The organism is Crossiella sp. NPDC003009 (genome assembly GCF_053591555.1).
Genome location: NZ_JBSFUA010000033.1, coordinates 1 through 99,312 on the forward strand (window position 1 = coordinate 1; position 99,312 = coordinate 99,312).

92 protein-coding genes, 1 pseudogene and 1 riboswitch are annotated in these 99,312 nt (G+C 72.5%); of the genes and pseudogenes, 41 read left to right on the forward strand and 52 right to left on the reverse strand.

The features are described 5' to 3' along the window. Positions 1-255: pseudogene (locus tag ACWDY5_RS28240) on the forward strand (MerR family transcriptional regulator); the annotation flags it as partial. Here the strand turns inward: ACWDY5_RS28240 and ACWDY5_RS28245 are convergent. The 4 genes from ACWDY5_RS28245 to ACWDY5_RS28260 all read right to left on the reverse strand — a co-directional run bounded on the left by ACWDY5_RS28245 (position 252) and on the right by ACWDY5_RS28260 (position 3,923). Next, positions 252-1,232 (reverse strand): hypothetical protein, encoded by a 981-nt coding sequence (locus ACWDY5_RS28245; RefSeq protein ID WP_449725187.1) that lies wholly within the window; start codon positions 1,230-1,232, stop codon positions 252-254. The pseudogene ACWDY5_RS28240 and the gene ACWDY5_RS28245 sit on opposite strands and share 4 nt — an antisense overlap. A gap of 104 nt (positions 1,233-1,336) precedes the next feature. After that, positions 1,337-2,206 carry a trypsin-like serine peptidase gene (locus ACWDY5_RS28250; RefSeq protein WP_449725188.1) on the reverse strand — a complete coding sequence of 290 codons (870 nt, stop codon included), beginning with the start codon at positions 2,204-2,206 and terminating at the stop codon, positions 1,337-1,339. A 191-nt stretch (positions 2,207-2,397) separates the two neighbouring features. Next, the gene (locus ACWDY5_RS28255) at positions 2,398-2,673 is read right to left on the reverse strand and encodes a DUF2277 domain-containing protein (protein WP_449725189.1); all 276 of its coding nucleotides are present in this window, start codon (positions 2,671-2,673) and stop codon (positions 2,398-2,400) included. Between the two features lie 38 nt (positions 2,674-2,711). Continuing rightward, positions 2,712-3,923 carry an aminotransferase class I/II-fold pyridoxal phosphate-dependent enzyme gene (locus tag ACWDY5_RS28260; protein ID WP_449725190.1) on the reverse strand — a complete coding sequence of 404 codons (1,212 nt, stop codon included), beginning with the start codon at positions 3,921-3,923 and terminating at the stop codon, positions 2,712-2,714. Between the two features lie 75 nt (positions 3,924-3,998). On the opposite strand from ACWDY5_RS28260, the gene ACWDY5_RS28265 reads away from it, so the two are divergent. Next, positions 3,999-4,913 (forward strand): LysR substrate-binding domain-containing protein, encoded by a 915-nt coding sequence (locus ACWDY5_RS28265; protein ID WP_449725191.1) that lies wholly within the window; start codon positions 3,999-4,001, stop codon positions 4,911-4,913. A 1-nt stretch (position 4,914) separates the two neighbouring features. Here ACWDY5_RS28265 and ACWDY5_RS28270 read toward each other — a convergent pair whose 3' ends face one another. Then, on the reverse strand, positions 4,915-5,418 hold the full coding sequence (locus ACWDY5_RS28270; RefSeq protein WP_449725192.1) for a hypothetical protein: 504 nt from the start codon (positions 5,416-5,418) through the stop codon (positions 4,915-4,917). A 144-nt stretch (positions 5,419-5,562) separates the two neighbouring features. Between ACWDY5_RS28270 and ACWDY5_RS28275 the strand changes: the two genes are divergently transcribed. Beyond that, positions 5,563-7,431: a discoidin domain-containing protein gene (locus ACWDY5_RS28275; RefSeq protein WP_449725193.1), complete on the forward strand. Its 1,869-nt coding sequence runs from the start codon at positions 5,563-5,565 to the stop codon at positions 7,429-7,431. Between the two features lie 56 nt (positions 7,432-7,487). Here the strand turns inward: ACWDY5_RS28275 and ACWDY5_RS28280 are convergent, their stop codons facing one another. From ACWDY5_RS28280 to ACWDY5_RS28290, 3 genes are all read right to left on the reverse strand, one after another. Continuing rightward, on the reverse strand, positions 7,488-7,748 hold the full coding sequence (locus ACWDY5_RS28280) for a hypothetical protein (RefSeq protein WP_449725194.1): 261 nt from the start codon (positions 7,746-7,748) through the stop codon (positions 7,488-7,490). Beyond that, positions 7,748-8,545: a hypothetical protein gene (locus tag ACWDY5_RS28285; RefSeq protein WP_449725195.1), complete on the reverse strand. Its 798-nt coding sequence runs from the start codon at positions 8,543-8,545 to the stop codon at positions 7,748-7,750. Before ACWDY5_RS28285 ends, ACWDY5_RS28280 begins: the two co-directional genes overlap by 1 nt. A 139-nt stretch (positions 8,546-8,684) precedes the next feature. Further along, the gene (locus tag ACWDY5_RS28290) at positions 8,685-9,287 is read right to left on the reverse strand and encodes an SACE_7040 family transcriptional regulator (RefSeq protein WP_252479869.1); all 603 of its coding nucleotides are present in this window, start codon (positions 9,285-9,287) and stop codon (positions 8,685-8,687) included. A 123-nt stretch (positions 9,288-9,410) separates the two neighbouring features. On the opposite strand from ACWDY5_RS28290, the gene ACWDY5_RS28295 reads away from it, so the two are divergent. The 4 genes from ACWDY5_RS28295 (at position 9,411) to ACWDY5_RS28310 (ending at position 16,373) form a co-directional block, all read left to right on the forward strand. After that, positions 9,411-11,018 carry a carboxyl transferase domain-containing protein gene (locus ACWDY5_RS28295; RefSeq protein ID WP_449725196.1) on the forward strand — a complete coding sequence of 536 codons (1,608 nt, stop codon included), beginning with the start codon at positions 9,411-9,413 and terminating at the stop codon, positions 11,016-11,018. Between the two features lie 11 nt (positions 11,019-11,029). Then, positions 11,030-13,024 (forward strand): ATP-binding protein, encoded by a 1,995-nt coding sequence (locus tag ACWDY5_RS28300; protein WP_449725197.1) that lies wholly within the window; start codon positions 11,030-11,032, stop codon positions 13,022-13,024. A 1-nt stretch (position 13,025) separates the two neighbouring features. After that, positions 13,026-14,174: an acyl-CoA dehydrogenase family protein gene (locus tag ACWDY5_RS28305; RefSeq protein WP_449725198.1), complete on the forward strand. Its 1,149-nt coding sequence runs from the start codon at positions 13,026-13,028 to the stop codon at positions 14,172-14,174. 75 nt (positions 14,175-14,249) lie between these two features. Beyond that, a complete protein-coding gene (locus ACWDY5_RS28310) occupies positions 14,250-16,373 on the forward strand; it encodes a tetratricopeptide repeat protein (RefSeq protein ID WP_449725199.1) in 2,124 nt (707 codons plus the stop codon). Here ACWDY5_RS28310 and ACWDY5_RS28315 read toward each other — a convergent pair whose 3' ends face one another. Continuing rightward, on the reverse strand, positions 16,374-17,855 hold the full coding sequence (locus ACWDY5_RS28315; protein ID WP_449725200.1) for a hypothetical protein: 1,482 nt from the start codon (positions 17,853-17,855) through the stop codon (positions 16,374-16,376). A gap of 233 nt (positions 17,856-18,088) precedes the next feature. Beyond that, positions 18,089-19,099 (reverse strand): sigma-70 family RNA polymerase sigma factor, encoded by a 1,011-nt coding sequence (locus tag ACWDY5_RS28320; RefSeq protein ID WP_449725201.1) that lies wholly within the window; start codon positions 19,097-19,099, stop codon positions 18,089-18,091. 50 nt (positions 19,100-19,149) lie between these two features. Here ACWDY5_RS28320 and ACWDY5_RS28325 point away from each other — a divergent pair, with 50 nt between their 5' ends. Continuing rightward, complete coding sequence (locus ACWDY5_RS28325; RefSeq protein WP_449725202.1) at positions 19,150-19,809, forward strand: thiaminase II/PqqC family protein; 660 nt, start codon at positions 19,150-19,152, stop codon at positions 19,807-19,809. Here ACWDY5_RS28325 and ACWDY5_RS28330 read toward each other — a convergent pair. The 5 genes from ACWDY5_RS28330 to ACWDY5_RS28350 all read right to left on the reverse strand — a co-directional run bounded on the left by ACWDY5_RS28330 (position 19,797) and on the right by ACWDY5_RS28350 (position 27,596). Continuing rightward, the gene (locus tag ACWDY5_RS28330; RefSeq protein ID WP_449725203.1) at positions 19,797-21,914 is read right to left on the reverse strand and encodes a diguanylate cyclase; all 2,118 of its coding nucleotides are present in this window, start codon (positions 21,912-21,914) and stop codon (positions 19,797-19,799) included. The genes ACWDY5_RS28325 and ACWDY5_RS28330 overlap by 13 nt on opposite strands. Positions 21,915-22,034: 120 nt before the next feature. Beyond that, on the reverse strand, positions 22,035-22,568 hold the full coding sequence (locus ACWDY5_RS28335) for a pyridoxamine 5'-phosphate oxidase family protein (protein ID WP_449725204.1): 534 nt from the start codon (positions 22,566-22,568) through the stop codon (positions 22,035-22,037). A 36-nt stretch (positions 22,569-22,604) separates the two neighbouring features. Continuing rightward, the gene (locus tag ACWDY5_RS28340) at positions 22,605-23,588 is read right to left on the reverse strand and encodes a hypothetical protein (RefSeq protein ID WP_449725205.1); all 984 of its coding nucleotides are present in this window, start codon (positions 23,586-23,588) and stop codon (positions 22,605-22,607) included. Positions 23,589-23,703: 115 nt separating this feature from the next. Then, positions 23,704-24,780, reverse strand: coding sequence for a ribonucleotide-diphosphate reductase subunit beta (locus ACWDY5_RS28345; protein ID WP_449725206.1), 1,077 nt, complete (start codon positions 24,778-24,780; stop codon positions 23,704-23,706). Continuing rightward, on the reverse strand, positions 24,777-27,596 hold the full coding sequence (locus tag ACWDY5_RS28350) for a ribonucleoside-diphosphate reductase subunit alpha (RefSeq protein ID WP_449725275.1): 2,820 nt from the start codon (positions 27,594-27,596) through the stop codon (positions 24,777-24,779). The genes ACWDY5_RS28345 and ACWDY5_RS28350 overlap by 4 nt, the downstream gene beginning before the upstream one ends. 294 nt (positions 27,597-27,890) lie before the next feature. After that, positions 27,891-28,127: riboswitch (cobalamin riboswitch) on the reverse strand. A gap of 107 nt (positions 28,128-28,234) precedes the next feature. On the opposite strand from ACWDY5_RS28350, the gene ACWDY5_RS28355 reads away from it, so the two are divergent. Continuing rightward, positions 28,235-29,221: an NADPH:quinone oxidoreductase family protein gene (locus ACWDY5_RS28355; RefSeq protein ID WP_449725207.1), complete on the forward strand. Its 987-nt coding sequence runs from the start codon at positions 28,235-28,237 to the stop codon at positions 29,219-29,221. Between the two features lie 9 nt (positions 29,222-29,230). Here ACWDY5_RS28355 and ACWDY5_RS28360 read toward each other — a convergent pair whose 3' ends face one another. After that, positions 29,231-29,671, reverse strand: a complete 441-nt coding sequence (locus tag ACWDY5_RS28360; RefSeq protein ID WP_449725208.1) for a hypothetical protein — start codon at positions 29,669-29,671, stop codon at positions 29,231-29,233. Between the two features lie 165 nt (positions 29,672-29,836). Between ACWDY5_RS28360 and ACWDY5_RS28365 the strand changes: the two genes are divergently transcribed. Both ACWDY5_RS28365 and ACWDY5_RS28370 read left to right on the forward strand, forming a co-directional pair. Continuing rightward, a complete protein-coding gene (locus ACWDY5_RS28365) occupies positions 29,837-31,219 on the forward strand; it encodes a polysaccharide lyase 6 family protein (RefSeq protein WP_449725209.1) in 1,383 nt (460 codons plus the stop codon). A gap of 91 nt (positions 31,220-31,310) precedes the next feature. Beyond that, on the forward strand, positions 31,311-32,042 hold the full coding sequence (locus ACWDY5_RS28370; RefSeq protein WP_449725210.1) for a DUF4097 family beta strand repeat-containing protein: 732 nt from the start codon (positions 31,311-31,313) through the stop codon (positions 32,040-32,042). A gap of 44 nt (positions 32,043-32,086) precedes the next feature. Here ACWDY5_RS28370 and ACWDY5_RS28375 read toward each other — a convergent pair whose 3' ends face one another. Together ACWDY5_RS28375 and ACWDY5_RS28380 are read right to left on the reverse strand one after the other, a co-directional pair. Continuing rightward, positions 32,087-34,018: an N-acetylmuramoyl-L-alanine amidase gene (locus tag ACWDY5_RS28375; protein ID WP_449725211.1), complete on the reverse strand. Its 1,932-nt coding sequence runs from the start codon at positions 34,016-34,018 to the stop codon at positions 32,087-32,089. A gap of 50 nt (positions 34,019-34,068) precedes the next feature. Next, positions 34,069-34,857 carry an alpha/beta hydrolase gene (locus tag ACWDY5_RS28380; RefSeq protein WP_449725212.1) on the reverse strand — a complete coding sequence of 263 codons (789 nt, stop codon included), beginning with the start codon at positions 34,855-34,857 and terminating at the stop codon, positions 34,069-34,071. A 68-nt stretch (positions 34,858-34,925) separates the two neighbouring features. Here ACWDY5_RS28380 and ACWDY5_RS28385 point away from each other — a divergent pair, with 68 nt between their 5' ends. Next, positions 34,926-35,984 carry an AraC family transcriptional regulator gene (locus tag ACWDY5_RS28385; RefSeq protein WP_449725213.1) on the forward strand — a complete coding sequence of 353 codons (1,059 nt, stop codon included), beginning with the start codon at positions 34,926-34,928 and terminating at the stop codon, positions 35,982-35,984. On the opposite strand, the gene ACWDY5_RS28390 is transcribed toward ACWDY5_RS28385, so the two are convergent. Beyond that, a complete protein-coding gene (locus ACWDY5_RS28390; protein WP_449725214.1) occupies positions 35,929-37,221 on the reverse strand; it encodes a HAMP domain-containing sensor histidine kinase in 1,293 nt (430 codons plus the stop codon). The two genes, ACWDY5_RS28385 and ACWDY5_RS28390, sit on opposite strands and share 56 nt — an antisense overlap. Before the next feature lie 14 nt (positions 37,222-37,235). Continuing rightward, positions 37,236-37,904, reverse strand: a complete 669-nt coding sequence (locus tag ACWDY5_RS28395) for a response regulator transcription factor (protein WP_449725215.1) — start codon at positions 37,902-37,904, stop codon at positions 37,236-37,238. A gap of 63 nt (positions 37,905-37,967) precedes the next feature. Here ACWDY5_RS28395 and ACWDY5_RS28400 point away from each other — a divergent pair, with 63 nt between their 5' ends. After that, positions 37,968-39,791: a glycoside hydrolase gene (locus ACWDY5_RS28400; protein WP_449725216.1), complete on the forward strand. Its 1,824-nt coding sequence runs from the start codon at positions 37,968-37,970 to the stop codon at positions 39,789-39,791. On the opposite strand, the gene ACWDY5_RS28405 is transcribed toward ACWDY5_RS28400, so the two are convergent. After that, positions 39,783-40,772 (reverse strand): LacI family DNA-binding transcriptional regulator, encoded by a 990-nt coding sequence (locus ACWDY5_RS28405; RefSeq protein WP_449725217.1) that lies wholly within the window; start codon positions 40,770-40,772, stop codon positions 39,783-39,785. The genes ACWDY5_RS28400 and ACWDY5_RS28405 overlap by 9 nt on opposite strands. A gap of 210 nt (positions 40,773-40,982) precedes the next feature. Here ACWDY5_RS28405 and ACWDY5_RS28410 point away from each other — a divergent pair, with 210 nt between their 5' ends. Beyond that, complete coding sequence (locus ACWDY5_RS28410) at positions 40,983-42,068, forward strand: S-(hydroxymethyl)mycothiol dehydrogenase (RefSeq protein ID WP_449725218.1); 1,086 nt, start codon at positions 40,983-40,985, stop codon at positions 42,066-42,068. Further along, a complete protein-coding gene (locus ACWDY5_RS28415; protein ID WP_449725219.1) occupies positions 42,068-42,697 on the forward strand; it encodes an MBL fold metallo-hydrolase in 630 nt (209 codons plus the stop codon). Before ACWDY5_RS28410 ends, ACWDY5_RS28415 begins: the two co-directional genes overlap by 1 nt. A gap of 51 nt (positions 42,698-42,748) precedes the next feature. Here ACWDY5_RS28415 and ACWDY5_RS28420 read toward each other — a convergent pair whose 3' ends face one another. Next, positions 42,749-44,551, reverse strand: coding sequence for a S8 family serine peptidase (locus ACWDY5_RS28420; RefSeq protein ID WP_449725220.1), 1,803 nt, complete (start codon positions 44,549-44,551; stop codon positions 42,749-42,751). A gap of 189 nt (positions 44,552-44,740) precedes the next feature. Here ACWDY5_RS28420 and ACWDY5_RS28425 point away from each other — a divergent pair, with 189 nt between their 5' ends. Further along, positions 44,741-46,318, forward strand: a complete 1,578-nt coding sequence (locus tag ACWDY5_RS28425) for a cation:proton antiporter (RefSeq protein WP_449725221.1) — start codon at positions 44,741-44,743, stop codon at positions 46,316-46,318. Here ACWDY5_RS28425 and ACWDY5_RS28430 read toward each other — a convergent pair. The 4 genes from ACWDY5_RS28430 to ACWDY5_RS28445 form a co-directional block, all read right to left on the reverse strand. Further along, on the reverse strand, positions 46,315-47,619 hold the full coding sequence (locus ACWDY5_RS28430) for a LuxR C-terminal-related transcriptional regulator (RefSeq protein WP_449725222.1): 1,305 nt from the start codon (positions 47,617-47,619) through the stop codon (positions 46,315-46,317). The genes ACWDY5_RS28425 and ACWDY5_RS28430 overlap by 4 nt on opposite strands. 35 nt (positions 47,620-47,654) lie before the next feature. Further along, on the reverse strand, positions 47,655-48,173 hold the full coding sequence (locus ACWDY5_RS28435) for a hypothetical protein (RefSeq protein WP_449725223.1): 519 nt from the start codon (positions 48,171-48,173) through the stop codon (positions 47,655-47,657). Between the two features lie 12 nt (positions 48,174-48,185). Continuing rightward, a complete protein-coding gene (locus ACWDY5_RS28440; RefSeq protein ID WP_449725224.1) occupies positions 48,186-48,776 on the reverse strand; it encodes an NADPH-dependent FMN reductase in 591 nt (196 codons plus the stop codon). A gap of 81 nt (positions 48,777-48,857) precedes the next feature. Next, on the reverse strand, positions 48,858-50,084 hold the full coding sequence (locus ACWDY5_RS28445) for a helix-turn-helix transcriptional regulator (RefSeq protein ID WP_449725225.1): 1,227 nt from the start codon (positions 50,082-50,084) through the stop codon (positions 48,858-48,860). A gap of 75 nt (positions 50,085-50,159) precedes the next feature. On the opposite strand from ACWDY5_RS28445, the gene ACWDY5_RS28450 reads away from it, so the two are divergent. Both ACWDY5_RS28450 and ACWDY5_RS28455 read left to right on the forward strand, forming a co-directional pair. Further along, positions 50,160-50,630 (forward strand): DUF4334 domain-containing protein, encoded by a 471-nt coding sequence (locus ACWDY5_RS28450; RefSeq protein WP_449725226.1) that lies wholly within the window; start codon positions 50,160-50,162, stop codon positions 50,628-50,630. Further along, positions 50,630-51,868: a GDSL-type esterase/lipase family protein gene (locus tag ACWDY5_RS28455; protein WP_449725227.1), complete on the forward strand. Its 1,239-nt coding sequence runs from the start codon at positions 50,630-50,632 to the stop codon at positions 51,866-51,868. Before ACWDY5_RS28450 ends, ACWDY5_RS28455 begins: the two co-directional genes overlap by 1 nt. Here ACWDY5_RS28455 and ACWDY5_RS28460 read toward each other — a convergent pair. The 3 genes from ACWDY5_RS28460 to ACWDY5_RS28470 form a co-directional block, all read right to left on the reverse strand. Beyond that, positions 51,855-52,514 (reverse strand): response regulator, encoded by a 660-nt coding sequence (locus tag ACWDY5_RS28460; protein WP_449725228.1) that lies wholly within the window; start codon positions 52,512-52,514, stop codon positions 51,855-51,857. The genes ACWDY5_RS28455 and ACWDY5_RS28460 overlap by 14 nt on opposite strands. Positions 52,515-52,851: 337 nt before the next feature. After that, positions 52,852-52,995 carry a hypothetical protein gene (locus ACWDY5_RS28465; RefSeq protein ID WP_449725229.1) on the reverse strand — a complete coding sequence of 48 codons (144 nt, stop codon included), beginning with the start codon at positions 52,993-52,995 and terminating at the stop codon, positions 52,852-52,854. A 179-nt stretch (positions 52,996-53,174) separates the two neighbouring features. Beyond that, positions 53,175-54,293 carry a sensor histidine kinase gene (locus ACWDY5_RS28470; protein ID WP_449725230.1) on the reverse strand — a complete coding sequence of 373 codons (1,119 nt, stop codon included), beginning with the start codon at positions 54,291-54,293 and terminating at the stop codon, positions 53,175-53,177. A 166-nt stretch (positions 54,294-54,459) separates the two neighbouring features. Here ACWDY5_RS28470 and ACWDY5_RS28475 point away from each other — a divergent pair, with 166 nt between their 5' ends. From ACWDY5_RS28475 to ACWDY5_RS28495, 5 genes are all read left to right on the forward strand, one after another. Then, positions 54,460-55,194, forward strand: coding sequence for an ABC transporter ATP-binding protein (locus ACWDY5_RS28475; protein ID WP_449725231.1), 735 nt, complete (start codon positions 54,460-54,462; stop codon positions 55,192-55,194). Continuing rightward, the gene (locus ACWDY5_RS28480; RefSeq protein ID WP_449725232.1) at positions 55,194-57,626 is read left to right on the forward strand and encodes an ABC transporter permease; all 2,433 of its coding nucleotides are present in this window, start codon (positions 55,194-55,196) and stop codon (positions 57,624-57,626) included. Before ACWDY5_RS28475 ends, ACWDY5_RS28480 begins: the two co-directional genes overlap by 1 nt. 70 nt (positions 57,627-57,696) lie before the next feature. Next, positions 57,697-58,491 (forward strand): FHA domain-containing protein, encoded by a 795-nt coding sequence (locus ACWDY5_RS28485; protein WP_449725233.1) that lies wholly within the window; start codon positions 57,697-57,699, stop codon positions 58,489-58,491. Positions 58,492-58,567: 76 nt separating this feature from the next. Beyond that, positions 58,568-59,536 carry a D-2-hydroxyacid dehydrogenase gene (locus ACWDY5_RS28490; RefSeq protein ID WP_449725234.1) on the forward strand — a complete coding sequence of 323 codons (969 nt, stop codon included), beginning with the start codon at positions 58,568-58,570 and terminating at the stop codon, positions 59,534-59,536. Positions 59,537-59,561: 25 nt separating this feature from the next. Continuing rightward, positions 59,562-63,713, forward strand: coding sequence for a hypothetical protein (locus tag ACWDY5_RS28495; protein WP_449725235.1), 4,152 nt, complete (start codon positions 59,562-59,564; stop codon positions 63,711-63,713). Here ACWDY5_RS28495 and ACWDY5_RS28500 read toward each other — a convergent pair. After that, entirely contained in the window at positions 63,710-64,006 is a 297-nt protein-coding gene (locus ACWDY5_RS28500; protein WP_449725236.1) for a winged helix-turn-helix transcriptional regulator, read from the reverse strand. The two genes, ACWDY5_RS28495 and ACWDY5_RS28500, sit on opposite strands and share 4 nt — an antisense overlap. 123 nt (positions 64,007-64,129) lie before the next feature. Between ACWDY5_RS28500 and ACWDY5_RS28505 the strand changes: the two genes are divergently transcribed. Continuing rightward, complete coding sequence (locus ACWDY5_RS28505; RefSeq protein ID WP_449725237.1) at positions 64,130-65,008, forward strand: SDR family oxidoreductase; 879 nt, start codon at positions 64,130-64,132, stop codon at positions 65,006-65,008. On the opposite strand, the gene ACWDY5_RS28510 is transcribed toward ACWDY5_RS28505, so the two are convergent. Further along, positions 64,998-65,609, reverse strand: a complete 612-nt coding sequence (locus ACWDY5_RS28510) for a TetR/AcrR family transcriptional regulator (protein ID WP_449725238.1) — start codon at positions 65,607-65,609, stop codon at positions 64,998-65,000. The two genes, ACWDY5_RS28505 and ACWDY5_RS28510, sit on opposite strands and share 11 nt — an antisense overlap. Positions 65,610-65,708: 99 nt before the next feature. Here ACWDY5_RS28510 and ACWDY5_RS28515 point away from each other — a divergent pair, with 99 nt between their 5' ends. Beyond that, positions 65,709-66,449: a 3-oxoacyl-ACP reductase family protein gene (locus ACWDY5_RS28515; protein ID WP_449725239.1), complete on the forward strand. Its 741-nt coding sequence runs from the start codon at positions 65,709-65,711 to the stop codon at positions 66,447-66,449. Positions 66,450-66,461: 12 nt separating this feature from the next. Here ACWDY5_RS28515 and ACWDY5_RS28520 read toward each other — a convergent pair whose 3' ends face one another. Together ACWDY5_RS28520 and ACWDY5_RS28525 are read right to left on the reverse strand one after the other, a co-directional pair. Beyond that, positions 66,462-68,030 carry a multicopper oxidase family protein gene (locus ACWDY5_RS28520; protein WP_449725240.1) on the reverse strand — a complete coding sequence of 523 codons (1,569 nt, stop codon included), beginning with the start codon at positions 68,028-68,030 and terminating at the stop codon, positions 66,462-66,464. Further along, positions 68,027-68,434, reverse strand: coding sequence for a hypothetical protein (locus ACWDY5_RS28525; protein ID WP_449725241.1), 408 nt, complete (start codon positions 68,432-68,434; stop codon positions 68,027-68,029). The genes ACWDY5_RS28520 and ACWDY5_RS28525 overlap by 4 nt, the downstream gene beginning before the upstream one ends. Before the next feature lie 80 nt (positions 68,435-68,514). On the opposite strand from ACWDY5_RS28525, the gene ACWDY5_RS28530 reads away from it, so the two are divergent. From ACWDY5_RS28530 to ACWDY5_RS28545, 4 genes are all read left to right on the forward strand, one after another. Next, positions 68,515-69,390 (forward strand): LysR family transcriptional regulator, encoded by an 876-nt coding sequence (locus ACWDY5_RS28530; RefSeq protein ID WP_449725242.1) that lies wholly within the window; start codon positions 68,515-68,517, stop codon positions 69,388-69,390. A 53-nt stretch (positions 69,391-69,443) separates the two neighbouring features. Next, complete coding sequence (locus ACWDY5_RS28535; protein ID WP_449725243.1) at positions 69,444-69,998, forward strand: TetR/AcrR family transcriptional regulator; 555 nt, start codon at positions 69,444-69,446, stop codon at positions 69,996-69,998. A 17-nt stretch (positions 69,999-70,015) separates the two neighbouring features. Next, positions 70,016-71,191, forward strand: coding sequence for an FAD-dependent oxidoreductase (locus ACWDY5_RS28540; RefSeq protein ID WP_449725244.1), 1,176 nt, complete (start codon positions 70,016-70,018; stop codon positions 71,189-71,191). Between the two features lie 105 nt (positions 71,192-71,296). Further along, positions 71,297-71,629, forward strand: coding sequence for a hypothetical protein (locus ACWDY5_RS28545; RefSeq protein WP_449725245.1), 333 nt, complete (start codon positions 71,297-71,299; stop codon positions 71,627-71,629). A gap of 79 nt (positions 71,630-71,708) precedes the next feature. Here ACWDY5_RS28545 and ACWDY5_RS28550 read toward each other — a convergent pair whose 3' ends face one another. The 3 genes from ACWDY5_RS28550 to ACWDY5_RS28560 form a co-directional block, all read right to left on the reverse strand. Further along, positions 71,709-72,098 (reverse strand): lipocalin-like domain-containing protein, encoded by a 390-nt coding sequence (locus ACWDY5_RS28550; protein WP_449725246.1) that lies wholly within the window; start codon positions 72,096-72,098, stop codon positions 71,709-71,711. 10 nt (positions 72,099-72,108) lie between these two features. Then, positions 72,109-72,249 (reverse strand): hypothetical protein, encoded by a 141-nt coding sequence (locus tag ACWDY5_RS28555; protein ID WP_449725247.1) that lies wholly within the window; start codon positions 72,247-72,249, stop codon positions 72,109-72,111. A 180-nt stretch (positions 72,250-72,429) separates the two neighbouring features. Then, on the reverse strand, positions 72,430-72,798 hold the full coding sequence (locus ACWDY5_RS28560; RefSeq protein WP_252479818.1) for an ArsR/SmtB family transcription factor: 369 nt from the start codon (positions 72,796-72,798) through the stop codon (positions 72,430-72,432). Between the two features lie 273 nt (positions 72,799-73,071). Between ACWDY5_RS28560 and ACWDY5_RS28565 the strand changes: the two genes are divergently transcribed. Then, a complete protein-coding gene (locus ACWDY5_RS28565) occupies positions 73,072-74,301 on the forward strand; it encodes a sodium:proton exchanger (RefSeq protein WP_449725248.1) in 1,230 nt (409 codons plus the stop codon). Between the two features lie 47 nt (positions 74,302-74,348). Here ACWDY5_RS28565 and ACWDY5_RS28570 read toward each other — a convergent pair whose 3' ends face one another. Next, positions 74,349-75,164, reverse strand: a complete 816-nt coding sequence (locus ACWDY5_RS28570; RefSeq protein WP_449725249.1) for an AfsR/SARP family transcriptional regulator — start codon at positions 75,162-75,164, stop codon at positions 74,349-74,351. Between the two features lie 94 nt (positions 75,165-75,258). On the opposite strand from ACWDY5_RS28570, the gene ACWDY5_RS28575 reads away from it, so the two are divergent. Then, positions 75,259-75,744 (forward strand): DUF309 domain-containing protein, encoded by a 486-nt coding sequence (locus ACWDY5_RS28575; protein WP_449725250.1) that lies wholly within the window; start codon positions 75,259-75,261, stop codon positions 75,742-75,744. Positions 75,745-75,751: 7 nt separating this feature from the next. Here ACWDY5_RS28575 and ACWDY5_RS28580 read toward each other — a convergent pair whose 3' ends face one another. The 5 genes from ACWDY5_RS28580 to ACWDY5_RS28600 all read right to left on the reverse strand — a co-directional run bounded on the left by ACWDY5_RS28580 (position 75,752) and on the right by ACWDY5_RS28600 (position 81,645). Continuing rightward, a complete protein-coding gene (locus ACWDY5_RS28580) occupies positions 75,752-76,381 on the reverse strand; it encodes an SMI1/KNR4 family protein (RefSeq protein ID WP_449725251.1) in 630 nt (209 codons plus the stop codon). A 5-nt stretch (positions 76,382-76,386) separates the two neighbouring features. Next, complete coding sequence (locus tag ACWDY5_RS28585) at positions 76,387-77,628, reverse strand: WXG100-like domain-containing protein (protein ID WP_449725252.1); 1,242 nt, start codon at positions 77,626-77,628, stop codon at positions 76,387-76,389. Beyond that, complete coding sequence (locus ACWDY5_RS28590; protein WP_449725253.1) at positions 77,603-77,944, reverse strand: hypothetical protein; 342 nt, start codon at positions 77,942-77,944, stop codon at positions 77,603-77,605. The genes ACWDY5_RS28585 and ACWDY5_RS28590 overlap by 26 nt, the downstream gene beginning before the upstream one ends. Positions 77,945-77,981: 37 nt before the next feature. Then, a complete protein-coding gene (locus tag ACWDY5_RS28595) occupies positions 77,982-80,822 on the reverse strand; it encodes an ATP-binding protein (RefSeq protein ID WP_449725254.1) in 2,841 nt (946 codons plus the stop codon). A gap of 112 nt (positions 80,823-80,934) precedes the next feature. Next, the gene (locus ACWDY5_RS28600) at positions 80,935-81,645 is read right to left on the reverse strand and encodes a carbonic anhydrase family protein (RefSeq protein ID WP_449725255.1); all 711 of its coding nucleotides are present in this window, start codon (positions 81,643-81,645) and stop codon (positions 80,935-80,937) included. Between the two features lie 280 nt (positions 81,646-81,925). Between ACWDY5_RS28600 and ACWDY5_RS28605 the strand changes: the two genes are divergently transcribed. Next, positions 81,926-82,780 carry an SAM-dependent methyltransferase gene (locus ACWDY5_RS28605; protein ID WP_449725256.1) on the forward strand — a complete coding sequence of 285 codons (855 nt, stop codon included), beginning with the start codon at positions 81,926-81,928 and terminating at the stop codon, positions 82,778-82,780. Beyond that, positions 82,777-83,706, forward strand: a complete 930-nt coding sequence (locus ACWDY5_RS28610) for an OsmC family protein (protein WP_449725257.1) — start codon at positions 82,777-82,779, stop codon at positions 83,704-83,706. Before ACWDY5_RS28605 ends, ACWDY5_RS28610 begins: the two co-directional genes overlap by 4 nt. Here ACWDY5_RS28610 and ACWDY5_RS28615 read toward each other — a convergent pair. The 4 genes from ACWDY5_RS28615 to ACWDY5_RS28630 all read right to left on the reverse strand — a co-directional run bounded on the left by ACWDY5_RS28615 (position 83,700) and on the right by ACWDY5_RS28630 (position 86,156). Next, positions 83,700-83,936, reverse strand: a complete 237-nt coding sequence (locus ACWDY5_RS28615; protein WP_449725258.1) for a DUF2630 family protein — start codon at positions 83,934-83,936, stop codon at positions 83,700-83,702. The two genes, ACWDY5_RS28610 and ACWDY5_RS28615, sit on opposite strands and share 7 nt — an antisense overlap. 23 nt (positions 83,937-83,959) lie before the next feature. Continuing rightward, the gene (locus tag ACWDY5_RS28620) at positions 83,960-84,586 is read right to left on the reverse strand and encodes a hypothetical protein (protein ID WP_449725259.1); all 627 of its coding nucleotides are present in this window, start codon (positions 84,584-84,586) and stop codon (positions 83,960-83,962) included. A 122-nt stretch (positions 84,587-84,708) separates the two neighbouring features. Next, a complete protein-coding gene (locus ACWDY5_RS28625; protein WP_449725260.1) occupies positions 84,709-85,302 on the reverse strand; it encodes a chorismate mutase in 594 nt (197 codons plus the stop codon). Between the two features lie 23 nt (positions 85,303-85,325). Further along, a complete protein-coding gene (locus tag ACWDY5_RS28630; protein WP_449725261.1) occupies positions 85,326-86,156 on the reverse strand; it encodes an EamA family transporter in 831 nt (276 codons plus the stop codon). Between the two features lie 52 nt (positions 86,157-86,208). On the opposite strand from ACWDY5_RS28630, the gene ACWDY5_RS28635 reads away from it, so the two are divergent. Both ACWDY5_RS28635 and ACWDY5_RS28640 read left to right on the forward strand, forming a co-directional pair. Continuing rightward, a complete protein-coding gene (locus tag ACWDY5_RS28635; protein WP_449725262.1) occupies positions 86,209-86,742 on the forward strand; it encodes a TetR/AcrR family transcriptional regulator in 534 nt (177 codons plus the stop codon). After that, on the forward strand, positions 86,739-87,257 hold the full coding sequence (locus tag ACWDY5_RS28640) for an isochorismatase family protein (protein WP_449725263.1): 519 nt from the start codon (positions 86,739-86,741) through the stop codon (positions 87,255-87,257). The genes ACWDY5_RS28635 and ACWDY5_RS28640 overlap by 4 nt, the downstream gene beginning before the upstream one ends. Here the strand turns inward: ACWDY5_RS28640 and ACWDY5_RS28645 are convergent. The 3 genes from ACWDY5_RS28645 to ACWDY5_RS28655 form a co-directional block, all read right to left on the reverse strand. Beyond that, positions 87,223-88,515 (reverse strand): purine-cytosine permease family protein, encoded by a 1,293-nt coding sequence (locus ACWDY5_RS28645; RefSeq protein WP_449725264.1) that lies wholly within the window; start codon positions 88,513-88,515, stop codon positions 87,223-87,225. The two genes, ACWDY5_RS28640 and ACWDY5_RS28645, sit on opposite strands and share 35 nt — an antisense overlap. Positions 88,516-88,591: 76 nt before the next feature. Then, positions 88,592-91,597: a BTAD domain-containing putative transcriptional regulator gene (locus ACWDY5_RS28650; RefSeq protein ID WP_449725265.1), complete on the reverse strand. Its 3,006-nt coding sequence runs from the start codon at positions 91,595-91,597 to the stop codon at positions 88,592-88,594. Positions 91,598-91,750: 153 nt separating this feature from the next. After that, a complete protein-coding gene (locus ACWDY5_RS28655) occupies positions 91,751-92,392 on the reverse strand; it encodes a GTP cyclohydrolase II (RefSeq protein WP_449725266.1) in 642 nt (213 codons plus the stop codon). Between the two features lie 87 nt (positions 92,393-92,479). Here ACWDY5_RS28655 and ACWDY5_RS28660 point away from each other — a divergent pair, with 87 nt between their 5' ends. The 4 genes from ACWDY5_RS28660 to ACWDY5_RS28675 are packed head-to-tail and all read left to right on the forward strand — an operon-like array spanning position 92,480 to position 95,725. After that, the gene (locus ACWDY5_RS28660) at positions 92,480-92,878 is read left to right on the forward strand and encodes a 6-pyruvoyl trahydropterin synthase family protein (protein WP_449725276.1); all 399 of its coding nucleotides are present in this window, start codon (positions 92,480-92,482) and stop codon (positions 92,876-92,878) included. Next, positions 92,875-93,924, forward strand: a complete 1,050-nt coding sequence (locus ACWDY5_RS28665; RefSeq protein WP_449725267.1) for a glycosyltransferase family 4 protein — start codon at positions 92,875-92,877, stop codon at positions 93,922-93,924. Before ACWDY5_RS28660 ends, ACWDY5_RS28665 begins: the two co-directional genes overlap by 4 nt. Beyond that, positions 93,921-94,688, forward strand: a complete 768-nt coding sequence (locus ACWDY5_RS28670; RefSeq protein WP_449725268.1) for a methyltransferase domain-containing protein — start codon at positions 93,921-93,923, stop codon at positions 94,686-94,688. The genes ACWDY5_RS28665 and ACWDY5_RS28670 overlap by 4 nt, the downstream gene beginning before the upstream one ends. Further along, positions 94,688-95,725 carry a lysylphosphatidylglycerol synthase transmembrane domain-containing protein gene (locus ACWDY5_RS28675; protein WP_449725269.1) on the forward strand — a complete coding sequence of 346 codons (1,038 nt, stop codon included), beginning with the start codon at positions 94,688-94,690 and terminating at the stop codon, positions 95,723-95,725. The genes ACWDY5_RS28670 and ACWDY5_RS28675 overlap by 1 nt, the downstream gene beginning before the upstream one ends. Here the strand turns inward: ACWDY5_RS28675 and ACWDY5_RS28680 are convergent. Together ACWDY5_RS28680 and ACWDY5_RS28685 are read right to left on the reverse strand one after the other, a co-directional pair. Then, positions 95,648-96,337: a creatininase family protein gene (locus ACWDY5_RS28680; RefSeq protein ID WP_449725270.1), complete on the reverse strand. Its 690-nt coding sequence runs from the start codon at positions 96,335-96,337 to the stop codon at positions 95,648-95,650. The two genes, ACWDY5_RS28675 and ACWDY5_RS28680, sit on opposite strands and share 78 nt — an antisense overlap. A gap of 1 nt (position 96,338) precedes the next feature. Next, the gene (locus ACWDY5_RS28685) at positions 96,339-97,307 is read right to left on the reverse strand and encodes a zinc-dependent alcohol dehydrogenase (protein ID WP_449725271.1); all 969 of its coding nucleotides are present in this window, start codon (positions 97,305-97,307) and stop codon (positions 96,339-96,341) included. A 40-nt stretch (positions 97,308-97,347) separates the two neighbouring features. On the opposite strand from ACWDY5_RS28685, the gene ACWDY5_RS28690 reads away from it, so the two are divergent. Together ACWDY5_RS28690 and ACWDY5_RS28695 are read left to right on the forward strand one after the other, a co-directional pair. Then, positions 97,348-98,067, forward strand: coding sequence for a CDP-alcohol phosphatidyltransferase family protein (locus tag ACWDY5_RS28690; RefSeq protein WP_449725272.1), 720 nt, complete (start codon positions 97,348-97,350; stop codon positions 98,065-98,067). Then, positions 98,060-98,497 carry a DoxX family protein gene (locus ACWDY5_RS28695; RefSeq protein ID WP_449725273.1) on the forward strand — a complete coding sequence of 146 codons (438 nt, stop codon included), beginning with the start codon at positions 98,060-98,062 and terminating at the stop codon, positions 98,495-98,497. The genes ACWDY5_RS28690 and ACWDY5_RS28695 overlap by 8 nt, the downstream gene beginning before the upstream one ends. On the opposite strand, the gene ACWDY5_RS28700 is transcribed toward ACWDY5_RS28695, so the two are convergent. Continuing rightward, positions 98,436-99,119 carry a RibD family protein gene (locus ACWDY5_RS28700; RefSeq protein WP_449725274.1) on the reverse strand — a complete coding sequence of 228 codons (684 nt, stop codon included), beginning with the start codon at positions 99,117-99,119 and terminating at the stop codon, positions 98,436-98,438. The genes ACWDY5_RS28695 and ACWDY5_RS28700 overlap by 62 nt on opposite strands. Positions 99,120-99,312 lie beyond the last annotated feature (193 nt).

Below are 99,312 nucleotides of genomic sequence, written 5' to 3' on the forward strand. Positions count from 1 at the left end.
GAGCCCGATGACCCGCGCGTGGAAGAACTCGCCACCCAGCGATACCACCACCACAAGGCCCTGGGGCAGGCCATCGCGGCTGCCGGGCTGGACACGGCCGAGGAGAAGCTCTTCGAGAGCTACGGCGGCCTGGATGAGGAGCACCACACGCGGATGAGCGCCTTCGACGCGATCACCAAGATGCCGTACGACTTCTCTCCCGCTCGGCTGCGCTGCATCGAGCGCACGGGACAACTCCTCGGTCAGGACCCCTAGCCGCAATGCCAGCGCACCGAGCGCAGCGGCCCGCCGCCCCGGCCGAACACCACGCCGTCGTCGCCGACGTGGTTCACCCTGGCCGTGGTCATGCCCGGCAGCAGCGGCAGCAGCGTCACGAAGGACTCGGCTCGCCACACCGCGGGCGGGCCGTCGGGCCGGTCGGCCTGCCCGCCGACCAGCTGCGTGTGGTTGATCGACTCGGCCCAGGTGGAGCGCGGCAGGTAGGTCACGTTGCCGCGCTCGCTGTCCCACTGCCAGCCGGCGGGCTCGATGCTGCTGAGATCCACGCCCACGGCCATCCCGCCGCTGATGGCACGAGGGGACAGCCTGGTGCGCAACCCGTTCCGGCTGATGTCGCCGTCCCGCCAGACCAGCGCGGCCAGCTCCGCGGTGTTGGTGGTGTTGAGCAGCACCGCACCCTGGTCGTCCAGGTCGATCGCGCGCACGCCCGAGGTGCCGGGCGCGTCCACCACCACGGTGCCGGTCGAGCGCCAGAGCAGGCCGACGGAGCGGTTGTCCGCGGTGCGGGTGGCCGAGGCGAGCGCCTCGCCGCGGTTGTTGATGGCCAGCGCGGTCACCGAGGTGAACCCGGCAGGCACGGCCAAGCTTTGGTAGGTCCCGGCCTTGGTCTGGGTGAACAACACCCCGGTCTCGCCCTGCAACAGCACGGTGCCGGCGGCGTTCTCGTCCACGACCAGCCGCAGCGCGGTCGCCGCCGGTGGCTGCGCGACCGGGTTTCCGTTGACCCAGCGGTAGAACACGGCCTCGGCCGAGCCCGCCTTGTAGTGCCCGGAGTAGTTGCCGCTGCCGTCGGAGCCGGTGACCGCGAAGTCGGCTGGGTCGAGCCCGGCCGGGGTCGGCACCGCGCTCGCCCGCCAGGTGCAGGCGGGCGCGGCGGTGGCGGCCGGGGCGACGAGTCCGGTGGCGAGCACGGCGGCGAGCAGGGCAAGGCGGAGCGAAGTGGTGGCACGCATTGCTGAACCCCCTCAGGTTCCCCAGTGAGCCACCCATTCTGCGCGCCTCGCCCGGGCCCTGACCACCGTTCTCAGTCGGACAGCGCGGTTCGCGGTCGGACGGCTCAGAGCTGCCCGGCGCGGGTCAGCAGCTCGCGGTCGCCGGGTGAGAGCAGCGTGCCCACCAGGTCCTTGGTGTAGACCTCGCCGGTGGTCTCGTCCAGGTCGACGGTGCCCTTGCTGGTCACCGAGTAGACGGTGCCCTCACCGGTGGCCGGGTCGAAGCCGGTGAACCACGGGCCGCCGCTGGAGCCACCGGCCATGTCGCAGAGCGTCTCCCACTGCGAGCTGCGCTTGGCCGGGAGCTCGCACCGGAACAGCTTCTGCCCCAGGCCCGCCTTCGATCCCGGGTAGCCCAGGATGGTGGTCTCCAGCGAGGCAGGCGGGTCGAAGCTCAGCCGCTGGGTGCCCGCGCGGTCGCCGACGTGCTGGCCGTCCACCGGATCCAGCACCACCATGGCCACATCCGGCGAGGACTGCCTGGTGTAGGAGCTCTGCAGCAGGAAGGCCCGCGCCGGGTACACCCCCAGCGGCGTCTGACCCTGGTCGTAGCCCGGCGCGAACACCAGGTTGCGCACCTCGATCGGCTCCTCCCAGCGGGTGTAGCCCGGCCACACGCAGTGCGCCGCGGTCACCACCACGTCCTTGGCCACCGCGGTGGCCGTGCACCAGGTCTCCGGCCCCGGCTGCTGGGTGGTGAACAACCTGCCCACACCCCTGGCCGCCCCGGTGTGCGGCGTGGCCACCCGCTCGGCCCGGTCCCCGGAGTCCCGGCCGACCTCGCGCATCCGCTCCGGCGTCCAGTGCGCGAGCGCGGCCGCCCGGTCCGGCTGGCTGACCTGGGTGACCAGGACGGTGTCGGCGGCCGGGGTCACCGGTGCCGTGGTGGCCAGGGCGGTGGTCGCGGCGAGTGCGAGGCCGGTGAGAGTTGCCATGATCAGGAGACGCCCGGCGCGCGATCGCGTTGCGCGAGGCCGTCGAAGACGATGGTGCGTGGGGCCCGCGGCCCGCGCGGTGCCGACCAGCAGGACGGCGATGGCCCGGCGCAGCCCGTTGCGCGGCCCCGCCGTCGTCGTCGACGCCGGCGAGCCCTTCGCGCTGCCGGCTCTTCGTGCTCCGGGGCAGCCTAGCCCTTGGCTTTCGCGGCCAGGCGGGCCTGGACCTCCGGGCGGCGCAGTGGCGGCACCGTGGGCGGCGGCACCTTGCGGTCCGGCAGCTCGGCGAGCAGCCGGGTGGTGGTCTCCGCGACCTCGGCGACCGCGCGCTCGAATGCCTCGCGGGTGGCGTCGGAGAGCGACTGCACGCCGCTGATCTTGCGGACGTACTGGCGGGCGGCGGCCTCGATCTCCTCCGGGGTCGCGGAGGGTTCCAGGCCCCGGAGCGTGGTGATGTTGCGGCACATGCGAACCACAGTACGACCGGGCACCGACAGCGGCCGGTTCACGGGCCGTGCAGCAGGGCGCGGGTGCTGCCTAAGTCGGTGACCGCGGCGGCGGCCTGGTCCAAGGCGTCGTCGACGGCGGCGGCGAAGACGTCCGGGCCGCCGATCGCGGCGATGGTCTCCGGCGGCAGGAACTTGATCAGGAGCGCGTCGGTGCCCGGTGGCAGCCCCGCGAAGTGCACGGTGAGCAGGCCGTGGTCGCGGAGCAGGGTCATGGCCAGTGCCGCGGTGGCCTCGATCGGGGCCAGCGGGCCGACCGGCTTGCGGCGGCCCAGTTCGGCGAGCACCCCGGCGCCGGGCAGGCGGGTGATGAACGGGGTCTGCTCGACCCAGTCGCCGAGGCGGGCGCGCAGTGCCGTGCCGACCAGCTGGGTCTGCGCGACCAGCTCGCGGACCCGTTCCGGACGGTAGTCCTGGAGGGTCTGCGCCACGGCGGGGTAGAGGGCGGGGCGGCATTCGCTGCCGAGCTCGAACGCGCGGGCGCGGGCCTGGGCGACCAGGTCGGCGCGCCCGCCGAGCAGGCCGACCCTGGGCCCGCCGACGCCGTACTTGTCCAGGCCGGTGGCACCTAAGTCCGCGTCGAACTCCAGGGTGCGGGGCTGGCCGAGGACGGCCGGGCCGACCCTCGCGCCGCCCGCGTCGTCCACCACGACCAGTGCGCCGTGCGCGTGCGCCAGCTCGACCACGCGGCGCAGGTCCTCGGTGGTCAGCGTGTCGTAGGTGACGGCGAGGCGGGTCAGTGCCACCACCGAGACATCCTGTTGCGCGGCAAGGGTTTCCGCGAGCGCGGCCACGGTGGACTCGACCAGGTGGCCGCCCGCGTCGCGGACCGCGCGGGTCACCGCGGGATGGCTGTGGCTGGGGGAGACGCCGACCACGGTGGAACCGGGGCGGACGGTGACCTGCATGGCCGCGTACAGGGCCGCGGTGAGGCGGTTGGTGACCAGGATGTCGTCCCGGCCGGACTCGCCGCCCAGGTGTTCCAGGCCCAGCTCGTGCAGGGGTTCGGCGTAGAGCGCGCCCGCCCACTCGTCGTCCAGCACCCAGGTGTCCAGCTCGGGCAGGTCGATGCGGCGGTCCAGGCCGCTGACGTTGTGCAGGGGCAGCGCCTCGGCGGCGCGGTGCCGGATGTGGCGGCGGGCCTCGTCGAGTTTGCGCAGGTGGGATCGGGTGTCGGCGAGGATGGGGCCGGGGGCGTACGGGAGGGTCACGGGTCCAGCAGACCCTGTGCCACGGTGGCACACAAGCTCAACAATTGATCGGATAGTGTTCGATATGGTGCACCGGTGCTCTCCCTGCCCGCCCTGCGTCTACTGCACGAGCTGCGCCGCCGCGGCACCCTGACCGCGGCCGCGCAGGCGCTGCACCTGAGCCGGTCCGCGGCCAGCCACCAGCTCGCCGCGCTGCAACGGGCCGCTGGGGTCGCGCTGACCGAGAAGGTGGGCCGCACCCTGCGCTGCACCGAGGCCGGTCTGCTGCTGGCCGGGCACGCCGAGCGGGTGCTGCACGAGCTGGAGGAGGCGGGCACGGTCGCCGAGCGGGTCAAGGGCGACCCGTCGGGCGTGATCCGGATCGGCGCGGTGCAGACCATCGCCGCCGGCGTGCTGCCCGGCGTGCTCACCGACCTGGCCGCCGAGCACCCGCGCCTGCGCGTGGAAGCCGCGCACGTCACCACCGAGGAGGCCCAGGACGCGGTGCCCGCCGGCCGGCTTGACCTGGCCGTGGTCTCCTCCTACGACAGCGCCCCGCTGACCATCCGGCCCGGCACGCACACCGAGGTCCTGTTCCGCGACCCGGTCCGCCTGGCCCTGCCTGCCGGTCACCGCCTGGCCAGGCGCTCGGGCGTGGTGCGGATCGCCGAGCTGGCCGGGGAACGCTGGATCGCGGGGGAGGCGGGCAGCTACTTCGGCAGGTTGGTGCCCGCGCTGTGCCACCGCGCCGGGTTCACCCCGGACATCCTGCACCGGACCAGTGATGTGGCGGTGCTGGCGGCGTTCGTGACCGCGGGGCACGGGGTGGCCTGCGTGCCCGCGATCGCCGACCTGGCCAGGTGGCCGGGGATGGTGACGGTGGGCATCGACGCCGAGGACGCTGGGCGGGACATCGTGGTGCTGCTGCGCGAGGGCAGCCGGGGGCGGCCCGCGGTGCAGGTCGCGTTGGCGGCGCTGCGTCGGCACCGGCTGGCCGAGAGCGCTCTCTGATCTAGTGGGCCGAGTTCAGCCCGGTCGCGAGGCGGATGGCGGCCTCGGTGTCGAGGGCCCGTCCCGTTGTTCTGACCAGGATCGGCCGGGTCGAGTCCGGGCGGAAGAACTCGATCAGGATGAGGTCGGTGTTGTCCGTGGCGACCACGGTGCCGCCGTCGACCTCCTTGGTCCGGCACCGTGGCGCGGTCCCCGGCTGGCAGGCGGCCTGGCCGACGCGCACCGAGCCCGCGCGGCCGTCGGCGGTCTGGAGCTGGGCTTCCGCGGTGTGTTTCCTGGCCGAGAGCACCGATCGCGCGGCCTCCGCGGTGCTGGTAATCCGGGTGGCCGGGGCCTCCGCGCGCAGGAACTCGTGCAGCAGGGTCTGGAGCTGGCGGGAGCGCGGGCTGCTCGTGCCCTGGAGCGGCTCGGCCGGTGGCGATGTGGTCGGGGCGGGTGGCGGTGGCGTCGTGCACGAGGTCAGCAGTGCCAGCGCGGCCAGGGCGCGCGCGAGTTCCCGGATCATGAGCCTCGCCTGCTCGCCGCCAGTATCGCGCCGCTGGGTCGTTACGGGCGATTGACAGCCAGGTAAATCGTTCTAGAGTGGCATCCGAGAGAGCGCTCTCACGCCGCCAGCTGACAGCCCTCCCTGAAGTTGCGAGGTGGCGCCATGCGCGCACAACACCGTTCCCTGGCGCGACGACTGCTCATCGCCCCACTGGTCGCCGCCCTGTTCGGCACCGCCCTCATCCCGGCGGCGCAGGCCGCGCCCGAACCCGGCTGGGACAAGGACTGGGCCGCGGCGGCACTGGCGGTCAACCCCGCCGCGGCCACCGCCTCCGGCTCCGAGAACCCGGACTTCGCGCCGGGCAAGGCCATCGACAACAACCCCGGCACCCGCTGGGCCAGCAACCCCGCCGACGACGCCTGGCTGCGCATCGACCTGGGCGCCAGCATCCGCATCAGCCAGGTTCAGCTGGTGTGGGAGGCCGCCTTCGGCCGCCGCTACGCGCTGGAGGTCTCCGGCAACGGCAGCGACTGGCGGCCGTTCTACACCGAGAACGCGGGCACCGGTGGCACCACGAACGTGCACACCTACCCGCGCGAGGTGGTCGGCCGGTACCTGCGGCTGCGCGGCATCGAGCGCGCGACCCCCTACGGCTACTCGCTGTTCTCGGCGGTGGTCAAGGGCGGCGTGCCCGCACCGGCCGGCACCACCGAGCGCAACCTGGCGCTGCACCACCCGGTCTTCGGCGACTACTACCAGCACGCCGGGAACTCGCCTGCCTTCGCGGTGGACGGCGGCTACCCGGAGAACCTGCGGGATGACACCACCCGCTGGTCCAGCGACTGGAACGCCAACCGCTGGCTCGGTGTGGACCTGGGCGCGAACGCGCGGATCAACCGGGTCGAGCTGTACTGGCAGGCCGCCTACGCGGTGGACTACGCCCTCGAAGTCTCCGCGGACAACCGGAACTGGCGGCAGGTCTACCGGCCCTCGGCCGACGAGGTGGCCGCGCGGCGGGCCGATGTGCAGCCGCCGGGTGAGGCGGTCGGCCGGATCGACCGGGTGAACCTGGGCACCGACGCCCGCTACATCCGGATGCGCGGCATCGAGCGGCGATCCTTCTACAACCCCGCGCCGCACACCGCGCAGTTCGGCTACTCGCTCTACGAGTTCCAGGTCTGGGGCACCGGCGGCAGTGCCGCGGCCCGCTACCCGGACGCGCCGCCCAACCCCGGTGGCACGTACCAGACCACGTTCTTCGACGACTTCACCGGCGCGGCGCTGGACCGGAACCGGTGGCGGGTGCAGCGGACCGGGGCGACCTTCAACCCGGTCAACGGCGAGGCCCAGGCCTACGTCGACTCGCCGGAGAACATCAGTGTGCGCAACGGTTCCCTGGAGCTGACCGCGCGCTGGAAGCCGGGGTTCACCACGCCTGACGGCGGCAAGTTCGACTTCACCTCCGGCCGGATCGACACCGGCACCAAGCACGACTTCACCTACGGCCGGATCAGCGCCAGGGTGAAGATGCCGGTGGGCGACGGTTACTGGCCGGCGTTCTGGTTGCTGGGCAGCGATGTGGACGATCCCAACGTGGGCTGGCCGGCCAGCGGGGAGACCGACATCCTGGAGAACATCGGCTACGGCAACTGGGTCAGCGCGGCGATGCACGGCCCCGGCTACTCCGCCGACGGCAACATCGGCAAGACCGAGTACTTCCCGGCCGGTGGCAGCGCGGACCAGTGGCACGTCTACTCCGCGGAGTGGACACCGCAGTACATCGCGTTCTCACTGGACGGCCGGGAGTACCACCGGATCACCAGGGACCACGTGGAGTCGCTGCGCGGGCAGTGGGTCTTCGACAAGAACCAGTACGTGATCCTGAACTTCGCCCTCGGCGGGGCCTATCCCGCCGGGCACAACAAGGTGACCCAGCCGTACTGGGGGCTGCCGCAGTCCAGTGTCGACCGGGTGCGGACGAGCGAGATCAAGACCGAGGTGGACTGGGTGCGGGTGGAACAACGACGTTGACCCGCGCCATGGTGGGGCGGGTGGCGCCCGATGCGCGCCGCCCGCCCCACCCCCGGTCACCGGACCGGGTGCCAGTCCGCCTCGCGGAGCTGGACCACGTCGCCGGTCAGGCCGTGCCGGTCCGTGCTGCCGGGGCCGGGCACGATGGTCACCACCCCGGTCACCTCCACGGTCAGCCCGGCGGCCGCGCCCCAACTGGACAGCCCGGCCACGTACACCGGCGGTTCCCCGTCGCGGAGGAGAACCGCGCCCGCGTGCGCGTTGCCCGCGGTGCCGCGGAGGCGGACGGTTTTCCCGGCCTGGTCGGCGAGGTTCATCAGACCTTCTTCGCGAATGCCACGGTGAACACCTGGCGGTCGAAGTCCAGCAGGTCGCGCGAATAGTAGTCGAAAGTGCTCTGGAATACCTTCATGCCCGGTTCGGCGTGGTTCGCGTGCCACCAGTTCTTGGTGTTCTCGTCGTACCAGCCGTAGTCGAAGTTGACATAACCGGGGCGGGCGGCATAACGGTAGGAGTTCATGTCGACCTGGCCGCGCGCATTCGGCCGGTACATCTTCTCGGCGAACTCGTCGGTCCAGTCCGGGTGCTGCTTCGAGTAGAACCGCTTGGAGAAGATGGCCGCGGTCAGTTCGCCGGAGTCCAGGTCACGGGGGAGGGCGCGCTGCACGTTCTCCAGCTTGCTCAGCAGCGGGTGGGCGCGCACGGCGGCGGCGTACTGGGCGACGCTGGGCCGGGACTTGATGATCTCGTTCAGCGCGGCCTGCACCTCGCGGGCCTTGCCGAAGGTGCCGAAGGACAGGCCGAGCGGAGGGTTGCCGACGTCGGCGCGCTCCAGGTTGACCACGGTGACGCCGATGCAGCCGCGGGCCAGGTTGGCGCGCTCGTCGGCGGTCATCGCGCGGCCGTGGAAGGTCTCCCACGCCTTGATGTAGTCGGCGACCTTCCAGGTCTTGGACTCGACGCCGGGCTTGAGTGGCGGGGCGATCGGCAGGCCGACGATGGAGACCGCGGCGGTGGGGGCGGGCGCCGCGGTGGCGGCGGCCGTACCCGGGATGAGCAGACCCAGACCGAGCGCGGCGGCGGTCAGGGTGCGGACCAGAACGGAATTTCTCACGGCTCGAAAGCTAGGAATTCGCAACGATTGCGGTCAAACAGTTGTGACCGCGCTCATGTGGTTTTTCCCGAATGGAGCAGGGAACAACGTTTGTTCTTATTTCGGACAGCTCGCGTTACCGCGGGAAAAGCGATCCCGCTCACTTCCCGGACAGTGTGCCCGGGGTGGTGAGCGCGGCCAGCGCCATTCGGTGCAGCAGGCCGGCCATCGCCGCGCGGTCCAGGTGCGCGCTGTGCGGGGTGGAGTTGAGCAGGCCGAAGACCGCGTGCGCGGCGGCGCGGGCGGCCGGTTCGTCGTCGAGGCCGGGCACCGCCTGCACGATCACCCGCACCCACACCTCGACGTAGCGGCGTTGCAGGGCGCGGACCTGGCGGCGGTCGGCCTCGGCCAGGTTGCCCAGGTTGCGCTCGTGCACGGTGATCAGCGCGCGGTTGTCCAGCGCGAAGTCCAGCTGCCAGCCGATCAGGGCGTTGAGCGCGGACTCCGGGTCCGGCGCGGCGGCCACCCTGGCCCCGCCGCCGTCCAGGAGCTTCTGGCTGATGTCCACCAGCATCTCCCCGAGCATGGCGTCCTTGCTGCGGAAATGCCGGTAGACGCCGGGGCCGCTGATGCCCACCGCGGAGCCGATGTCGTCGATGCCGACGCCGTGGAAGCCGTGCCGGGCGAAGAGTTCGGCCGCCGCGGCCAGCAGCTGTTCGCGACGGGTCGGCCCACTCTGCCGGGTGGCTGCGCTCGACGTCATAGTGGTGATACTAGCGCCGAAGGTTAGCGAGCGTTAACATGAAGGTCAGCGGTGTTAACGACCGTTAACTTTGCTGAGTCACGTTCGACCCCGCAAGCGAGTCTCAACGAGGAGAGTCCGGCGATGGACGTCCTGCGCAGCAGCGCGGATCCGACCGCGGAGAGTTTCAAGCGCGCCGTCGAGGAGCACACCGCGCTGTCCGCCGACCTGCGCGACCAGCTGGCCCAGGCGCGCAAGGGCGGCCCGGAGCGCGCCCGGCAGCGGCACGTCGAACGCGGCAAGCTGCTGCCGCGCGACCGCGTCGACTCACTGGTCGACCCCGGCTCGCCGTTCCTGGAGCTGTCCCCGCTGGCCGCGCACGGCATGTACGACGGCGAGGCCCCGGCCGCCGGCATCATCACCGGTGTCGGCCGGATCTCCGGGCGCGAGTGCGTGATCGTGGCCAACGACGCCACCGTCAAGGGCGGCACCTACTACCCGATGACGGTCAAGAAGCACCTGCGCGCCCAGGAAGTGGCGCTGCACAACAACCTGCCCTGCGTGTACCTGGTCGACTCCGGCGGCGCGTTCCTGCCCCGTCAGGACGAGGTGTTCCCCGACCGCGAGCACTTCGGCCGGATCTTCTACAACCAGGCCACCATGTCCGGCCGGGGCATCCCGCAGATCGCCGCGGTGCTCGGCTCCTGCACCGCAGGCGGCGCCTACGTCCCGGCGATGAGCGATGAAGCGGTGATCGTGCGCAACCAGGGCACGATCTTCCTCGGCGGCCCGCCGCTGGTGAAGGCGGCCACCGGCGAGGTGGTCACCGCAGAGGAGCTGGGCGGCGGTGAGCTGCACTCGCGCACCTCCGGGGTCACCGACCACCTGGCCGAGGACGACGCGCACGCGCTGCAGATCGTCCGGTCCATTGTGGACACCCTCGGCCCACGTCAGCCCCAGCCGTGGCGGATCGAGCCGAGCGAGGAGCCGCTGGCCGACCCCGCCGAACTCTACGGCGTGGTGCCGGTGGACAGCCGCACGCCCTACGACGTGCGCGAGGTGATCGCGCGGATCGTGGACGGCAGCAAGTTCCACGAGTTCAAGCGCGAGTACGGGCAGACCCTGGTCACCGGGTTCGCCCGCATCCACGGCCACCCGGTGGGCATCGTGGCCAACAACGGCATCCTCTTCGGCGAGTCCGCGGTCAAGGGCGCGCACTTCATCCAGCTCTGCGACCAGCGGCAGACCCCGCTGGTGTTCCTGCAGAACATCTCCGGGTTCATGGTCGGCCGCGAGTACGAGGCAGGCGGCATCGCCAAGCACGGCGCGAAGATGGTCACCGCGGTGGCCTGCGCGCGGGTGCCCAAGTTCACCATGATCATCGGCGGTTCCTTCGGCGCCGGCAACTACTCGATGTGCGGCCGGGCCTACTCGCCGCGGTTCCTGTGGATGTGGCCGAACGCGCGGATCTCGGTGATGGGCGGCGAACAGGCCGCCTCGGTGCTGGCCACCGTGCGCCGCGACCAGTTCGAGGCCAAGGGTCAGGACTGGTCCGCCGAGGACGAGCAGGCGTTCAAGGACCCGATCCGCGCCCAGTACGAGGACCAGGGCCACCCGTACTACTCCACCGCCCGGCTGTGGGACGACGGCGTGATCGACCCCGCCGACACCCGCACCGTGCTCGGTCTCGCCCTCTCCGCCGCCGCCAACGCGCCGATCGAGCCCACGGGCTACGGCGTTTTCCGAATGTGAGGCAGTTGACCATGTTCGACACCGTCCTGGTCGCCAACCGCGGTGAGATCGCGGTCCGGGTGATCGACACGTTGCGGCGCATGGGCATCCGCTCGGTCGCGGTGTACAGCGACGCCGACGCCGGTGCCCGGCACGTGCGGGAGGCCGACGTCGCGGTGCGCATCGGCCCGGCCGCCGCGCGGGAGAGCTACCTGTCCATCGAGCGGATCATCAACGCCGCCAGGGAGACCGGCGCGCAGGCCGTGCACCCCGGCTACGGCTTCCTGGCCGAGAACACCGCCTTCGCCACGGCCTGCGCCGAGGCCGGGCTGGTCTTCATCGGCCCGCCGCCTGCCGCGATCGAAGCCATGGGCGACAAGATCCGCGCCAAGCAGACCGTATCGGCCGCCGGGGTGCCCGTGGTGCCCGGCCGCAGCGAGCCCGGCCTGACCGACGAGGACCTGATCGAGGCCGCGGCCGAGGTCGGTTTCCCGGTGCTGCTCAAGCCTTCCGCCGGTGGCGGCGGCAAGGGCATGCGGCTGGTCACCGAGACCGCGGGGCTGGCCGAGGCGATCGCCAGCGCCCGCCGGGAGGCGCGCGGCTCCTTCGGCGACGACACGCTGCTGCTGGAGCGGTTCGTGCAGCGGCCCCGGCACATCGAGATCCAGGTGCTGGCCGACAACCACGGCACCGTGCTGCACCTGGGCGAACGCGAGTGCAGCCTGCAGCGGCGGCACCAGAAGATCATCGAAGAGGCGCCCTCCCCGCTGCTGGACGAGGCCGCGCGGGCGCGGATGGGCGCGGCGGCAGTGGAGGCGGCCCGCGCGGTCGGCTACACCGGCGCGGGCACGGTGGAGTTCATCGTCTCCGCCGACGCCCCCGACGAGTTCTTCTTCATGGAGATGAACACCCGGCTCCAGGTCGAGCACCCGGTCACCGAGATGGTCACCGGCTATGACCTGGTCGAGTGGCAGGTGCGGGTGGCCGCGGGCGAACCGCTGGGCTTCGGCCAGGACGAGGTCGAGCTGACCGGCCACGCGGTCGAGGTCCGGATCTACGCCGAGGACCCGGCGCGCAACTTCCTGCCCACCGGCGGCACCGTGCACGTGGTGCGCGAGCCCTTCGGTCAGGCCAGGGTGGATTCCGCGCTGCTGCCCGGCAGCGTGGTCGGCAGCGACTACGACCCGATGCTGGCCAAGTACATCGTGCACGGCGCGGACCGGGCGGAGGCCCTGCGCGGCATGAGCGCGGCGCTGCGCGCGACCGCGCTGCTGGGCGTCACCACCAACATCCCGTTCCTGCTGGCGCTGCTGGCCGATGCGGACGTGGTGGCCGGCCACCTGGACACCGGCCTGGTCGAGCGCAGGCTGGACAAGCTGGTCAGTGCGACGGTGCCGGACGAGGTCTACGCCGCAGTCGCGCTGGAACGTCTGCTGGCGCTGGAACCCGGCGCACAGGCCGGCCCGTGGGACATCCCCGGCGGCTGGCGGATCGGCGAGCCCGCCTGGACCAGCTGGCAGCTGGAGATCAGCGGCCAGGAACCGGTGCCGGTGAAGGTGCGCGGCCGAGGGCACGCCGCGGAGATCGCGCTCGGCGAGGGCGAACCGGAACCGGCAAGCGCCCGCGCGGTCACCGCCGAGGACGGCGCGGTGGAACTCGCGCTGACCTTCCGCGGCCGCACCACCAGGTTCACCACCGTCCACAAGGGACAGACCAGCTGGCTGGCCACCGGTGGCCACGCCTACCAGGTCACCGAGACCGAGAAGCTGGCCGCCGCCCGGCACGAGGCCCCCGGCGGGCGTGGTGGCCCGGTCACCAGCCCGATGCCCGGCACCGTGCTGGTGGTCAAGGTCGCCCAGGGCGAGGCCGTCACCGCGGGCCAGCCCCTGATCATCGTCGAGGCCATGAAGATGGAGCACACCATCACCGCCCCGGTGGACGGCCTCGTCAGCGAACTACGGGTGCGGCCCGGCCAACAGGTCGGTCTGGACCAGGCCCTTGCCGTCGTTACTCCCCAGGAGGGATGAGATGTTCGAGCAGCTGAGCGAGGAGTACGAGGCCCTCCGCAAGACGGTCGCCGAGTTCGCCAGGGACGAGGTCGCCCCGGTCATCGGGGAGTTCTACGAGAACTGCGAGTTCCCGTACGAGATCGTGCGCAAGATGGGTCAGATGGGCCTGTTCGGCCTGCCCTTCCCAGAGGCCGACGGCGGCATGGGCGGCGACTACTTCGCGCTCTGCCTGGCCCTGGAGGAGCTGGCCAGGGTGGACTCCTCGGTGGCGATCACCCTGGAGGCCGGGGTCTCCCTGGGCGCCATGCCGATCCACCGCTTCGGCACCCCGGAGCAGAAGGCGGAGTGGCTGCCCAGGCTGTGCACCGCGGAGAAGCTGGGCGCCTTCGGTCTCACCGAGCCCGGCAGCGGCTCGGACGCCTCCGGCATGCGCACCACCGCCAAGCTGGACGGCGACGAGTGGGTGATCAACGGCAGCAAGGCCTTCATCACCAACTCCGGCACCGACCTCACCGGCTTCGTCACCGTCGCCGCGGTCACCGGCAAGAAACCCGATGGCCGCAAGGAGATCTCCACCATCATCGTGCCCTCCGGCACCCCCGGCTTCACCGTGGCCAAGAAGTACTCCAAGGTCGGCTGGAACGCCAGTGACACTCACGAACTGTCCTTTGAGGACGTTCGAGTGCCTGCCAAGAACCTGCTCGGCGAACGCGGCCGCGGCTACGCCCAGTTCCTGCAGACCCTGGACGAGGGCCGGATCGCCATCGCCGCGCTGTCGGTGGGCCTGGCCCAGGGCTGCGTGGACGAGTCGGTGCGCTACGCCGGCGAGCGCGAGGCCTTCGGCCAGAAGATCGGCGAGTACCAGGCCATCCAGTTCAAGATCGCCGACATGGAGGCCCGCGCGCACACCTCGCGACTGGCCTACCACCACGCCGCGGCCAAGATGTTGCGCGGCGAGCCCTTCAAGAAGGAAGCCGCCATCGCCAAGCTGGTGGCCAGCAACGCGGCCATGGACAACGCCCGCGACGCCACCCAGGTCTTCGGCGGCTACGGGTTCATGAACGAGTACCCGGTGGGCCGGTTCTACCGGGACGCGAAGATCCTGGAGATCGGCGAGGGCACCAGCGAGGTCCAGCGGATGCTGATCGCCCGGCAGCTCGGGTTGTAGGTCAGACAGCGCGGCACCCGCCGGGTCCAGTACCGTGATCGTCACGCTACGTGAGGCGACTGACGGGGGTGGACCGTGCGCGGGGACGGGGTGCGGAACGAGCTGAGCGGCTCGGCGGGCAACGTCGTGCAGGCGAGGGACATCGGCCAGGTCATCCTCGCCGCGCGGGAACGCCCGCAGGCCGTGCCCGCGCTCGCGCCGTCGCCACCGGAGGCGTTCACCAACCGCGAGGCGGAGCTGGCGCGGTTGCACGCGCTGGCCGACACGCCGGTCGGCGACCGGACCCGGCCGCCGGTGGCGGCGCTGCGCGGCATGCCCGGGGTGGGCAAGTCCGCGTTGCTGCGCCAGGCCGCCTGGCAGTTGCGTGAGCGGTTCCCGGATGGCGTGCTGCACGTCCAGTACGGCCAGGAGGGCAACTCGCCCGCCGAGGCGGCGGCCCGCTTCCTGGCCGCGTTGAGCGTGCCCGAGGCCCTGATCCCCTCGGGGTTCCAGGCCAGGGTGGACCTGTACCGCTCGCTGACCGCCGGGTCGCGCATGATCGTGGTGTTCGACGAGGTGCGGGAGGCGGCGCAGGTCAGCGCGCTGCTGCCGCTCTCGCCCGCCAGTCTGGTGCTGGTGGCGGCCGGGCGGCAGGAGCCGCTGGAGGAGCTGCACCTGGACGGCGCGGTGGACCTGCCGGTGCACCCGCTGAGCACCGACCACGGCGTCAGCCTGGTCGCCAACGTGTGCGGGGCCGAGCGGGTGGCCGCCCAACGGGCCGATGTGGTCAAGCTGGTCGAGGTCTGCGGCGGGCTGCCGCTGGCACTGGGCGTGGCCGCGGCCTGGTTGAAGACGCGGCCACACCTGGATGTCCGGCAACTGGTCGACGACCTGCGCGAGACCGACCGCGACCCCGGCGATGCCTCGGCCGAGCGGTCCGCCCGCGCGAAGGTCTTCGCCATGTTCGACCTGGCCTACGCGGACCTGCCCGCCCGGGTGCGCGGGCTCTACCGGCTGCTGGGTGTGCTGGTGGGCGCGCACTTCGGGGCCGACGTGCTGGCCGCGATGGCGGAGCTGCCGGTGCGGGAGGTGCGGCGCGAGCTGGACACGTTGTGCCAGACCGGAATGGTGCAGCAGGAGTCCGCCGGGGTCTACCGGCTGCACCGCCTGGTGCGTGTGCACGCCCTGCGCAAGGCCGCCGCCGGAACTGACAAAGACGAACGCGTCGCCGCGCTGCGCCGCGCGGTCGGCTGCTGGCTGCGCACCGCCGTGGCCGCGGACGTGGCCATCAAGGGCGTGCAGTCGCTGCGGGTCACCGACCCCGCCACGATTCTCGGTGCGGAGCCAGTGGAGGTCCCGGCGCAAGCCGCCATGGCCTGGTCGCGGCGCGAACAGCCCAACCTGCTGGAAGTGATGGACGCCGCCGCTGAGCAGGGCTGGCATCTTGAGGTGTGCCAACTGTTCGAGGCGCTGTTCGCGCTCTTCGACGCCACCAAACCGTTGGCGGCCTGGGTGCGCGCGGGTAAGCGGGCCGTCGAGTCAGCCTTGGCGGGCAAGCACACCGCACACGAGGTGCGTTGCCGCTGCCTGCTGGCCAAGGCGTACCAGGAGCTCGGCCGCTTCGCCGAGGCCCATGAACAGCTCGGTCGGGCACGCGAGCTGGCGGAGGGCTGCGGGGAGCGGTTGCTGGCCTCCACTGAGGACTTCACCGGCAACGTGTTGCTGCGTCAGGGAAAACCCGCCGAGGCGCTGGTGCGGTTCCGGATCGCGCTGGAGATCAACGAGCGGTTGGGCCGGGTCCGCGGCACCGCGATGCTGAGCATGATGGTCGGCCGCGCGCTGGGTGCCCTCGGCGAGCACGAGGAAGCGCTGGCCGCGTTCGCCCGCGCCCGGTCGCTGGTGGCAGGCACCGACGCCGAGTCGATCCTGCCGAAGATCCTGCTCAGCACCGCGGGCGTGCTCGCCGCTGCCGGTGCGGACCAGGACGCCGAACGCGCCTTCGCGGAAGCACTGGAGATCGCCGAGCAGCGCGAGGCCACCGCCCCCGCGGCGGACGCGCTCCTCGGACTTGCCGAACTTGCCGAACGGCGCGGCGAGCGCGAGTCCGGCCTCGGCTTCCGGCGGCGGGCCGCCGCGCTGTTCCAGCGGATGGGCGTGCCGGACTCGGTGCACGCCACCCGCACCGCCTGGCTGCTCGCCGGACTGCCGCCGACGGGATGATCAGCGCAGCACGCCGGAGCTCGCCCCGGCCTGGATGGTCAGCTCCCCGGCCGGTTCACCGCTCAGCAGCCACCGGTACAGCGCCGAGCCCGCCACCGAACGCGGCACGGTGGCGTGCCGGGTCAGGACCCGGCCGTCCCGCAGGCAGGCCACGATCGCACCGGGTTCGACCTCGGTGACCGCGATCCGGGCACCGGGCCAGCGCCGCAGCGTGTCCTGACCCCAGCTGGTGGCCTCCGCCGTGCCGCGGTGCCGGTCCGCGCTCCAGATGACCGGGGCCCGTTCGAGGAGTTCCGGGTCGGCCGCGTGCTCGCTGACCGCGAGGTGCCCCGGGGCATCCGGCATGCCGGGCACCACCGGGTAGCGGCACAGGCGGGTCCCGTTGACCTGGACCCGGAGCGCGTCGGGCTCGGTCACCGTCACCACCGGGGCCGGTAAGGGCTGGGCAAGCGCCTGCCACGGCGGTTCCGGGAGTTCCAGCACCGCGTACATCCGGGTGCGCAACAGCGCCGCCGCCTGGCCGGGTGCGCCGAAGATCGAGGAGGCGGTGTCGGGCTCGGCGCCGCGGGCGAGCGCCAGTTCCACCTGCTCTGCCAGCGGCTGGTCGAGGTGCAGCCGGGGCGTGCGCTGCCGGAGGTCGTCCATCGGTGAACCGGCGATGACCTCCGGACCGCCGTCAGCCGCCAGTAGCAACGGCTTGTTCGCCCCCGCGGCGTAGCTGGTGAGCGAGCCGTGGTCGGAGATCACCAGGCTGGCGGCCACGATCGCGGCCTGCCAGCCCTGCTCGGGCGGGACCACCGCGAGTCCGGCGTCCGTGGCGCGGCGTAGCCAGGAGTTCACCGGCAACGCGCCGTGGCGGGCCCAGACGTTGGGGTGCAACACCAGCGCGCACCGGTAGCGGTCCGCGCACAACGCGGCGGTGAGCTGTGCGGGCAGGTCGCGGTGGCGGCCGAACAGCGAGTGCTCGCCCCAGGTGGAACAGAGCAGGACGAGCTCGCGGCCTTCGGCGGCGAGGGCGGCTCGGTATTGGCGCTGCCGGGGTGCGCTGACGCGGATGCGGTCCAGGCACGGGTCGCCGGCGACCAGCGTGCGGGGCAGCAGGCGGGGTTCGACCGAGGCGATCACCGCGAGCTGGTCCTGGTGTGCGACCACCAGGGTGTCGGGGATGATCCGGTCGCGGTGCACCAGGGCCGAGCGCCGCAGTCCGGAGATGGCGGTGGGTTCGCTGGGGGAGCGGCGGTGGTAGCCGACGCCGTGCGGGAGCAGCACAAGCGGCGCGCGGACGCGGTGCAGCTCGCCGTTGTCGCTGGCGGCCAGGGCGAGGTCGAACCGGCGGCTGAGGGCGGTGTCCCAGTCCAGGAGCCGGGCGTCCCGTTCGGTGAGGTGTGCGCGGATGCGGTGGGAGAAGGCGGAACCGTGGTCGACGGCGAAGGTCACCGCGACGCGCGGGTCGGCGAGCAGGAGGGGGAGGACGTCCCACATGCGGTTCAGGACGGCGGGATTGCGGGCCGCGACGAGGACCTCACGCTCGGGACGGACGGTGTCCCAACGGCTTCCGGCTTCCGGCTTCCGGCTTCCGGCTTCCGGCTCCCGGCTCCCGGCTCCCGGCTCCCGGCTCCCGGCTCGTTGATCTTACCGCCATACCGGTGGACGTTCCGCGCCGCGGTGGTCACTTCACCGCTTCGTGTCCGCCCGCCGTCCGTCACCGCGCCAGTTTACGAACCCGCTCCCGGCCACCGCTCCGGCAGCCCAAAAACCCCGAGCGCGGCACCATCCAGGAACGCGCTGATCGCCGCGATCCGCCCGTCCCGCACGGTCAGCACGTCCACCGCCACCAGCCGGTGCCCCTCGCCCCTGTCCATGTACGCGCCGAAGGCCAGCTGTCCGTTGGCCCGCACCGGCATCCGCCGCCAGGACTCCTTGAGCACCACCCCGGTCAGGAACGCGATCACGTCATCCCGCCCGTGGAACCAGAACGGCATCGGCGGCATGGTGAACCGGACGTCCTCGGCCAGCAGCGACACCATGGCGTCCACATCGGAGCGTTGCAGCGCCTCGATGAAGGCCGCCAGCAGTTCCCGCTGCCCGACATCGCCCAGCTCGGCCAGCTCCGCGCGCTGTGCGCGGGGCTGGGTGCGGATGGTGGCGCGGGCGCGTTGCAGGGCGCTGTTCACCGAGGGCACCGAGGTGTCCAGGGTGGCGGCCACCTCGGCGGCGCTGAAGCCCAGCACCTCGCGCAGCACGAGCACCGCGCGCTGGGTGGCCGGAAGGTGTTGCAGGGCAACCAGGAACGCCAGCTCGACGCTCTCCCGGAGCTCGTAGCCGGCGGCCGGGTCCAGTGCCAGACGGTCGTCGGGGCAGGGTTGCAGCCAGATCGGCTCGTCCACCCGGCCGGTGACCTCCACGTCGGGGGAGGACGGTGGCGCGTAGTCGTCGGTGAGGATGCGGCGCGGGCGCCTGCGGATCTCGTCCAGGCACACGTTGGTGGCGATCCGGTACAGCCAGCTCTTCACCGAGGCCCTGCCCTCGAAACCGCCGATGCCCTTCCACGCCTTCACCAGCGCGTCCTGCACCGCGTCCTCGGCGTCGTGGGTGGAGCCGAGCATGCGGTAGCAGTAGGCGAAGAGCTGGTCGCGGTACGGGGTGACCAGCTGTCCGAAAGCAGCCTGGTCGTCCTGTTGCGCCAGGGTCAGCAGCTCGGGTTCGCCAGCCATGTGTTCCGGCATGCGCGTGAAGCTACCGCCTGGCCCGGACAAAGCGGGTTAGGCTGCCCCGCGTGAGTGCTACCGCGCAGGAAACGTTGGCCGGTCTACGCGACGTGCTCGGGCACGCCGAGGGAGAAAACCGCCTGGTGCCGCGGATCGCGGCGGGCGAGGCCCCTCGGTCGGTGCTGGCGGCGCTGGCCGGGGAGCAGTACCGGGTGATCAGCAGTGACTGGCGGAGCCTGCTGCACCTGGCGGCGCGGGCCGAGGCGCCCGCGGCCAAGCAGTACTTCTCCACCCTGGCCGCGGGGGAGGGGATCGCGCTGGAGCGGGTGGTGCGGTTCGCCGCCGCCGCCGGGCTGGATGAGGCGGGGTTGAAGGCGTACCAGCCGTTGCCCGGTTGCCAGGCCTATCCGGCGTACCAGGCCTGGCTGGCGTTGAACGGGGACATCACCGCGGTGATCCTGGCGCTCAACGTCAACTTCGGGGCCTGGGGCGAGTACTGCGGGACGGTGTCCGCGGCGCTGGCCGAGCACTACGGGTTCGACGAGACCGGGCGCGGGTTCTTCGACTTCTTCGCCGCGCCCGCGCCGCAGCTGCTGGAGCTGGCCATGGAAGCGGTGCAGGCGGGGCTGGACGCGGGGGAGTCGACCGCGGCTGCGCACGGGTACGGGCGGCTGTTGCAGGCCTACGAGCTCTCGTTCTGGAACACCCTGGACGATCAGGTCCGGTAGCTGCGGTCCTGGCTCTCCTCGGCGGCGGGGCGGATCGGGCGCAGTGTGCCCACCGCCCCGCGCCGCTGGAGCTTGAGGAACGCGGCCACCACGTCCGGGTCGAACTGGCCGCCGCTGCCCTCCCTCAGCTCGTGCAGCGCCTGCCGTTCGCTGAGCGCCCGCTGGTACGGCCGGTCCGAGCGCATCGCCGCCCACGCGTCGCAGACCGCGATGATCCGCGCCTCGATCCGGATGTCCGTGCCGGCCAGTCCCAGCGGGTAGCCGCTGCCGTCGAAGCGCTCGTGGTGCTGGCGGATGATCTCCGCGATCGCCTCGAAGTCCGGCACCATCGCGGCCAGCCGGTAGCCGTGGTCGGGGTGCTGGCGCATCAGCGCCCACTCCTGCTCGTCCAGCCTGCCCGGCTTGGTCAGCACCTCCGGCGGCACGACGATCTTGCCGATGTCGTGCAGCCGCCCGCCCAGACCGGCCTGGTGCGCGGTCTCCGCGCCCAGCTTCAGCACCTCGGCGACCTCGCGGGCCCACCGGCTGATCGCCCGGCTGTGCTCCTGCCCGGCCAGCTTGCCATCCACCTCGTCGGCGACCTGCCGCAGGTAGTCCACCATGGCCGCGTGGTCGGCGACCTGGCCCGACGGGGACTCCGGCGCGCGGCCCACCACGATCCGGTCCCGGCCCTGGGACTTGGCCGCGTACAGCGCCCGGTCGGCCACCGCGACCAGCTCGCTGGGCTGCTCGCCGTGCAGCGGGTAGCAGGCGGTGCCGACCGAGACGGTGACCGCGATCCAGGTGTCGGCCGAGACCGTGATCGGGCTGCTGGCCACGCAGTGCCGCAGCCGTTCGGCGATGCCGGGCAGCTCGGTCGGGCTGGCGTCCGGGAACAGCAGCGCGAACTCCTCGCCGCCGTAGCGGGCCACCACGTCCCCGGCGCGGGCGCAGGCGCGCAACCGGTTGGCGATCTCCACCAGCACGTGGTCGCCCGCCGGGTGGCCGTACCGGTCGTTGATCGACTTGAAGTGGTCCACGTCCACGATGAACACCGCCAGGTGCCCGTCGGCCCGTTTCGCCCGCGCGATCTCGATCGGCAGGTGCGCCTCGAAGAACCGCCGGGTGTGCAGCCCGGTGAGCACGTCGGTGATGGCCAGCCGCCGCTGCGCCGAGACCAGCCCGGCCAGCCGGGCGATGGTCAGCCCGAACAGCAGCGCGCAGGCCACCGCGATCACCGGCACCCCAGTCATATCCCCGTTGGCGGTCTGGACCAGCAGCAGCACCGGCGCCAGCAGCGCGGCCGCGGACAGCACCGACATCCTGGCCAGGCTCGGCCCGGTGTCGGTGTTCCGCTCCGCGCGCTCGCCGACCTGCCGCATGGTCGGGTGCAGCGCGGCCGCGCCGAGGGCCAGGTTGGAGGTCAGCCAGATCGCGTCCAGGTAGTTGCCCGCGGCGTAGCTGCCGTCGAGCTGTTGCAGCACGTAGAGCGAGTCGGCCGCGAACAGCGCCAGCAGGTTGGTGCTCAGCAGCGTGAACGCCATCGGCCGCCGCCCGCCACCCATGATCAGCCGGATGGCCACCGCCAGCATCGCCAGGTCCATCATCGGATAGGCCAGCGAGGCCGCCTTGACCAGCAGCGGCGAGTCCAGCCGCGCCCGGGGCCCGATCAGGTAGAGCCAGGACATCATGCCCGCGCTCACCGACAGCACCGCGGCGTCCAGCAGCCCCGGCAGGTCGCGGCCGGGGCTGCGCATCCGGATCAGCAGCAGCAGCCCGGCCACGACCAGCGGGTAGTGACCCAGGTAGAAGATGTCGGCCACGTTCGGGTAGGTGGCATCGCGCAGCACGTAGTGCGCCACGTAGAAGCAGATGTCGGCCACCGCGTACACGACCTGCCCGAGCGCGATCAGCAGCCAGGGCCGCAGCGGCCGCGGCCGGTTCCGCCGCACCCCGTACAGCGCGGCCACCGCCGCCGAGGAGGTGATCAGGCAGTACACGACGAACCTGGCGATCCGGCCGCCGTCATCGGTCGGGATCAGGAAGTAGATCCCGACGAAGGCGAGCCCGATGAGCAGGTAGGCCAGCCACCGGCGATCACCGGCCGGACGGCTGCTTACGTCCATGCACGACCCCTTGCTCGAAACACACCCGCGGCCGCATCATGCCGCACCCACGGGGTATGCAAAACCATTGAACCCCGGCGCTGAGTCATTCGCACTCGGTCGAAGGTGCGGTTGCGCGGGTCATTGGTGTGGAAAGTCCCAGCGGGTCGCCCCGTGCGGTTCCGCGGTGGCCACGCCGATCGCGGTGTGCAGCGTGAGCCGGTACACATACCAGGGCGGCGGGCCCGCGCTCGGCGCGGTGAACGGGGCGGTGAAGCCCTCATCGGTCACCGTCGCCGGCCATCCGCCGCTCCGGTAGACCTCAGCCAGCTTCTCCAGGCTGGCGGCCTCGGTGACCCGGTGGGCCGAGCCCTCCAGCACCAGGTCAACGCCGCGCAGGCGGACCGAGACGGTGCAGGCCGGGTTCGCCGCCAGGTTGCGGGACTTGCGGGTGCCGGGGCCGCTGACGAAATACAGCGCGTCGGCTACCCAGACGGCTCCGACGCCTGCTGAATGCGGTCGTCCGTCGGGGCGCACGGTGGCCACGAAGAAGGTGAGGTCGGCTTTGGGGGTGTCCGCGGCGAGAATGTCGCGGGCCCGGCTCCACGGCAGTTCCGCGGCGCCGTACTGGTCGAGGTTGCGGGTCGCGATGGGCTGGTGCGCTGAGTCGGTCATACCCGTGCGTCGAACGGGGCCGGTCGTTTTCGACATTCAGGCCAGACCTTCTTCTTTTATCGCCGTCCACGGGTCTCCGCCGTCGGTGGCCAGCACCACCACGATGCGCCCGGACACCGACACGGCGGGCGAGGAGTCCAGTGCGGCGCGCTCGTCCTCGTCCAGGTCCTCGCCGAGCACGGCCAGCGCGTACCGCCTGCTGTCCAGGCCGAACAGGTCAAGGGGCGCCTGCGCGCCGCGCAGCCGGTGGCCGAGCAGGGTGTGCTCGGTGGGTGGCGCGGTCTCGTGCAGGTAGCGCTCGACCTCGACGACCCTGGTCGCGGCCTCCTCGGCGAGCGGGCCGACGGCGGAGTCGTCCACCGCGGGGCCCTGGTAGAGCTCGGTGCGGACCTTGCCGGAGTTGCCGTCGAACCAGGCGGAGCCGTCGGCCGGCCGGTACAGGTCCACGGTGATGCCCAGGTCGCCGGCGTAGGCCCAGGTCATGACGAACGGGTGGTCGTCGTGCCTGGCCGACCACTCCAGCATGGTCTCCAGCCGCAGCCTGGGCTCGGCCAGCACGCGGGAAGGCGCGCCGCGGGCCCGGCCCTTGGCCTCCCCGGCGAGCCTGCGGCCCGGCCAGCCGAACAGCAGGTCAGGGCGCACGCCCCGGTTGCGGTAGGCCCGGTCCGGCCCGATCGGCAGCACGCGCGGCTCGCCGACGGCGGTGGCGTGCAGGCCAAGGCCGAGGCACTCCACCACGAACTGCCGGATGTGGTGCGAGCTGCCGCGCACCGACTCCTCGCGCAGGCTCAGCTGCCCGGAGGCCGGGGTGCGCAGGAAGGACAGCATGATCCGGGTCTCGGCGAACTGGTTGTCGAACCGGGTCGGGCTCAGCGTGGCCAGCGCGTTGACCCGCACCAGGTGCGCCAGCGAGACCTCCAGGCGGGAGCGGCCGGAACCCCGGGAGAAGGCCAGTTGGTGGTCGCCGAGCAGGTCCGGCGCCAGGGACCAGGTGATGTGGCGGAGGCTTGCCCAGGTCATGATCACACGCTATCCCCGGCGGGCCTCGCGGTCGCGGTGGCTGGCCGGTGGACCGGGTGGAAAACAGCGATGGCGCCGTCCAGGAGGACGACGCCATCAGCTGCTCAGCCGGAACTCAGTCCCAGTCCAGCGCGCCACCGCTCTGGTACTCGATGACCCTGGTCTCGAAGAAGTTCTTCTCCTTCTTCAGGTCCATCATCTCCGACATCCACGGGAACGGGTTCTCCGCCTCCGCGAACACCGGCGTCAGGCCGATCTGGGCGCAGCGGCGGTTGGTGATGAAGTGCATGTACTGCTCGCACAGCTCCGCGTTGAGCCCGAGCAGGCCGTTGGGCATGGTGTCGCGGCCGTAGGCCACCTCCAGCTCGCAGGCCTCGCGGAGCATGGTGCGGATCTCCTCCTGGAACTCCGCGGTCCACAGGTGCGGGTTCTCGATCTTGATCTGGTTGATCGCGTCGATGCCGAAGTTCAGGTGGATGGACTCATCGCGCAGGATGTACTGGTACTGCTCGGCGATGCCGACCATCTTGTTCCGGCGGCCCAGGGAGAGGATCTGGGCGAAGCCGGTGTAGAACCACATGCCCTCGAACACCACGTAGAAGGCGACCAGGTCGCGCAGGAACGCCTGGTCCTTCTCCGGGGTGCCGGTGCTGAAGTCCGGGTCCTCCAGGTTCTGCGTGTACCGCAGCGCCCAGGCCGCCTTGTCCGTGATGGACGGCACCTCGCGGTACATGTTGAACAGCTCGCCCTCGTCCAGGCCGAGCGACTCGCAGATGTACTGGAAGGTGTGCGTGTGCACGGCCTCCTCGAAGGCCTGGCGCAGCAGGTACTGGCGGCACTCCGGGTTGGTCAGGTGCCGGTACACCGCGAGCACGATGTTGTTGGCCACCAACGACTCCGAGGTGGCGAAGAAGCCCAGGTTGCGCTTGATCGCCCGGCGCTCGTCCTCGGTCAGCCCGTTCGGGGACTTCCACAGCGCGATGTCGGCCTGCATGGACACCTCGGTGGGCATCCAGTGGTTGTTGCAGCCGGCCAGGTACTTGTCCCAGGCCCAGTGGTACTTCAGCGGCAGCAGCTGGTTGACGTCGGCCCGGCAGTTGATCATCGCCTTGTCGTCCACGCTGACCCGGCCGCCGGAGCGGTCGATCTCGCCGAGACCGGTGGCGTCGACGTTGGGCTCAAGGGCGGTCACTGGCAGGCCTCGCAGTCGGGGTCGGTGATGGAGCAGGCCAGCGCCTCGGCGGCCTGGGCGGCGGCCGGGGAGGGCGCGGGCGCGGGGGTGGTGAGCACGGGGGAGACCGCGTTGAGCTTGCCGTCGGTGCCGCGCAGCGTGGACTTCTCCACGTGCGTGGCGCTCTGGGCGCGCAGGTAGTACGTGGTCTTCAGGCCGCGCAGCCAGGCCAGCTGGTACAGCGAGTCCAGCTTCTTGCCGCTGGGCTTGGCCATGTACAGGTTGAGCGACTGGGCCTGGTCGATCCACTTCTGCCGCCGGGCCGCCGCCTCGATCAGCCACTCGCTGTCCAGCTCGAAGGCGGTGGCGTACAGGGACTTCAGCTCAGCCGGGATGCGCTCGATGGCGCCAAGGCTGCCGTCGAAGTACTTCAGGTCGCCGATCATCACCTCGTCCCACAGCCCGCGCTCCTTCAGCTCGCGCACCAGCTGCGGGTTGACCACGGTGAAGTCGCCGGACATGTTCGACTTCACGTACAGGTTGCGGTACAGCGGCTCGATCGACTGGTTGACCCCGGTGATGTTGGCGATCGTCGCGGTCGGCGCGATGGCCATCACGTTGGAGTTGCGCATGCCGACCTCGACCACGCGCGCCCGCAGCGTGTCCCAGTCCAAAGTGGACGAACGGTCCACCGCGAGGTCGCCCTCGCGGTTGTCGGCCAGGATCTGCACCGAGTCGATCGGCAGGATCCCCTTGCTCCACAACGAACCCGGGAAGGACTCGTAGGCGCCGCGCTCGGCGGCCAGCTCAGCGGAGGCGGAGATGGCGTAGTAGGAGATCTCCTCCATGCTGCGGTCGGCGAACTCCACCGCGCCGGGGGAGGCCATCGGCAGCCGCAGCGCGTACAGCGCGTCCTGGTAGCCCATCAGGCCAAGGCCCACCGGACGGTGCCGCAGGTTCGACCGGCGCGCTTCCGGGATGGTGTAGAAGTTCACGTCGATCACGTTGTCCAGCATGCGGACCGCGGTGCGCACGGTCTTCTCCAGCCGGGCGTGGTCGATGCCCTCGGCGGTCACGTGCTGGGCCAGGTTGACCGAACCGAGGTTGCACACCGCGACCTCGTCGATCGTGGTGTTCAGGGTGATCTCGGTGCACAGGTTCGAGGAGTGCACCACGCCGGAGTGCTGCTGCGGGGAGCGCAGGTTGCACGGGTCCTTGAAGGTGATCCACGGGTGCCCGGTCTCGAACAGCATGGTCAGCATGCGCCGCCACAGGTCCTTGGCCTGCACCCGGCGGAACACCCTGATCTCGCCGCGGTCGGCGGCCGCCTCGTACTCGGCGTACTTGCGGGAGAACTCCAGGCCGTAGGAGTCGTGCAGGTCCGGCACCTCGTCCGGGGAGAACAGCGTCCACTGCCCGTCCGCGCGGACCCGGCGCAGGAACTCATCCGGCACCCAGTTCGCGGTGTTCATGTCGTGCGTGCGCCGCCGGTCGTCGCCGGTGTTCTTGCGCAGGTCGAGGAACTCCTCGACGTCGATGTGCCAGGTTTCCAGGTACGCGCAGACCGCGCCCTTGCGCTTGCCGCCCTGGTTCACCGCGACCGCGGTGTCGTTGGCGATCTTCAGGAACGGCACCACGCCCTGGGACTTGCCGTTGGTGCCCTTGATGTGCGCGCCGATGCCGCGCACCGGCGTCCAGTCGTTGCCCAGCCCACCGGCGTACTTCGACAGCAGCGCGTTGTTGCTGATGCCGTGGAAGATGCCCTCCAGGTCATCGCCCACCGTGGTGAGGAAGCAGGAGGACAGCTGCGAGCGGGTGGTGCCCGCGTTGAACAGCGTGGGCGTGGAGCACATGAAGTCGAAGCTGGAGATCAGGTCGTAGAACTCGATCGCCCGCGCCTCGCGGTCGTCCTCGCGCAGCGCCAGGCCCATCGCGACCCGCATGAAGAAGGCCTGCGGCAGCTCGTAGCGGTGCTCGTCGCTGTGCAGCAGGTAGCGGTCGTAGAGGGTCTGCATGCCCAGGAACTGGAACTTCAGGTCCCGGTCGGCCACCAGGGCGGCGCCGAGGCGCTCCAGGTCGAACTTGGCCAGCTCGGTGTCCAGCTGGTCCAGCTCCACCCCGCGCCGGATGAACTCGGCGAAGTAGGTGGGGTACTCCCCGGCCATCTGCGCGTGGCTGGCCACCCGCTGCTCGCCGGCCAGAAAGGTCAGCGCCTCGCCGCGCAGCTTGTCCAGCAGCAGCCGGGCGCTGACGTAGGAGTAGTTCGGGTCGGTCTCGACCATGGTGCGCGCGGCCATCACCGGCGCGATGCTCAGCTCGGCCGGGCTGATGCCGTGGTAGAGGTTGCGCAGCGTCTCGGCCAGCACCGCCTCGCTGTCCACCGCCGCCAGGTCCGCGCAGGACTCGGAGATGACCAGCGCCAGCCGGTCGGTGTCCAGCGGGACCAGCGTGCCGTCGGCCTGGCGCACGGAGAACCGCGGCGCGGGCTTGGGCGCGGCCTGCGCGCGGGCCTTGTTGTGCTCCTCGCGGTAGAGCACGTAGGCGCGGGCGACCTTCTGGTGCCCGGCCCGCATCAGGGTCAGCTCGACCTGGTCCTGGATCTGCTCGATGTGCAGCGGCCGGTCCGGGCCGGCGTGCCGCAGCAGGCCCTGCGTCACCGAGGCGGTCAGCTCGGTGATCTGTTCGCGCACGCGGGGCGAGGAACCCGCGTCGGTGCCTTCCACGGCGAGGAAGGCCTTGGTCATCGCGGCTGTGATCTTGGCCGCCTCGAACGGGGACACCGCGCCGTTGCGGCGGATCACCGTGACCGCGCCGGCTGCGATCTCTGGCGAATGCACTGACACGAAAGCTGCTCCAAAAGGTGTGCTGGACGGATGAGGGCAGCGCCGGGCGGCCGAGGACCCGGGGCCGGGTTCGGTTGCCGTCGCTGGGGAAGAGCGGGGTGAAGCTGGCTTAGCTCTGAGGCTCGCTACAGCTCGCAGGCGATGCGGTCATACAGGTCGTCTCTCCTCGCGAGCGTCGGCGTCAGTGGGCCGCGGAGTCAGAGGCAGGCGAGGGCCGACCGGGGCGCGCGCGTGCGTCGCCCAGTCGTCCGCTCGGCCTTCCCACGAGACCGCGAACCAGGCGCACCGGCGGTGCGCCCGCTGACGGCAGGTCTTCGGACTCGCGGGCACGCGCCAAGCGCTGGCGCACCTACTGGCCGTCGCTTCCCGGACCGTGGCGTCCAGTGCTGTACCGGCCCTGGTGCTCGGCCGGTGACGGCGGTCGTTCCCACTCACCGCTGCGGGGCAGTCCCGGAGTCGCACCGGGTTCCCTGTTGCCTCGCCTGGCGTTTGCGTGCCCGGCGAACCATCAGCGCAACGGATACTACATGTAGGGGTAGCCCGCGCAAGCGCACCCAATATGGCCGTGTGTCGCGTGTCGGCGGGACATGACACGATGGGGGTGTACTGATCACGGTGCGTGGAGGTGCAGGGTGCGGGCATGGCGTGTGCACGAGCTGGGCGAGCCGCGGGACGTGCTCCGGCTGGACGAGGTCCCGGAGCCGGTCGCCGGGCCGGGACAGGTGCTGGTGAAGGTCCGCGCGACCGCGTTGAACTTCCCGGACGCGCTGCTGTGCCGGGGTCAGTACCAGGTCCGCCCGCCGCTGCCGTTCACTCCGGGGGTCGAGCTTTGCGGTGAGGTGGTCGCGCTCGGTGAGGGCGCCAGTGGGTTCGCGGTCGGCGACCGGGTCATCGCCACGCCCGCGCCGCCGCACGGCGGGCTGGCCGAGTACGTGGCGGTCGGCGCCACCGAGCTGCTGCCCGCACCCGAGGCGCTGGACGACGCGCAGGCCGCCGGGTTCCACATCGCCTACCAGACCGGCTGGTTCGGCCTGCACCGCAGGGCCGGGCTGGCCGAGGGCGAGACCCTGCTGGTGCACGCCGCGGCCGGCGGCGTTGGCAGTGCGGCCATCCAGCTCGGCAAGGCCGCCGGCGCCACCGTGATCGGCGTGGTCGGCGGGGCGCGCAAGGCCGAGGTGGCCAAGGAGCTGGGCGCGGACCTGGTGATCGACCGCAAGCAGGAGGACGTGATCGCCACGGTGAAGGAGTTCACCGGCGGCCGCGGCGTGGACGTGGTCTACGACCCGGTCGGCGGCGACTCCTTCCGCGCCTCCACCAAGGTGATCGCCTTCGAGGGCCGGATCGTCATCGTCGGCTTCGCCAGCGGTGAGATCCCCAGCGCCGCGATGAACCATGCCCTGGTCAAGAACTACTCGCTGCTGGGCCTGCACTGGGGCCTGTACACGCACAAGGACCCGGCCCTGGTCCGGCAGGCGCACCTGGAGCTGTCCACGCTGGCCGGGGAGGGCCTGGTCGACCCGCTGGTCAGCGAGCGGCTGCCGCTGGCCGAGGCGGCGGCAGGCGTGCAGAAGCTGGCCGAGGGCGACACCGTCGGCCGGGTCGTGGTGACCATGGACTGACGCCCGGCGTCAGCAAATCATCGGACGATTGGCGTTGATGAGCTCGAAGCGCCGGTCGAACATCGCGTTGCGCCACCCGGTGAAGAAGGCGTCCGCGGCATCGCTGAGGTGCACGCCGGCGCGCACCTGGTGGACCACGCACACCCAGTCCAGGGAGACCGACAGCACCAGCTCTCCTGGCGGCCCGCAGTCGAGCAGCACCCTGGCGGCTTGGCGGCTCTGCTCGCCCGCGAACCCGTCGTCCAGGCAGCGCACCAGATCGCCGACCGCCTGGGCGGCGGTGTCGAACATCGACCACCGGTACTTGGGCGTCGGCGGCCCGGCGTGCCACGGCGCGTAGAAGGACGCGGAGCTCCAGCCCGGCCCGGTGTGCTCGAAACGCTCGCCGGGGCTCGGGTGGCTCTCGGTGGGCAGCATGCTGTTGAAGCCGGTGATCGTCGCTGGGCTCATCCGCTCATCTCAGGGCCGGCCCGCGAAGCGGTCCACCTCGTTCCAGGGACAGGACCTGCCCTTTCACATCCGTGCACTGTGGGATTCGGCAAGGTTCTTGACTAGACATCGGATGTGTCCCTAGCTTGTGCTCACCGCCGCGCCGACTCACTGGAGAGCTGGCACATGAGAAGAAACACCGCCGTGCTGTTGCCCGTGCTGGCAGCGGCACTGGTCCTTACCCTGCCCTCAGCTGCCACCGCGGACTCCGCCGCGCCGATACGGGTGAACAGCCTTTCCGCCCTGCAGAACGCCCTGAACTCGGCCAAGCCCGGCGACCGGATCGAACTGGCCGACGGCACCTACAACGCCTCCAGCCCGATCACCATCCGCCGCTCGGGCACCTCAGCCGCGCCGATCGAGGTCACCGCCGCGAACGTCGGCAAGGCGGTCATCACCGGCTCCACCGGCTTCGCCTTCGACGGCAACATCAGCTACGTGACCCTCAACGGGTTCTCGCTGCGGCACGGCGGTTCGCTGTCGGTGCCCACCGGCGCGCACCACATCCGGTTGAGCCGCAACACGTTCCAGTTCAGCTCGGACGGGAACTGGGTCACCGTCAGCGGAAACGACGTTGAGGTGGACCGCAACACCTTCCAGAACCGCACCAGCGCCGGGGTCTTCCTGCAGGTCTCCGGGCCCAGTGACGACATCGCCAAGCGCACCAAGATCCACCACAACTACTTCTACAACCACGGCTTCACCGGGGCCAACGGCGGTGAGGCGATCCGCTTCGGCTTCAGCCACAAGCAGAGCTACAACTCCGGTGGCGTGATCGAGCACAACCTGTTCGAGAAGGCCAACGGCGACCCGGAGGCGATCTCGGTCAAGGCCTCCGAGACCACCGTGCGGCACAACACCATCCGGGACAGCAAGGGCTACATCGTGCTGCGGCACGGGCATCGCAACACGGTGGACGGCAACCTGCTGCTGGGCAACACCGGCATCCGCTTCCACGGCAACGACCACAAGATCATCAACAACTACGTGGCGGCCAGTGGCGGCCGGGCGCTGGTCTTCGGCAAGGGCTCGGAGGCCGACAGCGGGCCGGCCAGCACCGGGCACGACCGGCCGGACCGGGTGACGGTCGCCTACAACACCTTGCTGGGCACCAGTTCCGTGGTGGACAGCGACGGCGGCACCTTCCTGCCCAAGGACTGCGTGCTGGCCAACAACATCATCGTCGGCAGCTCCGGCTCGCTGGTGGCGATGCGCAGCGGCTCCACGGTGAAGTACGAGGGCAACATCGCCCACGGCGCCAGCGCGGGCATGCCCGCCGGTGGTTACCGCAACGTCGACCCGAAGCTGACCACGGACGCCAACGGGCTCAAGCGGTTGAGCTCGGGCAGCCCGGCCATCGACGCCGGCGTGGGCAGCTACTCCTTCGTCACCACCGACTTCGACCCGCACGCGCGCAGCGGCAAGCTGGACGTGGGCGCGGACGAGTTCGGCGGCTCGGTGGCCCGCAAGCCGCTGCAGAAGTCCGACGTCGGACCCTCGGCGCCGTGATCCACTTCCGGCGGGGGTAGGGCTGGCACCACCCCCGCCGGAGGGGATAGCCCGCTCGTGCGCCCGGCCGCGGGCTCGTTACGGTCTGCGCATGAGGACGCTGAAGGTGGGGGTGGTGCTGCTCGCGGGTCTGGCGGCGCTCAGCGGATGTTTCGGGTTCGCGGCCAACCGGGAGACCCAGCAGCAGGACCACGACCGGAAGGTCAGCCGGGTCGAGGTGACCCTGGACAGCGGTGACGTCGAGGTGCGCGCGGGCGCGGACAACAAGGTCGGCATCACCAGGAAGCTGGAGTGGGGCACCAGCAAGCCGGCGTACCGCGAGGAGTGGGACGGCGACACCCTGCGCGTGCACCCGCCGACCTGCTCCAACAACTGCTCGATCAGCTACGTGCTCACCGTGCCCGCCGCGGTCTCGGCGAAGCTGCGCACCGACTCCGGCTCGATCACGGTGCGCGATGTCACCGGCGAGCTGAACCTGGAGACCGACTCCGGCGACGTGCGCGCGGACAACCCGGTCGCCGCGCTGGTCGTCAAGGCCGACTCCGGCACGGTCACCGCCACCGGCGCGCGCTCACCCAAGGCCGAGCTGCGCACCGACTCCGGCGACATCAGGGTCAACTTCACCGCCGCGCCGGGCAATGTGACCGCCAATGCGGGCAGCGGCACGATCGAGATCGGCGTGCCCAAGGAACCCGCGGGGTACCAGGTCGACGCCAAGGTCCAGTCGGGCAAGCGGACCGTCTCGGTCACCGAGGAGGCGGGCAGCCCGCGTGCGATCAGCGCGCACACCGACTCCGGTGATGTGACCGTGCGCTACGCCTAGCGCGCCCGGCGGACCGGTGAGGGCCGGTCCGCCGAGCGCTGGCGCTACCAGCTGGGGCTGACCCGGACGTCCGCCGCCTTGACGAAGAACGCGCGGTGGCCGAAGAACACCTGGTAGTACCGATCCTTGCCGCGCACCACCGTGCGCGGGCCTGCCCAGTTCTGCGCGAAGTAGTAGTCGGTGGGCACGTCGTGCTCGGCGAGCACGTACTTCTCGCCCGCGCGCATCGTGTACTGCAACGGCGCGATCGGCTGGTACGGCACCCCGGTGCCCGCGTACGCGGCTTCTTCGGGATAGGCCCGGCCGAACACCGGCACCTCGGTCAGGCCAGGTCGCGGGGTGACCACGTACCCGGTGCTGTTGACCGCGGCCGGTTTCGCGCGCGGGTTGTGGAACCAGGCCTGCTGGCCCAGGTACCAGATCGCGGTCCACTCGCCGCGGCGCTCGGCCACCGCGAACCGCTGGCCGGTGTCCACCCGGCCGCCGTAGTCGCTGACGTGCCGGGTGCTGTTGCTGCCGTCCGGCCGCAGCCCGGGATCCTTGACCAGCGGGGCGTCCGCGCGCGGTTCGGTGTGCAGGAACACCGAGGTGGTGCCGCGCACCGGGCAGGGGTCGGCGGGTTTGGCGCTGTCGCAGCCGTACATCACCGGGTGGTTGGCCGCGTAGTCCGGTTTGATGGTCACGATCCCGGCCCACGGTCCGGTGCTGGCGTGGAAGGGCGCGCCGAGCAGGTCGAAGTAGTGCGCCCAGTCCCAGTAGGGGCCCGGGTCCCAGTGCATGCCGCGCACGGTGGCCGGGGTGGTGCCGGGCACGTTGTCGTGGCCCAGGATGTGCGCCCGGTCCAGTGGGATGTCGTACTTCTTGGCCAGGTAGCGGACCAGCCGGGCCGAGGAGCGGTACATCGCCTCGGTGTACCAGGTGCCCTTGGCCGCGAAGCCCTCGTGCTCCAGGCCGATGGAGTGGGTGTTGACGTACCAGTTCCCGGCCTGCCAAGCCACGTCCTCGGCCCGGACGTGTTGCGCCACATGGCCGTCGGCCGAGCGCAGGGTGTACTGCCAGCTCACGTACTTCGGGTTCTGCACCAGCTTCAGCGTGGTGTCGTAGTAGCCCTCGGTGTCGTGCACGATGATGTACTTGATCTTCAGGTCGCGTGGGCGGTCGGCCTGGTCGTGGTTGCCGTAGCTGCCCGGCTTGCTCGGGTCGTAGTGCTCGTACGGCGCGGGAACCCACTCACAGCCCAGGTTCTTCGGGCACTCGGTGGCATGCGGCTTCGGCGCACGCAGCCCCAGACCGTCCACTTGGGACACTCGTGGGCTGATGCCGGGATTGGCGGCCAGACGCACCCGGTGGCCGTCGTCGGTGACCCGCTCGGTCCCGGTGCGCAGCAGCTCGAAGACCTCGTCGGCGAACCGGCGCGCGGTCGCGGTGTCGTTCGCGCCGCTGTAGCGGGCCACCGCGCCGTACCAGTCCGCGGGTGCGCTGCCGCCGCCGAGCTCGCGCTGGTACTGCGCGAGCACGGCCGCGCCGCCGCGGATGTTGGCCACCGGGTCCGACCGCAGCGCCGAGGGCGCGATCCCGGTCAGCCGGGCGGCCAGGTCGATGGTCTGCAACCCGGCGGGGGAGACGCCTGCCGGTGCGGGCTCGGGCAGCTGGAGCGGGCGGGCGGTGTCCCCGCGCGGGTCCTCGGCGCCGTCCCCGTGGTGGGTGTCCGGGGCGACGCCCAGGCCCCGCGCATCAGTGAGGTGCAGAGGGCCGAAGCCCGCGCCGCGGCTGGGTTCGCCCGCGTTGGCGTCCCAGCGCGAGAGCAGGTAGCCGACGCCGAGCAGCACCGTCGGTGGCACGCCGAACTCGGTGGCGGCGGCCGTGAACGCGTCCTGCCGGTCCGCCGGAGCGGCGGTCGCGGACACCGGGCTGAGCAGCGCGCCGAGCACCGCGAACGCGGCCCCCAGCGCGAGATGACGCCGTACAGCGGACATGTGGACATCTTTCTCAGAGGTCCGCTTGTGTGGCAATAGTCCACAAGGAGCTAAGGCCGTAGCTGGTGGCGGTCCAGCCACTCGTCGATCGCCTTCATCGTGGCCGGCAGGTGGGTCCCCGCGTTCATCATGTGGTCCGCGCCGGGGATCTGCACGAAGCTCCCGCGCGCGCCGTACTTGCGCGCGGTCACCCGGCCGATCCTGGGCACCGTGCACCGGTCGTGCTCACCGGCGATGACCAGCACCGGGGCGTCGCTGGCCGCGTAGTCCACCTTCGCCCGCCGCTTGCGGTCCAGGAACCACAGCACCATCTGCCGGTAGACGGTGCCGGACTCCGCGCACAGGCTGGCGTAGAACGGGTCGGAGATCTCCCTGGGCGTGGCGTTGCAGATGTGGCTGTCCCAGACCTTCTTCGACACCGGGTACATCGGCTGACCGGCCAGCCACTGCGGGAGGTACCGGCCCCACAGCGCCATCGGCGCCAGGTCGAAGGTGGTGATGCCCCAGGCCGGCGCGGTGCCGAGCAGGATCTGGCCGCGGTGCGGCACCCTGGCCGCGAGCAGCTGGGCCAGCAGCGCGCCGAGGGAGTGCCCGACGATGATCGGCGGCGTCTCCATCCGCTCGACCAGCTCGGCGTAGTCGGCCACGAAGTCGAGCAGCCCGAGCTTCGTCATCCGCTGCGCGTTCGCCCACACGTCGACCTGCCGGGGACTGCCGTGGTGGCGCGCGGTGGGCCGGTGCACGCGGAAACCCCTGGCCGCCAGCTCCGTGCCGAACTCGCCCCAGTTCTCGCCGTTGCCCCAGGTGCCGTGGATGAGGATGAGGTCCTGCTTCGCCATGCGCGCACCCTTCCCCTCCGCCGCGGCCCGTTCTTGACATATCGAGACACCCGGCGACACTGGCCATCGTGGACGAGTCGGTGCGCGCAGGCGCCCTCCAGGGCTTCCACGGCCTGGTCCGCGACCTCGGCGGCGACCCGGAACCGCTGGTCAGGCAGAGCGGGCTGGACCCGGAGTCCCTGCGCGACCCCGAGGCCATGGTCTCCCTGCCCGCCGTCGCCCTGCTGCTGGAGCACGCCGCCCAGCAGCACCGGTGTCCCACCTTCGGCCTCCGGCTGGGCAGCCGCCAGGACCCCACGGTGCTGGGCCTGCTCGCCGTGGTCATCCAGGACACCGCGACCGTGGCCGAGGCGCTGCGCACGGTCTCCCGGTACCTGTTCGTGCACAGCCCGGCCTACGAGCTCGCCCTGGAAGACCCCAGTCGTCAGCTGCCCGGCTGCCTCACCCTGCGCTTCGACGTCCGCCTGGCCACCGGGGTCCCGCAGCGGCAGCTGCTGGACGGCTTCCTGGCCTCGGCCTTCCGGATGGCGCGGGCGCTGGTGCCCGCCGAGCTGCGGCCGAAGGGCGTCTCCATCCCGCACACGCCGACCGGTCGTCCCGAGGAGTACCGGGACTGCTTCGGCGCCAACGTGTTCTTCGCCCAGCCCTACGCCGGCCTGCACTTCGGCCGCGAGGTCCTGACCGCGAGCATGATCGGCAGCCAGCCGCGGCTGCGCGAGCGGGCCGCCGCCTACCTCGCCGCCCGTCAGCCCCCGGCCGAGCACGGGGTTTCCGCGCGGGTGCGGAACACCCTCAAGAGCACCATCGGCGTCAGCCGGGGCACCAAGGAGGAGATCGCCGCGCTGCTCGGCCTGCACCCGCGCACCCTGCAACGGCGGCTCACCACGGAGGGCGCCACCTTCGAGGAGATCCGCACCGAGGTCTACCGGGCGGCGACCTGGCGGCTGCTGCGCGAGACCCGGATCCCGTTGAGCCACACCGCCGCCGCGCTGGGCTTCTCCGAGCAGTCGGCGATGAGCCGGTCGGTCCGGCGGTGGTTCGGCACCACGCCCAGCCGGATCCGCGCGGAGGTCAGCGGAAACGCAGGCGCAGCAACGTTCCGCCGTCCTGGGGACGCTCGGCGCTGACCCGCGCGCCGTGCGCCCGCGCCACCTGGCCGACGATCGCCAGCCCCAGCCCCGAACCCGGCAGCGACCGGGCGGCGGGGGAGCGGTAGAAGCGCTCGAACACCCGACCCAGGTCTTCGACCGGAATCCCCGGACCGTGGTCCCGCACGCACAACTCCTTGTCCCGCAAGGAGATCCGCACCACCCCGCCGGGCGGGCTGAACTTGGCCGCGTTGTCCAGCAGGTTGCGCACCGCCCGCGCCAGGCGGCCGGGCTGGCCGGTGATCACGGTCGGGTCCAGGTCGAGCACAAACGCGGTGCGCGGCCAGTGCGTGCCCACCTCGGCGGTGACGTGCTCGACCAGCAGGTCCAGCCGCAGCTCCTCGGTGGGGTCACCGGCTTCCTCGCCGCGGGCCAGGTCGATCAGGTCGGTGACCAGGGTGGTCAGCTTGGTGGCCTGGGTGTGCAGCGCGGCGAGCACGTCACCGCGCTGGCTCTCGGTGAGCTGGTCGGCGCGGCGCAGCAGGTCGATGTTGGCGCGCAGCCCGGTCAGCGGGGTGCGCAGCTCGTGCGAGGCGTCGGCGACCAGTTGTCGTTGTGCGGCAAGGGCTGCGTCCAGTTCGACGAGCATGGTGTTGAACCCGGCGGAGAGCCTGGCCAGCTCGTCCGCGCCGTCAACCTCGATGCGCGCCTGCGGATCCCGGCTCGCCGCCACCCGCTCGGCCGCCTCGGTCAGCGTGGCCACCGGCCGCAAACCGGTGCGCGCCACCAGGTATCCGGCCGCGGCGGCCACCGCGACGCCGACCAGCCCGGCGCCGATGAGCGCCCAGCCGATCCGGGTGAGACTGTCGTCGGTGCGGTCGGAGCGGACCGCGACCTGCACCGCCAGCCCCTCGGCCAGCGGGGAGGTGAGCATCCGGACCGGGTGGCCGCCGACGGTGGCGGCGCTGAAGAAGGCGGTCCGGTGGCCAGCGGCGACCGCGCGGGTCTCCTCGGTGACCGGCAGGCCGGCGTCGTCGGTGATGCGCCCGTCCGCGGTCACCTTCTGCGCGCACGCGGGCGCGGTGATGAACTCGCAGGGGCCGGCGGGGATCCAGGCGTCGGGAGCCGCGCGTTTCAGCCGAGTCACCTCCCGCTGTAAGCCGAGGTCGGTCGATCGGTGCAGTTCACCCGCGATCAGCAGGTAGGCGGCCACCGCCATTGCCGTGGACGTCAGCGCGACCGCCACCGCGCCGGTGACTGCGATTCTGACGCGCAACGGCCATCGGCGCCTCATGGATCACCCAGACGATAACCAAGACCCCGCACGGTGTGCAGCAACGGCGGCTCGCCGGGGGTCTCCAGCTTGCCGCGCAAGTACCGGATGTACACCGCCAGCGAGTTCGCCGTGGACAGTCCGGGCCCCCACACCCGGTCGATGATCGACTCCCGGGGCAGCGCCCGGCCCGCGTTGCGCGCCAGCACCTCCAGCAGGGCGAACTCGGTGCGGCTCAACTCGATCCGCCGGTCGCCGCGCCGCACCAGCCTGGCCTCGGTGTCCACGGTGAGGTCCCCGTGCCGCAGGATCGCCGGGTCCTCCGGGTAGGCCCGCCGCAGCAGCGCGCGCACCCTGGCCAGCAGCTCGGCCAGGTCGAAGGGCTTGACCAGGTAGTCATCGGCCCCGGCGTCCAGCCCGGCGATCCGGTCGCCGACCGCGTCCCGCGCGGTCAGCACCAGGACCGGGGTCCGGTCACCGCCCGCCCGCAACCGGCGGCACACGGTGAGGCCGTCGGTGAAGGGCATCAGCAGGTCCAGCACCACCGCGTCCGGCCGCCAATCCGCGATCTCCGCCAGAGCCAGCCCGCCGTCGGTCACCGAGCGCACCTCGTGGCCCTCGGCGCTCAGCGCCAGCTCGACCGCCGTGCGCACGACGTCGTCGTCCTCAGCCACCAGTACCCGCATCGCTCTCGATGGTAGCCAAGGGATTCTCACCCGACTCTCATCTGCACCCGACATGGTGACCGAGTGCGAAGATCACGTGAACGAATGGTGTCCGGCGGACTCACCCTCGCCCTGCTGCTCGCGGCGCTGCCCGCGCACGCGGAACCGGTGAACCTGCTGCGGTTCTCGCTGGCAGGCGGGGCTGTGCGGGTGGATCCGTCCACAATGGAGATCACCGGCGCGGCGCTGGTGTCACGAGGTGTTGACGGGTTGGGCCGGGTGGAGGGCTTGCGGCGCAACGGGGACGGCGTGAGCTGGCAGTACCCCGAGCGCGGCTACCGGGTCCGGGCCGGGGTGCGGGACGGCCGGTTGCGGGTGACCGTCCACGGTGGATCGGGCAGTCTGCGCTGGCCGGTCACCGGCGCCGACCCGGCGAGCAGCCGACTGGTGCTGCCGCGAGGCGAGGGCCTGTCCGTGCCGGTGCGGGACACCTGGTGGGCCGGCCGGCTGGGCAAGGTGGCGCTGACCGACGGGATGACGCTGCCGTTCTGGGGCCAGCAGCTGGCCGGGCGCGGGGTGAGCTACCTGGTGTCCACCGACATCGGCACCGAACTAGAAGTGTCCACTGTGGACAATCGGTTGCACGCGACCGCCGAACACCGTTTCGACGAGCGGACTCCGGAGTTCACCGTGGACATCGGACTCACCGACGGCTCACCGGTGGCCGCCGCGGCGGACTACCGCCGGTTCCTGGCCGCCAAGGGCATGCTGGGCAGCCTGACGGAGAAGATCAAGGCCAACCCGGCGGCCGGCAAACTGCTCGGCGCGCTGCACGCCTACGGCTGGGGCCAGGCCAGGGAGGTCGAGGGCGTGCGCAGGCTCCAGGAACTGGGCCTGGACCGGCTGTGGCTGGGCTACGACGGCGAACCGATGAGCAAGGAGGCGATCACCGCGGCCCGGCAGGCGGGCTTCCTGGCTGGGCCCTACGACTCCTGGGACAACGCCCAGGACCCGGCCACCGCGGACAACCCGGGCTCGGTCTGGCCGGGCAACCTGTGGCCGGAGGGCTGCGTGCGCAAGGCCGACGGCAGCCCGCGGACCGGCTTCGGCGGCCGCGGCTGCTACCTCAGCACGGCCGCGCTGAGCAGCGACGTCTACCGGGACCGGGTGCGGAAGTGGACCGCCAACGGCGCTGAGACCTACTTCCTGGACGTGGACGCCGCGGGCCAGCTCTTCGACGACCACTCACCGGCCCATCCGATGACCCAGGAACAGGACCGCCGTAACCGCCTGGCGCGGATGGCCTACCTCTCCGGCGAGCGAGGCCTGGTGCTCGGTTCGGAGACCGCGGCGGGCTGGGCGAACCGGGTGCTGGCCTTCAACCACGGCTCGCTCACCCCGGTCGCCGACGCGCTCTGGGCCGAGCAGAAGGGTTGGGGCCCTTGGTATCCGGAGCGCGCCCCGGCGTTCTTCTTCAAGCCGGTGGAGCTCTCCGCCGAGCTGACCCGGTTCATGTTCGACCCGGCGGTGCGGGTCCCGCTGTACCAGACCGTGCTGCACGACTCGCTGATCGCCACCGACCGCTGGGAGCTGCCACTGTCCAAGCTGCCCGCGCTGGCCAAGGACCGCATCCTGCTCGCGATGCTGTACAACACCCCGCCGAACCTGGTGCTGGACAAGGGCGAGCTGGACCGGCACGGCGAGCGGATCGCCGAGCTGCACCGGGCGTTCTCACCGCTGCACAAGCTCGCCGGCGCGGCGGCGATGACCGGGTTCAGGAGGGTGAACGGCGATCCGCTGGTGCAGGAGACCGAGTTCGGCGACGGCCTGCTGCGGGTGCGGGCGGACTTCCGTTCCGGCTGCGTGCGGACCAACGTGTCAGCCGAGTACTGCCCTGGCTCATGGTGACCGGAGCGAGCTGCCGCGCACGATGACCTCGGCGTCCAGGGTCACCGTGCTCGGTAGTCGGGCCGGGTTGGCGATCCGGGCCAGCAGCAGCTGGGTGGCTTGCACGCCGATCTGGTAGGCGGGCTGGGTGACCACGCTCAGCTGCGGTTCCAGCAGCGTGGTCCACGGCGCGTCGTCGAAGGACACCAGCCCCAGGTCCGACCCGGCCCGAAGCCCCAGTTCGCGCATCGCGGCCAGCACGCCAACCGCCATCGCGCTGTTGCCCACCAGCAGCGCGTCCGGCCGGTCCGGCCCGCCGAGCAGCTCGGTCGCGGCGACCTGCGCGCCCGCGGCCCGGTACTCGGCCCGGCGCAGCAGCTCGGGACGCCCGGTTCCGGCGAGTGCGTCCCGATAGCCCGCGGCGCGGTCGTCGGCGGTGGGCACCCCGGCCGGGCCGGTCAGGCAGGCCACCCGCCGGTACCCTTGCTCGATGAGGTGCTCGGTGGCCTGCCTGGCGCCCTGCCTGCTGTGCACCAGCACCATGTCGCAGGGCCGGTCCGGCACCCTGCGGTCCACCGCGACCACCGGCGTGCCGCTGTCGAAGAGCGGGTCGAGGCCGCCGGGCAGGCCCGAGGGCGAGACGATCACGCCCGCGGCCCGCTCGCTCAGCGCCACCTCGACGTAGCGCCGCTCCTTGTCCGCGTTCTCATCGGAGTTGCACAGGACCACCTGGTAACCACCGGCCTGCGCGGTGTCCTCGACCCCGCGGGCGATGGCGGTGAAGAACGGGTTCTCCACGTCTGAGATGATCAAGGCGAGCACCGCGGTCTCCTGGCGGCGCAGGTTGCGGGCCAGCCCGTTCGGCCGGTACCCGAGCTCCTTCGCCGCCGCCCTGACCCGGCTCACCAGCTCCGGGTCCACGGTGGACTTGCCGTTCAACGCCCGCGAGACCGTCGCGGTGGACACCCCTGCCCGTGCGGCTACATCACTGATCGTCGCCAACTTGTCTGACCCCTTGCTGCGCGCTGTCCCCGCGGACACCCTATTGACCCTGCCGCAAATTAAGAAAGAATCTTGGCGAAATCGTTTGCCTGCACGTTGCGCTTTTCGCCCGGCCGGGCATTGATCCACTCGGTTGACGACACCAGCTCAGGCGTGGCGAATGATGCGCATGTCTGCAACCGTGGCCGGGGACAGCGAGAGGAGAGCACCGTGGCTCAGGAGGTCCGTGGCGTCATCGCCAGGAGCAAGAACGCGCCCGTCGAGCTGGTGACGATCGTGGTACCGGACCCCGGGCCCGGCGAGGCGGTGGTGAAGGTGCAGGCCTGCGGGGTCTGCCACACCGACCTGCACTACCGCCAGGGCGGTATCAACGACGAGTTCCCGTTCCTGCTCGGCCACGAGGCCGCCGGCGTGGTGGAGGCGGTCGGCGAGGGCGTCACCGAGGTCGAGCCCGGTGACTTCGTGGTGCTGAACTGGCGCGCGGTCTGCGGCCAGTGCCGCGCCTGTCGCCGGGGCAGGCCCTGGTACTGCTTCAACACGCACAACGCGGCCCAGCCGATGACGCTGACCGACGGCACCCCGCTGACCCCGGCGCTGGGCATCGGCGCGTTCGCGGACAAGACGCTGGTCGCCGCGGGGCAGTGCACCAAGGTCGACCCGGAAGCGCGGGCGGCCGCGGTCGGGCTGCTCGGCTGCGGGGTGATGGCCGGGATCGGCGCGGCGATCAACACCGGCGGGGTCGGGCGCGGCGACTCGGTGGCGGTGATCGGCTGCGGCGGGGTCGGCGACGGCGCGATCGCCGGATCGGCGCTGTCCGGGGCGCACACCATCATCGCGGTGGACGTGGACCCCGGGAAGCTGGAGGTGGCCAAGGGCTTCGGCGCCACGCACGTGGTCAACGCGCGGGAGACCGACCCGGTCAAGGCGATCCAGGACCTCACCGGCGGCAACGGCGCGGATGTGGTGATCGACGCGGTCGGCCGCCCGGAGACCTGGAAGCAGGCCTTCTACGCCCGCGACCTGGCAGGCACCGTGGTGCTGGTCGGCGTGCCCACCCCGGAGATGACCATCGAGATGCCGCTGATCGACTTCTTCTCCCGCGGCGGCGCGCTCAAGTCGTCTTGGTACGGCGACTGCCTGCCCAGCCGGGACTTCCCGATGCTGGTCGAGCTGTACCGGCAGGGCCGCCTGGACCTGGACGCCTTCGTCTCCGAGGAGATCCCGCTGGACGGGGTGGAGGGCGCGTTCGAGAAGATGCACACCGGCGGCGTGCTGCGCTCGGTGGTGGTCTTCTGATGGGCGTCCGGATCGACCACGCGGTCACCTCCGGCACCTTCAGCCTGGACGGGCAGACCTTCGACGTGGACAACAACGTCTGGGTGCTCGGCGATGAGGCGGAGTGCGTGGTCTTCGACGCCCCGCACGACGTCGAGGCGATCCGGCGGGTCATCGGTGACCGGCGGGTGGCCGCGATCCTGGCCACGCACGCCCACGACGACCACATCCGCTTCGCCCCCGCGCTCGCCGAGGCCACCGGCGCGCCGATCCTGCTGCACCCCGACGACCTGCCGGTGTGGCAGCTGACCCACCCGGACCGGGAGCCGGACGACCTGCTGCGGGACGGTCAGGTGATCGAGGTGGCCGGCACCGCGGTGCACGTGCTGCACACCCCCGGCCACGCGCCGGGCGCCTGCTGCTTCCACGTGCCCGAGCTGGATGTGGTGTTCACCGGCGACACCCTGTTCCAGGGCGGTCCCGGCGCGACCGGGCGTTCGTTCAGCAGCTTCGACACCATCATCGGCTCGATCAGGGACCGGCTGCTGACCCTGCCGCTGGACACCACCGTGCACACCGGGCACGGCGGCAGCACCACGATCAGGGCCGAGGCGCCGAACCTGCAGGAGTGGATCACCCGAGGGCACTGACAAGTCCGGCGAGGACTCCGTCTCGCGGCGCGGAGCCCTCGCCGGATCCGGTCAGCGGGTGACGTTCAAGGTGAACTCGCCGCTGCCGGTCCTGTCACCGCCGGTCGCGGTGATGCTGATCTTGTAGCTGCCCGGCGCGGTGTTGAAGCCGACCCAGATGAACGCGGTCGAGGTGCCGCCGTCGGAGACCTGCGCGGGGGAGAAGTGCACGCTGGTGCCCGAGGGCGCGCCACTGGCGGACAGCGTCGCGCTGCCGCCGGTCACGCTGATCCTGGTCTGCAGGAAGCCACCCGGCCGCGCGCTGCCCGAGGCGGGGGACAGCGAGACGGCGAGCGGGGAGCCGCCCGGCTTGCCCACGGTCAGCGACACGGTCGCGGTGCGGGTGGCCGACTTGGACTTGCCGGAGACCGTGACCTGGTAGCTGCCCTGCGGCGTGCCGGTGGTGGTCGCGATGGTCAGCTTGGCGCTCTCGCCCGCGGTCACCGAGGCGGGGGAGAAGGACGCGGTCGCACCCGAAGGAAGGCCGCTGGCGGTCAGCTCCACCGGCTCGGCCTGGCCCTTGACCACCTTGGTCGCCACCGTCGCCTCGGCCGAACCGCCCGGCTCGGCCACGGTCACCGAGGCCGGGTCCACGGCCACGGAGAAGTCGTTGGTGACCGGGGTGCCGCCGATGAAACCGCTGTACAGCAACCGGTTCGGCGAGCCCTGCTTGATGTCGCCGAGCTTGTCCGGGGTGGAGTTGTTCACCAGCGCGTCGCGCACCTGCTGGTTGGTCGCCGAGGGGTTCTCGTTGAGGTACAGCGCGGCCACACCGGCCACGTGCGGGGCGGCCATCGAGGTGCCGCTCATCGACTTGGTGCCGGTGTCGCTGGTGTGCCCCGCCGAGACGGTGTCCGTGCCCGGCGCCCAGATGTCCAGGCAGGAGCCCCAGTTGGAGGAGGCGTTGAACTGCGGCCAGTCCGCCCGCTTGTCACTGGACATGGTCGCGCCCACGGTCACCGCCTCGGCCACCCGCGCCGGGGTGAACCCGCAGGCGTCCTGACCGGAGTTGCCCGCGGCCAGCACGAAGGTCACGCCGGAGCTGATGGCCTTGCGCACGGCGTCTTCCAGGGCCTGGTTGGACCCGTTGCCGCCCAGGCTCATGTTGGCCACCGCGGGCTTCTTCGCGTTCTTGGCCACCCAGTCGATGCCGGCGATGATCTGCGACCACTGCCCGGTGGCCTGGCAGTTCAGCACCCGCACGCCGACCAGGTCGACCTTCTTGGCCAAGCCGTACCGGCTGCCGCCGACCGTGCCCGCCACGTGCGTGCCGTGCCCGTGGCAGTCCGCGGCGTCGGCGTCGTTGTCGATGAAGTCGTAGCCGCTCTTGGCCCGGCCGCCGAACTCCTGGTGCGAGTTGCGGATACCGGTGTCCAGCACGTACGCGGTGACCGCGCTGCCGTCGTTGGCGTAGCTGTACTTCTTGTCCAGCGGCAGGTCCCGCTGGTCGGTGCGGTCCAGGCCCCATTCCGGGTCGTTCTGGGTGTCGGTGGCCCGCGCGAACCCGTCCTGGGTCACGTAGTCCACCCTGGGGTCCGCGGCCAGCCGCCTGGCCTGGTTCTCGGTCATGCTCGCGGCGAAGCCGTGCAGGGCAGCGCCGTAGCTGGCGGTGACCCGCCCGCCGTACTGGCCGGTCAGCGCGTCAGCCGCGGCCGGACCGTCCTTGAGCACCACGATGTAGCTGCCCGCCACCGCGTCCGGCGTGGCGCGGATCGTGCCTTCGGCCGGTGCTGCCGCGGCAGGCGCGGCGGCCGCACCCAGCGCGAGTAACGCGCCGAGCGCGGTCAGGACCGCCGCCCGATTTCCTTGTCGCATCGTGACTCCTTCGCAGGGGGTGTTGCGGAAGTCACCATCAGCCAGCGGTGTGAGCCGGACAATCAGGGCGGGGATCCGTAGGGGTACCTATCTATTGCGCCCGACCGGCCCTGATCGGGTGATCATCGGCCAGCGGGGCCCGGCCTGCTCGGTTACCGTGCGGGCTCACCGAGGCGGTGGAGGTGGGCGGTGCAGCTGCTGCTGGTGGTCGTCGGCGCGATCGGGATCACCGCGCTGGCCAGTCGCAAGGGCCTGCAACCCGCGCTGGTCGTGGTGGTGATCGCCGCCGCGGTCTCCTTCATCCCCGGCCTGCCGCGCTTCGAGCTGGCGCCGGAGCTGATCCTGACTGTGGTGCTGCCGCCGCTGCTGTACTCCGCGGCGCTGGACTTCTCCTTCGTCAGCCTGGCCCGCAACCTGCGCGCGATCCTGTCCCTCGGCGTGGGCATGGTGCTGGTCTCCGCCGCGGTCACCGGCCTGGTCGCGGCCTGGGCGGTGCCCGGCCTGGCGGTGCTGCCGGCGTTGCTGCTGGGCGCGGTGGTGGCCCCGCCGGATGCGGTGGCCGCGCTGGCGGTGGGCCGGAAACTGGGGCTGCCCAAGCGGTTGATGGCCATCCTGACCGGGGAGAGCCTGGTCAACGACGCGGCCGCGCTGACCCTGTTCACCCTCGCGGTGGCCGCGGCCACCGGCAAGGACACCCTGTTCGGCAACCCGTTCCTGCTCTTCGGCTACGGCGTGCTGGCCGGTGTCCTCATTGGACTGGCGCTGGCCTTGGTGGTGCACGGGATCCGGTCCCGGCTGCGGGACAGCGGGCTGGAGACCGCGCTCGGGCTGATCGTGCCCTTCGCCGCCTACCTGCTGGCCGAGGAAGTGCACGCCTCCGGGGTGCTAGCGGTGGTCGCGGCCGGGATCACCCTGGGGCACAACGACGCTCGCGCCTCCTTCGCCACCCGGTTGCAGGGCAGGCAGGTCTGGCACAGCCTGGACGTGCTGCTGGAGGCGTTTGTCTTCGCCTACATGGGATTGCAGTGCAAGTTCGTCTTCGCCGGGCTCGCCGCGACCGGGATCTCCTGGCCCGCCTTCGTCCTCGGTGCGGCGGCGGTGCTCGGCACGGTGCTGCTGGTGCGCCCGGCCTGGGTCTTCCTCAGCTACGGCCGTGGCCTGCTCCGCGGCCGGCTGACCGGAGGCCTGCCGCGCCGGAGTCGCCGCCTGGTCCGGGAACAGCTGCCGTGGCAGTACCTGGCGGTGATCTCCTGGACCGGCATGCGCGGTGTGGTCACCATGGCCGCCGCGGCCGGGGTGCCGGCCACCGTGCCTGGCCGGGACCTGATCCAGGCGCTGGCGTTTGTGGTCGCGGTCGGCACCCTGCTGATCCAGGGCCCCACGCTGCCGCCGCTGATCCGCTGGCTGCGCCTGGAAGCCCCGGAGGAGCAGCGGCGCGCGGAACTGGGTGCGGCCAAGGCCAGGGAGGTGACCAGGGCCGCGGCCAAACAGGCGCTGAGCACTCCGCCGGAGGGCGCTGACCCCGAGGCGTTCGGGCGGTTGCGGGAGCGGTTCACCACCGCGCTGGCGGCCAGCAAGGAGTCCGACGAGACCCGGATGTCCCCGGCCGAACGCGGCCTGCTGCTCACTGTGCGGCAGCAGCTGCTGGCCGCGCAGCGGACCGCGCTGGTGCGGGCGCGCAAGGCGGGGGAGCTGCCCGATGACATCGTGCGCGGCGAGCTGGAACGCCTTGACCTGGAAGAGGCCGCGGCGCAGGCGGCCCGCTAGCCGCGGATCAGCCCGGACCGCCCGGACACCCCGAGCTTGCGGTAGACCTGGGACAGGTGCAGCTCCACGGTGCGCACCACCACGCCGAGCCGGGCCGCGATCTCCTTGTTGCTCAGCCCGGCCCGCACCAGCGCGGCGATCCGGCCCTCCTGGCTGGTCAACCGGGGCGGCGCGGCGCGCGCGGCCCAGCGGGTGTTGCCGAGCATCGCCGCCGCCTCCCGCGCGGCGGCGAAGGCTTCCTCCGCGGCCAGCTGCTGCCCGCGCGCGGCCAGCAGCAGCCCGAGGTCGTGCCGCACCTGCACAAGATCGGCGCCGTGCACCAGGGCCGCGGCCTCGGTGAGCTGCGCGGCGGAGTCCCAGCCCGCCGCGTGCAGCGCCCGCCCGATCGGCCGTGGCGCGCCCCAGCGGCGGGCCGCCACCAGCTCGGCCCTGGCCAGCGAGGTGGCCAGCGGGCCGCGTTGCAGCGCGTGCGCGCACAGCGCGGCCTGGGACCGCCAGGGCAGCACCGCCGGATTGGCCACCGCCCAGCCGTCCAGCTCCCGGCCACAGGCCAGGAAGTCCTGATAGCCCAACAGGAACTGGCCCTCCGCCCGGTGCAGCGCGCCCCTGGCGGCGAGCAGCTCGGCGCGGTCGGGCGCGGTGTCCAGCGCGCCGTCCAGGTCGTGCTCGCGGAAGAGGTCGCGGGCCCGGTCCAGTTCGCCGAGGTCGACCAGCGCGGCGGCCAGCCAGGCCACGCTCAGCCCGGCGAACTGCGGGTAGACCCCGCGCGCCAGCAAGGACTCCAGCTCGTCGGCCGCCTGCCGCGGTTGCCCGGCCCAGGTGGCCAGCCGGGCCCGCAACAGGGTCAGCGCGTCCCGCTGCCGCGCCGACCGCGCCCAGCCCTCGGTGGCCGTGGCCCGCGAGCAGTGCGCCCGCGCGGCCGTCAGCTCACCGGCATAGGCCAGCGCCATCACCGAGTACCAGAAGCTGCCCGCCTCGGTCCACGCCGCCGAGTCCAGCACCCGCTGGGCCAGCTCGACGCTGCCCGCCCGGTCCACGCCGCGGTTGGTCAGCAGGATGGCCCGCATGGCCAGATCGCGTTCCGGCGGCAGCGGATCCGGCCGGCCCGGACAGCGCGCCGCGTCCGGCCGGGGCCCACCGGCCACATAGGACAGTCCGGCCAGTGCGGGCCCGGTGGTCGAGGGCACGCCGACGGCCCGGCCGAGGACCTCGGCCACCACGCGGTCCGCCTCGGCCCACCGGCCGCCCTCCACCAGGCGCAGCCGGAGCGCTCGCGCGGACTCGACCCATTCCTCCAGCATGGTCCGATGATCCTCACACGGGGTGCCGGGCCTGCTCAAGACCGGTCGCCGACGGAAACCGGCGCGCTGAGCGCGGTGTGCACCCGGAAGCCGTCGGCCACCGGCTCGCGCCAGCCGGACAGGCCGAGGAAGGCCCGGCCGTCCTCCCGGAAGTAGAGCTCACCGGCCACCGCCTTCGGCCGCGCGGGCAGCGCGTCCAGCCAGTCCCTGGCCTGGCCGAGGTTGCCGAGGCGGGTGAAGCCGAAGAAGCCAGGGCTCGCCGACCGGGCGCCGACCCGGCCCAGTCGGTGGTAGGTGCGCGGCCCGGAGGAGTAGCCGGGCGGCCCGTCCAGGCCCCACAGCGACCAGGGCTCGGCGTCGGTGGCCCACTGGCTCCAGGTCAGCACCGAGGCGCCGTCCACACTGGGCAGACAGGCCACCCCCAGCAGGTCTTCCGGCCACTGCTGCCGCCGCCACCGGCTGACCCAGGCGGCCACCGCGGCGCGCTGCCAGTCGCCGCCGGTGTGCGCCAGCTCGACCTGCACGGACTTGGCGCCGATGTCGTAGATGATCATCACTGGCTCCCGTCAGCTGACGTACGGGCGAACGGTCCGGGCCTCGCGCAACGCCAGCGCCCACCACACCAACTCATCCAGCAGGGTCACCAGGGCGATCGCCCCGCCGCCCTGCGCGCGCGGCCTGCCGTACTCGTCGAAGGCCAGCGCCCCGCCGGGGAAGCTGACCGTGTCCCGCAGGGTGACCGCGCGCAGCTCGGCGAAGACCGGCCGCAGCTGCTCCACCGCGCGCACCCCGCCGCCCAGGCCGCCGCCGTGGGAGATGAAGGCGACCGGTTTCGCCTGCCAGGGCAGCACGTGCCAGTCCAAGAAGTTCTTCAGCACCGCGGGAAAGCTGTGGTTGTACTCGGGGGTGACCACCAGGAAGGCGTCCGCCTCGGTCAGTCGCGGGGTGGTCCTGGCCAGGATGGCGGCATCGGCCGGGCTCGGGTCCCAGGTGGGTCCGGCCAGGCTGAGCGGGATGGTGGCCAGGTCGAACAGGTCCAGGCTCAGCTCGGCCCGGTCCTCGGCCTGCCCGCACACCCAGTCGGCGACCTTCCTGCTGCGGCAACCGGCGCGGGCGCTGCCCACCAGCACGGCCACCCGGACGAGGTCGGGGATCATGGCCACAGTTACCCAGAGCGGCCCTGGACCAAATGTCATACATGTGACCTGGGTCACAATGACCCTTCGGTCCGACCGCAACTACCGCAGCGCGGTCCGCAGTCCGTCCCGCCCGGCGATGCCGAGCTTGCGGTAGGCGCTGGACAGGCGCAGCTCCACCGTGCGCACCGACACCGCCAGCCGGTCCGCGATCTCCCGGTTGCCGTGCCCGGCCCGCGCCAGCCTGGCCACCTGTTCTTCCTTGCTGGTCAAGGCTTCCGCCGGCCCGCCGAGCCCGCGCAGGGCCACTTCGGCGGCCCGCTGCCCCCGCGGATCGCCGACCCGCTCGGCCAGCGCCCGCGCCACGCTCAGACTGCTCCGCGCCGCTGACAGCTCCTTGCGCCTGGCCAGCCGAACCCCCAGCTCGTAGCGCACCAGGCTCAGCTCCCGCCGGGCCTGCGCCACCTCCAGCAGCTCGGCCGCCTCGCTCAGCTGCTCGACCTCGTCCCCGCCGCGCACCACCGCCACCGTGGCCAGCGCCGCGCCCAGCACCCTGGGCTCACCCCACCGCTGCGCCGCGGCCAGCTCCTGCTCGGCGAGGTCAACGGCCAGGTCCTCCCGCCGGACCGTCATCGCGGCCAGCGCCGCCCGCCCGCGCCAGGGCGCGATCGCCGGGTTCACCACCCGCTGCGCCAGGAAACCCCGCCCGCCGGCCAGGTAGTCGCGCAACCCGGCCTGCGCCTGCCCGGCCGCCACCCGCACCGCGCCGCGTGCGGCCAGCAGCATCGGCCGGCAGGGCGCCCGCCACTGCACCGCCGCGTCGAAGTCGTGCCGGGCCAGCAACGCCGCTGCCTGGTCCACCGCGTCCATGCCCACCAGCACCTCGGCCAGCCATCCCGCCGACACCAGCCGCACCGGCCGCGACGCCGGCACCGTGAGCAGCTCCTCCAGCGCCGCCCGCGCCCCGGCCAGGTCCCCGCGCTGCACCGCGATCCGGGCCCGCACCCGCAGCATCATGGCCAGCCGGTGCTCGGTCCCAGCCAGCTGCGGGTCGACGTCCTCGACCAGCCGCGCGCAGTGCGCGTCCGCCGCAGTCAGCTCACCGGCTGCGGTCAGCGTGACCAGCGCCCGCCACACGCAGATCGGGTCGTCCCGGCACGGCGGCCGGCTCAACGCGACCTCGGCGAAACGCACCGAGTCGGCCCAGTTCCGCCCCTGCACCATCAACGAGGTCGCGCGCAACGCGGCGCAGTCCTGATCCGTGTCCACTGCCGGCCACGGCGTGCCACTGGCCAGCTCCCGTGACCGGGCCCCGGACTCCGCGCGCATTCCGCATGATATTCACACCGGGACGCCGAAGTGGTCGAATGGCAGGGCCAGGAACCCACCAGTGGAGAGGTCGTCATGACGGACGTCGAGCAGGCGCGGGCCAGGTTCCAGGAGCTTCGTGAGCGCAAGCACCAGGTCACCCCCGCGGAGCTGGACGAGCTCTGGGCGCAGCTCCCGCCGGTGCCCGCCGAGGAGATCCTGGGCCGCTGGCAGGGCGATGAGTTCAGCACCGGCCACCCGCTCAACGGCCAGCTCGCCGCCGCCCGCTGGTACGGCAAGGAGTTCCACTCCCTGACCGACGCCAAGCCCCTGCTCTGCCGGGACGAGCAGGGCGCGCTGTACTCCAACGTCGAAGCGGGCCAAGGCGAGGCCAGCCTGTGGAACATCGAGTTCCGCGGCGAGGTCACCGCCACCATGGTCTACGACGGCCAGCCCATCTTCGACCACTTCAAGCGGGTGGACGAGCGCACCCTGCTGGGCATCATGAACGGCAAGCACACCCAGCCCACCGGCGAGCACTTCTACTTCTTCCTGGAACGCGCCTGATGCGCGGCCACCGCACCCGCGTCCTGACCACCGCGGCCTGCCTGCTCGCTGCCCACGCGCTCGCCGCCACGCCCGCCGCCCTCGCGGAGCCCGCCGGCGGCCGCTGGCTCACCTCCTGGGCCCAGTCCCAGCAAACCCTGGCCCCGCAGACGCTGGACAACCAGTCCATCCGCATGATCACCCACCTCAGCCAGGGCGGCCCGGCCCTGCGCGTCCGCCTGCAGAACGAGTACGGCACCACCCCGCTCACTGTCGATGCCGCCGCGGCCGGTATCAGCGCGGGCCAAGGCGCGGTCGTCCCCGCCACCTCCCGCCCCATCCGCTTCCACGGCCGCCCCACCGTCACCGTGCCCATCGGCGGCGAAGTCTGGAGCGACCCCGTCCCGCTGCCCATCCGCGCCCAGGACGACCTCGCCGTCAGCCTGCACCTGCGCGGCCAGTCCCGCCCCAGCGCCCACCAGGCCGCCCTGCGCGAGAACTACCTCACTCCAGCCGGTTCCGGCGACCGCGTCCACGACCCAGCCCCGTACCCCCTCAAAACCGGCTCGACCTACCTGGTCAGCGCCGTGGACGTGCGCACAACCCAGGCCGGCGGCACCGTGGTCGCCTACGGCAGCTCGGTCGTCGACGGTCACGGCAGCACCAGCTGCGGCCCCGGCTGCACCGCCGTCAACCGCCGCTGGACCGACGACCTGGGCCGCCGGGCCAACGAACTCCCCAGCCCGCAACGCTTCGCCGTGGCCAACGCCGGCATCGGCGGCACCACCAGCGCCGCCACCTGCCCGCTCACTCCACCCCCGGTCGCGCCTCTGCACGGCCTGGCCCGGTTGGACCGCGATGTGCTGTCCCTGCACGGAGTCACCGCGGTGATCTACTACTACGGCACCAACGACCTGGCCTTCGGCTGCCGCGCCCCAGCCATCCTGGACAGCTACCGCGCGGTCTTCGCCCGCCTGCGCGCCGCCGGCATCAAGATCCACGCCGTGCCGATCACCCCGCGCCCCGGTTATACGGCCCAGCAGAACCAGGACCGCGCCGAGATCAACGCCTTCGTCCGCACCGGCGGCAACTGCGCAGGCGCCTGCGACAGCGTCCTGGACTTCGACCAGGTCCTCCGCGACCCGGCCAACCCCAACACTATCCGCGCCGACTACGACAGCGGCGACGGCATCCACGCCAACCAGGCCGGCCACGCCGCCATGGCCAACTCCGTCCCCCTCCCGCTCACCGCGGACTGACCAGCCCGGTCTCATACGCCACGATCACCAACTGCGCCCGATCCCTGGCATGCAGCTTGCTCAGCAACCGCCCGATGTGCGTCTTCACCGTGGCCACACTCAACCGCAAGCTCTGGCTCAGCTCCACATTGGACAGTCCCCGCGCGATCAGCACCAGCACCTCACGTTCCCGCTCGGTCAGCCCATCCAGCTCCCGGGCCGGTGACTGCGCGGGCTCAGGCCGCCGAGCGAACTCCGCGATCAACCGCCGCGTCACACTCGGCGACAACAACGCCTGCCCCTCAGCCACCACCAAAATCGCCTGCAACAACTCGGCAGGCGGCGTGTCCTTGAGCAGGAACCCACTGGCCCCGGCCCGCAACGCCGCGTACACGTAGGAGTCCAGGTCAAAGGTGGTCAGGATCAACACCCGCGGCCCAGCCTCCGCCCCCGAACACAACACCCTGGTCGCCTCAATGCCGTCCATCTCCGGCATCCGAACGTCCATCAGCACCACATCAGGCTTCTCCCGGCGAGCCAACTCGACTGCCGCCACCCCATCAGCGGCCTCACCCACCACGGTCAAGCCGGGCGCGGACGCAACCAGTAAAGCGAAACTACCGCGCACCAACGTTTGGTCATCCGCGATCAACACCCGAACAGTCACCGCTCACCCCCCAGCCCCACACCGGCGACCCCCACCGCAGACCACAACCCCCTGCCAGCACCGCAGCCACCCAGCCCCGCCGACCCCCAACGCCGCCAGCCCCCGTCACGATGGTCGAGCACACTCCCATCCCGGTACGCCCTCCTGTCACCAGACCCGCTCCCACCGCCGCGCGCCTCCGTCGCCGAGTCGCGCCCCGCCGCCAAGCCCAGCCCCGCCAACGAGCCCGCCCCCAACATCGCTCGCGCCTCGTTCGCCGCGCGCACCCCGAACGCCAAACCCAGCCCCAACCTGTCTCCATCATCGGGGCCGCCCCTCAACATCGGGCCACCTTCCATCACCGGGCCGCCGCATTGCCGCGCACGCCTGGTTCGCCGCCGTGCCTGGTCGCGTTGCCGCGCACGCCTGGTTCGCCGCCGTGCCTGGTCGCGTTGCCGCGCACGCCTGGTTCGCCGCCGTGCCTGGTCGCGTTGCCGCGCACGCCTCGTGCGCCGTGGCCAGTTTCATCGCCGCCCACGTCCCCAGCACCGTGGCCGTTTCCAGCACCGTGCCCGTCCTCAGCACCGTAACCGTTCCCGCCGTGGTCCTTCCCGCCGCCGCGCCCGTTCCCGCCGCCGAGCACCCCACGACCTCGCGGCCCGGCCCAGCCAGCCACCGCACTCACCCCGCCCCACCGATCGGCAGCCGCGCGCACACCCCGAACCCGCCACCGGCCAACCGCCCCGTGGTCAGCCTGCCGCCATAGGCCGCGACCCGCTCCCGCATCCCGACCAACCCGTGTCCGCCCCCGCCCTCGACCACCGTCCGCCTGCCCCCCGGATCGGTCACCTCCACAACCACCTCGGCGCCGTCCTCGCGCAGCCGCACCTGGCAGTTCCCAGCCCCGGAGTGCAGCACCACATTGGTCAGCGCCTCTTGCACGATCCGGTACACCGCCTGCTGCACCCCCTCCGGCAACTCCAGTTCAGCCACGTCCAGCTGTACCGTCACCCCGGCCGACTCCGCCAACTGCGCCAGCCCGGACAACTCGGAAAGTCCTTGCACGGGACGCAGTTCCACGTCCGCGCCGTCGGCGGAGCGCAGTACGCCCAGCATGCGCCGCAGGTCCGCCAGCGCGTCCCGGCTGGTCGCCTCGATCACCGCCAGCGCGGCCTTGGTCTCCTCCGGCTGGGTGTCGGCGACGTGGTTGGCCACGCCCGCCTTGACCGCGATCAGGCTCATGCTGTGCGCGACGATGTCGTGCAGGTCGCGGGCGATCCGTAATCGCTCGGCCAGCACCACCCGCTGTTCGCGCTGCTCGGCCAGTACTGCCTCGTCCCGCTGGCGGAACTGGGCGAACCGGCCCATCGTCCACGGACCGGTGGTCAGCAACACCGTGACCAAGATCCACAGGATCGAGCCGAACAGCGCCGGTGTGATCGTGACGAGCATGGACAGGCCCATCAGCGACATCGAGCGGCGGCGGGGCTCGACCAGTGCGACCAGGTACAGCACCAGCGCGACGGACACCACGGCCAGCTGCCCGATCTGCAGCAGCGCGGCCACGGTCGCGAAGGGCAGCAGCACCAGCAGCGCGCCCAACGGCCAGCGGCGGCGCACGATGACCGGCACGCCCACCCCGAGCGCCACCAGCCAGGCCAGCCACTCCGGGCCGGTGTACGGCACGACCACGCCGGAGCTCATCGTCAGTGCGGCGGTGACCACGGTGATCGTCGCGCCCACCACGATGTCCAGCCCCACGAGGTAGGCGCGCTGAGCGCCACTGTCCACACTGGGCATTCCCTCACCCTGCCACAGGGCTGGTGGCTTGGGATCAGCCCGAGGTCTGTCCGACCACGGTATGACGTGCACCGCCCCGGCGGCTCCCGGCCAGACCACGGTCGGACGCCAAAGACCAGGCCGTGCTCCGATGGCAGCGGCCGCCGTTTCCGGGACCGTTCTGGGCATGACACAACCCACCTCCGCGGTGCGAGCCAGAGGGCTGACCAAGACCTACGGGGCAGGCGTGCGGGCGCTCGCCGGCGTCGACGTGGACCTGCACCGCGGCCGGTTCACCGCGATCATGGGGCCGTCCGGCTCCGGCAAGTCCACCCTCATGCACTGCGTGGCCGGGCTCGACCGGCCGAGTGACGGCCGGGTGTGGGTCGGCGAGACCGAGCTGACCGAGCTCTCCGACGACGAGCTGACCGTGCTCCGCCGCGACCGGATCGGTTTCGTCTTCCAGGCCTACAACCTGTTACCCACGCTGACCGCGCTGGAGAACATCACCCTGCCGTTCGCACTGGCCGGGACCAGGCCCAAGCCCGGGGTGGTCTCGACCGTGGTCGGCGCGATGGGCCTGGCCGACCGGCTGGACCACCGCCCGCACCAGCTCTCCGGCGGCCAGCAGCAGCGGGTGGCCTGCGCCCGCGCCCTGGTGACCAACCCGGACGTGGTCTTCGCCGACGAGCCCACCGGCGCGCTGGACTCGGCCAGCTCGGCCGAACTGCTCGGCTTCCTGCGCCGCAGTGTGGACGAGCTCGGCCGCACCGTGGTGATGGTGACCCACGACCCGGCCGCGGCCGCCTATGCCGACCGGGTGCTGTTCCTGGCGGACGGACGACTGGTCGGCGAACTGCACGAACCGACCGCGGAGCGCGTGCTGGACCGGATGAAATCACTGGAAGGGGTGACCGCCTGATGTGGCGGACCATGCTGCGCGACCTGGTGGCGCACAAGGGCCGCGTGGCGATGACCCTGGTCGCGATCACCCTCGGCGTCACCGCGGTGGTGGGCGCCTGGGTGGTCAGCGACTCGATCGCGACCACCATCAGCGGACAGGGCGGGCGGACCGGCGTCGGCCTGAGCGTGCGGGCCGACCGGCCGGACACCCGGCTGCCGGAGGCGGAACTGGCCCGGCTGGCCGCGCTGCCCGGCGCCACCGCCATCGGTGTGCGCACCGGCCAGGCCGGACTGCCCGGCCCCGACGGCAAACTCGTCCGCACCCGCACACCCCTGGGGCACACCGGCACCGGCTGGGACGACACCGGCCGCTTCACCCTGCTCTCCGGGCGGCCACCGGCCGCGGCGGGGGAGATCGCGGTCAACCGGGTGGAGGCGGCGCTGGCCGGACTCGACGTCGGCGCCCGCACCAGGGTGCTGCTCGCCGGTGGCCGCTGGGAGCCGGTCACGGTGGTGGGCCGGTACGACTACCGCACACTCGGCGAGGACGACCAGCCCGCGGTCGCGCTCGCCCCGGTAGAGGCAGAACGCCTGCTGGGCAAGGGTTTCCGGCGCGTCGAGCTGGCCGGCGTCACTCCGGCCACGGCCGCCGGGCCCGGTCGGGTGGTGCAGACCGGGGCGGAGCTGGCCGAGGCCGTCGACGCCGATCGGGCCGAGGGCCTGATGGACCTGCGGATCACCCTGCTGCCGTTCGCTTTTGTGGCGTTGATGGTCGGCATGTTCGTCATCGCCAACACCTTCGGCATGCTGCTCATCCAGCGCACCCGCCAGCTGGCCCTGTTGCGCGCGGTCGGCGCGCGGCAGAGCCAGGTCCGGCGCACGGTGGTGCTGGAGGCCACCCTGCTGGGCCTGGTCGGCGGCACCCTGGGCGCCGGGACCGGCGTCGCGGTCGGGCCGCTGATCATCGGGGTGCTCCGGCCGGGCGAGCACATCGAGTTCACGGTGAGCCCGCTGGCCATCCTGCTCGGTTACGCGGTCGCCATCGGCACCACCGTGGTGGCCGCCTACGGCCCGGCGCGACGGGCCGCCAAGGTGTCCCCGATGGCCGCGCTGCGCACCGACCCGACCCCGCCGAGAGCCACCCGGCGGGCCCGCACCCTGGCCGGGCTGGCGGTGCTGGCCACCGCGCTGGTGGCCGTCCTCGCCACCGCCGATCCCAGCGCGGACACCCTGCCCCGCATCATCGGTCTGAGCGCCACCGTGGTCGCCGCGCTGGGCGTGCTGCTGCTCGCCCCGGCGCTGGCCGCGCTGGTGCTGCGCCCGCTGAGCCGCTTCGGCAGCCCGGCGCTGCGACTGGCCATCCGCAACGCCGCCGGTGATCCGCGGCGCACCTCGGCCACGGCCACCGCGATCACCATCGGGGTCGCCCTGGTGTGCGCCTTCGCCACGCTCAGCGCCACCTTCGGCGACCTGATCGCCTCCACCACGCGGGCCACCGTGCCCACCAGCACCACGGTGATCCGCCCTGCCCTGAAAGGACAATCCCATCTGACCAGGAACGACCTGTCCACAGTGGACAAAGTGTCGGCGGCGGAAACGGTGGTGGCCGCGCGTGAGGCGCTGGCCGAGCTGGCCTACGAAGGCGGCGGCACCCGGCGGGTGGTCTCCGCGATCGACCCGGCCGCCTTCGGCACGGTGCTCACCCCCACGGTCACCGACGGCGTGGCCGACCTCCGCAGGGGCGCGCTGATCTCCCGCAACCAGGCCGACATGCTCGGCCTGCGCCTGGGCGAGCAGTTCACCATGACCTTCGACGGCGTCACGGTGGCCAGCACCGTGGCCGGGGTGTACGAGGCCACCGAGCTGCAGGCGAGCATCTACTTCGACCAGGCGCAGGTCCCGCCCGCCCTGCAAGACAAGATCACGACCATCTACGCCACCGGCCCGGACCCGGCGGCCACCCGCGCCGCGGTGCTCGCCGAGTTCGCCGACCGGCCCGATGTCACCGTCACCGACCAGGCCGGCTTGGTCGCCGAGGGACAGGAGACCCAGCGCCTGGCATTCGTGATCATGTACGCCATGTTCGCCCTCGCCGTGCTGATCTCCCTGTTCGGCGTGGTCAACACCCTTGCGCTGGCGGTCATGGCCAGGGTCCGCGAGCTCGGCGTGCTGCGCGCGGTGGGCGCCACCCAGAGCTTGCTCCGGGCCGCGATCCGCTGGGAGAGCGTGGTGATCTGCCTGTTCGGCGCCGTCCTCGGGGTGCTGCTGGGCGTCGGCTCCGGCGCGGTGATGCAGCACGCGATGCTCGGCCAGTCCCTCCTCGACGCCACCGTCCCCTTACCCGTGGTGGCGCTGGCCCTGGCCGGCCTGGTCACCGCGGGCGTGCTGGCCGCCATCTGGCCCGCCCGCCGGGCGGCAAGGGTCGACCTGCTGACCGCGGTGGCCAGCTAGGTCGCCTCCCGGGAACCCTCCCGGCACCCGCGTGCCACGCTCCGATCACACGACCTGGCAGGAGGCGGACATGATCGAGCAGCTCGCGGTGCCGGGCGGGCAGGCCCTCCCGGCCGGGCACCACAGCCTGGCCTGGGGGGTGCGGGCGAACGAGGTGCCCGGCACCCTGCACGTGCTGTCGGTGACCGGGGGGATCACGGTCGGGCCCCGGGAGGGGCGGCAGATCGTGTTCGGCCGCAACCGCCCGGACGTGCACGTCTGCGTCGGCGAGCACGACCGGCGGATCAGCCGCCACCAGGGTGCGCTCACCCGCCGGGGCGACCGGTGGTGGATCAGCAACCTGGGGCGGTTGCCGCTGCGGCTGCCGGGAGCCCGGCTGCTGTGCAACCAGGACGAGCCGATCCCGCTGGCGGCCGGGTACACCCCGCTGTTCGTTCGCGGCACCAGCGGCCGCGAACACCTCCTGGAGGTCCATGTCCGGGCCCAGGATGGCGAGGGTCCCGACATCCAGCACGGGGCCTCGACCAGCCCGCCGCACACCTGGGCGCTCACCCCGGCCGAGAAGCTGGCGCTGGTCGTGCTCGGTCAGCGCTACCTCCTGCACGAGCTGTACCCCAACCCGCTGTCCTGGCGGCAGGCCGCCGAGCACCTGAAAGAGATCCGCCCCGAGGAGGACTGGACCCAGAAGAAGGTCGAACACCTGGTCCTCGGCGTCCGCAACCGGCTGAGCCGCGGCGGCGTCCCGGGCCTGACCAGAGAGGAGGTCGGCGAACCCATCGGCAACACCCTCAACCACAACCTGATCCGCGAACTGATGGAGAACACCACCCTGGTGCCCCCGGACCTCGGCCTGCTGCACGACTGAACGCCAGTGGCGGGACCGGCCGGACCGCGACTCATGGTGCTGGGCGCGGAGCCCGGGATCAGCGACGATGGCCGGTATGAGTTTCACCCTGGTGCTGGTGCCGCCGCAGGCCGAGGAGACCCTGGACTGGCCCGCGCGGCTGGCCGAGGCAGTGCCCGGGATCCGGGTGCTGCGGCCGGAGACGGCGGCGGACACCGTGGCGGCGCTGCGGACGGCGGACGCGGTCTACGGCGCGCTGCCGCCGGAGCTGCTGCGGCACGCGCGGCGGCTGAGCTGGTTGCAGGCGCCGCAGGCCGGGCCGCCCGCGGGGTTCTACCACCCGGAACTGATCGCGCATCCGGTGCAGGTGACCAACATGCGGGACACCTACACCGACCACGTGGCGGCGCACGCGCTGGCGCTGGTGCTCGCGCTGGCCCGTGGGCTGCCCCGCTACCTGCGCGACCAGACCGCGGCGCGCTGGGCGCCGGACTGGGCGCCGACCGCGGTGCTGCCGCTGGCGGAGGCCAGTGCGCTGGTGGTCGGGGTCGGCGCACTGGGCAGCGAGATCGGGCGGCTGCTCGCCGCGTTCGGTACCAGGGTGACCGGGGTGGACCGGCGGCGGCTGGACCTGCCGACCGGGTTCTCCGAGCTGCGACCGGTGGGCGAGCTGGACTCCTCGCTGCCGGAGGCGGACCTGGTGGTGCTGACCGTGCCGCACACGCCGGACACCGAGGGCATGTTCGACGCCCGGCGGTTCGCGCTGTTCCGGCCCTCGGCGTACCTGGTCAACATCGGGCGCGGGGCCACCGTGCGGCTGGACGACCTGGTGGCGGCGCTGGATGCCGGTCGGCTGGCCGGGGCAGCGCTGGATGTGTTCGAGCAGGAGCCGCTGCCCGCGGACCATCCGCTGTGGCGGCGGGCGGATGTGCTGCTCACCCCGCACGTGGCCGGGGTGGGGCCGCACGCGGACAGCAGGCGGTTCGCGGTGTTGCTGGAAAACGCGAAGCGCTTCGCGGCCGGGGCCGAACTGGTAAACCTGGTCGACAAGGCGCAGTGGTCCTAGTCGAGAACCGGGCGGGAGACGGCTGGTGAGCCTGAGTTTCGCGGAGGTGGTCGAGCAGCACACCGGGGCGGGGTTCGTCGACCGGGGCTGGCTGCGCGCGGAGGTCGAGGCCGCCCTCGGCCGCGGGCACGTGCTGGTGACCGGGGAGCCGGGGGCCGGCAAGACGAGTCTGCTGGCGGCGCTGGCCGAGGGGCATCCGGACTGGTTGCGGTACTTCGCCCGGCGGGACAGCCGAAGCGTGCTGGCCGGGACCGACGTGCAGTCCTTCCTGCTCGCCGTGGGGCACCAGCTGGCGCGGCAGCGGCCGGAGGTGTTCCAGCCGGAGCGGCTGGGTGTGGTGGTGCGGCAGCGGGTGGAGAACGTGGCCGCCGGTGGCCGGGTGGTGGGGGTCCGGATCGAGGACCTCACCGCCTCGCCGTTCCACCGGACCGCGGTGCTGGAGGTGGAGCAGCGGCTCGGCGGGGTGGCCGGGTCGGTCAGCGGGGTGGAGATCGGGCGGGCGAACCTGGAACCCCGGCTGCTGGAGCCGGACAACCTCGCGCACCTGGCCCTGCTCGACCCGGCCGAGGCGTTGCGCCGGCTCGACCCGGCGGCGCGGATCGTCATCCTGGTCGACGCGCTGGACGAGCTCGCCGGGAGCAGCCTGCTGGACTGGCTGGCAGGGGGGCCGGAACTGCCGTCGAACGTGCGGCTGGTGCTCAGCTCGCGCCCGCACGCCGAGCTCGGCCCACTGCGTTCGGCCCGTGCGCTGACCGAGGTGCCCATCGACCCCGGGGCCGCGCAGGTGAGGGCGGATCTGCTTGCCTACGCGGCGAAAGTGCTCAGCGCCGAGCCGGTCGCGAGCGCGGTGGCGGCCAGGGGTGAGTTGCTGGACCAGTTTCACCGGAACGTGGTCACCCGGGCCGCCGGGAACTTTTTGTACCTCGCCACCTATGCCCGTGCGCTGGCCGAGGGCGATCCCGCGCTGACCCAGCGGTTGCTGAGCTTCGACGGCATCCCGCCCGGGCTCAACGGGTTGTACGGGTTCTTCGTGGAGACCGCGCGGGCCGACCTGCGGCGGCTGGGCCAGTTGGAGATCCGCGAACCGACCGGGCCCGAGGACCGGCTGACCGATCCGTGGCTGGGACTCGGGCAGCCGATCCTCGGCGTGCTCGCGGTCGCCCGCGAACCGGTCAGCACGGCCGAACTGCTCGCCCTCGGCGGCATCCGGGTCTGGCCGAGGGCGGTGCGCGCGGCACTGTCCCGGCTGCGCTGGCTGCTGGCGGAGCATGCGGACCGGATCAGCCTGTACCACCCCTCGATCGGCGAGTTCCTGTGCGGCGACGCGGCCCACCGCGACCATCCGGACTGCGCGGTCGACGAAACCGAGTGGCACCACCGCATCGCGAGCCACTACCGCGGCGGCGCGCCGAGCTGGGCCGCGCTGGACTGGTCGGCGGTGGACCGCTACGGGCTGCTGCACCTCGCCGAACACGTCACCCGCGCGGGCGGAACCTTCGCCGCCCAGGCCGCCGAACTGGTCTGTCCCGGGCTGCGCCAGGCCATCGCCGCCACGTTCGGCAGCGACCGGCACTTCGCCCGCTGCGTCGACCTGGTCGCCGAACGGATGACCCCGAGCCTGCCGGGCACGCTCTACCTCGGCGTGGTCCGCCGCCAGCTCCGCCGCACCAGCCGGGGCCTGACGCCCAGGGTGCTCGGGCTGATGGCCCGGCTCGGTCAGGCCGGCCAGGCGCTGGAACACCTGTGGGCGTTGCCGCCCTCGCTGCAACAGTTCCAGAGCGCGCGGGAGATCCACCGGCATGCGGGTGGCCAGCGGGAGCTGATGGTGGAGACCGCGCTGACCATTCCGGCGGACCAGGTGGCCAGGGGGACTCCGGCCAAGGCACTGCCGTTGGAGGAGGCGGCGCTGGAGTTCGCCGGGGACGACCTGCCGCGGGCGCTGCGGTTGTGGGCGCACGCGCAGCGGGGGCAGAGCGGGAAGGGGATCTGGGCGCCGGACGCGCTGTACCGGGCGGCGGCCAGGGTGGCTGAGCCGGCGGCGGCCCGTGCGTTGCTCGGGGAGATCAGCGGGTGCCGGGCGGGGGATTGGCTTGACCTCGCGGCACGACTGGCACAAGACGGCGCACCGGACACACGGGCAGAGGCTGGAGTGGAGGATGGTCGGGCTGGAACGGGGGATGGCCGGGCTGGAGTGGAGGATGGTCGGGCTGGAACGGGGGATAGTCGGGCTGGAGCGGGGGATGGCCGGGCTGGAGCGGGGGATGCTCGGGCCGGGGTGCGGGATGCGCTGGCCGAGGCGGTCGCTGAACTTGCGCGTGCCCAGCCTGGGGAACGACTGCTCTGCTTGGCGCGGCTGGCCGTGGCCCAGCCCGAGCGGGCGCGGGAGCACCTCGCGCGACTGACCGCCGAAGCCGCCGCCGCGCCGGAGGGCAAGCACGATGCGAAGCAGGAGCTGGCCGCTGGGCTGGTCGGCGCGGCAGCGGTGCCTGGGCTGGATGCTGTTGTCGCGGAACGGTTGCTGGCGCGGCTGGAGACCTTCGAGGTCTGCGGGTTCATCGATGACTCGTGTCTGAGCGCGGTGCGGTTGCTGGCGGCCTGGGGCGCGACCGGGCGGGCGAGGGCGTTGCTTCAGCGGGTGATCGGCTGGAACGGCACGCTGTGGACCCGGCGGAAGGCCAGTGTGGTGGTGGCCCAGTTCGATCCGGTGGCGGCGCGGGGGCTGCTCGATCCGGGGGAGGTCACTCCTGCGGGCGAGCCTGGTTCGTTGCGACGGATGCGGCATGAGGGGGATCTGAGCAACCTGGCCATCGGGCTGGCTCCGCTGGACCTGCCCGCGGCACTGGCCACGATGCGGGAGATGACCGACCATCAATGGTCCATTGTGAACAATGACCGGTGGACGACGGCGGCCGTGATCGGCCAGCACCTGCTGGACTCCGGCCGCCGCGAGGAGGCCGAGGCGGTGCTGGCGGAGATCCAGCGGGACAGCGGGCAGGCCCCGGCGCTGGTTGATGTCCGGCCGACGGGGCCGTACCGCGTGATCGGCGGCGCGCCTCCGGACCCGCTGGCCAAGGTGAGTACGGCGACCTACCAGTTCAACCACACCAGGGACTGGATGTGGTTGCGGGAGCGGCGTTTCCACCGGGATCCGGCCGAGGTGGTCCGGGCGATGAGTCCCGATTCGTGGTCGGTGGGCAACCCGCACACCTGGGGGCGGGTGGTGCGGGTGCTGGCCGAGACCATCGCCGAGACCGAGCCGTCAAGGGCCGCGGCGCTGGTGGGCTCGCTGGTTGATGCCGGGGAGCGGGCGATCGGACTGGCGGCGCTGGGGCGAGGGGCGGCAGCCGCGGAGGCGCTGGGCCGGGTCGCGGCGTGCGAGTGGCTGGGGGCGGATCAGGACGGGCAGCCCTTCGCCTATGTGCGGGCTGACCACCGGGCTCGGTTCGAGGTGGCCGTGCGGTTGCTGCGGTGGTGGCCGGAGCAGGCGCTGCGGATGCTGGACGGGAGTGGGGCGCGGTACCTGACCCATGCCTGCGCGCTGAGCTACGCGGTGCTGGGCGGGTTCAAGCCGCCCTCGGGTGGTGATCCGCTGCTGGTCGACATCGTGCGGGCGCGGCAGGGTCTTGCTGGTATTGAAGATCCGCTGTACGCGGTGCTGGGGGAGCGCGCGGGCTTTGGCCGGTTACGGGAGTTGTTCGGCACGCCGCGGTTGCCGGCTGCGGCTGGCTTGATCGCCTACCTGGCGGAGAGCCATGACCTGCGTGGGCTCGCGGTGGAAGCCGTTGCCGCCGCTCACACCAGCTCGCCGGCCATCCGGGTGGTCACCCTGCTCCAGTTCGCCCGCTGCCCAGCCGTCGCGGACCTGGTCGACCCGGCCGAACTGCACGCGGAAGCCCTCCGGCTGGATCCGCGCGACCCGCTGGTCAGAGTGGAACGCGACGAGGTGCTCACCCGGCTGTTCCCGGTGCTGCTCGGCACCGACCCCGCGCTCGCGCTCGGCCACCTCTACCAAGCCCTGACCGACAACTGGGACCACGCCATGGCCCTGCTCGAACACGCCGCCGTGCCGATCACCGCGACCCTCGGGCCGGGGGCGGCCGGGGTGCTGCACGAACGGCTCCGGCTGGCGGTGGCGTGTGTGGGCGAGGTGCCAGGGGAGCTGGACGGGGTGCGCTAGACCAGGTTGCGGCCGATCCACTCCAGCACCGCGTACAGGCGTTCGGCGAGCTCGCGGCCGGGGGTGGTCAGCGCGTAGCTGACCTTGGGCGGGGTGTCGGGCTCGACCGAGCGGGTGATCAGGCCGTCGCCGACCAGGTCGCGCAGGTTCTGCGAGAGCATCTTCTCGCTGATGCCCTCGACCTCGTCGCGCAGTGCGGCGAACCGGCGCGGGCCCTCCAGCAGCGCGGCCAGCACCAGGATGCCCCAGCGGCTGGTGACATGGCCGAGGACCTCGCTGCCCGCGCAGTTCACGTGAAGACGGTCACGTGTCACCGGAGCCTTGCCCTGGTCTGCCTGCGAGCCAACCGTCACCTCCGGAGCTTACCTGAAAGTGCGTCCTTACCAGCGCGGATGGCACCGCCTAACGTCCGGGACATGGTGCGAGACAACAACATCCTGGTGACCGGCGCGACCGGCAACGTCGGCGGCGCGCTGCTGCGGCAGCTGCTGGCGCGCGGCATCACCCCGCGGGTGCTGACCCGCGACCCGGCCACCGCCACCCTGCCGGCCGGCGTGCCGGTGGCCACCGGCAGCCAGTCCGATCCGGCCGCGCTGGCCGCGGCGCTGGACGGGGTGGACTCGGTGTTCCTGGTCTGGCCGTTCGACGACGTGCACCGGGCCGCAGCGGTGGTGGCGGCGATCGCGGCGCGGGCCCGGCGGATCGTGCTGCTGTCCTCGGCCGCCGTGGACGACACCGCGGACCCCCAGCCCGACCCGATCGCCGAGCACCACGCGCGCATCGAGCGGCTGATCGAGGACAGCGGTCTGGAGTGGACGTTCCTGCGCCCGTTCGGCTTCGCCGCCAACACCCGGCAGTGGATCGGGCAGCTCCGGGCCGGGGACGTGGTGCGCGGCAGCCACGGCGAGGCCGGGTTCACCCTGGTGCACGAGGCGGACCTGGCCGAGGTCGCGGTGCGCGCGCTCACCGAGGACGGCCACCAGGGCGCCAGGTACCTGCTGAGCGGGCCGGCCGTGCACACCCAGATCGAGCAGGTGCGGATCATCGGCGAGGCGCTCGGACGGCCCTTGCGCTGGCAGGAGATCCCGCCGGGCGAGGCCAGGGCCGCCGCGCTGTCCTGGCTGGATGAGTCCATTGTGGACACTGTGCTGACCGGGTACGCGGCCATGGTGGACAACCCGTTGCCGCCCACCGGCGTGCTGGAGCAGCTGCTCGGCCGGCCGGGGCGGAGCTTCCGGGAGTGGGCCGCCGAGCACGCGGCGGAGTTCGGCCGCCGGGCCGAGGTCAGCCGGTGACCGCGGCCAGCACGTCCCAGGTGGCCATCGCGGCGTCGACGACCGCGGCCAGCTCTGCCCGGGTGGCGCCGCTGCGGGCCTGGATGGACAGGCCCTGCCACAGGGTGTTGTAGAAGGCGGCCAGCGCGTCGACATCGGCATCGGCGCGCACGTCGCCGTCGGCGATGCCGCGGATCAGCCGCTGCCGCAAGGCTTCCTGGGTCTCCCGGCGCAGGCCGGCCAGGAAGTCGCGCACGCTCTGGTTCTTGGGTGTGTACGTGGTCGCGGCCAGCACGATCATGCAGCCCGCCGGTTTCGCGGGGTCGGTGTAGGCGCGCACGTTGACCCGCAGCACCTGCTCGAAGGCCGCGCGCGCGGTGGGTTCCTCGCGCAGCGCGCGGGCCGCGGCCTCGCCCTCGGTCTCGTCGTAGTAAGCGACCGCCTCCCGGAACAGTTCCTCCTTGGTGCCGAAGGCGGCGTACAGGCTGGAAGCGTTGATGCCCATGGCCGCGCTCAGGTCGTTCAGCGAGGTCCCCTCGTAGCCGTGCTCCCAGAACACCTCCATCGCGCGGCGCAGGGCCGCGGTGCGGTCGAACGCTCGTGGACGGCCCCGGGTGGCCATGCCGAACCCCTTTCTGTAGCGATCGACCCAAAAAGCGTTGACAGGCCGCTCGGCTGCACGATACCAATTGTGTAGTGATCGACCCAGAAATGAGGGGACATGCCGGAACTCGCAGGTAAGGTGGCTCTGGTCACCGGGGGCAGCCGTGGCATCGGCGCGGCCATCGCCAGGCGGCTGGCGGCCGACGGGGCTGACGTGGCGCTGACCTATGCCAGCGCCGCGGACCGCGCGCGGGCCGTGGTCGAGCAGGTCGAGGCCGCCGGTCGCCGGGGCCTGGCCATCGCCGCGGACAGCGCGGACCCCGCGGCGGTGGTCGGCGCGGTCGAGCGGACCGTGGCCGAGCTCGGCCGGATCGACATCCTGGTCAACAACGCCGGGATCTTCCGCTACGGCACCGTCGACGAGGTGGACCTGGCGGAGGTCGACCGGACGCTGGCCATCCACACCCGCGCGGTCTACCTGGCCAGCCAGGCGGCGGCCCGGCACATGGCGCCGGGCGGCCGGATCGTCAGCATCGGCAGCTCGCTGGCCGAGCGGGTGCCCTACCCGGGGGTGGCGCTGTACGCGATGAGCAAGTCCGCGCTGATCGGCTTCACCAAGGGCCTGGCCCGTGACCTCGGCGGGCGGGAGATCACGGTCAACCTGGTGCACCCCGGCTCCACCGACACCGACATGAACCCGGCCGACGGCCCGCAGGCGGAGGAGGAACGCGGCTTCACCGCGCTGGGCCGCTACGGCAGCCCCGAGGACGTGGCCGCCTCGGTCGCGTACCTGGTCGGGCCCGGAGGCAACAACATCACCGGCTCCGCGATCACCGTGGACGCGGGCGCGAACGCCTGAGATCGCGCCCGGTCAGAGCACCTCGAAGTTGGCCATCATCGCCATGTCCTCGTGTTCGGCGTTGTGGCAGTGGAAGACGAACCGGCCGCGGTAGTCCTCGAACCGGGCGATCACCTCCACTGCCTCGCCGGGACTCAGGTCCACGGTGTCCTTGAGGCCGCCGTCGAACGGGCCCGGCGGGCCGCTGCCGCGGGAGAGGATGTGGAAGCCCACCAGGTGCAGGTGCACGGGGTGGTGCACGTCGGCGACGAACCGCCAGATCTCGGTGTCGCCCAAGCGGGGCCGGGCGTCCATCCGGTCCGGGGCGAACGGCTCGCCGCCGATCACCCAGCCGGTGCGGCCGTGCACCTGACCCGCGGTGAAGGCGAAATCCCTTGTGGTGACGGCTTGTTCCCGGCTGAGCGGGGCGAGATCGCTGAGCTTGGCCGGGATCCGGCTGTCGTCCCGGGCTTTCCTGGTGACCACGAACCGCATGACCTGCGCGGTGGAGCCGGTGCCGAGGCGGTTCAGCACCGTCACCTCGGTGCCGACCGGGTACCGGCCGAAGTCGACGATGACGTCGTAACGTTCCGCCGGCGCAAGGGGAATGTGGTCGTGCGCGCGGGGCGCGTCGAGCAGGCCCTGGTCGCTGCCGATCTGGACGAACCCGCCGCCGCCGGGCGGTGGCGGGTCGAGGGCCAGGTCGTAGCGGCGGGCGTTGGAGCCGTTGAGCAGGCGTAGCCGGTAGCGGGCCGCGGCCACCTCGTGCACCGGCCACGGCGCGCCGTTGACCAGGATCACGTCGCCGAAGACGCCCTCCACGTACTCGGGTTCGACGCCGGGAATGCTGCGCAGCAACGGATCCAGCGACGGGTAGGCGAAGGCGCCGTGCTCGTCGAAGGCGCGGTCACCGATCATCAGCGGCAGTTCACGCTCGCCCGCGGGCAGGCCGAGGGCGTCCTCTTCCTCGTCGCGGACCAGGTGGAAACCGGCCAGGCCCCGGTAGACCGCGGGACCGGTGAAGTCCATCCGGTGGTCGTGGTACCACAGGGTCGCGGCCCGTTGCCGCAGCGGGAAGACGTAGTCGCGGGAGCCGTAGCTGATGTTTGCCTTGGCGTCGTACATGTCGTGGCCGCCGTGCCCGCCGTCCCAGCCGGAGACCGGCATGAGCAGGTCGGTGGGGTAGCCGTCGTGCTCGGCCGGAGTGTGGCCGCCGTGCAGGTGCACCACGGTCGGCACCGGGAGCTCGTTGCGGTGGCGCACCACCACGGTCCGGTCCCGTCGCGACTCGATGGTGGGGCCGGGGAAAATGCCGTCGTAGCCCCAGATCGGCGTCCGGATGCCGGGCAGGATCTCGGCGGTGGCGGCGCGCTGGGTGATCGTGTAGTGGTCGGCCTCATCTGTCCGATGTGGACGGAGGACCGGCGGGATGGGCAGTGGCACCCGGAACGGTTCGGGCAGCGGGACCTTGCTGCGCAACAGTTCCCCGGTGCCCGGCGAGTCCGCGCGGAGCAGCCGCGGGGCGATCATCCCGGCCGCGAGCAGCACACCCGCGCCACCGGCCAGGCCGAGGAAACGCCGCCGGGGCAGCCGGGCGCTCATCGGGCCGCCTGCCACTGGACCGGCCGCCAGACCGCGATCGTGGTCAGCGCCACCGCGGTGACCAGCGCGACGCCCAGCGGGATGTGCAGGTCCAGCGCGCCGAACATGCCGGCGAAGTACTGCCCGGTCTCCCCGGCGGCGATGAGCAGGCTGACCCAGAACAGCCAGCGCGGTCCGCGCGCCAGCCACAGCACCAGGGTGGCCAGGAGCTGCGCGTAGCTCAGGTACGACACCGTGTCGGCGCCCCAGCGGTGCAGCCAGAGCATGTCGTAGTCCCCGCTCAGGTAGCCGCCGGCGAACACCGGCTGGCCGATGATCGCCACGGCGTGCGCGCTCACCAGCGCCCGGCTCACCCGCAGCGCCCCGATCGCCAGCCGGCTCGGCGTAGTCACGGTTGCGTTCACGTGCTCGAAGTTAGGATCCGCCGCCTTATGCTGTCCAAGACAAGATTCGTTATCTGCTCATAACAGAACAGGCATCAGCAGTGGATCTTCTGGCACTCCGCTACTTCCAGGTGCTCGCCCGGCTGGAGCACGTCGGCCGGGCCGCGGACCAGCTCCGGATCGCGCAGCCCTCGCTCAGCCGAACCCTGGCCCGGCTGGAGGACGACCTGGGCGTGCCGCTGTTCGACCGGCACGGGCGGCGGATCCGGCTCAACCGCTTCGGCGCGGCCTTCCTGCGCCGCGTCGACCGGGCGCTGGCCGAGCTCGACGACGCCCGCCGGGAGCTCGCCGATGCCGCCGGACTGGAGCGCGGCATCCTCGCGGTGGCCACCGAGACCCTGCTGCCGCTGTCGGAGGTGATCCAGACCTTCGTCGCCGAGCACCCGCTGGTGGACGTGCGGCTGTTCCAGTCCGCGGCCGGGGACATGGCGGCCCAGCTGCGCGAGGGCGAGGTCGACCTGTGCATCGGCTCGCAACCCTTGCCCGGCAACGACATCCGCTCCCAGGTGCTGCTGGACGAGCCGGTGCTGCTGTGCGTGCCGGCCGGGCACCGGCTGGCCGGGCGCGAGCGGGTGCGCATCGCCGAGCTGGCGGGCGAGCCCTTCATCACCACCCGGCCCGGCTACTGGCAGCGGGCGCTGGCCGAGCGGCTGTTCGCCAAGGCCGGGCTGGAGCTGGACATCGTGTGCCAGAGCGATGAGCCCGAGGGGCTGTTCCACCTCATCGGCGCCGGGCTGGGCATCGGGCTGGTGCCCTCCTTCGGCCGCCGGGTCGACATCCACGCCAACGTCGCCTGGCTGAAGGTGGACGAGCCGGACTGCCACCGGGTGCTGAGCCTGGCCTGGCGGCAGGACAGCTACCTCTCCGTCGCCGCGCAGCGGTTCCGCGACCACGTGATCGACCGCTTCAGCCACTAGCTGCTACTGTCAGGGCAGTCGTACAGGGCGATCGCCCTGAAAGGTGGTCAGCGATGGGAACTACCGCGGCGGCCAGGGGTCGCGAGGCACGGGAACGGCTGCTCAGCGCGGCGGTCGAGCTCATCCCGGAACGCGGCTGGACCGCGGTGAGCACCAGGGTGCTGGCCGAGCGGGCCGGGGTCACACCGAGCGTGGTGCACTACCACTTCCCGGCCGTGCAGGCGCTGCTGCGGGAGGCCGTGCTCGGCGCGATGGGGCAGCTGCTGGCGGGGCTGGACGAGGTGCTGGCCACCGCGCGCACCCCGGCCGAGGCGGTGGACGCGCTGGTGGCCTCGGTCGGCGAGCACACCGGCACCGATCCGCTGTCGCTGCTATTTGTCGAGGCGTTCCTGGCCGCGACCAGGGACGAGGAACTGCGCCGGGAGATCGGCGCGGTGCTGGACGGGTTCCGGCAGCGGCTGGGGGAGTGGCTGGCCGGGCTCGGGGTGGCCGAGCCGTGGGAGACCGCCGCCGTGCTGGCGGCCACCATCGACGGTCTGTTGTTGCACCGGGGGCTGGGCGCCGGGCTGGACACGACCGCTGTCCTGCGCCGCTTGGTCGCGGGCTGATCCGGGTGGAGGACGGGATGAGGGTAGTGGTCTGCGGGGCCGGGATCGCCGGGCTGGCGCTGGCGAACCAGCTGGCCCGGCTCGGCGCGGAAGTGGTGCTGCTGGAACGGGCACCCGGCCCGCGCGCACAGGGATACATGATCGACTTCTTCGGCGCGGGCTACGACGCGGTGGAGAAGATGGGGCTGTTGCCCGCGATCGAGCAGGTGGCCTACTTCGTCGAGGAAGCGGCCCTGTTCGATGAGCGCGGTCGTCGCCGGGCCGGGGTCCAGTACCGGCAGTTCGCCAGGTCGCTGCGCGGGCGGCTGCTCAGCATCATGCGGCCTGACCTGGAACGGGTGCTGCGCGAACACCTGCCGTCCACAGTGGACCTGCGCTTCGGCGCCGCCCTGACCGGCGTCCTCGATCGCGGTGACGGGGTGCTGGTGACCCTGGCCGACGGCACCGAGCTGGCGGCTGACCTGCTGGTCGGCGCGGACGGGATCCACTCCACGGTACGCGGGCTGGTCTTCGGCGAGGAGCGGAAGTTCCTGCGCTACCTGGGTTTCCACACCGCGGCCTTCCAGTTCGAGGCGCCGGAGCTGCACGAGGCGCTGCGCGGCCGGTTCAACCTGACCGACACCATGGGCCGGCAGCTGGGCCTGTACGCGTTGCGGGACAACCGGATCGCCGCCTTCACCGTGCACCGCGCCCCGAATCCGGCGCTGCCCACGGACATCTGGGCCGCGCTGCGGGAGATCTACGGCGGGCTGGGCTGGCTGGCGCCCACCGCGCTGGCGAAGTGCCCACCGGCGGCGGAGATCTACTACGACCAGGTCGCGCAGGTCGAGCTGCCCAGCTGGCACCGCGGACGGGTCGTGCTGGTCGGCGACGCCTGCTACGCGGTCTCGCTGCTGGCCGGGCAGGGCGCGTCACTGGGCATCGCCGGGGCGTACCTGCTTGCCCACCAACTGGACCAGGCGCCGAGGATCGAGGACGCGCTGGCGGCCTACGAGCGGCGGTGGCGGCCGGTGGCCGAGGAGAAGCAGCAGGTCGCGCGGTCCGGGGCGCGCTGGTTCCTGCCCGAGTCGCCGACCCGGCTGCGGCTGCGCCGCCTGGCGCTGCGGGCCTCCCGGCTGCCGCTGGTGGACCGGGTGGTGGGGCAGACCCTGGTCGGCAAGCCGGTCACCGCCATCGCGGACCTGCGGTCCTGACCGGCCCAGCGGCACGGGGTTTCGGCCCTGGTTGAAACCACTGCTCCAAGTGGCCGCCTGCCCCTAACCTCCGTGATCACCAGATCGTCTAGGAGGACGAACAGAATGCAGCTGGTCAGGAAGATGCTGTTGAGCGCGGCGGTGGTCACCGCGGCCGTGTCGGGCACGCTCGTGCTGGACGCCACCCCCGCGCGGGCCGACGTGTGGGACTGCCACGCCAACGCCGACCAGGCCGCCAACTTCGGTGAGGGCACCTGCGACTCGGGCTTCGGCACCTACCGCGTCGTGGTCGAGTGCAACATGGCGCACTGGCCCTACACCAGGAACATCAACGGTCCCCTGGTGGAGAAGCGCGAAGGCTCCTGGGGCCCGGTCTCCCGGGTCGACGGCCAGCCCAACGGCTGCCACGTGACCAAGGCGTGGGTCGTCGCCTACTGAGGCCTCGCCAGCGCAACGGCTGACCCGGCCCGTGACCACTCGGTCGCGGGCCGGGTCCCGTTCGAACGCCCGCCGGTCCTCAGGCGCGCACCCAGCTCAGCGCGGCCACCCGCTTGCGGCCCTCCACCTCGTACTCCGGCGTGCTCAGCGTGAGCCGGTCGCCCTCGAACCGCACCGCCCGCCGCTGCTGTGCCCCGGTGAGGTCCGGGTGCGAGCTGATCTCCAGCTGGTGCAGCACGAAGTCCCCATCCAGCGCGTAAGTGCCGGTGTAGCCGAAGTAGTAGTCCACGCCGTGGGTCTGGCCGTCGGTGCGGGCCAGGTGCACCGACATGTGGCCGCGGGCGGTGTAGAGCAGGCGGCCGTTGGGGTTGGCGCCGAACGGGTCGCTGATCTTCTCGCCGGTGGCCGCGTCCAGCTCGCGGTACCAGTCCAGCCGCCACCGCCCCACCAGGGACGCCTCGGTAGTCATGCGCGCGAATCTATCCCGACGGCGGCGGCTCGCTCCGGTCCAGGGTCTGCGCCTGCTCCTCCTCGGCCGCCTGCGCCCGTTCGGCCGGCCGGTCCGGGGACAGCGGCAGGCGCGAGCGCACGATCGGCCAGTGCGGGCTCATGTTCGGCATGGGTTACCCCCAACGACGTTGCGGCGGGGTGACCGGCCTGGCCGCGACGCCAACCGGCCACCCCCGCGGTTTCCGGGAACCGCGGTAACCGGTCTACGCCAGTGGGGTTGTGCGACGCCGGGCCTGAAATGCCTGACAACAAACTCTGAACAAGCTCTGAACAATCGCCCCGGGGCGGGCTCAGGTCATCGGCGGGTCGGGGGCCAGGGTGCCGTCGGGGGCGATGTGGTCGAAGATCTGCTGGATCAGCGTGATCACGTGCGGGTCGTCCACGGTGTAGAGCTGGCGGCGGCCGTCCCGGTGCCCGGAGATCACCCCGGCCAGCCGCAGCTTGCTCAGGTGCTGGGAGGCGGTGGCGATGCCGATGCCGACCCTGGCGGCCAGCGTGCCCACGTCGTAGGAGCCGTGGGTGATCAGCCAGACCAGGTGCAGGCGGACCGGGCTGGCCAACAGGGCGAAGGTCTCCGCCCCCGACCGCAGCTGGGCGGGGGTCGGTTCGGTGGCCGCTCCGGTGGTCGGCGGCTCCGCGGGTGCTGGCGATGTCGGCATGTCCCGGCCATTGTTCCGCTACCGCGCGCGGACCGGCCAGCGCGGCGCCTCGTTTCGATAGTTGCGCATGTGTCGAAATGATGTGACACTGGGGGCACTCCGAAGGGGAGTAGCCCGCAACACCGCACGTCGACATGCTGAGGACCCCGTGTCCTCCGGCGACGGGACCGGCTCCGGCCGGTGGGCGAGACCTTCGGCCAAGCAGTCATGCCTGGCCGAGCCTCCCTGGAGCCCCGGTCTGGCCGTCCGCCGCCCGGGAAGGAACCCCGCACCGTGCCCAGCAAGCTGGTCCGGCCACTCGCCCTCTGCGTCTCGCTCACGCTGCCCGCGCTGATCACCCGCGTGGCCGGGGCGCACCTGCCGCCGCCCGCCGCGCTGCTGCTCTTCGGCGCGGCCGTGGTGGCCGCCTCCTTCCTGCTGGCCTGGGCCGCCGAGGCCGCGCAGGCCGACATCTCCGGCGGGCTGGCCATCGCGATCCTGGCGGTGATCGCGGTGCTGCCGGAGTACGTGGTGGACCTCTACTTCGCCTACACCGCCGGGTCCGACCCGACCTATGTGGCCTACGCCGCGGCCAACATGACCGGCTCCAACCGGCTGCTGCTCGGCCTGGGCTGGTCGGTGGTGGTGCTGATCGCGCTGGTGGTGGCCAAGCGCCGCAGCGGGCGCAGCGTGCGGGAGCTGGTGCTGGAGTCCGGTTACCGGGTCGAGCTGGGCTTCCTGGCCATCGCCTCGGTGGTGGCCTTCCTGATCCCGGTCAGCGGCCAGATCCCGCTGCTGCTGGGCTTCGCCCTGCTCGGCTTCTTCGGCTTCTACCTGTGGAAGGTCTCCCGGTCCGAGGCGCAGGAGCCGCACCTGGTCGGCCCGGCCGCGGTGATCGGCGCGCTGCCCCGCCGCGGCCGCCGGACGCTGGTGATCGGGCTGTTCGCCTTCGCCGCGGTGGTCATCCTGGCCAGCGCGGAACCCTTCGCGCACGGCCTGATCGCCACCGGCAAGCAGCTGGGCGTGGACGAGTTCCTGCTGGTGCAGTGGCTGGCCCCGCTGGCCTCGGAGTCACCGGAGTTCATCGTGGCCATCCTGTTCGCGGTGCGCGGGCAGGGCGCGGCCGCGATCGGCACCCTGATCTCCAGCAAGGTCAACCAGTGGACGCTGCTGGTGGGCAGCCTGCCGGTGGCCTACCTGTTCGGCGGTGGCGGCGCGGGCGGCTTGCAGCTGGACGCCAGGCAGATCGAGGAGTTCCTGCTCACCGCCACCCAGACCGTGCTGGGCGTGGCCGCGCTGCTGGCGCTGCGCTTCCCGCGCTGGGCCGCCTGGACCCTGCTCGGGCTGTTCGCGGTGCAGTTCGCCCTGCCCGGCCAGGCCGCCAGGTATGTGCTGTGCGTGATCTACCTGGTGCTCGCGATCGGCGCGCTGGTGCGCAACCGGGCGCACATCCTGCCGACGCTGGCCGCGCCGTTCCGGCGGCAGCAGGCCGAGGTGGCCGAAGGGGAGCTGGCCCGGCGGTGAACCTGGCATGCGTGTGCCCAGCAGGATCGCCGGGGCCGGCAGAACGCCTACTGGAACCGCGACTGAGCGCCGGCTGACCGGCCTGGGCTGGCGTGGGCCGGGTGCCCGCGCCACCCCCAGGCGGCGGGCCGAGGAGTGAGACCGCACAGGATCCGCCGGTGCAGTTGCCGCAGCGGCGCACCGGGTTCCACGCCCAGCTCCTCGACCAGCCGGGTTCGCAGCGCGGCGAACCAGTGCAGCGCCTCGGCCTGTCTGCCGGACTGGCACAGGGCGACCATCAGCTGCTCGGCGGCGCGTTCGTCGAAGGGGTGGCTCGCGGCCCGGGTCGCCAGCGCGGGCAGCAGTTCGCCGTGGCGGCCCTGGCGCAGGGCGAGGTCCGCGTGGTCCAGCTGGGCGAGCAGCCGTTGCGCGTGCAGGACCTCGCGCCGGGCGTTGAACCAGGGCAGGTCGATCCCCGCGCAGAAGTCGTCCCGCCACAGGGACAGGGCCTGCTCGAACAACGTGAGCGCCCGGTCTTCGTCCCGCTCCGCGCGGGCACGGGGGAGCAGGTCCTGGAAGCGGTGCAGGTCGATCGAGTGCTCGGGGGCGCGGAGCCGGTAGCCGCCCGCGTCCCGTTCGATCGACGCCCCGCCCGCCCGGTCCAGGATCGCGCGCAGCCGGGAGAGGTAGGAGTACAGGGCACCGGGGCCGCCGGGCGGCGGCCGCTGGCCCCAGAGCCGGTCCGCCAGTTCGGCCAGGGTGACCGCGCGGTTGGCCTCGGCCAGCAGGGCCGCGAGCACGACGCGTTGTTTGGCGTGGCCCAGGCACACCCGGTGGCCCTCCGAGCACATCTCGACCGCGCCCAGCACTGCGAAGGTCGCCATGTCCGCCAGCCTGACCTTTCCGGCACTCGGCGGATAAGCGTGCTGGCGGTCAGCTCCCGGCACATTCGCGCCACGCCGGTGGGATGATGGACCGGTGAGCTCGGATGGCAGTGCACCCCGGTTCGACCGCGATCGCGACGAGGAAGGCCGCGCCCGCAACGCCCGGCCCAGGGACGGGCTGGGCAGGCCGCTGCCGCACGGTGCGCCCGGGGTCGAGCGCCTGCCCGAGGGGGTCGTGCGGTCACCGGAGGAGACCCTGACCGAGGCGCAGCGGCTGCTCGACGCGGGCATGCCCTTCCACGCGCACGAGATCCTGGAGGACGCCTGGAAGTCCTCGGCCGAGGCGCACCGCATGCTGTGGAAGGGCATGGCCCAGCTGGCGGTGGGCGCCACCCACGCCGCGCGCGGCAACCACACCGGCGCGGTCACCCTGCTGCGGCGCGGCGCCGGGAACATCGAGGCATACCAGGATGATCCGCCGCACGGCATCGACGTGGCCGGGCTGCTGCGGTGGGCGCACACGCACGCCGAGGAGCTGGCGGCGGGAACCGGGGACCTGCCCACGCCCCGGCTCCGTTAGGCGCGGGTCAGTCGGTGTGCAGGCGGACCTCGGCGCCGTCGGGCAGGCCGTGCACCTTCTGCGCGATCGGACCGCGCACCCGCATGCAGTACACCGCGTCCCTGGCCACCAGGTTGGCCTCGTCGAACGTCCCGCCGAGCACGAACGGGCGCACCGGCAGCAGCCGCTCGCGGTAGCCGAGCGGGCCGTGCCGGTCCTGCCAGTCGGTGGCGAAACCCTTGGCGGCGTTGAGCTCCGGGTCGGCGGCCAGCCAGGTCATCCAGTCGGTCAGTGAGCCGCCGAGGTCGGTGCGCTCGGCGGTCTCCGGGTCGAAGCTGACCACCCGGTCGCCGGTGACGGCGAACTGCACGCCGAAGAGGTCCTGGCCGAAGCAGAACAGGCCGGCCGCGAGCTCGCCGTAGGTGTCCTTCCAGAGGCCGGGCTCGTTCCACTCGGCCAGCTCCGGGCCGAGTCCCTCGGTCCCGGCGCGGAAGACCTGCACACCGCCGTTGGCGATGGTGAAACCGTTGGTGTGGCTGAGCAGCTCGGCCAGCTCGGCGAACGGGCCGGAGTCGGCGCCCAGGTGTAGTTCCACCGGCGCGCCCAGCGGGTGGCGGCCGCGGGCGAGCAGGTCGGCGAAGTCAGCTGGAATGTCCACTGTGGTCAGTCCGTTTCCCTGATGACGACCGGGCTCCGGTCGTCGAGCCCCCGCACCTGATGGCCGAGGGTAGACCCGGCGCTGCGATTGTCGCTGGCGTCGATGTGCTTCACGCTGGGCACCCAGGGGTGCTGCCTGCCACCTTCGTAGGTCATCGCGGGCGGGTACTCGTCCTTGTCCTTGGGCCGTTCGCCGTCCGCGGGCTGGTACGACGGGATCGGGTCGGTGGACTGCCTGCGCCGGGCGTCGGCGATCCGCTTGCGCTCGGCGGCGGGCTCGGTCCGGTCCACGTGCAGCACGTCCGGCAGCGGCGTGCCCGGTCTGGACGTGCCGCCCTCCCAGATGGTGCCGCTGCGGGCCTCGTTGATGTGCTGCAGGGCCTCGGCGTGCCGGTCCCTGGACAGGTAGATCTCGGCGGGTAGCTCCTTGCCGTCCTGCGACTCGGCCAGCTCGTACAGCCCGTTGCGGGCGGTGGAGCCGCCTTCGAGCACCGCGTCGCCCACGGCCTCGCCTGCGGCGTCGGCCAGGCCGGTGGCGATCGCGCCCAGTGCCTTCAGCCGGTCGTTCCCGGTCAGCTCGCCAAGGCTGCTCAGCCCGGCGCCGAGCAGCTCGGTCCCGGCCTTGGTGATGGCGTCGGCCGGGTTGTCCAGCTGCCTGCTCAGCCAGGACAGCGCGTCGCCCACGTCGCGCTGGTTGTCCGGTTCGCTCAGGTACTCGATGATTTCCTGGATCACCCGGCCCAGCCCGCGGCCGCGGTCCGGCTGTGGTGGCGGCTTGCCCTGCGCGGTGCGGGCCGCGGCGGCGTTGATCATCGTGCGGGCCTGGCCGCCGAGCACCGAGGCGTAGTACTCCTCGAACAGGCCCCGCACCGGCTGCGGCAGCATCTGCACCAGCGCGTACCGGCCCAGGTTGGTCTCGATCAGGTCGGTGATGCCGGTCTTGACGCCGGTCACCTCGGTGGCGAAGTTGTCCGCCCGGACGGCCAGTCCGCCCATCTGACCACTGACCTCGGTGGCGCTGGTGAGCGTCTTGCTAGCCCTGGTGTCGAAGGCGCCGCCTGCCGAGTCGGGCCATGCGGCCCGGACCGGGGCCAGGTCGTGCCCGCCGGCCTCGGTGAACCGGGTCTGGCCGCCGCGCCAGCCAGTGGCCAGCTGCTTGACCCGCTCCTCATCGGGTTCCGGCCAGCCGCTGATCGCCTTGACCTTGGGCCACAGGCCCAGCTCAGGGGAGGGCTCCGGGATCGGCACCTGCGTCACCTCCCGTCGGCATGGCCGCCGCGGACGCGCTGTCCGCGTTGAGGTAGTCCTCGGCGCACTGCACGCCGATCTGGGCGTCCTCGGCCATCGCCGGGCCGACCCGGTCCGCGGCGGTGCGCGCGGCCTGGCCTGGCGCGGTGTACACCGAGCGGAAGGCCTGGCCGAGGACGTCGCCGCCGATGCCGGACTCGGCGCCCGCGATCATCGACTTGTCCTGCTGCCAGCCCTGCTCGAGCTCGGCGGCCCGCTGGGACAGCGCCTGCATCGCGGTGCGCACCCCGGCCGGGCGCATGTGCGCGAAACTCATGCCGACAGGGTGGGTGCTGCCTCCCGGTCGTGGGCGGTCATGGCCGGTTGCTGTCGTCGGCGCGGGCCAGCAGCGCGGTCAGCGCGGTGCGCGAGGAGACGCCGAGCTTCTGGAAGGCCCGGCTCAGGTGGGTCTCCACGGTCCGCTCGCTGACCACCAGCAGCGCGGCCACCGCGCGGTTGCTGTGCCCCTTGGCCACCAGCCCGGCGATCTCCGCCTCGCGCGGGGTCAGGCCCAGCGGGTTCGCGCCCGCGGTCCTGGGCACCCGGCGACCCAGTCGGCGCTGGTAGCGGAGCACGATCTCGGTGTGCGTGCTTGACCCGCAGTCGGCGAACACCGCGGCCGCCTTGTCCATTGTGGACAGTGCGCGGTCCCGGTCGCCCAGGGTGGCGTGCAGCTGGCCGGCGAGCAGGGTGGCACGGGCGGACTGGACCGGGAACCCGGCCGCGGCGAAGGCGGTGGCGGCGGACTCGGCCAGCGCCAGTGCGGACTTGGTGTGCTCGGCGGACTTGCCGCAGGCCCGCGCGTAGGCCTTGGCCAGGGTGGCCGCCGCGCCGCTGTAGGGCAGCAGGTCCTCGGTCAGCGCGACCGCCCGCTCCGCCCAGTCCGCGGCCTCGGCCGGGCGGTCCCGCCGGGCCGCGATGTGCGCCAGCTCCAGGTAGATCAGCACCCTGGCCCGGTGCAGGGTGCCCGGCAGTTCGGGGCCGCCGAGGCCCTCGATGGTCTCGGCCAGCGGGACCTGGTGGCCGAGGCGTGCCCGGACCAGATCCCGGACCAGGCTCACGTGCGGGGCCAGCGGGTGCCAGCTCGCGCAAGACAGGGTGGCCACCTCACGGCAGGCCCGTTCGGCCGCGGGCAGGTCCAGGCAGTACAGGGCGACCGCCGCACGGGCGCAGAGCACGTTGACCAGCAGCGGTTCGATGCCGGAGAGGCGAGCCGCGTCCAGGGCCTCCTCGGCCAGGGCGATCGCCTCGGGCACTCGCCCGGCATGGGCCAGCACGGCCGCGGTGGTGCCCAGCACCTCACCGCCGAAGGTGAGGTGGCCCAGCCGCTGGGACAGCCGCCGCACCCGGTCCAGCCTGTGCAGCGTGTCACCGAGGCGCAGGTGGCAGATCGCCTCCACCAGCGGCACCAGGTGCGAGATGCCCAGGTTCGCCAGGTGGTCCGCCTCGTCCACGCGGTCGTAGATCTCGGCCGCCTCGTCCAGCGCGCGCACCGCCTCTGGCACTCGCCCCAGCTCGGGGTAGCACCAGGCCAGCATGGCCAACGCGGTGCAGCGCAACGGATCCGGCAGCTGGAGCCGGAGCGCCTCGGCAGCGGCTTCGGCGGCCTCGGTGAAGCGGGCGTCCAGCACCAGGGACAGCGCCAGGTTCAGCCACAGCGCGGCGGTGGCGGCGTCCGGGCGGTCGTACTGCCTGGCCAGCTCGGCGCGCACCAGCCGCCTGCCCTCCTCCGGCTGCCAGAGCAGGCGGCTGGTGGTCGCGCACAGCACCACCGCCTGGTGCCGCAACGCGGGCGCCTCGGCCGGCGTGGCGTCCAGGTGCATCCGCAGCAGGTCCCAGCATTCCAGGTAGTGCCCGCACAGCATCAGCGCGTGTGCCAGGTCCAGCCGCAACCGGCGGCCCAGCTCGTCGCCGGGGTCGGGGTGCCCGCGCAGCGCGACCCGCAGCCAGCTCACCGCGGTGGCCGGGGCCTGGGCCAGCGCCAGCCGGGCCGCCTCGCGCAGCAGCCGCACCGCCTCCGCGTCGCCCACCGTGGCGGAGCGGGCGATGTGCGGGGCGATGGTGGTCAGCGCGGCCCCGCGCTCGGTGAGCAGCCCGGCCGCCCTGCCGTGCGCAGCGGCCCGCCACAGCGGGGTGGCCGAGTGGTAGACGGCGTTGCGCAGCAGCGGGTGCCGGAAGGTCACCCGCTGCCCGGCGCCGGTGCCGCGCAACAGGTCCGCCTCGAACAGCTCCTCGGCCGCGGCGTGCGTGTCCGCCAGGCTCAGGCCGGCGGCCGCGGCCACCAGCTCGGGGTCGACCTGGTCGCCGATCACCGCGGCCGCCCGCGCCACCAGCCGCGCGGCCGGGGAGAGCCGGGCGAACTCCGTGCGCAGCACCGCCGCGATGCCCGGCGGCACCTCCGCGCCCTGCTCGGCGGGGACGGCCAGCTCGCCGCCGTGCGCGAGCACCTGGAGGTAGAGCGGGTTGCCGCCGGAGAGGTCGTAGAGCCGTCGGCGCTGGCGGCCTGAGGGCAGCAGGTGGCTGGCGGCCTCGAAGTCCAGTGGCGCCAGCCCGATCCGGTGCCGGGTGTCGTCGTAGGCCGGGCCGGTGAGCACCGCGGCCAGCTTGTCGGGCAGCTGCCGCGGCCGGTGCGCGAGCAGGAGCAGCAGGGGAGTCGCCGGTGGGCGGCGCAGCAGGTGGGTGAGCAGCTCGGCGGTGGACTCATCCGCCCAGTGCAGGTCGTCCAGGGCCAGCACCAGTCCGGCCGGACCGGCCAGCGCGTCCAGCGCGGCGGCCACCGCGCGGTGCAGCAGGTACCGCTCGGCGGCCTGCGGCGGCGGGGCGGGCGGCACCCGCTCGGCCAGGCCGGGGAAGGCGGTGGCCAGCCAGCGCAGGTGACCGGGGCCCAGCGCGGCCGCCTGCTCCTCGGTCAGCGCGGCCAGGTGGTGGTCGAGGGCGTCCAGGAACACCCCGAACGGCAGGTCCCGCTCGAACTCGCCGGCCCGGCCGGCCAGCACGGTCAGGTCACGGTCGGCCGCGCGGAGGCCGATCTCGTGCAGCAGCCGGGACTTGCCGATGCCGGGCTCGCCGACGACCTCCACCGGGGTCAGACCGGCGGGCAGCGCGTCCAGCAGTAGATCGAGCTGGGCCAGTTCACGCTGACGGCCGACGAACATCCGGTCAGTGCAGCACAGAGTGAGCCCTCGCGGGGTCGATCCCGCCTGCCTCACCTGGTTGATGGAACGCGCGGCCCGGGCCGACCGGTCTGGTCCGCGCGTTCCGGCTGGTTCAGATCAGGCCGACCTCGGTGAACTTGCGGCCGTTGAGCGGCTGCGGCTCACGCGAGTTGCCGTGGTTGAACAGGCCCTGGAACCGGGCCAGGGTGGCGGCGCCGACCGTCTTCTCGGTGGTCAGGTACCACTGCACACCCTCGTCGAACGGGAAGGTGGTCAGCGAGCCCTCGTAGCGCAGGGTGTGCCGGCTGTGCGGCAGCAGCGAGTTCAGGTCGATGCTGGGAATGCGCACCTGCTCGCCGCACTCCGGGGCCAGCTTGGCCAGCACGGTGTCCACCGCGGAGTGCCCGCCCACCCGCAGCGGCACGCCGATCACCAGCAGCTTGCCCGCGGTGCTGCGGTGCACCAGGTGCATTTCCAGCGGGTCGCGGCGGCCGTTGAACTGGTGCTCGGCCGGAGTGTGGAAATGGAGCTGGATCAGGTCAAAACGGACACCGCCCGCGGTGACGAATCCGGCGCCCGGCCGGACATCCGCCTGCTCGGTTTCCTCGTGGTCGCGGGTCTGACAGCCGTTGGGCTTGTCCGCGTCCTTCTGGATGTACTTCAGGACCAGTTCGGAGTGTCCGTAGGTGACATCTAACTTCGGGTGGCTTGGATCGATCTGGATAGCCCCCGGCACCACGTTGACCGGGCTCTGCGTGGCAGGCGCCTGGGACTGAGCGACCGGGCTGACCACCACGGCGGCGACGGCGACCAACGGCAGCACGACAGAAAGGGATCGTTTCAGAGTCACTTGCAGGACCTTTCAGGAAATTGAAATCACATGGTTGGGCAAAGCCCGCGAACCGGTTCATTCAAGACCTAAGGGCCCGGTAAGGGCATCAGTAAAAGGAATGATCTGCGTCACGACAAACGGCCTTTCGGTCTATTTCCATTTCACCCGAACGGCCTAAGGTGTAATAAAGGGCGGAAAAAGGTGACAATTCGGGCGGGGTTGACCGCCCTGAAGAGAGTCCGGTAGGCAGGGAACCTCTGGGGAGGTGTTGATGACGATCCGCGGCCACCGCGACGTCACCGCCGAGGCGGTTGGCGCGTACTACGACCAGATCACCGAGTTCATCGACGGCGATCTCGGCGGCAGTTTCCACGTCGGCTACTGGGCCGGTCTGCCCTACGGCACCTCGGTGCAGGAGGCCGCGCAGCGGATGACCGCGCTGATGATCGACAAGCTCGCGGTGCGGCCAGGTCAGCGGGTGCTCGACGTGGGCTGCGGCACCGGCCGTCCCGCGCTGGAGCTGGCCAGGGCCACCGGCGCGGAGGTGGTCGGCGTCAACGTCAGCCGCCGCCAGCTCGACCTGGCCGAGCGCAACGCCGCCGAGGCCGGGCTCACCGAGCGGGTGCGGTTCGAGTTCGCCGACGCGACCGACCTGCCGTACCCGGCGGAGTCCTTCGACGGGGTGTGGCTGTTCGAGTCGCTGTTCCACATGCCCGACCAGGCCAAGGTGCTGCGGCAGCTGGCCGAGGTGCTGCGGCCCGGCGGCCGGCTGGTGATCGCCGACCTGGTGCAGCTGGTGCCGCTGACCGAGGAGCAGAACCAGGAGCTGCGCGAGACCTGGGCGCTCAACAGCATCGCGGCCATCCACCCGCTGGCCGGCTACCCGGAGCTGCTGGCCGAGAGCGGGCTGGAGCTGGTGGAGTCGCTGGACATCACCGAGGACTCGCTGCGCGGCACCTTCCGCGGCCTGCAGGCCGAGCACGACGCCTACGTGGCCGCCAACGGGGAGCTGCCGGAGGAGGCCGACGCCGGGGTGGACAACGGCTGGGCCAAGCTCGCGGTCACCCCCGAGATCGGCTATGCCGTTGTGGTGGCAGGGAAACCGTCCCCTACTGTCGGCGGGTGACCCCGCACGCCCACGCCCTCTTCGCCCACCGCCTGCCCGCACCGGCCGCCGCCGCGATCACCCAGGCGCTGACCGCCACCGGCCTCGCCGTGCACCAGGTCGAGGCGGACAACACCGACAGCACCGCCGAGGAACTGACCGCGCTCGCCGAACACTTGGACGGGCCGCTGCTGCTGCTCGGCCATGGCATCGGCGGCACCGCCGCGCTCCAGGTGGCCGCGCGGATCCCGGCCGTCACCGCGGTGGCCACGCTGGCCGCGCCCGCCCCGGCGGAGGCGGTGGCCAAGCTCGGCGCGGCGCTGCTGGTGCTGCACTCACCGACCGACGTCACGGTGGGGATCGAGCACGCCCGGCGGATCTTCCTGGACGCCCGGCACCCCAAGTCCTTCCTCGCCCTGGACGATGCCGACCACGACCTCATCCGCCCGCGCGACGCCGCCTACGCGGGCGCGATGATCGCCGCCTGGGCCGCACGGCACCTGCCGGCGCCCGCCGCCGAACCCGAGGGCCACGTGGTGGTCACCGAGAACGGCACCGGGACCTACGGCCAGACCATCACCGTGGGCAGGCACGTGATCACCGCCGACGAGCCGCGCCCGCTGGGCGAGGACAGCGGGCTGTCCCCGTACGACCTGCTGCTGGCCGGGCTGGGCGCGTGCACCTCGATGACGCTGCGGATGTACGCCGAGCGCAAGGGCTGGCCGCTGGAGCGGGTCAGCGTGGCGCTGCGGCACTCCAGGGTGCACGCCAGCGACTGCGCGGACTGCGAGACCAAGGACGGCAGGCTGGACCGGATCGAGCGGGCCATCCGGATCACCGGTCAGCTGGACGCCGGGCAGCGCCAGCGCCTGCTGGAGATCGCCGACCGCTGCCCGGTGCACCGCACGCTGCACTCGGAGATCATCATCGACACCGCGGCCTACTGAAGGTAGCCCTGCACCTCGCCCGCGGGCCGCGCGCTCGCCTCGTCCGGGTCCTGGCCGAACTCCGCCGCCGCGCGCCGCTGGCGCAACAGGTCCCAGCACTGGTCCAGCTGCTGTTCCAGGGACTTCAGCCGGGTGCGGTCGGCCTCGGACAGCCCGCCGCCGTGCCCGCGCAGCTCCCGTTCCTCGGCGACCAGCTCGTCGATGGTGCCGAGGATGTCCTTCTCCGCCATTGGTCGGCTCCTCTCCCGATCGGCTATCCGCGAGCGTAGTCCGGAGTGGACCGCAGCGCCCGGATCGCCCAGTCCAGCGCGGGCGCGAGGGGCTCAGGCTCGGGCCAGCCGTTGACCGTGGCGAGCAGGCGCAGGTAGCGGTCACGGCGCGGGTCGGCGGCGGCACTGAGGCGGGCGAGCAGGTCCGGCAGGTCGGGGTGCTGCGCGAGGATGGCCTCGGCCACCGGGCGGGCCGAGGGGGACGCCGGGTCCAGGCCCTCGGCCAGTGCGGGGGAGACCCGGTCGCGGACGGTGGCGGCGAGGTCCGGGCGGGGGAGTCCGGTGGCCGGGAGCTCGTGCTGCTCGGCCAGCTTCCGCAGGAGCGCGCGGAAGTCCGGGTCCTGGGTCAGCGTGGCCAGCTCCAGCCAGGCCTCCAGCTGCGCCGCGGTCGGCTGCGGCGGCAGCTCCGGGGTGAGCGACTGGCTGATCCCGCCGCGCCGGGTGAACACCGCGTCCAGGAAGTCCTCGACCAGGCGCAGCCGTTCGGCCTCGGTGCCGGTGGCCAGCCGGTGCAGCAGGTCCAGGGCGCGCAGGGTGCGGATCAGGTCGAGGCGGGCCAGGGCGGCCGGGGCGAAGCGGCGGTGCCCTGCCGGGTTGCGCGCCGAGGGCACCAGGCCCTAGTCGGCGTAGCAGCGGATCGCCTTGACGGTCAGGCCGGTGCGCTGGGCCAGTTCGCCGATTGAGTAGTCCATGCCGCCACCCTCGGGCCTCCCCTTGCCGGAGAGGCAAGCCCTCAGCAGATCGACTGGGTCCCGGTGTTCAGCGCGCGCCGGTGCAGCCGGTCCAGGCGGTGCTGGAGCGCGCCGGTGAGCCCGGCCTCCAGCAGCAGCACCCGGCAGCGCAGGTCAGGGCGACGAATGTCCTTTGTGGACACCAGCTCGGCGAGCAGGCTGGTGGTCAGCTCGTCGAGGCGCTGCCGGATCACCGCGAGGTCCGGACGGGTGGCAGGCGCGTGGTCCGGGTGCCGGGTCCAGTAAGCGAACAGGCCGCGCTGCACCGCCTTGTTCGCGGTGATCTGGTCCTGGAAGAAGCGGACCGTGCCCTCCGGGTCCAAGCCGAGTGGGCCTGCCTTGGCGCGCACGGCGTCGAGCACCTGCTGTTCGCGCACCGGATCGTCGATCGGCTTGCCGGTGCCGAACTTCGAGGCGGCCACCAGGTCGCCCACCAGCAGCCGCTGGATCACCAGCTCGGTCAGCGGACCCAGCCTGCGGAGGTCCTGGGCCTCGACCGTCGCGGTGACCGGGGTGGCGGCCGCGGCGGCCGGGCCGCCGACGGTGAGGGCGCCGAGCAGGACCGAGACGAGCAGCGCGAGGCGACGGAGGCGCATGGCTCCACAGTAGGCTCACGACACTAGAGCGAGACCAGCAGCACCCCGCCCGCGACCGCGACCAGACCGGCGATCCGCCAGGCGGTGAGGCGTTCGCGCAGCACCAGCACGCCGAGCAGCACGCCCAGCACCACGTTCAGGGTGCGGCCGGTGGCCACCGCGCTCACCGGTTCCAGGGACATCGCCACCAGCACCAGGCCGTAGCTCGCCGGGGCCAGCACCGCGATCGGCAGCGCGCGCCGCCAGTGTGCCAGCACCGGGCGGACCGGGCGGCGGCGCAGCCGGACCACCGCCGACAGCAGCACCACCTGCCCGAGGTTGGCCACCGCGAGGTAGGACAGAACGTGGACGCCGAGCTGGTTCACCGCGTAGGCGTCCCACAGCGTGTAGGCGCAGCTGCACGCCGCCACGCCCAGTCCCAGCACCGTCCCGCGCGCCACCCCCTGCCGCTGCCACACCCGGTCCAGCGCCAGCACCCCGCCGAGCACCAGCCCGATCCCGCACCACGCCTGGAGCCGCGGCCAGCCCGCCCACGGGATGGTGGCCACGGTGACCAGCACCGGCGGCGTGCCCCGGCTGACCGGGTAGACCACGGAGAACTCGCCCGCGCGGTAGGCCTGTTGCAGCACCACGGCATAGGCGGTGTGCAGCACCATGCTGACCAGCGCCGGCCACACCGAGGGCAGCACCGTCCCGTTGGCCAGCGCCCAGCCCAGCAGCCCGAGCGAGGCCGGCGCGGCGATCACCGAGTACAGCCAGACGAACTCAGGTCCCTGCTGTGGCGCGGACTTCACCAGCAGGTTCCACCCGGCGTGGCACAGCGCGGCCACCGTCAACAACCCCAGAGCTATCACGTAGACAGTGTCTACCAGCTAGAGTAGACGGTGTCTACGAAGGGAGTGGCCGATGGTGGCGGACGATCTCCGGGAACAGCTGCTCGGCGCGGCCGCCGAACTGCTCGACCACAGCGGCGTGGAGGCGGTGACCATCCGGGAGACCGCCCGGCGCTGCGGCGTCTCGCACGGCGCGCCCCGCCGCCACTTCCCCTCGCGCACCAGCCTGCTCGGCCACCTGGCCGTCCGCGTCGCCGGTGAGCTCGGCGCCGCGCTGGACCGCACCGGCGAGGAACCGGACCGGCTCGCCCGCGCCTACCTCGACTTCGCCGCCGCCCGGCCACACGCCTTCGACCTGTTGCTGCGGCACGACCTGCTGGAGGCCTCCGGCGCGAACCTGCGCGCCACGATGATCCCGCTGGTCGGGCGCTGGTGCGCGGCCTGGCGGTCGGCGCACCCGGCGGACACCGACGAGGACGCGCTGGCCCGGCTGGTCGGCGTGCACGGCATCGCCTCGCTGGTCTCGCACCAGGCGCACCGGGCGATCGCCCTGGACGTGGACGCGCTGCTGGCCCGGGTGCTGGGCGGACCTAGGCTGCCCGCATGACGAAGATCGACCCCGCTACCACTGCCCTGGTGCTGGTGGACCTCCAGCGCCGGATCATCGCGCTGCCCACCACCCCGCACCCCGGCTCCGCGGTGCTGGCCAACGCGATCCGGCTGCGGGACGCCTTCCGTGCCGCCGGTGCGCCGATCGTGCTGGTGCAGGCCCATCGACCGAACGTCGAGCAGCCCGAGGGCAGTGAGCTCGACCCGGCGCTGGCCCCGGCCGAGGGCGAGGAGCTGGTCACCAAGCACACCATCGGCGCCTTCTACGGCACCGGGCTGGACGCCCACCTGCGTGCGCTGGGCGTGCGCACGGTGGTCTTCGGCGGGATCGCCACCGAGCTCGGGGTGGAGTCCACGCTGCGCGCCGCGGCCGACCACGGGTACGAGACGGTGGCGGCGGCGGATGCGATGACCGGTTTGTCCGCGCTCGCGCACGAGTCGGCGCTCACCGTGGTCTTCCCGCGGCTCGGCGAGGTGCTCAGCACCGAGGAGATCGTGGCCGCGCTGGGCTGAGACGGCTCCGCCGGGCTGCTCGTCCCCGGCTCGCCCAGCCCACCAGCACGGTGAGCGCGAAGGCAGGCAGCAGCGCGTTCAGCGCGGGCACACCCCACGGCGCGAGCAGCCCGATCGCGGCGGTGACCACCCAGATCAACAGTGCGCTGGGCACCCAGGCCGGGGGTGGTGCGGGCAGCTCACCGCTGGGGCGGGACTCCTCCAGCAGCGGTCGCCAGCGGCGCACCACGTAGTACTCGGCGGTGGCGATGCCCACCACCGGTGGCAGCACCCCGGCCAGCACCGCCAGCAGACTGTCCACAGTGGACAAAACTCCGGTGGCGGAGGCGATCGCGCCGAGCGCGCCCAGCAGCACGGTGAGCAGGCGCGGGCCGGGGCGGCGGCCGATCAGGGTGTCCAGCGCGTTGGCCAGGCTGAGGGTGCCGACGTAGAGGTTGAGGTTCTGGATGTTGGCGGTGGCGGTGATCAGCACCGCGATGCCCAGCAGGCCCGAGCCCGCGGTGACGATGGCGACCACGTCCTTGGTCTGGAAGGCCAGCGCCAGCGCGATTCCGCACAGGCCGATCAGCAGCTGGCCGAGCACGGTGCCGAACACGGTCAGCCGCACCACGTCCGCGCGGTTGCGGGTGAAGCGGGTGATGTCGGGCGCCACCACGATGCCGATGATCCACACCCCGACCACCGCGGTCACCCCGGCCGGAATCGACATCGCGCCGGTCGGCTCGGCCAGCGGGCGGTCCCAGAGCTGGGTCACGGCCAGATATGCCGACAGGGCAAGGAAAGCGGGCGCGGTGACCGCGGCGGTGCGGGCCATCACGGTGAAGCCGAACATCACGATCGCGGTGATCCCGGCGCCTGCGATGAGCGCCCACAGCCAGGTCGGCCCGCCGACGATGGTGTGCAGTCCTTGCGCCACAACGGTGTTGAGCACGCCGAACCAGCCGGTGACACAGCAGGCCAGCACCAGTCCGAGGATCGCCGAACCGTAGCGGCCCAGGCCGGTCCACCGGGTGAGCACGGTGGTGGCCAGCCCCTCGCGCATGCCCATGGCGCCCATGGCCAGCAGCGCCACGGTCTGGATCACCAGGCCCAGCACCAGAACCCCGGCCGCGGGCCAGAACCCCAGCGAGATCCCGAGCAGCGCGCCCAGCATCAGCAGGCCGATGTTGCCCGCCTGGCCGAAGGACTGCACCGCGACCGTCCGCCAACCGTGTCGCGCCGCGGGCGGAACCCGGCGCAGCGTGTAGTCCTCAGCCACGCGAGGGAGTATGGGGGGAGTTCACCGGTTGCGACCGGCGGACTGAAATTTCCCGTCGTGGCCCTGAAAACCTGGGCTACTCGGCGCGTTCGGCGTCCAGCTTGGCCAGTTCGCCGCGCGCCTCCTCGGCCTCGCGCATGCCCAGCTCGGCGAACAGGGCCAGTGCCTGCCGCCAGTGCCGGTGCGCGTCGGCCGGGCGGTCCAGGTCCTGCTGGATCCGGGCCAGGCAGCGGTGCGCGCAGGCTCGCTGGTAGGCATCGCCTACCTCGGCGGCCAGCGCCTCCGACCGGCGCGCGTAGTCCAGGGCCAGCTCGAACAGCCCGCCGCGCAACGCGGTCTGGCCCAGGCCGAGCAGCGCCTCGGACTCGTGGCCGGGACTGGCGATCTCCCTGGCCAGGGTCAGCGCCTGCTGGTAGTGCTCGCGCGCGGCCGCCAGCTCGCCAGTGTCGAAGCAGACATCGCCCAGGTTGCGCAGCGCGTAGCCGCGCAGTCCCCGGTCGCCGGTGTCCTCGGCGGCGGCCAGCGCCAGCCGCAGCTCCGTCAACGCGTCACCGCGACGGCCCAGCCCCCGGTAGCCCGCGCCCAGGCCGATCCGCGCGCCGATCTCCACCTGCCGGTCGCCGGTCTCCTCGGCCAGCGCGACCGCGCGCCGCAGGTGCGTCAGCGCCTCCTCGGCGCGGCCCAGCGCCGGGTAGGTGTGGCCGAGCCCGGTGAGCACGTGGCCCTGGAGGCTGACATCGCCCGCCTGCTCGGCCGCGGCCAGCGCCCGCTGGAAGTGCCGGAGCGCCTGCTCGTGCCTGCCCAGCCGCCGGTGGGTGAAGCCCAGCCCGGCCTGCGCGTAGCCCTGCACGCCGACCAGGCCGACCTTCTCGGCCAGCACCAGCGCCTTGGTCAGGTGCTCCAGCGCCAGCGGGTACCGGCCCTGCCACCAGTAGACGTAGCCGAGCCGGTACTGCGCCTGGCCCTCCAGCGCCTCGTCGCCAGCCGCGCGCGCGTGCGCGACCACCTTGCTGTGCAAGGCGTGGCCGTCGTCGTAGTAGCCGCGGAAGTTGAGGTAATGCTGGAGCGCGGCGGAGAGGTAGGCGGCGTGCTCCGGCGCGCAGTGGATGGCGGTGGTGATCAGGTTGCCGCGCTCGCGTTCCAGCCACATCCCGGCCAGCGCGCGGGTGCCCAGCTCCGGGCCCGGCCGGTCGGGGGCGGGGGAGTCGGTGCGCAGATGCTTGTCCACCGGGACCAAGGTGTTCATCGCGGCCGCGGTGCTGTGCCGGTAGAACTCGCACAGCCGGTCCAGCGCGGCCTGCCGCTCGCTCTCCTGCTCGCCGCAGGTGACCAGCTGGCGGGCGTGTGCGCGGCACAGGTCGTGGAAGCGGTAGCGGCCGGGCGCGGGCTGCTGGAGCAGGTGCACGTCGACCAGGTCCTCCAGGCCCTGCTCCACCTCCTCCGGGTCGCCGTCGGTCAGCGCGGTGGCGGCCCAGGCGTCCAGCTCCGCGCCGGGGTGCAGGCCGAGCAGCCGGAACAGCCGCTGCCGGGCGGGGGAGAGCTGCTGGTAGGACAGCGCGAACGCGGCCGCCACACCGACATCGCCCGCGGTCAGCTCACCCAGCCGTCGCCGCTCGTCGCGCAGCCGCGCGGCCAGGTGCTCCACCGTCCAGCTGGGCCTGCTGCGCAGCCGGGCCGCGGCGATCCGGATGGCCAGCGGCAGCGCGCCGCACAGCGTGACCACCTCGGCCACCGCCTCCGGTTCCGCGGTGGCCCGCTCGGACCCGGCGATCCGGGCGAACAGGGCGGTGGCGTCGCCGTCGGGCAGCACGTCCAGGGAGAGGATGTGCGCGGCCTCCAGGTCGGTCAGCCGGTGCCTGCTGGTGATCAGCACCAGGCATTCCGGGTTGCCCGGCAGCAGCGGGCGGACCTGGGCCGCGCTGGCCGCGTTGTCCAGCACCACCAGCGCTCGCTTCCCGGCCAAGTGCCGCCGCCACAGCCCGGCCCGCGCCTGGAGCTCGTGCGGGATCTTCTCCCCGGGCACGCCCATCGAACGCAGCAGGGTGTGCAGCGCGGCGGCCGGTTCGGTGGGCTGGTGGTCCTCGGTGTGCGCGTGCAGGTCCAGGAACAGCTGGGCATCGGGGTAGCGGTCGGCGATCTGGTGCGCGGCCCGCACCGCCAGCGTGGTCTTGCCGATCCCGGCCATCCCGTCGATCGCGGTGATCACCACCGCGCTGCTCGCCCCCGGCACCGCGGGCAGCCGGTCCAGCACCCGCCGCAGCTCCTCGTCCCGGCCGGTGAAGTCGTCGATGTCCCTGGGCAGCAACCGCCACGCGGGCGCGGCCGCCTCGGGCGCGGGCGCGGCCAGTGCGCTGTCCCCGGCCAGCATCCGCTGGTGCAGCGCGCGCAGGTCCGCGCCGGGCTCGATGCCCATCTCCTCGATCAGCGCGGTGCGCACCCGGTGGAAGGTTTGCAGGGCCTCGGCTTGCCGCCCGCCGCGGTAGAGCGCCACCATCAGCTGACCGGCCAGCCGTTCGTCCAGCGGCCGCTGCTCGGCCCACGCGGTCAGCCTGGGCAGCAGGTCGAGGTGCTTGCCGCAGCGCAGCGCCACCTCAACGTGGTCCAGCTCCGCGGCCACCCGCACCCGCTCGAACCCGGCCCGCACCTGGGCGAACCACGGCGTGTCGAACCCGGCGAACGGCTCGTCCCGGCACAGCTGGAAGGCCTGCTCGAACAGCGCCAGCCGCTCGGTGTCGGAGTCACTGGCCCTGGCCGCCGCGACCAGCCGCCGGAAGCGGTGCAGGTCCACGGACTGCTCGTCCACGGTGAGCACGTAGCCGCCGGACTGCCGCTGGATCCGCACCTGGCCGGTCTCGTCCAGGACCTGCCGCAGCCGGGTGAGGTAGCTGCGCAAGGTGCCCCCGGCCCGCTGCGGCAGCCGCTCGCCCCAGACCCGCTCGATCAGCTGGTCGGCGGTGACCGCCTGGTTGGCGTTGACCAGCAACGCGGCCAGCACCCGCCGCTGCCGGGCAGGCCCCAGATCGAGCAGCCGCCCGCCTGCCCGCGCCTCGACCCCGCCCAGCACCAGGAACTCGACCGTCACGCATCCCCCTGTCGTCACCCCCGGCTTACCAGCCCCGAGCAGCGAGTTCAACGTTCATTCAACGTCTTCGCGGCCGGCGTCCGGCAGAGTGTGGCAGGGAGCGGGCTGCCCACTACCTGGGGGTGCGGGCAGCCCGCCAATCGTTTTCCCGGCTCAGCAGCACTCCTTCTGCGGCTCGCCGAAGACCTCCACCTGGGGCAGGTCGTGGCCGAGCCGGTCGCGTTTGGCGGTCAGGTAGCCGATGTTGTGCCGGTTGGCCGGCATCACCAGCGGGACCCTGGCCACCACCGGGATGCCGTGGGCCTCCAGGGCCTGGAACTTGTCCGGGTTGTTCGACAGCAGGCGCACCGAGCGGATCCGCAGGTGCCGCAGCACCTTCGCGGCCGGGCCGTAGTCCCTGGTGTCCACCGGCAGGCCGAGTTCGGTGGCCGAGTCCAGGGTGTCCAGGCCCTGCTCGTCCTGCAGCACGTGCGTGCGGACCTTGGCCACCAGGCCGATGCCCCGGCCCTCGTGGCCGCGCAGGTAGACCAGTACCCCGCTGCCCTCGCGCACGATCGCGTCCAGCGCCCCGTTGAGCTGCTCGCCGCACTCGCAGCGCATGGCGCCGAGGATGTCCCCGGTCAGGCACTCCGAGTGCACGCGCACCAGCACGTCCTCCCGGTCCCGCGCGCAGCCGTAGACCAGTGCCAGGTGCTCGTGGCCGTCCGCCCAGAACGCGATGGCCCGGAACCTGCCACGCCGCGTGACCAGGTCGGATTCGGCGATCTCGGTGTCGCTGAAGGCTTGTGTGTACATCCGGCCTCTCCTCACCCCAGTCCGGCCGGGCGTTGTCTACGCTCGGCCGGAGGTTGCCCCGTTTTCCGCACTGCCCTGGAGGTCACCCTGTTCAGCATCACCGTCCGTGATCACGTCATGGTCGCCCACAGCTTCCGGGGCGAGGTCTTCGGTCCGGCACAACGCCTGCACGGAGCTACGTTCGTGGTGGACGCCCGGTTCAGCCGGGCGGAGCTGGATCCGGACAACATCGTCGTCGACATCGGACTGGCCACCAGCGAGCTGGGCGAGGTGCTGGCCGAGCTCAACTACCGCAACCTGGATGAAGTGCCCGTTTTCGCCGGGATCAACACTTCCACCGAGTTCCTGGCCAAGCACATCGCCGACCAGCTGGCCGCCAGGGTGCACGCCGGATCGCTCGGCGAGGGGGCGCGCGGGCTGGCCAAGATCGAGGTCACCCTGCACGAGTCGCACGTGGCCTGGGCGAGCTACGAACGCCCGCTGTGACCGTCTGGTTCGTGCTGCCCGGCGACATCGACGACCGGGCCGCGCCCAGCGGCGGCAACGTCTACGACCGCAGGGTGAGCCAGCAGCTGACCGCCCTGGGCGTGGACGTGCGCGAGGTCGCGATTCCCGGGACCTGGCCGCAGCCGGGCCCGGCCAGCCGGGCCGCGCTGGCGGCGGCACTGGCCGACCGCCCGGCCGGGGCGGTGGTGCTGCTGGACGGGCTGGTCGCCTGCGGGGTGCCTGAGCTGCTGCGACCAGAGGCGGACCGGCTCAACCTGGTGGTGCTGGTGCACCTGCCGCTGGCGGATGAGACCGGCCTGGACCCGGCGCTGGCCGACCGGTTGGACGGGGCCGAGCGGGCCGGCCTGCGCGCCGCCCGCGCGGTGGTCGCCACCAGCTCCTGGGCCGCGCGGCGGCTGGTCGAGCGGCACGGGCTGGCCGCCGAGCTGGTGCACACGGTGCTGCCGGGCGTGGACCCCGCGCAGCAGGCGCCCGGCACGGACGGGGTGTCCGGGCTGCTGTGCGTGGCCTCGGTGACCCCGCGCAAGGGCCACGACCTGCTGGCCGAGGCGCTCGCGACGGTCGCCGACCTGCCCTGGTGGTGCCGGTGCGCGGGGCCGATGCGGGACCAGGCGCAGCTGCGGCTGGTGCGGGAGATCGTCGAGCGGCATGGGCTGGCCGGGCGGATGGAACTGCTCGGGCCGCTGACCGGGGCACCGCTGGAACAGGAGTACCGCGCGGCCGACCTGCTGGTGCTGCCCTCCCGCGCGGAGACCTACGGCATGGTGGTCACCGAGGCGCTGGCCAGGGGGGTCCCGGTGCTGGCCACCTCGGGCAGCGGCGTGCCGGAGGCCCTCGGTGACGGCGGCCTGCTGGTCCCGCCGGGTGATCCAGCCGCGCTCGCCGCGGCGCTGCGGCGCTGGCTGACCGATGCCGACTTGCGGCGTGGCCTGCGGGTTTCCGCGCGCCGGCGGCGGGCGGAGCTGCCGAGCTGGGTGGATTCCGCCAGGGATCTGGAGCGGGTGCTGGCTACTGTGCGCGCATGACCTACACCCCGGAATGGCTGGCCTTGCGCGAACCGGTGGACGCCGAGTCGCGTGCCACCGAGCTGCTCGACCCGCTGCGCGCCGCGCTCGACCCCGCGGCCGGGCTGGTCATCCACGACCTGGGCTGCGGCAGCGGTTCCCAGGCCCGCTGGTTGTCCGGGCGGCTGCCCGGCCCGCAACGCTGGGTGCTGCACGACCAGGATCCGCGCCTGCTCGCCCTGGCCGAGGCGAGCCTGGACGTGCCGGTGGAGATCCGCCAGGGCGATCTCGGCGACCTGCGCGCCGAGCACCTGGCCGGGGCCGCGCTGGTGACCGGTTCGGCGCTGCTGGACCTGTTCACCACCGAGCAGCTGAACGGATTGGTGTCGGCCATCGTAGAAGCCGGTGTGCCAGCTTTGTTCACCCTCTCCGTCGCCGGGCGGATCGACCTGGACCCGGCCGAGGCGCTCGACGCCGAGTTCGAGGCCGCCTTCAACGACCACCAGCGCCGCCACGGCCTGCTCGGCCCGGACGCGCCTGCCGCGACCACCGAGGCCTTCGAGCGCCACGGCTACCGGGTGACCACCCGGCCCAGCACCTGGCGGCTCGGCCCTGATCGGCCCGAGCTGACCACGGAATGGCTGCACGGCTGGGTCGGCGCGGCCGTCGAACAGGAACCCCGGCTGGCCGCGCAGGCCCCGGAGTACCTGCGGCGCAGGCAGGCAGGCGAGTTCCGGGCCCTGGTGCACCACGTGGACCAGCTCGCGCTACCGGGGGCGGGCTGATGCGCGCGCTCTGGCCGTGGCTGCGACTGGTCGCGGCGGCGGGCATCCTGGTCGCGCTGGGCTGGCAGCTGGGCGCGGGCGCGGTGCTGGACGGACTGCGCTCGATCAGCTTCGGCTCGGTGCTCGCGGCATTGGGCATCGGGCTGCTGACCACCCTGGCGAGCGCGCAGCGGTGGCGGCTGGTGGCCGGCGGGCTCGCGCTGCCGCTGACGCTGGGACGGGCGGTCGCCGACTACTACCGGGGGCAGCTGCTGAACGCGGTGCTGCCGGCCGGGGTGCTCGGGGATGTGCACCGGGCGGTGAGCCACGGCAAGGAGTCCGGGGACCTGGGGCGCGGGGTGCGGGCGGTGGTGTTCGAGCGGTTCGCGGGGCAGGTGGTGCTGATCGCGACTGGGGTCGGGGTGCTGGTGAGCGGGGCCGTGCCCGCGCTGAGTTTCGCGCCGGGCGTTGCGGGCCAGAGCGGGGCGGGATCTGGCGCGGGCTACGGCGCTGCCGATTCAGTTGCGGGCCAAGGCGGGACTATGTTGCCACTCGGCTCGATCTTGGTGGGCCTGTTGCTGCTCGCCGGGATCGCCGTCGTGCTGCTGTTGCGCCGCAAGCCCGCGGTGCGCCGCGAGCTCTCCGCGACCCTCGCCGACGCCAGGTCGCTGCTCGCGGGCGGTCTGCTGCTCCGGGTCACCCTGCTCTCCGCGGCCGGGGTCGCCGGGCACGTCCTGCTCTTCCTGGTGGCCGCCAGGGTCGCGGGCGTGACCGCGCCGCTGGGTCAGCTGCTGCCGTTGTTGGTGCTGGCGCTGCTGGTGATGGCGGTGCCGGTCAACCTCGGCGGGTTCGGGCCGCGTGAGGCGTTCCTGGCGGTGGCCTTCGGCGCGGCCGGGCTCGGCGCGGCACAGGGGCTGGCCACCGGGGTGGTGTACGGGGCGCTGGCGCTGGTGTCCGCGCTGCCCGGGGTGCTGACGCTGCTACCCCGGCAGCGCCGCGAGGGTGTGCCGGAACGTCTCGACCAGTCCGGCCAGCAGCTCGGCGCCCTTGCGCGCTGAGGCCAGCGAAGGACGGCCGATGACCCCGGACTCGGTGTAGGCGGCCAGGCCCAGGGTCAGCAGGTGCGGGCGGTCCCCGGCGTCGTGGTCGCTGGTCTCGAATCCGGGGCGCAGCAGTTCCGGGTTGGTGTGCAACAAGATTGAGGTTTCCAGCTCGCCCGCGTGCATGTCCGCGCGGGCGGAGGTCTTGATCCCGGCCCGCTCCCGCGCGGCCCGCCAGTCCGCCGAACCGGGGAACAGGGCCAGGCCCTCGGACTCCTGGACCAGGTTGGACAGCACGTAGTTGCCGCCGTGTGCGTTGACCAGCACCAGGTTCGGCACCCCGGACTTCCGCAGCGAGCCCGCGATGTCGCGCACGACCGCGTACAGCGTGGGCGCGCTGATGCTCACCGTGCCCGGCCAGGCCGAGTGCTCGTGCGAGCAGGAGATGGTGATCGGCGGCAGCAGCTGGAGCGGGTGCGCGGCGGCGAGCTCGCGGGCGATCGCGCAGGCGATGAGCGTGTCGGTGGCCAGCGGCAGGTGTGGGCCGTGCTGCTCGTGGCTGCCCACCGGCAGCAGGGCCACCCTGGCCCCGCGCTCGCGGACGTCCACGGTGGTGTCGGTCGGGAGCATGTCAGGCACCGTAGTCAATGCGGTGGCACAGCGCCGGGAGCGAGCCGTCGGCCAGCCTGGGCAGCACCTCGGGCAGTTCCTCGAACGGGCTCGACCCGGTGATCAGCGCGTCGAACACCGGATCGGCCAGCAGCTCAAGGGACAACGCCATCCGCTGGGCGTAGTCGCGGTCCGGCCGGGCCACCGTGCCCACCTGGCTGCCCCGGATGCGCAGCCTGCGCGAGTGGAACGCCTCGCCCAGCGGCAGGCTGACCCGCCGGTCGCCGTACCAGCTCAGCTCGACCACCTCGCCCTCCGGCGCGAGCAGCTCCAGGGACAGGGCCAGGCCGGCCTCGCTGGCGCTGGCGTGCAGCACCCGGTCGTTGTCCCGCAACGCCTGCTCCGGCGCGGCGAAGGACACGCCAAGCGCCTCGGCCACCGCGGCCCGGCTGGGATCGGTGTCCACCAGCTGGACCCGGACGCCGGGGAAGCGGGCCAGCAGCGCGGCCGCACTGCACCCGATCATCCCGCCGCCGACCACCGCGATCCGGTCGCCGACCATCGGCCTGGCGTCCCAGAGCGCGTTCACCGCGGTCTCCACCGTGCCGGCCAGCACCGCGCGCGCCGGTGGCACGGCATCCGGCACCGGGGTGACCGCGCGCAAGCCCACCACGTACTCGGTCTGGTGTGGATAGAGGCAGAACACGGTGCGCCCCACCAGGTGCCGCGGCCCTTGTTTGACCACCCCGACGTTGAGGTAGCCGTACTTGACCGGCCAGGGGAACTCGCCCTCCTGGAATGGCGCCCGCATGAGCGCGTGCTGGTTCGGTGGCACGCCGCCGCGCAGCACCAGGGTCTCGGTGCCCCGGCTGACCGCGGTGTGCAGCGTCCGGACCAGGACGTCACCCGGTCCCGGTTCGGGTGGAAAAACCGGTCGGATCTCACAATTTCCCGGACCGGTGACCCAAAGTGCCCTTGCTGAACGTTTCACCAATGGAACCTCCGAGAAAGCGGACGACGGTGAGGGACCGATGACCACACTTCAGCACACCACGGCACCCGCCGTGCCCGAGCAGGCCGGGTGGGTCGTCGCCCAGGTCCTGCTGCTCGGCCTCATCGGCGGCACGATCGGGCTGGGCAGTCTGGGCTGGCTCACCGGACTCGCCTACGCCACCGCCACCTTCTTCCTGGTCAGCCACGCGCTGCGGCGCGCGGGAACCACCCTGGGGCCAGCCGACCGGGTCACGCTGGCCAGGGGCGGGCTGGTCGGGGTGGTCACCGCGCTGGTGGCCGACCGGGCCGAGGCCGGCACCCTGCTGGTGGTGCTGGCCGCGGTCGCGCTGGCACTGGACTGTGTGGACGGACAGGTGGCCAGGCGCACCGGCACCACCTCGGCCTTCGGCGCCCGGTTCGACATGGAGGTCGACGCCTTCCTGATCCTGGTGCTCAGCGTGCACGTCTCGCTGCACCTGGGGCCGTGGGTGCTGCTGATCGGCGCGGCCAGGTACCTGTTCGTGGCCGCTTCCTGGGTGCTGCCCTGGCTGCGCGGGGCACTGCCGCACAGCCTGGCGCGCAAGGCGGTGGCCGCGGCGCAGGGCATCGTGCTGGTGGTGGCCGCCTCGGCGGTGCTGCCGTACGCGGAGGTGCTCACCGCGGCCGCGCTGGGCACGCTGCTGTGGTCCTTTGGCCGCGACATCGCCTGGCTGCGGCGACAGGCGCCCGTTCTGGTGGAAGGATCCCGTCATGGCTGAACCGGCGTCCCCCGCGCGCATCGCGGGCACGGTCGCACTCTGGGTGCTGCGGGTGCTGCTCGCCGCCTACTTCGTCTACAGCGGCTACCTGCTGCTGGGTGACGGCCTGGTGGGCAAGTTCGACAAGATCGGCATGGGCCAGTGGCTGCGCTACCTCACCGGCGTGCTGGAGATCGCGGGCGCGGCAGGCCTGCTCGTCCCGCGCCTGGGCGGGCTGGCCGCGCTGGGCCTGGCCGGGGTGATGACCGGCGCGGTGGCCACCGAGCTGTTCCTGTTGCGGGACACCGCGGGCGCGCAGCTGCCCGCGACCCTGCTGGCGCTGGCCGCGGTGGTCGCGGTCTTCCGCTGGCCGGACGTGACCGGCGCGCTCAGGCTGCTCCGTCCCGCTTCGGCAGGTACCGCAACACCGCCACGTCCCCAAGCCGGGTGACCTCGTCCAGGTGGAACCGCCGGGCCGGGCCGCCCGGGAAATCGGCCGGGTTCACAAACCGCGGCGCGGTGGCCTGGCCGATGAGCATGGGCGCGATGGCGATCCGGACCTCGTCGGCCAGTCCCGCGGCGAGGAAGGCGGTGTGGATGCTGCCGCCGCCCTCCACCATCAGCCTGCCCACACCCCGGGCCCCAAGATCGTCCAGCAACGCCCCGAGCTCAACCTCGGCGCCGAGGGAGACGACCGTGGCCAGCTCACCCACTTGCGCGGTGGCGGCCGGTGCGCCGGAATCGGTGGTGTACACCAGCTTCTGGCCGCCGCAGTGCCAGAACTTGAGCCCGGGGTCCAGCTCGCCGGAGCCGGTCACGGCCACCTTCACCGGGTACTCGGGCAGCCCCCGCGCGATCCGGGAGGCCCGGCGGTCCTGGCAGTTGACCAGCAGGCGGGGATTGTCCGCGCGGATGGTGGCGGCCCCGACGAGGATGGCGTCGGACTCGGCGCGCAACTGGTCCACCCGGTCGAAGTCCTCGGCGTTGGACAGCGGAAACCGTTGCGGGCTCACGTCATCGATGTAGCCGTCCACGCTGACGGCGACGCTGAGCAACACGTGCGGACGGGTCACGTCTGGACACGCTACCCGTGAACCGGCCGCGACCGGCCCACGTCTACCCAGACAGCGCAACGCTTGGACGAGAGGACGGCGAATGTCGACTGTGGACGGTCGCGCGGCCGGGGACGCGGCGGACACCCGGCGCACCGCCGCCGCGCCCCGCACCGCCAAGCCCGCCGCACCGCGCCTGCCCGCGCCCGCTGAG

Excerpts from the sequence above, each read along its gene's own strand:
- ACWDY5_RS28375 (WP_449725211.1), bottom strand. The coding sequence starts at position 34,018 with ATGTCCGCTGTACGGCGTCATCTCGCGCTGGGGGCCGCGTTCGCGGTG.
- ACWDY5_RS28605 (WP_449725256.1), top strand. The coding sequence starts at position 81,926 with ATGACGATCCGCGGCCACCGCGACGTCACCGCCGAGGCGGTTGGCGCG.
- ACWDY5_RS28370 (WP_449725210.1), top strand. The coding sequence starts at position 31,311 with ATGAGGACGCTGAAGGTGGGGGTGGTGCTGCTCGCGGGTCTGGCGGCG.
- ACWDY5_RS28315 (WP_449725200.1), bottom strand. The coding sequence starts at position 17,855 with ATGTGGGACGTCCTCCCCCTCCTGCTCGCCGACCCGCGCGTCGCGGTG.
- ACWDY5_RS28445 (WP_449725225.1), bottom strand. The coding sequence starts at position 50,084 with ATGCGCGCGGAGTCCGGGGCCCGGTCACGGGAGCTGGCCAGTGGCACG.
- ACWDY5_RS28670 (WP_449725268.1), top strand. The coding sequence starts at position 93,921 with ATGACCTACACCCCGGAATGGCTGGCCTTGCGCGAACCGGTGGACGCC.
- ACWDY5_RS28360 (WP_449725208.1), bottom strand. The coding sequence starts at position 29,671 with ATGAGCCCAGCGACGATCACCGGCTTCAACAGCATGCTGCCCACCGAG.
- ACWDY5_RS28275 (WP_449725193.1), top strand. The coding sequence starts at position 5,563 with ATGCGCGCACAACACCGTTCCCTGGCGCGACGACTGCTCATCGCCCCA.
- ACWDY5_RS28590 (WP_449725253.1), bottom strand. The coding sequence starts at position 77,944 with ATGAGTTTCGCGCACATGCGCCCGGCCGGGGTGCGCACCGCGATGCAG.
- ACWDY5_RS28490 (WP_449725234.1), top strand. The coding sequence starts at position 58,568 with ATGAGTTTCACCCTGGTGCTGGTGCCGCCGCAGGCCGAGGAGACCCTG.
- ACWDY5_RS28625 (WP_449725260.1), bottom strand. The coding sequence starts at position 85,302 with ATGCGCCTCCGTCGCCTCGCGCTGCTCGTCTCGGTCCTGCTCGGCGCC.
- ACWDY5_RS28365 (WP_449725209.1), top strand. The coding sequence starts at position 29,837 with ATGAGAAGAAACACCGCCGTGCTGTTGCCCGTGCTGGCAGCGGCACTG.
- ACWDY5_RS28290 (WP_252479869.1), bottom strand. The coding sequence starts at position 9,287 with ATGACGTCGAGCGCAGCCACCCGGCAGAGTGGGCCGACCCGTCGCGAA.
- ACWDY5_RS28450 (WP_449725226.1), top strand. The coding sequence starts at position 50,160 with ATGACGGACGTCGAGCAGGCGCGGGCCAGGTTCCAGGAGCTTCGTGAG.
- ACWDY5_RS28515 (WP_449725239.1), top strand. The coding sequence starts at position 65,709 with ATGCCGGAACTCGCAGGTAAGGTGGCTCTGGTCACCGGGGGCAGCCGT.
- ACWDY5_RS28505 (WP_449725237.1), top strand. The coding sequence starts at position 64,130 with ATGGTGCGAGACAACAACATCCTGGTGACCGGCGCGACCGGCAACGTC.
- ACWDY5_RS28430 (WP_449725222.1), bottom strand. The coding sequence starts at position 47,619 with ATGCTGGAGGAATGGGTCGAGTCCGCGCGAGCGCTCCGGCTGCGCCTG.
- ACWDY5_RS28545 (WP_449725245.1), top strand. The coding sequence starts at position 71,297 with ATGCAGCTGGTCAGGAAGATGCTGTTGAGCGCGGCGGTGGTCACCGCG.
- ACWDY5_RS28520 (WP_449725240.1), bottom strand. The coding sequence starts at position 68,030 with ATGAGCGCCCGGCTGCCCCGGCGGCGTTTCCTCGGCCTGGCCGGTGGC.
- ACWDY5_RS28320 (WP_449725201.1), bottom strand. The coding sequence starts at position 19,099 with ATGCCGGAACACATGGCTGGCGAACCCGAGCTGCTGACCCTGGCGCAA.
- ACWDY5_RS28640 (WP_449725263.1), top strand. The coding sequence starts at position 86,739 with ATGACGAAGATCGACCCCGCTACCACTGCCCTGGTGCTGGTGGACCTC.
- ACWDY5_RS28305 (WP_449725198.1), top strand. The coding sequence starts at position 13,026 with ATGTTCGAGCAGCTGAGCGAGGAGTACGAGGCCCTCCGCAAGACGGTC.
- ACWDY5_RS28380 (WP_449725212.1), bottom strand. The coding sequence starts at position 34,857 with ATGGCGAAGCAGGACCTCATCCTCATCCACGGCACCTGGGGCAACGGC.
- ACWDY5_RS28300 (WP_449725197.1), top strand. The coding sequence starts at position 11,030 with ATGTTCGACACCGTCCTGGTCGCCAACCGCGGTGAGATCGCGGTCCGG.
- ACWDY5_RS28535 (WP_449725243.1), top strand. The coding sequence starts at position 69,444 with ATGGGAACTACCGCGGCGGCCAGGGGTCGCGAGGCACGGGAACGGCTG.
- ACWDY5_RS28480 (WP_449725232.1), top strand. The coding sequence starts at position 55,194 with ATGTGGCGGACCATGCTGCGCGACCTGGTGGCGCACAAGGGCCGCGTG.
- ACWDY5_RS28415 (WP_449725219.1), top strand. The coding sequence starts at position 42,068 with ATGGGCGTCCGGATCGACCACGCGGTCACCTCCGGCACCTTCAGCCTG.
- ACWDY5_RS28690 (WP_449725272.1), top strand. The coding sequence starts at position 97,348 with ATGACCACACTTCAGCACACCACGGCACCCGCCGTGCCCGAGCAGGCC.
- ACWDY5_RS28420 (WP_449725220.1), bottom strand. The coding sequence starts at position 44,551 with ATGCGACAAGGAAATCGGGCGGCGGTCCTGACCGCGCTCGGCGCGTTA.
- ACWDY5_RS28555 (WP_449725247.1), bottom strand. The coding sequence starts at position 72,249 with ATGCCGAACATGAGCCCGCACTGGCCGATCGTGCGCTCGCGCCTGCCG.
- ACWDY5_RS28550 (WP_449725246.1), bottom strand. The coding sequence starts at position 72,098 with ATGACTACCGAGGCGTCCCTGGTGGGGCGGTGGCGGCTGGACTGGTAC.
- ACWDY5_RS28475 (WP_449725231.1), top strand. The coding sequence starts at position 54,460 with ATGACACAACCCACCTCCGCGGTGCGAGCCAGAGGGCTGACCAAGACC.
- ACWDY5_RS28570 (WP_449725249.1), bottom strand. The coding sequence starts at position 75,164 with ATGGCGACCTTCGCAGTGCTGGGCGCGGTCGAGATGTGCTCGGAGGGC.
- ACWDY5_RS28635 (WP_449725262.1), top strand. The coding sequence starts at position 86,209 with ATGGTGGCGGACGATCTCCGGGAACAGCTGCTCGGCGCGGCCGCCGAA.
- ACWDY5_RS28250 (WP_449725188.1), bottom strand. The coding sequence starts at position 2,206 with ATGGCAACTCTCACCGGCCTCGCACTCGCCGCGACCACCGCCCTGGCC.
- ACWDY5_RS28335 (WP_449725204.1), bottom strand. The coding sequence starts at position 22,568 with ATGACCGACTCAGCGCACCAGCCCATCGCGACCCGCAACCTCGACCAG.
- ACWDY5_RS28440 (WP_449725224.1), bottom strand. The coding sequence starts at position 48,776 with ATGATCCCCGACCTCGTCCGGGTGGCCGTGCTGGTGGGCAGCGCCCGC.
- ACWDY5_RS28395 (WP_449725215.1), bottom strand. The coding sequence starts at position 37,904 with ATGCGGGTACTGGTGGCTGAGGACGACGACGTCGTGCGCACGGCGGTC.
- ACWDY5_RS28560 (WP_252479818.1), bottom strand. The coding sequence starts at position 72,798 with ATGCCGACATCGCCAGCACCCGCGGAGCCGCCGACCACCGGAGCGGCC.
- ACWDY5_RS28455 (WP_449725227.1), top strand. The coding sequence starts at position 50,630 with ATGCGCGGCCACCGCACCCGCGTCCTGACCACCGCGGCCTGCCTGCTC.
- ACWDY5_RS28675 (WP_449725269.1), top strand. The coding sequence starts at position 94,688 with ATGCGCGCGCTCTGGCCGTGGCTGCGACTGGTCGCGGCGGCGGGCATC.
- ACWDY5_RS28595 (WP_449725254.1), bottom strand. The coding sequence starts at position 80,822 with ATGTTCGTCGGCCGTCAGCGTGAACTGGCCCAGCTCGATCTACTGCTG.
- ACWDY5_RS28435 (WP_449725223.1), bottom strand. The coding sequence starts at position 48,173 with ATGATCATCTACGACATCGGCGCCAAGTCCGTGCAGGTCGAGCTGGCG.
- ACWDY5_RS28615 (WP_449725258.1), bottom strand. The coding sequence starts at position 83,936 with ATGGCGGAGAAGGACATCCTCGGCACCATCGACGAGCTGGTCGCCGAG.
- ACWDY5_RS28270 (WP_449725192.1), bottom strand. The coding sequence starts at position 5,418 with ATGATCCGGGAACTCGCGCGCGCCCTGGCCGCGCTGGCACTGCTGACC.
- ACWDY5_RS28510 (WP_449725238.1), bottom strand. The coding sequence starts at position 65,609 with ATGGCCACCCGGGGCCGTCCACGAGCGTTCGACCGCACCGCGGCCCTG.
- ACWDY5_RS28245 (WP_449725187.1), bottom strand. The coding sequence starts at position 1,232 with ATGCGTGCCACCACTTCGCTCCGCCTTGCCCTGCTCGCCGCCGTGCTC.
- ACWDY5_RS28340 (WP_449725205.1), bottom strand. The coding sequence starts at position 23,588 with ATGACCTGGGCAAGCCTCCGCCACATCACCTGGTCCCTGGCGCCGGAC.
- ACWDY5_RS28295 (WP_449725196.1), top strand. The coding sequence starts at position 9,411 with ATGGACGTCCTGCGCAGCAGCGCGGATCCGACCGCGGAGAGTTTCAAG.
- ACWDY5_RS28280 (WP_449725194.1), bottom strand. The coding sequence starts at position 7,748 with ATGAACCTCGCCGACCAGGCCGGGAAAACCGTCCGCCTCCGCGGCACC.
- ACWDY5_RS28680 (WP_449725270.1), bottom strand. The coding sequence starts at position 96,337 with ATGCTCCCGACCGACACCACCGTGGACGTCCGCGAGCGCGGGGCCAGG.
- ACWDY5_RS28255 (WP_449725189.1), bottom strand. The coding sequence starts at position 2,673 with ATGTGCCGCAACATCACCACGCTCCGGGGCCTGGAACCCTCCGCGACC.
- ACWDY5_RS28330 (WP_449725203.1), bottom strand. The coding sequence starts at position 21,914 with ATGGACGTAAGCAGCCGTCCGGCCGGTGATCGCCGGTGGCTGGCCTAC.
- ACWDY5_RS28655 (WP_449725266.1), bottom strand. The coding sequence starts at position 92,392 with ATGTACACACAAGCCTTCAGCGACACCGAGATCGCCGAATCCGACCTG.
- ACWDY5_RS28485 (WP_449725233.1), top strand. The coding sequence starts at position 57,697 with ATGATCGAGCAGCTCGCGGTGCCGGGCGGGCAGGCCCTCCCGGCCGGG.
- ACWDY5_RS28695 (WP_449725273.1), top strand. The coding sequence starts at position 98,060 with ATGGCTGAACCGGCGTCCCCCGCGCGCATCGCGGGCACGGTCGCACTC.
- ACWDY5_RS28470 (WP_449725230.1), bottom strand. The coding sequence starts at position 54,293 with ATGCCCAGTGTGGACAGTGGCGCTCAGCGCGCCTACCTCGTGGGGCTG.
- ACWDY5_RS28540 (WP_449725244.1), top strand. The coding sequence starts at position 70,016 with ATGAGGGTAGTGGTCTGCGGGGCCGGGATCGCCGGGCTGGCGCTGGCG.